The following is a 115343-nucleotide window of genomic DNA, read 5'->3' as shown; positions in this document are numbered from 1 at the left end:
TGATATTCCTGTACCACCTCCTCACCATTTGAGCAATGGGGGGACGCAGGAGGATAGGGTAAGCGCGGTATTGGATATCCGCGTCCAAGCAGTTAGGCTGGGAAATAGGCAAATCCGTTTCCCGTAAAGGCTGAGCTGTGATGGCGAGCGAAATTTAGTAGCGAAGTTCCTGATTCCACACTGCCAAGAAAAGCCTCTAGCGAGGTGAGAGGTGCCCGTACCGCAAACCGACACAGGTAGGCGAGGAGAGAATCCTAAGGTGATCGAGAGAACTCTCGTTAAGGAACTCGGCAAAATGACCCCGTAACTTCGGGAGAAGGGGTGCTTCTTAGGGTGTTAAAGCCCCGAGAAGCCGCAGTGAATAGGCCCAGGCGACTGTTTAGCAAAAACACAGGTCTCTGCGAAGCCGTAAGGCGAAGTATAGGGGCTGACGCCTGCCCGGTGCTGGAAGGTTAAGAGGAGCGCTTAGCGTAAGCGAAGGTGCGAATTGAAGCCCCAGTAAACGGCGGCCGTAACTATAACGGTCCTAAGGTAGCGAAATTCCTTGTCGGGTAAGTTCCGACCCGCACGAAAGGCGCAACGATCTGGGCACTGTCTCAACGAGAGACTCGGTGAAATTATAGTACCTGTGAAGATGCAGGTTACCCGCGACAGGACGGAAAGACCCCGTGGAGCTTTACTGCAGCCTGATATTGAATGTTGGTACAGCTTGTACAGGATAGGTAGGAGCCTTGGAAACCGGAGCGCTAGCTTCGGTGGAGGCATCGGTGGGATACTACCCTGGCTGTATTGACCTTCTAACCCGCTGCCCTTATCGGGCAGGGAGACAGTGTCAGGTGGGCAGTTTGACTGGGGCGGTCGCCTCCTAAAATGTAACGGAGGCGCCCAAAGGTTCCCTCAGAATGGTTGGAAATCATTCGCAGAGTGTAAAGGCACAAGGGAGCTTGACTGCGAGACCTACAAGTCGAGCAGGGACGAAAGTCGGGCTTAGTGATCCGGTGGTTCCGCATGGAAGGGCCATCGCTCAACGGATAAAAGCTACCCCGGGGATAACAGGCTTATCTCCCCCAAGAGTCCACATCGACGGGGAGGTTTGGCACCTCGATGTCGGCTCATCGCATCCTGGGGCTGTAGTCGGTCCCAAGGGTTGGGCTGTTCGCCCATTAAAGCGGTACGCGAGCTGGGTTCAGAACGTCGTGAGACAGTTCGGTCCCTATCCGTCGCGGGCGCAGGAAATTTGAGAGGAGCTGTCCTTAGTACGAGAGGACCGGGATGGACGCACCGCTGGTGTACCAGTTGTTCTGCCAAGGGCATCGCTGGGTAGCTATGTGCGGACGGGATAAGTGCTGAAAGCATCTAAGCATGAAGCCCCCCTCAAGATGAGATTTCCCATTCCGCAAGGAAGTAAGATCCCTGAAAGATGATCAGGTTGATAGGTCTGAGGTGGAAGCGTGGTGACACGTGGAGCTGACAGATACTAATAGATCGAGGACTTAACCTATATTCTAATGTGAAGCATGAACATTGTTATCTAGTTTTGAGAGAACATTCTCTCCATCAGGTTTGGTGGCGATAGCGAAGAGGTCACACCCGTTCCCATACCGAACACGGAAGTTAAGCTCTTCAGCGCCGATGGTAGTTGGGGGTTTCCCCCTGTGAGAGTAGGACGCCGCCAAGCTTTTTGTTTATATCCTTCCAATGGAAGAAGTTACTTTATCATTCCGCAGTAGCTCAGTGGTAGAGCTATCGGCTGTTAACCGATCGGTCGTAGGTTCGAGTCCTACCTGCGGAGCCATGCTTCCATAGCTCAGTAGGTAGAGCACTTCCATGGTAAGGAAGAGGTCAGCGGTTCGAGCCCGCTTGGAAGCTTTCCTCTATATGTTGATATGACAAGGTTTCTCGATGATGAGAAGGCTTTTTTTGTTTGTTTACATATATATTGAACTGCTCGATGACCAGTAGACTGATGACATTAGGAAAGAGAATAAAACGGCGTGCACAGAAGTGTTGCATCGATTTTTTACTTATCCCTTCTTTTTGTTCTAGATTCTTCATTCTCTTTCTTTTATTCTTACTAAAGTGATATCCTCTATATTAAAAGACTCTGTACGTTCCTCTTTTCCCCCGAAAGTGAAGTATCGTTTTTTTTCCCTTTCTTTATCTCCAGGTATAGTTGATCTTCTTTTTCCATGTACGGTATGTATATAAAAAGGAGTAGATGGTTTGAAAGATTTATTTGTAAAGCAAGAATGGTTTGGACATGTACGTCAGGACGTGCTTGCGGGTATATTAGTCGCACTGGCTTTAATTCCTGAGGCAATTGCGTTTTCGATTATTGCGGGCGTTGATCCGAAGGTCGGCTTGTATGCATCATTTTGTATCGCGATTGTGATTTCGTTTGTTGGTGGACGCCCAGGCATGATTTCGGCTGCAACAGGGGCTATGGCTCTTGTCATGGTTAACTTGGTCGCTGATCATGGGTTGCAATATTTGTTTGCAGCTACGATTTTGACGGGTTTGATTCAAATTGTGTTTGGATTGTGCCGAGTGTCTCGTTTGATGAAATTTATTCCGAGGTCCGTCATGGTTGGCTTTGTCAATGCGTTGGCTATTATGATCTTCATGGCTCAGCTTCCACATTTCGTTGGGGAATCAATGGCTATGTATATGATGACAGGGGGCGCCTTGCTGATCATTTATTTATTGCCTATGGTGATAAAGGTGATACCTTCCCCACTCATTGCCATTATTGTAATGACGATATTGGCCGTATTTGGACATATTGATGTTAGAACAGTTGGAGATATGGGAGAGCTTCCTAGTTCTTTGCCTGTTTTTCTGATACCTCAAGTTCCGTTTAACTGGGAAACACTTGCTATCATTTTTCCTTATTCTTTAGCACTTGCGATGGTTGGTTTACTTGAGTCTCTTTTAACCGCACAGATTGTCGATGATATGACAGAGACGTCTAGTAATAAGAATAAGGAAGCGAGAGGTCAAGGGATTGCCAATGTGGTTGCGGGATTCTTTGGTGGTATGGCTGGCTGTGCGATGATTGGCCAATCTGTGATTAATACGAAGGCAGGAGGACGAGGCCGGCTTTCTACCTTTGTAGCGGGTGCTTTTTTAATGGTGCTGATTTTTGTACTAGGTGATGTCGTGGTTCAAATTCCGATGGCTGCTCTAGTGGCTGTGATGTTCATGGTTTCCATTGGCACATTTGATTGGAGTTCCTTTCAGCAGCTAAAAAAGAATCCGAAAACAGATTCTATTGTGATGGTTGTCACGGTCGTGACGGTGGTGTTGACTCATGATTTATCAAAAGGCGTTTTTGCAGGTGTACTGCTTAGTGCGGTATTCTTTGTCGCGAAGATATCGAAGCTTCATATTACGTCTAAAGAAAGCCAGGCAGGTACTTGGGAATATCGAGTTAAAGGACAAATTTTTTTTGCTTCTGTCACTGATTTGATCCAAGCTTTCCATCAGGGGAAAGAACTCCAATCTGTTGTGATTGATTTGTCTGAAGCACGTATATGGGATGAATCAGGCGTAGCAGCGATAGAACGTATAAAGGAAAGGTATCAATCAAATGGCGTCCAGGTGGACGTAGTTGGAATGGATACATCAAGTCAAAAGCTTGTGAAACAAGTGAATGGTTCTTAAAAAGACCTTTCTGTCTGTTACAATAGAAAAGGTAAGAAAGTGAAGGGATGGAGGTGGCCGGCATGCTTGTGCGTTTGAATCAAGTGCTCGGCCGGATGATGCCGCTCATTACACCTTTTAGTGTGTTACTCGGTGTTTTGTTGGCGGCCTATTTAAAGGATTTTACGTTTTTGGTACCATGGGTATTTGCTGTGATGACCTTTGCAGGGAGTTTGTCTTCTACTTTTTCGGCTTTAAAGCATACGGTGATGCACCCATTGCCTTTGATTTTATCGTTTATGATTTTACACGTGTTGATGCCTCTTTATGCTTGGTCAGCGGGACATCTCATATTTGCGGGTGATGCCATGACCATCACCGGTTTGACACTGGCAATGGTGATTCCCACAGGAGTTTCTAGTTTAATATGGGCGGCAATGTATAAGGGGAATGTTGGGTTAACATTATCCATTATTTTAATTGATACATTGCTTTCGCCATTGATTGTGCCAGCCAGTTTGTCACTTTTAGCCGGTACACAGGTTCATATGGACATGGTCGCGATCATGAAAGGGCTGTTTGGGATGGTGGTGCTTCCATCTATTTTAGGCATGCTCGTTCGTCACTATGCAAAGCCTGCTGTGACGAAAATGATCAGTCAGACACTGTCACCTTTTTCAAAAATAGGCTTGTTTGTAGTGGTGTCGATTAACAGTTCTGTTGTTGCGCCATACTTGCGTGAACTGGATGCCGCATTTTTTAGCAAGGCAGCGACTGTGTTTCTCATTGCGATGAGCGGATATGCGTTTGCATGGTTGATTGGAAAGACGATGAAATGTACTCAAGGAGAGATTGTGGCCATCGTGTATACGGGCGGTATGAGAAACATTAGTGCGGGGGCTGTGCTTGCCATTAGCTTTTTCCCGCCTGCTGTCGCTGTTCCTGTGGTGATTGGCATGCTGTTTCAGCAAGTGCTTGCTGCCTTGTTTGGTTTCTTACTCAATCGTTTTGAGCTGAAAGCACCTGCTGTGACCAAATCTTTCTCATGAAAAAAACCTCCATCCTTTGATAGATGGAGGTTTTTTCTGTGATTTAATAGATGAGATATTTTTTTCGCTTCTTTTCGAATGTTTTAAGGTCGTGATGATAGCGTTTCATAATGTGTTTGACGGAAGTTCCTTTATTGATTTCTTCTTTCATCCAGCCATTCCCGATGAGTTTGTCAAAGCTGCCTGTTTGAAGGAACTGAAAGTCATTAGGGTATAAATCATGTATTGCTTTGATAATGGATAACCCCGTTTTCACTGCTTCGAAGGATGAGCGGTCTGTGACGTATAACTGCACACCATGAGATAGTGTACCGGCATGTTTAGAAAATGTGGGGGTGAATGACACAGGTCTAAATTGAACGCCTTTTAGTTTTAGCTGATTTAAATGATCTGCCAGCTCGCCGCTATTGATATATGGTGCACCAATGAGCTCGAATGGTTTTGTCGTTCCTCTGCCTTCAGAGACATTTGTGCCTTCAATTAATCCTGTGGCAGGATATACAAAGGTACTATCCACTGTTGGCATGTTAGGAGAAGGAAGGACGAACGGCAGCTTTGTATCATCGAATGTCATGGACCGCTTCCAATTTTTCATTTTGATGACTGTTACATCAGCATTGATATGAAACTCTTTGTTAAACAGTTTTGCAAGCTCACCAGTGGTCATTCCATGTCTTAATGGGATTGGATAGAGCCCTACAAATGAGGCGTGTTCAGGCTCTAAAACAGGTCCTTCTACTTTTAGTCCGCCAATGGGATTTGGGCGGTCTAGGACAACAAAGGGAATGTTGTTTTCTTTAGCGGCTTCCATCGCATAGGCCATTGTGTAAATATAGGTGTAATAACGAGTACCAACGTCTTGAATATCAAACAGCAGGACATCTACATTTTTCAGCATTTCAGGAGTTGGTTTTCTTGTTTTTCCATAAAGAGAGTAAACAGGAAGACCTGTTTTTTCATCGGTATAGGATTCGACGCCTTCTCCTGCTTGTGCATCGCCGCGCACGCCGTGTTCAGGTCCATATAAAGCAGTGAGCTTGATATTTGGATGTTCAAATAGGAGATCGACACTGCTTTTCATATTTGCATCAATGCCAGTCGGGTTGGTAATGAGACCAACTCTTTTCCCTTTTAGCCATGAAAGGTTGCTTGAGAGAAGTGTTTCAATCCCTGTTTTGACTGCTGTTTTTTTTCCTTTTGTATCTGTTCGTTCTTCTGCGGGAGAGGCGGCGGTCAATGTGCTCATCATGAGAAAGCTTGCGAGTATGAAACTGACTGTTTTCTTCAAGAGAATCCCTCCTATTTGATCTGTTTCCCTTTCAAGTTGAGGCCATAGCCGAATGGGTAAAGGGTTTGATTTGGATGAGTGACAGATGGGATATCAACTGGCAGTTTCCCTTTAGGTGATGCAGCTCCAAATATCACTTCTAGTCCAGCAGGAATATTTGGCTGATTGAATTGTCCGTTTGAGTAGCCTTTAAAACCGTACACAGCTAGTAAGGCATCGGCTTCTTCAAAATTTGCCGCATCATAAGGATTTCTAAGGCTCATGATGACCATTTTTTTGTTTTGTGCTGCTGCTTCTTTCATGACAGCACGAGGGAAGGCAGTAGCCCATTTTTTCGGATCCTGGACATTGTCATCAATTACGCCATCATTCACAGCTGGATCATTTTGGACAACGTAAGAGCCAGTGATGACATAGTCAGCTTCTTGAATCAGTTTGGCTGTATCTTTGGTGAACGTTTTATCCGCAAAAGCATATGACTGGATGCGTACAGGCTTGATCTTTTTTTGTTTCATGAGAGATTCGACTGTGACAGACATTGCTTTAGTCTGATCTTCGTAAGGTGCCATGACCACGATTTTGTCATTCTTTTTAGGCTTGAAAGGTAAGGTCTTTTTGTTGTTTTTAAGCAGGGTGATTCCTTCACGTGCCATTTTTTGTTCTGCTTTAAGGTGCGACTTTTTCCCGACGACTTGAGTGGCTTTTTTGATTTTTTTCTCAAGACTGACTGGTTTTTTGGAGGAAATAATGCCGCGTTTGATTTTCAATTGAAGAATTTTTTCGACAGATTCGTTAATCTGAGATATCGGAATCTCTTTCTTTAAAATCGCTTGTTTGACAGCATTGAATACATTCTCTAGGTTTTTCTCTGTTTTTAATGAGGTGACTGGTGCTGGCATGAGAGCGATGTCGACACCTGCTTTAATGGCCATCACTACGGCTTCTTCCTGTCCGAAATTATCTGCAATCGCTTTCATATTTAGAGCGTCTGTCACAACAACACCTTGAAAGCCCATCTCTTCTTTTAATAAGTTTGTGATGACTTTTTTTGATAAGGTTGCTGGAACCATGATGTCCTCGCCATCTTTTTTGCTTCGATACGTTGTGTCATCAATGGCAGGAAATTGCACATGAGCGGTCATGACCATATCTGCACCAGCATTGATCGCTTGTTGGAACGGATACAGCTCAACCTTTCTTAAACGATCTAGATCATGCTCTACGAGCGGCAAGCCGTAGTGACTATCGACGGCTGTATCACCATGTCCCGGGAAATGTTTTAGTGTGGAAATGGTCTTTTCCTTTTGAAGTCCTTTCATGGTTTGAAGGCCAAGTCTAGAGACAAGAGCAGGATCAGAGCTAAAGGAACGGACACCAATGACGGGGTTGTTTGGGTTATTATTCACATCAAGCACAGGAGAGAAGTTTGTATTGATGCCTAAGGCGTTTAATTCTTTTCCGATGATTTTTCCTGTGTCATATGCATTTTTTTTGCTTCTAGAGGCACCAATCGACATATTTCCTGGGAAATGTGTTCCCTTTTGTAACCTTGTGACGATTCCGCCTTCTTGATCAATGGAAATGAGTAAAGGAATGTTTGGTGATGCTTTTTGAAATTCATGGGTGAGTTTCACGGTTTGTTTTGTATCAACGACATTCTCAGCAAATAAGATGACACCGCCTAGATGATATTTTTCTACAAGATGAGATACTTCGTTATTCATCTTTGTGAAGCCTGTAGGTGCGGATTCATCTTTTGTTTGCCAATTGCGAAAGTCCGGCATGAGCATTTGACCTATCTTTTCATCCAGTGACATGTCTTGAACCATTTGTTTAGCAGTTGGCAGAGAGGCAGAGCTAACCTTTTCCGTTGGAATGGAAGAGGTTAGCAGAGCTAAAACCAGTGCAGCGGGGAAGAGAGCTTTCAACATCGAATTCCTCCTTTTACTGAAAAGATTCGTAGATTGCGGTCATGATGCTTCCATAAGTACCAGTTGGGAATAGGTCGCCTTCAAATTGATTAGGATTTGTTTCTGGTGAAACAACGGGTGAATGTTTCTTATTCGTCAGCAACACGACACCTAAATTGTGTTTAGGATCAATCAACGTCATTGTGCCGGTCCAGCCAGTATGCCCATAGGCTTCGTTACTTGCATATTTTCCAAACATCCATTCCATGTCAGTATGACCGTTTTTTCGCCAGCCTAGCCCGTAAGTTGGGTTCGTATCAGATGAGGCTGTAAAGAGATCGATAGAAGCCTGATCAAAAATGGTTGTTTTTCCATAGCCTCCTTTATTAAGCATCAGTTGAAGCAGCACGGCCATATCTGAGGTGTTCGAGAAAAGTCCAGCGTGGCCGGAGATACCCGCCATTGAGTAATATGCTTTCTCGTCGTGTACTTCACCTAGCAGGGTGTACCGTCGGATGTTTTCAAAATCGATGACACCGTCTCGTGAATTGCCTAAACGTTCAGTTGCTGCAAAATGTTTCGGCTTGAACCCTTTTTGCAGCGGATTGAACATTGTATGTTTGAGACCTAGCGGCCGATAAATCGTTGACTCGACATATTGATCAAGAGGCATGCCTGTTTTTTTCTCGATGATCATGCCTAGCAGCATGTAATCAATGTCACTATAAATGTGCTGGGTACCTGGCTTGTATTGCAGCGGTACCTTTGGCAGCCATTTCATCGTTGTTTTTCTGTCTTGAGAGAAAAAAGAGCCAGCTGATTCTTTGCTATAAAATAAGACACTGGAAGGGAGACCCGCAGAATGGGTGAGAAGATCTTTTACCCGAAGCTGGTCTTTACCGGTTACCTTTGCATCAGGTTCATCCTGAAAATCTGGAAGGATGGTCTGTATTTTTTCGCTGACATCAAGTTTTTTCTCGTAGACAAGCTTTTGCAGGGCATAGTTGGTCGCATACATTTTTGTATTGGATGCCAAATCGAATAGTGTATCTTTTTTCATTTTTTTATACGATTTGAGTTCTGTTGTGCCATCATATTTTTGCCGGTAGCCATAGGCTTTTTGATGAACGATCTTTCCGTCCTTGATAATGATGAGAGCGGCTCCTGGAAATCCTGCTTTGATGTCATTTTGAATCATTTGATCAACCTTCCTCAGCTGCCTGGAAGAAACACCTACTTGTTCCGGTCGTTTTGCTTTTTTTAAGACGGGATATTCTTCATGAGCTGTTTTAGACAAAGACGATACAGGATGGGAGCTAGTTGCAAATGTTTGTACTGGTAACCCAAGGAGCATGAGCAGACATGTGATCAAAAGAAAACATTTCTTCAAGGTCTAGACCTCCTTATTGATTGTGATCCTCGAATTCAACAGCCATATCATCATGAAACCCAAATAAGTATGTGAAGAAAAATCCAGCAACATATGCGATGAATAGTCCAATTAAGTAAAGAAGCATTTGATGTGTGTGAACAATAAAGGTTAATGGAAGACCGGATACTCCGATGGCTTTCGTCGCAATTTGGAAGTAGGCTTGAAATGCGCCGCCGATTCCTGCACCAAGACAAGCGGTGAGAAATGGTCGTCCCAGCGGGAGTGTGACACCAAAAATGAGTGGTTCGCCAATGCCCAGCATCCCTGAAGGAAGTCCACCAGCAATGGCTCTTTTGAGCTTTTTCTTTTTTGTTTTCATATAAATGGCGAATGCAGCGCCTACCTGTCCTGCACCGCCCATAGCGAGAATTGGCAGAAGCGGGTCATCTCCAATTGAATTGATGAGTTCCATATGAATCGGTGTCAGCCCTTGGTGAAGTCCTGTTACAACAAGTGGGAGGAAGGTAGCACCAAGAACAAATCCTGCGAAAATTCCGCCCATATTCAATAGATAAGTCAGTCCTGAGGTGATGGCATCAGATATAAATCCGCCGACTGGCATGAAGACAACGTACGTGAAAATACCTGTAATGAGTAGTGTGATGGTTGGTGTGACGATGATATCAAGTGATTGCGGGACGAAGCGTCTAATTCGGGTTTCCACAAGTGCCATAAAGATGGCGGCTAGAAGAACACCGATGAGTCCGCCTCTGCCTGGTAGAATGTTTGTGCCAAATAACATAATGTCTGCGGAGGCTGGGTTAATAATAAGGATACCAGCTAATGCGCCTAATGCAGGAGAGCCTCCAAATTCCTTTGCGGCATTTGTCCCGACTAATATCCCGAGATAAGCGAAAAGGCCAGAACCGATAACCGTTAAAATAATCGCAGCTTGAGATTTTTCGTCAAGCCAGCCTGCTTGCACGATTGCTTTTGTTATCCCGGTAATCAGACCTGAGGCAACTAGTGCCGGAATGATTGGGATGAAAATGCTGGCAATCCGACGTAAGAACAGCTTGAACGGGGTGCGGTTCTTTTGTGAAATGGCTTGCTTGTTTTTTTGTGCTTCGTTGTTTAAATCATAAGAGCCAGAGGCATTTAGCAGCTCTTCAAACGCACTTGATACTTGGTTGACAACGCCAGTGCCTAAAATGATTTGAAGCGTTTCTGCTTCGACGACGCCAATGACGCCATCGAGTTCTTTGATTGCTGTGACGTGAACTTTTTCATTGTCCATCGGTGTAATTCGGAGCCTTGTCATACAATGTGTATGGGAAGAGATATTTTCAGAACCACCACAGAGTGAAAGAATGTCTTTCGCCAACTGCTGATATTTCTTTTGATGACTCATGTTGAATCCCCCTTTGATTTTCGTTTCATGGAGCGGATGGCATGCCTTGTTTTGTCAATATATTGGGCTGTCTCTTCATATTGACGAGAAGCTAAACTGAGGAACAAGACATCAATTAAGTAGAGCTGTGCCATTCTAGAGGAAGTGGCAGCACTGCGAAAAGGTGCTTCATTGGAACCGGACGTCGATAGGTGAACATCACATAAGGCAGAAACGCTTGTATGACCTGGATGTGTTAAAGCAATGGTTTTCACTTGATTGTCTTTTGCGAGCTGAAGGGCTTGAATGATGTCTAACGTTTCTCCTGAAAAGGAGATCCCAAACACAATGTCATTCTCTCCTGCATTTGCGATGACGGTGGAGGCAATGTGCATGTCAGTGAAGGCTGTTGCTGCATAGTTAATTCTGAGAAATTTCTGCTGGGCATCAGCTGCGACGATGCCAGATGCACCAACACCGATAAAATGAATTTGGTTTGCATGCAGCAGTAATTGAACAGCCTTTTCTAAAGCATCTGCATTTAAAATAGAAGCGGTGTCCTTAATCGATTGAATCGAGTTTCCTGCTGTTTTTTGAATAATGGATTGAAGCGGTTCATCTTGTTCGATATCTCTGTAGCCTTGTTTATCGTCATGCATCAAGTCTCCAGCGATCCGCATTTTTAAATCTTGATAGCCCTCCAGCCCGAGAGATTTACAAAGACGGATGACAGCAGAGCTGCTTGCGCCGGCTTCCTGACTGATTTCGTGTACTGTACTTTTAATGACTTTGTCTGGATGGGCAAGGATATAGTCTGCAATGATTTTTTCAGATTGGGGAAGCTTTGATTTGATTGTGTGTAGTAGGGTAAGTCCACCTGCTGACATGAGCTCTGCCTCCTTTAGGATTGATAACGTGAGATCGCTTTGTCAATATGGCCATTCGTTTTGTTAAGTAAATCTTTGGCTGTTTTCTTATCTGTGTTTGTTTGAAGCATGACGATGGCAGTTTTGACTTCTAAGTCTGCTGCTTCAAGAGTCTTCACGGCTTGTTCGTAGGAAGCATTTGTCACATGTTGAATGATGGTGATGGCGCGTTCTTTTAATTTATGATTGCTGACTTTTACATCAACCATCAGGTTTTCATATACTTTGCCTTGTCTGATCATGACTGAGGTGGAAAGCATATTTAAAATCATTTTATGAGCGGATGCTGCTTTCATTCTTGTTGACCCAGTGATGGCTTCTGGTCCTACAATAACCTCAATGGCGCAATCTGCAAGCTCGCTAATTTCTGCTTGTTCATTGCAGCTGAGTGCTACTGTTTTAGCTCCAATTGACTTTGCGTAGTTTAAAGCGCCGATGATATAAGGTGTCCTGCCGCTTGCGGCAATACCGACGACTGTATCTTTTGATGTCAGGTGGATGTGTACTAAATCCTGTTTGCCGGCATCTTCACTGTCTTCCACATCTTCGGCAGCTTGAGAAAAAGCTGAGTCTCCGCCTGCCATGATGCCAACAATGACATCAGGTGAGACGCTATAGGTTGGCGGACATTCGACAGCATCCATTACGCCAATTCTGCCGCTTGTTCCGGCGCCTAAATAAACGAGTCGGCCTCCATTTGAGATGGACTCATAAGCAAAGTCACTTGCTGTTTTGACATGTGGAAGTACAAGGTTGACTGCTTGAGCGACCTTCATATCTTCTTCATTGATCATCTGGAGTATTTCAAGCGGATCTGCTTGAGAAATTCCCATTGTGTTTGGGTTTCTTGATTCTGTTGTCAAAGAACGCAGTTGAGATGGCTGCATGTGACATACCTCCTTATTTCTTCATTTTCAGTATATTGAGTATGATATGAAATTTCAATATTATATTTGAATATTGAAATTATATTTCAGTCAAATTGTTGAACGAATAGGGAGTAAATAGTTAGAAAATAAAAAAAATAAAAATCCCCTTTACAAAAGGGGGACAACCTGTATATAATAACTTTTGTCAGCTTCACGGAAACAACAAACTTGACAAACTGGCCCGTTGGTCAAGCGGTTAAGACACCGCCCTTTCACGGCGGTAACACGGGTTCGAATCCCGTACGGGTCACCATGATGTGGAGGATTAGCTCAGCTGGGAGAGCATCTGCCTTACAAGCAGAGGGTCGGCGGTTCGAGCCCGTCATCCTCCACCATATGCCGGTGTAGCTCAACTGGTAGAGCAACTGACTTGTAATCAGTAGGTTGGGGGTTCAAGTCCTCTTGCCGGCACTGTTTTTTCTTTATCAATTCCATATGTGGAGGGGTAGCGAAGTGGCTAAACGCGGCGGACTGTAAATCCGCTCCCTCCGGGTTCGGCGGTTCGAATCCGTCCCCCTCCACCATTTTTGGGCTATAGCCAAGCGGTAAGGCAACGGACTTTGACTCCGTCATGCGTTGGTTCGAATCCAGCTAGCCCAGTTAAGACACCTTTTTCAAAAAGGTGTCTTTTTTATGTTGGCAGAGGGACTGTATAACTATTCAAAATGTTGTCGAGTTGAGTCAGAAGGCATCAAGAAAGTAAAATATAAGCATGAACGGAAAGGGGATGTACATATGGGAGAGCAAAAGAAGGTCACGATTATTGGAGTTCCAATGGACTTGGGTCAAACGAGAAGGGGCGTCGATATGGGCCCGAGTGCGATTCGTTGTGCAGGCGTAAAAGAAAAATTGGAAACGCTATCATTTGATGTAGAGGATCTTGGAGATATTCCAGTTGAACAAAGAGATGATGAGAAAGGTTTATATACAAGTGAAAAGCTGAAAAATTTGACGGAGAATGCTGGGGCAAATCAGCTGCTTGCTGAGAAGGTTGACAGTATTGTGCAATCTGGTTCGTTTCCGCTCATTTTAGGCGGTGATCACAGCATTGCGATTGGCACACTTGCTGGGGTTGCCAAGCATTATGAAAACTTAGGGGTCATTTGGTATGATGCACACGGGGATTTGAATACGGAGGAAACGTCTCCTTCTGGAAATATTCATGGCATGCCGCTTGCTGTCAGTCTCGGTTTTGGGCATGCTGATTTAACGAACATTGGCGGTTATTCGCCTAAATTGAAGCCTGAAAATGTCGTTATAATTGGTGCTCGATCTTTAGATGAAGGAGAGCGGGCATTGATTCGAGAGAAAGGCATTAAAGTGTATACGATGCATGAAATTGATCGTTTAGGGATGACAAGGGTGATGGAGGAAGCGATTGCGTATCTAAAGGAGAGAACAGATGGTGTCCATCTGTCGCTTGATTTAGATGGATTAGATCCAGCGGAATGCCCTGGTGTAGGTACTCCGGTAGCAGGGGGCATTAGTTACCGGGAGAGTCATCTCGCAATGGAGCTTTTAGAGGAGGCGGGTATTTTAACGTCTGCTGAATTTGTTGAAGTAAATCCAGTTTTAGATGAGAAAAACAAAACCGCTGAAGCGGCAGTTGCGTTAATTGGTTCATTAATGGGTGAAAAGCTATTGTAGAGCGGGACTTGTTCCCGTTCTTTTTTTGTTTTGGGAAAATTTAAGGATATGTTAAGGTTTTTACCGGTTGATAAGCGTAACACACTGTCAAAAATTTGTTACACTATTTTTTAGAGGAGAATGAAACCTTTTGGAAAGAGGTTCGTATACATAAAGACCGGTGAAGGCAGAGGTTGAATATACTATGGACACAATGATTAAAAAGAGAATTAAGCAAGTGAAAAAAGGCGACCAGAACGCATTTGCAGACATCGTAGACCTGTATAAAGACAAAATTTATCAGCTGTGCTACCGTATGCTTGGGAATGCACATGAAGCGGAGGATATTGCGCAGGAGGCTTTTATTCGTGCTTATGTGAATATCGAAAGCTTTGATGTGAATCGTAAGTTTTCCACGTGGCTGTACCGCATTGCAACCAACCTGACCATCGACCGTATTCGCAAAAAAAAGCCGGATTATTATTTAGATGCAGAGGTGGCAGGAACAGAAGGATTAAATATGTATTCTCAAATTGCTGCTGATGGTATTTTGCCAGAGGATGAGGTGGTGTCTCTTGAATTATCGAGTACCATTCAGCAAAAAATTTTAAGATTACCCGATAAATATCGTTCGGTCATCGTATTAAAGTATATTGATGAACTCTCGTTAAAAGAAATTAGTGAGATTCTGAATATACCAGTTGGTACGGTGAAAACGAGAATACACAGGGGTAGAGAGGCTCTCCGGAAACAGTTGAGAGACCTTTGAGTGAGGTGATTTTGATGAGCTGTCAGGATAGAATCGTCCAGCTTATGCATCAGTATTTAGACGGGGACATTGAGCCCCAAGACGAAAAAGAATTAAAAAGCCATCTGCAATCGTGTGAGGAGTGCCGTACTCATTTTCAACAAATTGAGAAATCCATCGCGCTAGTGCAGAGTACATCTCATATAGAAGCACCATCTGATTTCACTGCAAAGGTGATGGCAGGTCTTCCAAAGGAGAAAAAGCGTGTGTCGGTTCAAAGATGGATCAAAGCTCACCCGCTGATGGTAGCCGCTGCCCTCTTTCTCATTTTAATGGGAGGCAGTCTGTTTACGAGCTGGAATACCGATCATAATTTCAGTGTGTCAAAGCAGCCGAATCTCGTCGTTGAAAATGATACAGTGACCGTACCTAAAGGGGAAACCGTAAAGGGTGATGTCACTGTCAAAAATGGCAAGCTGATTGTAGAAGGCAAGGTTGATGGAAATGTCACCGTCGTCAATGGGGAACAGTTGACTGCTTCTGCCGGACAAGTCACTGGTCAAATTAATGAAATTAATGAAGTGTTTGATTGGATCTGGTACAAAATGAAATCAACAGCACAAAACGTAATGCGGGTCATTGGGCCAGAGGAGCAAAAGTAACTCAATCGGCTTAAAGAGCAGCCTCTAAGGGGGCTGCTCTTTTTCTATACATTAGTGGGATTCACGCATACTAGCAACTCAGCCAGATATGGCAACTATTTTCCTTGCTGAAACAAAATGTGGTATAATAGCCACGCTATGTATTGATACATAGGCTATTTTTATATTAAAAAATGCATCAAACGAAGAATAACTGAAAATTCTGGAGGACGAGGAAATGGCTTTAGGGGATATTCCTTTTTTGCAGTACCTCGGTAATGCTGTTGATATTCTCGTTGTTTGGTATGTGATATATAAATTAATGATGGTCATCCGCGGAACAAAAGCGGTTCAGCTTTTAAAGGGAATTGTGGTCATTGTTCTCGTCAGGATGGGAAGTGCGTATCTCGGTCTTAACACACTTCAATGGCTGATGGATCAAGCGATTACGTGGGGATTCCTTGCGATCATTATTATTTTTCAGCCAGAGCTAAGGAGAGCGCTTGAGCAGCTTGGGCGCGGCCGTTTCTTCTCAAGAAGCGGGACACCTGTAGAGGAACAGCAGCAGAAAACGATCGAGGCAATTACAAAAGCAATTAACTATATGGCGAAACGCAGAATCGGCGCACTGCTGACAATTGAGCGCGATACCGGAATGAATGATTACATAGAGACAGGAATTCCTTTGAATGCAAAGGTGAGTTCAGAGCTGCTCATTAATATTTTCATTCCGAATACACCGCTTCATGACGGTGCTGTCATTATGAAACGGGATGAGATTGCAGCTGCAGCTTGCTATTTACCGCTGTCAGAAAGCCCTTTTATCTCTAAGGAGCTGGGGACGCGTCATAGGGCTGCAGTCGGAATTAGTGAAGTGACAGACAGCTTAACTGTCATCGTTTCTGAGGAAACTGGCGGTATTTCTGTCGCAAGGAATGGTGATCTCCACCGAGAATTGACAGAAGAAGCGCTTGAAGAAATGCTGATTGCTGAATTTAGTAAGAACAGCAAAGATGCTTCCTCGACCAAATGGTATTGGAGGGGCAAGAAAAATGGATAAGATTTTAAATAATCGCTGGGCCGTTAAGCTTCTTGCATTGGTCTTCGCTTTATTGCTGTATGGTGCAGTCAATTCAGCGCAAGCGCCCACGCCGAAAAAAATCGGTGAATCCTTTTTCCCAACATCGACGACAGATGAAGCAACTTTAACCGACATTCCTGTTAAAGCGTATTATGATGACGAGAAGTACGTCGTCACTGGTGTGCCGCAGACAGTCAATGTCACGATTAAAGGATCAACTAGTGCTGTGAAAACAGCAAGACAAACAAAGAATTTTGAAATTTACGCAGACATGCAGAACTTATCGACAGGTACACATAAAGTGGAGCTGAAGGCAAGAGATGTATCGAAGGGACTCACACTATCGATTAATCCATCTGTGACGACTGTGACGATACAAGAAAAAACGACAGCTGAATTTCCTGTTGAAACCGAGTTTTATAATCAAAATAAAATCAAAGACGGCTATTCACCTGAACAGCCCATTGTGAATCCGAAAAAGGTCACAGTTACTGGATCAAAGGACGTCATCGACAAAATTTCTGTCATTAAAGCTTTTGTGAACTTAGAAGATGTCGATCAGCAAATTGAAAAAGAGGCGAAGCTCACTGTGTATGATAGCAGCGGGAATGAGCTGCCAGTCGAAGTAAGTCCGTCCGTGGTGGATATTACGGTCCCAATCTCGAGTCCAAGCAAAAAGGTTCCTTTTAAAATTGAGCGGACGGGCAGCTTGCCAGAAGGGATCAGCATCTCAAGCATTGAGACAAGCCCGAGTGAGGTCACAGTGTACGGCTCTCAAAAGGTGCTGGATGCCCTTGATTTTATTGATGGCGTCAAGCTGGACCTAAGCAAGATCAAAGATGATACGGAGATTGATGCCGATATTCCCCTGCCAGATGGTGTGAAAAAGGTATCACCCGAAACCGTTAAGATCAAAGTGAAGGTTGCAACAGCTGAAGAAAAAAAGATCGATAATGTACCGATTTCTGTCGTGGGTTTGAGCAAGGATCTCACTTCTAATTTTGTGAGCCCCTCTTCTGGACGGCTCACGTTAACAGCAAAGGGATCAAAGAGTGCGATTGATAAACTAAAGGCTTCAGATGTTGAAGCCTATATCAATGCAGGGGACTTGAACGAAGGAACCCATGAGGTCAAAGTTCAAGTAAATGGTCCTCAAAATGTGACTTGGACATTATCGAGATCAAAGGTCAAAGTGAAACTCACTTCTACTGATACAGAGGATCAGCCAGCGTCTACGAATGATCGGAAGGATCAAAAAGATCAACAAGATCCATCCACTGATGACGATGATCAGGGTGAGAAGAGTAAAGAAGAATCCACGCAAGATAAAGCAAAGAAAGAATCGAGTCAAAGACAGCGGGTCAAAGAAGATAAAAAAGAGGACGATGCGTCCTCTTGAATGGTAAAAAAGGAGCGATTGAAACATGGGCAAGTACTTTGGAACTGATGGTGTAAGGGGTGTAGCGAATAGCGAATTAACGCCAGAGCTCGCATTTAAAGTTGGGAGATTTGGCGGCTATGTGCTCACGAAGGATAAAGAACGTCCAAAGGTACTCGTTGGTCGAGACACACGTGTATCTGGTCATATGTTAGAAGGAGCGCTTGTTGCAGGCTTACTTTCAATTGGAGCTGAAGTGATGCGTCTAGGTGTGATCTCAACACCTGGTGTGTCTTATTTAACGAAGGCAATGGATGCTGAAGCGGGTGTCATGATTTCTGCTTCTCACAATCCAGTTCAAGACAACGGCATTAAATTCTTCGGCGGTGACGGCTTTAAGCTGTCAGATGAACAGGAAAACGAAATTGAGCAGCTGATGGATCAGCCAGTCGATCAATTACCACGCCCAGTTGGAGCCGATCTTGGAACGGTGAACGACTACTTTGAAGGCGGTCAGAAATACTTGCAATTCTTAAAGCAGACAGCGGACGAGGATTTCACAGGTATTCACGTGGCGCTTGACTGTGCACACGGTGCAACCTCTTCTCTAGCGACACATTTATTTGCAGATTTAGATGCTGATGTGTCCACAATGGGAACATCTCCAAACGGATTGAATATCAATGATGGTGTAGGCTCCACTCATCCAGAAGCACTTTCTGCTTTTGTGAAGGAGAAGGGTGCAGATATTGGTCTTGCGTTTGATGGTGACGGTGACCGTTTAATTGCAGTCGATGAAAAAGGTGATATCGTAGACGGCGATCAAATTATGTACATATGTGCACGTTATTTGAAGGATGAAGGCCGATTAAAGGATGACACCGTCGTGTCAACGGTTATGAGTAACCTTGGTTTCTATAAAGCGCTTGAGAAGCAAGGCATTAAGAGCATTCAAACTGCTGTTGGTGACCGCTATGTGGTTGAAGCGATGAAAAAAGACGGCTATAATGTCGGCGGCGAGCAGTCAGGTCATTTGATTTTCCTTGATTATAATACGACAGGTGATGGCATGCTTTCTGCGATCATGCTTGTGAATACGCTCAAAGCGACAGGGAAAACATTATCAGAGCTTGCAGCGGAAATGGAAAAGTTCCCGCAGCTTTTAGTGAATGTGAAAGTGTCTGATAAATATAAAGTAGAAGAAAATGAAAAAGTAAAATCGGTGATCCAAGAGGTCGAAAAAGAGATGAATGGTGACGGCCGTATCCTTGTTCGTCCATCGGGGACAGAGCCGCTTGTACGTGTCATGGCAGAGGCGAAAACAAAAGAGCTGTGTAATGAATATGTGGCTCGAATTACAGCTGTTGTGAAAGAAGAAATGGGTATTGAGTAATAGGTGAAGGCAAACCGCTGCCAGCGGTTTGCTTTTTTTTGAATAAACGACATAATTGGATGGATCTATACGAATGATATAAGCGAGGGCAACTTGAAGCTGCCTTCATACATAGGAGAGCACATCAAAGGTAGAACGTGACAAGCCTCATAGCATATAGTGTATGGAGGTCTCACTTTCTCAAATGAAGGGGATCACCCGCTAAATTGTGATTGACGGAGGTCAGACCTTATAGTACAATCATCCTTGTGTTACTGGATTTTTATTCTATCAGGAAAGGCAGGGTAGATGTTCAGAAACTCTCTTATAATTATAGCGCCCGAACTAAGCGATCGGACGAAAGATGCTTAGTTGACGAGGATGGAGGTTATCGAATTTTCGGCGGATGCCTCCCGGCTGATCAAAAAAGAGATCACAGCCGTAAGTGTTTCTTTAAAGCAAAGAGGTGACTCTTTGTACAAAGGGAATACACATGATCTCCCAAATTAAACATGTAGAGAGGGACAAAGAAATGTCCCTTCTATTTTAGTAGGCTTTCTTTGTCCCTTTCACATGATCGGGAGGAAGAATATTTATGTGTGGAATCGTAGGTTATATTGGTCAGAATGATGCGAAGGAAATCTTATTAAAAGGTTTAGAGAAGCTTGAGTACCGCGGGTATGATTCAGCAGGTATCGCTGTGGCAAACGAAGATGGCGTGCATGTGTTCAAAGAAAAAGGACGTATCGCTGAGCTTCGTGAAGTCGTGGATGCAAACGTAGCATCTTCAGCAGGAATCGGACATACACGCTGGGCAACTCACGGTGTACCAAGCCATCTAAATGCGCATCCGCATCAAAGTGCTTCTGGCCGTTTTACGCTTGTTCATAACGGTGTCATTGAGAACTATGTACAATTGACACGCGAATATTTACAAGACGTCACACTAAAAAGCGACACAGATACAGAGGTTGTTGTTCAAGTCATCGAACAATTTGTCAGCAGAGGTCTTGATACAGAGGAAGCTTTCCGTCAAACGCTTCTTCAACTAAAAGGCTCTTACGCAATTGCCCTTTTTGATAACGAAAACAAAGAAACAATCTATGTGGCGAAAAACAAAAGCCCATTATTGGTTGGTTTCGGCGAAGATTTCAACGTTGTGGCTTCTGACGCAATGGCGATGCTTCAAGTAACAAACGAATATGCGGAATTAATGGATAAAGAAATGGTCATTGTCACAAAAGACGAGGTTATTATTAAAAACCTTGACGGTGATATCATGACACGTCCTTCTTATATCGCTGAGCTTGATGCAAGCGACATTGAGAAAGGCACATATCCTCACTACATGTTAAAAGAAACGGATGAACAGCCGCTTGTTATGCGCAAAATCATCCAAGAATATCAAGACGAAAACGGCAAACTGTCAGTCGCTGGCGATATCGCAAGCGCGGTAGCAGAAGCAGACCGCATTTACATTGTGGCTTGCGGAACGAGCTACCATGCTGGACTTGTCGGTAAACAATACATTGAAGACTGGGCAAAAGTACCTGTAGAAGTCCATGTAGCAAGTGAATTCTCTTACAACATGCCGCTTCTATCGAAAAAGCCGTTGTTCATCTTCCTTTCTCAATCTGGAGAGACTGCGGACAGCCGTGCTGTACTTGTTCAAGTCAAAGAGCTTGGTCATAAAGCATTAACGATCACAAACGTACCAGGATCTACGCTTTCTCGTGAAGCGGACTTCACATTGCTTCTTCATGCAGGACCAGAAATTGCAGTGGCTTCAACAAAAGCCTACACAGCTCAAATCGCTGTCCTTGCAATCCTTGCATCTGTTGCAGCTGAATTAAATGGTCAATCTCTTGACTTTGATCTTGTGAAAGAGCTTGGTATTGTAGCAAACGCAATGGAAGCCCTTGTCGATCAAAAGGATGAAATGGAACAAATCGCTCGTGACTTCTTCACAGTGACACGTAACGCATTCTTTATCGGAAGAGGACTTGACTACTATGTGTGCCTTGAAGGTTCACTAAAACTAAAAGAGATCTCTTACATCCAAGCAGAAGGCTTTGCTGGCGGAGAACTCAAACACGGCACAATTGCTTTAATTGAAGAAGGCACACCGGTCATTGCCCTTGCAACGCAAGAGCACGTGAACCTCAGCATTCGCGGTAACGTCAAAGAAGTCGTTGCACGCGGAGCAAACCCATGTGTCATCTCACTAAAAGGCCTAGAAGACGAAGGCGACCGTTTCGTCCTTCCAGCTGTACACCCAGCACTTGCACCACTTGCATCTGTTGTCCCATTACAGCTGATTGCTTACTACGCAGCCCTTCACCGCGGGTGTGATGTGGATAAACCACGTAACCTTGCGAAGAGTGTGACGGTGGAGTAGGGATTAAATAAAAACAGCTGTTATACCCCTTTAGATATCGTTTTCTAAAGGGGTATTTTTGTTTCATTAGAACTGGAACGTACGAAGATTTTTGATTAAGGGTACAATATTAGAAGATTTACATGGGTTATAATGTGCTAAGTACATTATAAATAGAATGCCAAATGCACCTTGCGCAGGTAATACAGGTTAAATAATAAAGAAAGAGAGCAGACACATGACCAAACCTAAAATTTACACAATGAGCTTTGCAAAAGTCTATCCTCTCTACATCGCAAAGGCAGAGAGAAAAGGACGAACAAAGGCTGAAGTCGATACGATTATTTGTTGGTTAACAGGGTACAGTCCAGAAGAGTTGCAGGAACAGGTGGATAAAAATACAGGTATAGAAACATTTTTTGCCGAGGCTCCTGAGCTTCATCCTTCCCGCAGTTTAATCAAAGGAGTCATCTGTGGTGTACGGGTAGAGGACATTGAGGAAGAAACCATGAAGAACATTCGGTATATGGATAAGCTGATTGATGAGTTAGCGAAAGGAAAGAAGATGGAAAAGATTTTGCGAGGTTCATCATGAGAATAACAAGCAAGCCCAGTGAACTAACCTTCACTGGGCTTTTTTATATTTATAGATCATTCGACCAATAAAAATAAAATCCATTTGAACGAATTCACTCTTCATGTCGTCAAAAGAAGTAATACCAAAACGAATTGGCGTTTGAAAAGGGAGTGGCGTGGATGGATATGAAGATGATATTACCTCTTATTTTGCTGCAAGCGATGTTGATGGTGATTGGTTTGTTTGATTTGCTGAAAAGAGATCCATCGAGGATCAGAGGAGAGGTGAAGTGGATTTGGGCGTTGGTGATCGTGTTTGTGGCGAGTGTCGGTCCTATTGTGTATTTGATTTTTGGTCGTAAATCATCTTAAAAGGGGGGGATTTGCTTGAATATGCTGGAGTGTCATGGGCTGACGAAATCGTATGGTCCGAATGAAGTTTTAAAAAATGTTTCGTTTTCTGTTGGGGAGGTTGGATGTGTTGGCTTTTTAGGAGCCAATGGAGCGGGGAAGACAACGACGATCCGGATTTTGACGGGGCTTGCTCGTCCTACTTCTGGGGTCGTGAAGGTGGCAGGTTTGGATGTCACAAAGGAGATGGATCAAATCAGTCATGTGATAGGGTATTGTCCGCAGCATCCTGCATTTTATCAGGATATGACGGGGCAGGAGTGGATGCATTGGGTTGGCGGGTTATTTCATTTAGAGAAAAAAATCATTCGCTCCAAAACAGAGGAGCTGTTGAAGCTTTGCCGCATATATGAGGCGAAGGATCGTGCCATTGGCAGCTATAGCGGGGGAATGAAGCAAAGCCTTGCCATTGCGCAAGCGCTTATCAACAGCCCGAAGGTTCTCATCTTGGATGAACCTGTGTCTGCACTTGATCCCATGGGGAGAAAAGACGTTCTGACATTGATTGAGCGTCTGAAACAAGAGATGTTGATCTTTATGTCTACCCATATTTTAGATGACATTGAACGAGTGGCGGACTATATTATCATGATCAATAGTGGCAAAATTGAGATGTCTTCTTCCATGAAACAGATCAAAGAAGACTATATCCAGCCAGTGATTGAATTTCAATTAGAACAACAGAATACGAAATTAGTGGCTTTGTTAAAAGAGCGGCATTGGATGGAGGAATGTATTGAGACAGAAAACGCTTATCAGGTGCGAGTGAACGATCAACAAATAGCATTGAAGGAGCTGCCTTGTCTCATCACTGAATCTGGCGGTGTTCTCCTCCATTATCAACTATCTAAGCTGACGCTTGAAGATATTTTCATGAAGGTTGTGAATGCATGATGATGTTGAAAAAGGAATTTAGGGAGTTATTTACTAGCTATAAAATCTTATTTGTTCCTATCATTTTTACGATTTTAATGATCACACAGCCTATTACGCTCAAAATGCTGCCGGATCTTCTATCGAAATCAGCTAATTTACCTGAAGGATCTACATTTTACATACCAGAGCCTAGTGCAGGAGAGGCTTTGGCGAGTGCATTGAGTAAATTTGATTCGCTAGGTGTGTTTATCCTGATTATGATCGTGATGGGGACGATCGCTGGAGAGCGTGCCTCTGGAGTTACCGCGATGATTATGGTGAAACCGATCAGTCGAACGAGTTACTATGTCTCGAAAATATGCGCCTATGCCTGTTTGACTTTGTTTAGTTTGGTGGTGGCGGTGCTTGTCTCTGTTTATTATGTGGACATTCAATTTGGGCATGTGGATTGGGTCAATGTGTTAAAAGGAACACTTCTTTATTATCCAAATTTATTGCTGATTGTGGTATCGACCATTTGTGCTTCGGCGTTCTTTCAACGTTCTGTCACAGCTGGCGGTGTGTCGCTTTTAATCAACCTTATTCTGTTTACCGTACCTTCATTTTATGAAGAGACATTAGGGAAGTTTGCGCCTAAAGGCGTGACAAGTGCAGCCGAAGAGATGATTCATAAAGGGACTTATTCGGATCAGGCACTTACAAGTTTTCTAGGTGTATCGGTATTGATTGTTTTCTTTTTTCTCATCGGATGTTTTCTTTTTAGAAAACAAGAATTATAGCAGCCTGTTGCGATTGTTTCTGAAAGTTTACTATGAGCATAAAAATCTGAATACGGTTGAAAATTTGATATGATGAGAAAAATTGACTGTATTTTCAGAAAAGGGGTTTTTATTCATGAGAACATCACGTAATCCTGAGACCATTCACCCGCCACTTGCACCATATACCCATCAAATAGAAACAACTGGACCACAGCGGTGGTTAACTCTATCAGGTCAAGTGGGGATGGAGGCGGATGGAACAATTCCTGAGAGCCCGTTGGAGCAGCTAGAGCTAGCGTTAGAGAATGTGAAACGAAATGTAGAAGCGGCAGATATGGCTGTGGAAGATATAACGAAACTAGTATTTTATCTCGTTGGAGAGTTCGACGCTGAGAGCAGGAAACAAATTATGGGGCAGTTTTTAGGCGATCATCTGCCTTGTATGACGATGATTTATGTGGTGGCTTTGGCTTCACCTGCTTTAAAGGTTGAGGTGGATGCTTGGGCGTGTCAGGAGATGGTATAGGGTTAATAGATAAAAGATTGGGATGCTGCAGCCCAATCTTTTTTTATTTTGTACATAATATAATTTCTTTTTCCGTTGTTTATAGAATAGATTATCTCATTCCTATTACCTTGTTATTCTCTATATGGTAATATTAGGTTAAGAGATTAGTGGGTCTATTGACATTCGTTTTTTGATTTTATGACACACCATAGATAAGCATACATCACTCTAATCAAAGGGAGAGATTTGATGCCGTTCATGGAGGTTCAGAATGTAAGCAAGCGATATAGCAATGGTGATGGGATAGAGGATCTGTCATTTTCCATCGAACCAGGGGAGGTTGTGGCGCTGCTTGGGCCTAATGGTGCTGGGAAGACGACAACGATTCGATGTTTAACGGGTCTATATAAACCAGATGGAGGGGAAATTCTCATAGAGGGTTTCCCGCCTGGTCATGCCCATGTCCAAAAACAAGTAGCTCTTATTCCTGATCAGCCGTATTTGTATCCAGACTTAACGGCTGCTGAACATGTTCAATTCCGTGCACGTGGATATCATAAAGGCTTAAAACAGATCAAGGAAAAGGTATATGAAGCGTTGAAAGAAGTACATATGGAAAAGAAGATGAATGAACTGTGCGGAAGGCTGTCAAGAGGCCAAAAGCAGCGTGTCGTCTTAGCAGGAGCCATTGTTCAAGATGCCTCCCTTTTTATATTAGATGAACCGACTGTCGGGTTAGATATTCCGTCTAAACAGTGGCTGTCTAATTGGCTGAGACAAAAAAGCAGTCAAGGTGGGTCGGTCTTTGTGTCGACTCATAGTCTGGAGTTCGTTCTCGATACAGCCAGCAGGGTGGTATTGATTCGAGACGGTGCCATCATGAAGAGTATGGATGTTCCTCAAATAAAGGAAGAACAGGTTGAGTGGAGGGCAGAAGTCATTCAACTTCTGGGGGAGTGGTCAAGTGAATAACACACTCTCCCTTTTATGGATGAAATCTCAAAGGCGCTTGATCAGTAAAAATCAAGAAAAGAAAATGCCTTTTCTGATCTTACTTCTTTTCATAGCGGCAATTGGTTTTCAGCTAAGCGCAGTTTCAAGTATGGGTGATTGGGATACAAGTGCAGCAGGATGGATTATTGTCTGTTTGTTTGTTCTTTATACGGGTTTTGGTTTGTTTACAAATCGGCTGCCTAGTCAGATGAACGATATCATTTGGTTATATGGAAATGGCGCTTCTTTATGGACGGTTGTTATCAGTGTGTGGATGTATCACATTTTCTGGCGAGGGGCTCTTTTCATTATCTCTGCTTTGGCTGCGGACCTTCTTCTGTTTTTTATGACGCATCAGTACCCGTTTCTGCTTGGAAAATCACTCATCCTGACAGGGCTGTTATGTTTGGTTGAAACTTGGATGATTGCGGTTTCTTGTGCTAGAACCATTCGAGTATACAAGCGTTTGCTCTTACTCAGTTTTGTCTTGATGTTTTTCAGCTTTGCACTACTTGTTTTGAATCAATTGGTGATGAAACAGCCTTCATTGATGAACATTGCTGATTCTTTGATGTTTCAAGCTGGGCGTATGATCGAAGAGTTCTCCATTCTTTCTGTCTTCATTTTTATTGGAGTGATGTTCCTATCTTTCATGATGATGTACAGGGCTAGTCATCATTTAGAGATGAAGGAGTCTTTAGTCAAAGAGGCAGTATTTTGGGAGGAATTTGAGGGGAAACAAATTCAATCAAGTCCAATCGTTCAAAAAAAGGGCAATACGTGGTGGGGACTTCCGGCATTAACGGGCATTTGGGCTTTTCTTTGGATTGAATTATTGCTGATAAAAAAGTATATGATTTTCCATGTACTATCTACTATGCTGTTAATTGGTACTTACTATGTCGTCTTTACTTATTTTTCAGATTGGCTGAATCTATTCTTGATCGTCATCGCTGCATCCGTTCTTTTTAGTTCATATTATGCAGGGATTGTAAGACACGCACAAACAGGAGTGCTCTACCTTTTTCCAGGTGCTTTATATCAAAAAATCATTCTGTTAGAAGTGTTTCAAACCTTTTGGCTGTATGCTTTCTACTTGCTTTCTCTTTATTTGGTTGAGATTCAGGATGTATTGTATTGGACCTTATTTGGTGGAGGAGTTTATATATGGTTTTTGGCCATACGGCTCTTTGCCTTTATGCAGCCTCTGAGAAGAGAAAGGAGTTTTGCTTTGGCCGCCTATTATCGATCATTGCTATTTGCGTTTGTGATCAGTGCGATGGTCATGATTAGCATTCATCTCATCACTGATGGCTTGTTGACTACAATTGTATCCCTAGCGGCTGGGGCTGGATTTTATGTGTTTTGTTATCGATACCGTGCGGTTCATTAAAAAGAGGAGTTGATTGTAAATGAAACCAGAAAATAAGCTGTCTCAATCAGTTCAACAATTGGCCAATACAAATGAAGTAACGATCGTTCAAGCAATAGGGGAATTGAGAAAATCAGGAAAAGATGCAGTGCCCGTCCTTGTTGAAGCTTTAAAAGAAAAAGGTTCTCTTCGGAACATTGCAGCAGCTGTACTTGGTGAATTTGGAGCAGATGCGGGGGACGCAGCTGAACCGCTAGCACAGCTATTAGAAAGTGACGAAGAGGATACAAGAATGGCAGCTGCCATGTCACTCATGAGGATTGGTCAGCCTAGTCTGCCATTTCTTCTGCCATTAGCGAAACGTTATGAGGGACCTACTTGTTTCTGGGCATCATGGTGTATCTCTTGGATTGATCCATCAAAAATTGAAAAAAACATGTACGAGTGCTTAAAACAAGAACAAGAAAATCCAACAGGCAACGTAGCGCCTTTTGCTGCTGAGGAAGCATTAGGAAAAATCATCGCCTTTCAGTTAAAAGATAAGGGGGATGTATAGTGGGAACGCAGAAACTCAACTGGCCTGAGCATCTTCCTTGGATTTGCCCTTAAGATCAAAGGAGTTTTTAGGGTCAATGAATAGCTTGGAAAATGGGAGATACCGACTGGTTAGAAAAACATTCATTTGGTTAGTAAGTATCAAGGAGGAGAGAGTGTTGTTTCAATCAAACAAAGAATTAAAAAGAAACGTCATTTTTTTCGCAGGTGTTGGAGCGGTTTTGCTGATTTTAATGATGCTGAAATGGTTGCCGATTTCTGCAGACTTGGAAATGGCATTGATTTTATTCGGTTTGGGAATTTTGTTTTATTTGAAGCGTGTGCTGCGGGAAGAAGAAATTCATAAGTCATAAGTATTTAGTATGATACCTAGAATATAGATTCTAGGTTTTTTTATTAAATTTACCTTAAAACACACTTTTTCACATGGGGATGGAAACCATTTTTTTAAAAGTGTGGTAGGATAAATATGCTTTATCTTTATATTGTCCGAAGGAGCTGTCGAGTTGAAGGGATCTAGGGTTGAGTTAATTGATAGTTTACGTGGTTTTAGTTTATTAGGTATTTTGATTGTGAATATGCTTAATTTCCAATATGATTATGATTTTGAGAAAATGTTTGATTCGAGTTTTTGGGGACAGGAATTCGGTGTATATGTGACGGAAATTTTGTTCCAAGGGTCTTTTTATCCGATTTTTTCTTTTTTGTTTGGGTATTCTTTTATCAAGCTGATTGAATCGACGAAGGCCAAGGGGCTGAATACGAATGCCATTGTCGTTCGCCGAGGTTTTGGTTTGATTGTGCTTGGGATGCTGCATCTAATCTTCATTTGGAGTGGCGACATTCTTCTCTATTATGGAGCTTGTACGTTTTTCCTAATGATGTTTATAAACAGTCGAATCAAAACAGTGTTTATATGGTCGGGTATTTTAGGTGCCTTATCATTAGTGATTTATCCATCTCTAATGAATTTTATTTACGGAAATTCTGATTTATTAACGAATGTATATGGGAATGGTACATATGGTGATATTGTATTGAGCCGGATTACAATTGAAGATGATATGGTAATCGTCTCCATCATTATGGCAATTGTAACACTTACTCTGACACCAATTTTAAGTCTTCTCTATGCTCCTATCATAATCGGTCCGTTTGCACTGCTTGGCATGGCGATCGGGAAAAAGGGTCATTTGACAGAAGAAGATCGAGGAATGGCTTATCGTAAAGGCTGGGTTTGGATGATTATCATCGGGCTCGTTTTAAAATGTGCGACGTTCATTGATGCTCCTTGGAGTGAATTGGTGATTACGCTGGGTGCCTATGTGCTGACGATTGGGTATATTCAAGCCTTTATTGTTTTCTACTATTCGAAGGCAGCCCAAGGTTTCAAACGTCTGCTTGCAGGGCTTGGCCGTTTGTCTCTCTCAAACTATTTGGCGCAGTCGATTATTTGTACAACGATTTTCTATTCTTATGGACTTGGTCTATTTGGACAATTGGGGTCAATGTTTGGGCTGCTGCTTGCTGTCGGACTGTACACAGCACAGCTGTTCATCAGCTATCTCTATTTGAAAAAATGGAGAAGAGGTCCTGTGGAGTGGCTAATGGGCAAATGGGTATATTGGAAATAAGCATTTTGTTAAAGAACCGCATGGCTTAAGGGCTGTGCGGTTTTTTATTTTAAAAAAATAAGGAGAACATTTTTAAAATGGTTGAATATTCTTTCAGTGTGTATATAATGTATATATAGTGTATATACAATATTTCGTTCCAACTATCTGAAAAAAGAGGTTTTTATATGCAAATTACGATTTCAAACCATTCTAAGGAGCCTATCTATGAGCAAATTACGAATCAAATCAAATCGATGATTTTAACGGGTGAGCTTGAAGAAGGTGCAGCGCTGCCGTCTATTCGAAAACTGGCGAAGGATCTACAAATTAGCGTGATTACAACAAAGCGAGCGTATGAAGAGTTAGAGAAGGCGGGATTTATTTATTCGATTGTCGGCAAGGGATCATTTGTTGCGGAACAAAACTTAGAAGTGATGAGAGAGAAGAAATTGAAGGTGATCGAGGAACAGCTTGGAGCGGTTGTTACAAACGGGAAAGAATTAGGCTTATCTTTTGATGAATTGCAGCAGTTATTAAAGTTCTTATATGAGGAGTGAGATGAGTGGAGCATGTGATTGAATTCAAAGGAGTTTCGAAACGATTCAAGGATTTTTCCGTTCAGGATATTGATTTACAGGTTAAGAAAGGCTTTGTCACAGGGTTTATTGGAGAGAATGGAGCGGGTAAGTCGACTACCATTAAAATGATCATGAATTTGTTAAAGCCCGATTCAGGTGACATCAAGGTCTTTGGATTGGATTATCAAACTCATGAAAAAGAGATTAAGGAACGAATCGGCTTTGTTTACGATGCCAATGTTTTTTTCCCAGGGTTGAATTTAAAGGACATCAAACGAATTGTGGCTCCTGCCTATAAACGCTGGGATGACCAGCTTTTTAATCAATATATTGAACAGTTTGGTCTGCCGCTGAATAAAGCGATCAAAACATTTTCAAAAGGGATGCAGATGAAGGCTTCACTAGCGATTGCGCTGTCTCATCATGCAGAGCTGATTATCATGGATGAACCAACTGCTGGTTTAGATCCGGTTTTTAGAAGAGAGCTGCTCAGCACGTTACAAGAATTGATGATTGATGGAAATCGGACGATCTTTTTCTCGACGCATGTGACGACTGATTTAGACCGGATCGCGGATTATATTGCGTTTATACAAAATGGAAGATTGGTCTTTCAACAGTCGATTCATGAAGTGGCAGAAAGTTATGCGCTTGTGAAAGGAAGCCTGGATTTATTGGATCGAGACACAGAAAAGGCGTTTATCCATATTCAGCGTACATCAGCAGGTTTTGAAGCATTATCAGATCGAATTGATGAGGTGAAACTTATTTTTGGGGATGCTGTTGTGATTGAACCGGCGTCGCTTGAGGATATCATGTTTTATTTGAAAGGCGGGGCTGCGCATGTTTCATTTAATTAAGCGTGATGTGATTTTGCAAAAGAAGCAGTTACTTATTTTTATTCCGTTTATCTTATTTTTTATTTTCATGGATGTACATCCAGTATTGACGTTTATAGTCGCTAGTGTCTTCATTCCATTTAACACATATGCGTATGATGAAAAGGCAGAAACGAATATCCTATTAAATTCTTTGCCTTATACCCGGAATGAAATTATTGCCTCCCGTTATCTTGGTGCCGTTTTTTATATGGTCATTGCGATCGGGCTGACAAGTGCTGCATTACTTGTGTTTGGGAAGCTGTTTTCGCTGTCAGATATTGCGATTGGCAGCGGGTTGTTTTTATTGTTCGCGGCGTGTACGTTTCCATTGTTTTATATCTTAAAGCCTGGTTATATTACAATGGCAGTGATCATTGGCTTTATCGTATTATCTGCTATGGGACCGCCTGTTGTTCTCTATTTAGCAGAGCAATTTAGTGGGCTCACTAATTTTATTATGAATGTATCGATCCCTGTTTTATATACGGGGTCAGCTTTGCTGATTATGCTCTTCTACTTGTTGTCTTGGGGACTTTCTACTGTGATTTACCAGAGGAAAGTGTTTTAGGAAAGCATTTGCCGAAATTCCTATAAATTTACAATTTGAGCTTAGAAGACCGTGTGAACGGTCTTTTTTTGAAGATTTTTCTGATTATTGATTATATCAATATAAAATAATTTGAACTTACTTTTATGTCAGAATATTTTGTTAATAGTGTTTTTCTCAAAAAAACAATTGTTTTTTAAGGGTAGATTTATTATGATAATATACATCGAAAGATTGATGTTTCTCAATCAGAATGAAAATTCTGATTTTTATTTTTTATGTTGTTTGTTGATGAGGGGGAAGAAAAGTGGCTCAAAAGGAACTAAAGAGAGGGTTAAGTGCCCGCCATATTCAAATGATCGCTCTTGGCGGCACAATCGGTGTTGGCTTATTTATGGGGTCAGCGAAGGCCATTCAGTGGACAGGTCCATCGGTTCTTCTAGCTTACGCAGTGTGTGGTATTTTTATCTTTTTTATTATGCGTGCGATGGGAGAAATGTTATATCTTGAGCCGAGTACAGGGTCATTTGCTACATTCGGGCATCAATATATTCATCCGCTTGCAGGGTATATGACGGCTTGGAGTAACTGGTTCCAGTGGGTCATTGTCGGAATGTCTGAAATTATTGCGGTTGGGGCTTATATGAAATATTGGTTCCCAGAGCTGCCTGCGTGGATTCCAGGATTAATTGCGATGATCATTTTAGGAGCGGCCAACTTGATTTCGGTTAAGTCGTTCGGTGAATTTGAATTTTGGTTTGCGATGATCAAAATTGTGACGATTATCTTGATGATTGTTGCAGGTTTAGGCATTATTTTCTTCGGTTTTGGAAATGGCGGGACGCCTATTGGTTTGTCTAATCTGTGGGCGCACGGCGGGTTCTTTACAGGTGGATTTACCGGGTTCTTGTTTGCATTGTCGCTCGTCATTGCTGCCTACCAGGGTGTTGAGCTGATTGGGATTACAGCAGGTGAAGCACAAAATCCAGAAAAGACGCTGACAAATGCCATCAAAAGTATCATCTGGCGTATTTTGATTTTCTATATCGGTGCGATCTTTGTCATTGTGACGGTGTATCCTTGGGATCAGCTGAATACCCTTGGCAGTCCATTTGTAGCGACGTTTGCGAAGATCGGGATTACAGCAGCAGCTGGTATTATTAACTTTGTTGTCATTACAGCAGCGATGTCCGGCTGTAATAGTGGTATTTTCAGTGCGGGCCGTATGCTTTATACATTAGGTGTGAATGGTCAGGCACCTGCTTTCTTTACGAAAATTTCGAAGAACGGTGTACCGTATTTTGGGACATTCGCTGTGCTGATTGGTTTAGCGATAGGAGTGGTCCTGAATTATGTTTCTCCGCCAAATATTTTCGTCTATGTGTATAGTGCGAGCGTCCTTCCTGGGATGGTGCCTTGGTTTGTCATTTTGATTAGTCATATTGGCTTCAGAAAGGCAAAAGGGGCAGCACTTGATCAGCACCCGTTCAAGATGCCGCTAGCACCGTTTTCTAACTATCTTACAATCGGATTTTTATTAATGGTTCTTGTGTTTATGCTCATTAATCAGGATACGCGTATTTCTCTTATTGTAGCAATTGGGTTCTTGATTTTAGTGGCACTTAGCTTTTTTGTATTTGGGATTGGAAAACGGAAGCCGATTGAAACAGCTTCTACTGATCAAACGGTAAAATAATCAAAAGCCTTGCGGGATGGACGGGACTGACCCCCGTTTTTGAGACAGGGATCAAAACACCTTTATACAGCCAATTGCCGATAGTTGATCGGTGATTGGTTGTTTAGTTTTGTTTGAATACGAATGTTGTTATAATAATAAATGTATTCTTTGACAGTGCGTTCTACGATGGTGGTCGTAGTTCGATCAATGCTGTTAAGATAGAACGTTTCAGACTTTAGCGAGGAATGAAACGATTCGATGGAGGCATTATCAGCGGGCGTCCCTTTACGGGACATGCTCATGGTAATGCCTTTTATATGAACAGCTTTCTGATACTCGTAAGATGTATACACAGAACCTTGGTCGCTATGTAACACACAGTTTTCAGGCAGTGCTGGGAGCTGATCAAGTGTGTTTAAAATAAAGTCTGTGTCCTGCTTATCACCAATCGTAAACGCAATCACTTCTCCATTATATAAATCCAATATACTGGAAAGGTACAATTGTTTCTGTCCATAAGGCAAATACGTGATGTCCGTTACTAGTTTTTCAAGAGGACGATCAGACTGAAAGTTCCGATCCAGTATATTACCGGCCACGGCATAGGGCTGCCCATTCTTCTTACGCTTTTTCATTTTAACCCGGCACTGCCACTGGTTTTTCTGCATGATACGTTGAACAGTTTTATGGTTAATACGCATTCTCACTTTTAGTAAGGCTGTGATTTTTCGGTATCCATATCGATACTTGTGCTCTCGGCACAACGTGCCGATTTGCTTCTCTAGTTGTTTTTTAGAATGATTCTGAGTCAGATCTTTTTTCCATCTATAGTACGAAGCGCGAGAGATGCTTAAATGGACACAAATGTCCTGTACTGTCATCATTTTGCACAATTCTTCTACTAGTTTGATTGACGTTTCCTTATCAACTTCCTTTCCAATTCGTTGTACTTTTTTAAAACTTCATTCTGTTGACTCAGATAGCGATTTTCTGCCTGCAGTCTCTCTAATTCGGAAGAGTACTCGGGACCCTTTCCATAGGTATATTGTTTTCCAACAGGCTGTTCGAACCGGTGTGTATCCCCAGCCTTATGCCACCTCACCCATGTCTGAACCTGCGTTTTATTTTTGATATTCAATTCCTGCATGATCTCTTTCATAGATACGCCTGCCAATCTCATGTCTACAGCCTTCTGCTTGACTTCAACCGGATAACTCACTCTTGTCCCCATAGAAAAAACACCTCCATGTTTTATTTCGGATTACAACGATCCGTTTTCAAACTTGAAGGTGTTTTTTATTTGTCTCATCTTATGGGGTCAGTCCCGGACCGCAAGGCTTTTTTTATTTAGAGTGAAGCTTTTACACGGTTAAAGACATCTGGATAGTTGGTGAAAAGACCGGTGACGCCGTATTGCAGTAGACGGGTCATATCTGCTTCGCTGTTGACCGTATATGGATGAAGGAGGAGTCCATGGCTTCTGACCTGCTGGACGTTTTCAGGTGTTAATGCTCTAAAATTCGGTCCGACCCCTACAGCGTACGTTTTGATGAAGTTGAGCTGATCGTCTGTGATCGATGCCATTTGTGCTCTGTCTAATAGTTGTACTTTTGGCAGGCGTGGAGCTAATTTCTGCAGCTTTAGCAGGCTGTCTTCACTAAAGGATTGAATGATGACCTGGCCTTTTCTTGTGTGTTTCCCAAGAAGGTGATGTTTCTTTAAGGCGGCCAATAGTTTTTCTTCCATTTGCGGATAAAGGTCTGGTTTTTTTGTTTCAATATAATAATTCTCTCGTTTGCCGAAATAGCGCAGCACCTCATCTAATGTAAGGACTCTCTGTCCGATATAGTTGGCATTTTGTCTGTCGGGATTTGCTTCGTTAAACCATGTACCAGCATCAAGCTGTTTGATTTCAGCAAGTGTGAGGTCTTTGACCCAGCCTGTTCCGTTAGTGGTTCGGTCAACGGTTTCATCATGCATCACGATGAGATGTCCATCCTTTGTCATTTGAAGGTCGAGTTCGAGGTAATCTGCATTCATCTTTGTGGCGAGCTTGTAGGAAGCCAGGGTATGCTCTGGTGCATACCCTGATGCTCCGCGGTGTGCAACGGTTAAGATGCGATCTGGAGATAAAAGGTTTTCATGTGCCGATACGGTGGCCGGCACCCACGCAAAAGACAGTAAAGCAAAAGAGAGCAACACGAAAGCAAGTAATCTACTTTTCTTCATATTTTATCCTCCTTTTACGGTAACTGCCTCCATCATAAGAAATAGATGTAAAGAGCATGTTGGGCGGATATGAATCTTTTATGTGATTTTCATTAAGCTTGCTCTACGCGCTTTCCTGTATTCCATGTCATGGCGAGGAAAACAATCGCAAGCACACAAGAACCAACCAGTAAAATGAAGCCTCCTGTCCAGTCATAGTGATCTACGACGACACCCATCATGGCATTGGCAAAGGCAGAGCCGCCAATGTAGCCGAAGAAGCCTGTCAGTCCGGCAGCAGTTCCAGCCGCTTTTTTCGGAGCGAGATCAATGGCTTGAAGTCCAATGAGCATGACCGGTCCGTAAATCAAAAAGCCGATGCTGATGAGGGCAATGTTATCGACCATTGGATTGCCTGCAGGGTTTAGCCAGTAAACAAGAACGGCAATTAACACCCCGGCCATAAAGATGACGCCAGCTGGTGCGCGGCGGCTTCTAAAGAAGCGGTCACTGATCCAGCCGCACAATAATGTACCAGGAATGCCTGCATATTCATAAAGAAAATAAGACCAGCGTGAATGCTCTGGTGAAAAGCCTTTTGCTTCTGTTAAGTAGGTCGGCGCCCAGTCAACGACACCGTAACGGACAAAGTACACAAACACGTTGGCAATGGCGATATACCATAGGAATTTATTGTTGAGTACATATTTAAATAAAATCTCTTTCACTGTTAATTCTTTTTCTTGATCCTCATACTTTTGGGCCGGATAGTCATTTCGATATTCCTCGATTGGCGGAAGACCAGTGGATTGCGGGGTATCCCGTACGAGAAGAATGATCACGAAGGAGACGATAATGGCAATGATGGCAGGGAAGAAAAAGATACTTTTCCACGTCGCAAACAGCACAATCCCTAATGTGATAAGCGGTGCAAGAATTCCGCCGCCGATATTGTGAGCGACGTTCCAAATGGACATTTTCGTACCACGTTCACTAACCGAAAACCAGTGCGCCATCGTACGCCCGCATGGCGGCCACCCCATGCCTTGAAACCAGCCGTTTAAGAACATGAATAAAAACATGATCCATACACTGGATGTGACCCATGGAAATGAGACAAATAGGATATTGATAAGAGCTGATAAAAAGAGTCCGGCAGCTAAAAAGTATCTGGGGTTACAGCGGTCTGAGATCATCCCCATGATGAATTTACTAAAGCCATAAGCGATAGATACAGCTGCAAGTACAAAGCCTAATTCACTTTTCGTGAACCCTTCTTCCTGTAGATATGGAATGGCAAAAGCGAAATTTTTGCGCAGCAAATAGTAGCCCGCATACCCGATAAAGATGCCTAAAAAGACTTGCAGCCGCAGCCGCTTATACGTCTCGTCTGTTTTGGCATCATCAAGCCTGTCGATATGTGGAGCAGGTTTAAACCATTTGAACATAAAGATCCTCCTTTTGTAGATGTCCGATTGACTGAAGCAAAAGTACGAGAATTGCTTTTGATCCTGTACCTTTTCAGAGACAAAAGAATTGTTAGCGCTTTCTTTTGTACTCCCATCATATCGGATGGAAGAGACGTTTATGATGAGGCTTTTGTCATAAATTTGGAAAAATGGTTCATGAAGTAACAAAAAAATCCGCACAATGGCGGATTTTTTCTTAGCAGTTATAGAGACACATTAATTTTCGCAGACTTCTTTAGTTTTTCAATTTCTTTTTGGACTTCTTTTTGCTTTTCTTGAGATTCTAGCTGTTTTTTAATTTGTGATTTAACCTCTTTGTATTCTGGTGCTTTTTGCTTTTGTTTTTTCATTTGGTCTGCGTATTGATCATAGTACGCTTTGACATCTTTCTCAGAGACGGAGGCTGATTTGATTTCTTTGTCGACATATTGGCTGTATTTGATGCTGTCGGCAATGTCGCTTTTCAGCTGATCCAATGTGAGTCCGCTCTTTTTCAGTGCTTCTTCGAATTGAGCGTTGTCTTTAAACTGTTTCTTTTCTTCCTTTAGCTGCTTATCTACCTCTTTGTCAGAGGCTTTGAAGCCCTTCTTCTCAGCATCTTGCAGGATGAGCTCTTGGCCTACGAGCGCATCAATGGTTTGTTTCTTGACTGCTTTTTCGCCTTCTTTAGAAGTGGGGTCTTGCCCGGACTGCTGAAGCTGGCCTTGAATGGTAGATAAAGCGCTATTGTATTCACTGCCTGTGATTTTGTCTTTGTTGACAGTCGCAACGACCTTTTGATCATCGATTTTTTGTGCGTCTAATTTCTTTTGCATTTCTTCCATTTGCTTTTGCTGCTCTTTTTGATCAGCCTGTGTTGTTTCCTTGTTTTTGGCTGAATCGTTTTGCTTATCTTGTTTGGCATCGTTTGACGAGCAGGCTGCAAGTCCAACAGATAACAAACAAGCGATGAGTGTGTATGATACCTTTTTCATCATTTTCTCTCCCTTCGGTATGAGAACGTCTAGTGCGCATTCTAACCGTTTTTTAGGAAAAATAAAACCGTACAGACAATTTGTTAGCGGATTGACATGTTTTTTATCTGTTTGTCCTCATTTTGTCTTCTCATAGTCATCTCATGACAAACTCAATTGTGGAATAATTGTTCCATCACTTCTTCGATATCGGTGATTGGCTGGCGGCAGCTGTAGTTTTCACAAATATACACGGTGGTTTTGCCATCGATTGTTTTGTAATCTTTTGTAAAGGGCGCGATCTTCGCTAATTCTTCCCCTGTTTCGGCAGTCAATATGATATCAAATGGCACGAAGCGTTTTTGAAGCGCCTGTAAAAGCTGTTCTTTTTGAGGGTCGCCGTTTTTTCCGAGAATGATTATTTCTCTTTTCGTTGCATATTGACTTAGGAGCCCTTGCAGAAACGCTGTGTGTCCGCTTGGGTAGGAAGAGACATCGACATAAAAGGCTTGGAACATCTGCTGTAATGTGTCTAGCCAATCCTGACGTCCGGTCAGTCTGCTTAGCATGAGAAGGTGCTTGAGTGCAGTGCTGTTGCCAGAAGGCATGGCACCGTCGTACACTTCTTTTTCTCGAACGATGAGCGCTTCCGCGTCTGAACCTGAGAAGAAAAAGCCCCCATTTTCCTTGTCCCAAAACAGCTCAAACATGTTCTCGGCAATGGCTGTGGCTTTTTCCAGCCAATCTAATTCAAAGGTCGCTTCATATAAAGACATATAGGCTTTTAGCATATGCGCATAATCCTCGATAAAGCCGAGATGCTTCACGTCACCTTCTCTATATCGGACCATGAGACGATCATGTTGAACAAGATGTGTTTCTAGAAAAGACATCGCCTGCTTCGCCATATGGATCGCTTCCTCTTCATCAAAGACCCTTCCTGCTTTGGCGAGAGCTGCGATCATCAGCGCATTCCAAGATGTAAGCACCTTGTCATCGACAAGCGGCGCGGGTCGCTGCTGTCTGACTGATTGTAAAATATACCGGGCTTCTTGCAGCTTAGACTGAAGGGTTTTATCATCGATCGAAAAAGAGGCTTTGATGTCCTCAAAAGAGGTAGAAATGGTATGAGGGATGTTCTCCCCTTCAAAGTTCCCCTCTTCTGTGATGTGATAGACTTCGCAAAATAAAGCGCCAAGCTCCTCCCCTAAATGGGTGATGATCTCATCTTTTGACCAGACGTAATATTGTCCTTCTTTCCCTTCAGAATCTGCATCTATCGCTGAATAAAATGAGCCGCCCGGATTCATCATATCTTGTTTGATAAATTGGATCAGGTGTTGGACAAGCTTTTTATACTCAGGTTTTGAGGTGAGCTGATACGCTTCTGTGTAAGCTTCCATCAGCAAGGCGTTATCATACAGCATTTTTTCAAAATGCGGCACAAGCCATTTTTCATCCGTCGAATAACGAGAAAAGCCGGAACCAATATGGTCATATATACCGCCATTTGCCATTCCATCTAACGTTTTCGTGACTGCATACAGCGCATTCTCCTGTTCAGTCCATTCGTAATAGCGCATCAGAAATGAGAGCATATGAGGTACAGGAAATTTTGGTGCGGAGCCGAATCCGCCATACAGCGTATCAAAGCTGCTCATGAGCTGATAATAGGCTTTGTGAACTGCCTCTTGAGACAGTGTGTTTTCTGTCTGCCCAGCTGCTTTAATCCGCAAGTTATTTGTCGCTTTCTCAGCCAATGATTCAATATGATCCCGGTCGTTATGGTACGCATCCAGCAGTTGTGTCAGTGCCTCGATGAAGCCAGGACGCCCGTATGCACTTCTTTTTGGGAAATATGTCCCCGCATAAAAAGGCTTTTGATCCGGCGTGACAAACACGTTGAGCGGCCAGCCGCCTTGCCCCGTCATCATCTGACAAACAGACATATACATCGAGTCGATATCTGGACGCTCCTCACGATCGACTTTGATGGAAATGAAATGCTCATTTAAGATGTCAGCGACTTGTTGATCTTCGAAGCTTTCGTGTGCCATGACGTGGCACCAGTGACAAGTGGCATAACCGATGCTGACAAGCACAGGTTTATTTTCACGTTTGGCTTTATCGAATGCTTCTTGCCCCCACGGGTACCAGTGTACTGGGTTGTGAGCGTGCTGAAGGAGATACGGTGATTTTTCATGGATGAGCGGGTTGGGTGTTTGGTTGTTTGGCATGGGATCACCTTCCTTTCTATATGTTTTTTAGTATTCTCTTTTCTCTATTTAATATATCAGATTGCTGTTGCCCGTCATCATTTGTCTGTGAGGTATTCCCAAAATAAAAAAATCAAGGGCTATAAACCCTTGATAGCTACATCAATCGTAATGTTTTAACAAGATGGCTGAATTATGTCCTCCAAAACCAAAAGAATTGGATAGCCCATATTTCAATGGAAGCTGTCTCGCTTCTAATACAACATCTAACTTGCAGTCTGGATCTAGCTTCTCTACATTAATAGTTGGCGGAATCATTCCTCGTCTTAAACTTTCCACTAAAGCAATGGCTTCTACTCCGCCGGCAGCACCAAACATATGCCCTGTCATTGATTTGTTTGCCGTTGTTGGAATTTCACCTGAACGTTCACCAAATAATTTCTTAATAGCTAGAACTTCTGAACGATCACCTACTTGTGTACTTGTTGCATGTGCACTAATAACATCAATATCATCTGTTGATATGTTTGCACTTCTCAATGCTTTTTTCATGGCTAAGTAGGCACCTTTACCTTCTGGGTGGGATGCTACCATATGATGAGCGTCTGAACTAGCTCCGTATCCCACTACTTCACATAGTATCGGCGCATCTCTAAGAATCGCGTTTTCTAATGATTCTAATACTAAGATACCTGCGCCTTCACTCATCACAAAGCCATCTCTATCTGTATCGAATGGACGGCTGGCCCGGCTTGGGTCTTGGTTTCTAGTAGATAGTGCATGTGCGTTTCCAAAACTGGCCAAAGATATCTGTGAAACAGCAGCTTCTGCTCCTCCGGCAAATATAATATCTGCATCATCATTTCGGATCGCATTGAAAGCTTCGCCAATAGAGGTGTTCCCAATAGAACAAGCTGTGACTGGTGACAATGATGGCCCTTGTGCCCCTAATCTAATGCTTATTTGGGCCGCAGCTGCATTTGAAATCATCATGGGGACAAGGCTGGGGCTTACTCTTGAGGGACCTCGTTTATCTAATACATTGACATGATCAACAAGCGATTGGATTCCCCCGATTCCTGAACCAACATATACGCCTAAACGTTCAAGATCAACTTGATCTAACTGTAATTGCGAATTTTCTAATGCTTGTTCGGCTGCTGCTAAGGCAAACTGACTAAAACGGTCTAATCGTTTTGCTTCTTTTCTTCCCAATATTTCATCTGCATCGAAATCACGAACGATTCCAGCTATTTTTGTTTTATAATCAGTTGTATCAAAAGAATCAATGAGAGATATTCCCGATTGTCCTTTGATAAGTTGATTCCAAAAGCTATTTACATCATTTCCAAGTGGAGAAATAATTCCCATTCCAGTAATGACAACTCTTTTCATGATCATTCCCTCCTTGTTTTTATTAACTTTAGCCATTGTGTTATCCTATTACAAGTTGTTGTTTATCCTAGTATAATTAATACTCTTTTAAAGGGAGATCTAAATGAAACCTGAAACTAGACTTCAAGCATTATCAGAATTTCTAAAAAATCAACGTTCGAAAATTACGCCTCAAATGGTTGGTTTACCTGTAGGAACCCGTAGAAGAACACCAGGACTAAGAAGAGAAGAAGTGGCTCAACTAGCCGGTGTGAGTCTTACCTGGTATACATGGTTAGAGCAAGGGAGAGATATAAAAGTATCGACTTCGGTATTAGATGCGATTTCTCGTGCATTACAATTAAATAACGATGAAAGGAGATATTTGTACGCTTTAGCGTTAGAGGAAGGAGTGAAACAATCCTTTATCATTGAGAATGAGAAAGAAATCAGTCCGGCTTTAGTGAAAATTTTGCAGGAACTTCGTTATTGCCCGACGATTGTATCTGATAGAAGAAGTCAGATTGTTGGCTGGAATCAAGCAGCTGCGAATGTCTTTTTGGACTTTGAACAAATCAATCCGGCAGAAAGGAATATCATACGCTTACTATTCGCAAGAAAGGAATTTAAAAGTTTAGCGGTGAATTGGGAGCATTTTGTTAGAGGATATATTGCCATATTTAGAACGTATTATGGACAGTATGTGGCAGATGACTGGTATGAGCAATTTATAGAAGAAATGGAGCAGGCATATCCTGAGTTTCGTAAAATCTGGAATGAAAATGAGATCAGCTATGCACCTGAAGTATTAATTGAATTTCGTCATGCTAAGGCAGGTAAAATGTTGTTTAATCTCACTTCATTACAAGTGTATGGGGATACTGATCTAAGATGCAGCGTCTATACTCCAGTTGAGGATACTGATACGGAGCTTAAGTTAAAACGTTTGATTGAAGGCTAGTTATCTTCAATGATTTCTCGTTGGTTGTTAATCTTCTTCATAAATGGTGGAATGTGCAATTCTTTTCACATACGTTCTCTACAAAAGAGAAGGGCAAGTCGTTTGACTAAATACCTCTTAGGGTATACTATCTGTTCATAGAAAGAATAGAAAGGGGTACTTGTGCATGGAATATAATCAGCAGATGAAGAACCGTCTTCGCCGGATTGAGGGGCAGATTAAAGGGGTTCTTGCGATGATGGAGCAGGGAAAGGATTGCCGCGAGGTGGTGACGCAGCTGTCTGCATCACGCAATGCCATTGATCGTGCAATGGGTGTGATTGTGAGTACAAACCTTGAACAATGTGTCCGAGAAAGTCTTGAACAAGGCAAGGATACGGAGGGTCTTGTGAAAGAAGCGGTTGAGCTATTGGTGAAAAGCCGGTAAGAAATTCATCAGCCTTTGAAGGTTGACGGATTTTTTTACTTGTTATAATATACCCTTACCGGTATGTGTATATATTTTTTGTTTTTATATACCCCTATGGGTAATTGTGAAGGAGGAGCAGGATGGCAGAACAGAAAAAACGCACGACGATTGTGCTATTTAGTGGAGATTATGATAAAGCAATGGCGGCTTACATTATTGCCAATGGTGCAGCGGCCTATGATCATGAGGTGACGATTTTTCATACCTTTTGGGGGCTGAATGCCTTGCGCAAGGATGAAATGGTGCCAATGAAAAAAGGTTTTTTAGAAAAAATGTTTGGCAAGATGATGCCGCGCGGGGCTGATCGAATGGGCATTTCAAAGATGAATTTTGCTGGAATGGGCCCAAAAATGATTAAGCACGTGATCAAAAAGCACAATGCCATGACCTTGCCGCAGCTCATTGATATGGCGAAGGAACAGGAGATTAATCTCGTAGCATGTACAATGACGATGGACCTTTTAGGGCTGCAGGAGAAAGAATTATTAGATGACATTCAATATGCTGGTGTCGCCGCTTATTTAGCAGAGGCTGAAATCGGACATGTGAATTTATTTATTTAGTGAGGTGATGAAATGATTCAAACGATTTTGTTCATCCTGGTGATGGGCTTACTTGTGAGCCGTTTCCTGCCGGTTCGAGGTGTGAACCAAATGGATGCAGCCGATATGAAGAAAAAACTGAAAAACCAAGGTCAACAGCTCATTGACGTACGATCACCAGTAGAATTTCAAACAAACCATATTAAAGGGTTTCGAAACATTCCTTTACCTCAGTTAAAAGAACGAGCTTCTCAGCTTGAGAAAAATGAAGAGATCTACGTGATATGCCAAAGCGGAATGAGAAGTATGCAGGCAGCGAAAATATTGAAGAAGCAAGGATTTACTCATATTACAAACATCAAGGGTGGTATGAATGCTTGGCATTAAGCACGCATAAAAAGATACCCCCGCCCCTATATAAAGGAGGACATCATATGCAGCAACCAACAGTCATTTTAGATGCAAAAGGATTGGCATGCCCGATGCCGATTGTGAAAACAAAAAAACAAATGAATGAGCTTTTGCCAGGAGATGTACTTGAAGTGCAAGCTACCGATAAAGGATCAGCAGCGGATTTAGCGGCTTGGTCAAAAAGTGCCGGCCATGAGTTTTTAGGAACAAAAGTAGAGGGTCAGGTGCTCCATCATTTGATTCGTAAGGGCGGAGCGCAAGAGGAAGAGCCTATGATTTCGGAAATATCTTTGAATGCCTTTCAACAGAAGGTAAAAGAAGATCAATCTCTGTTTATTTTGGATGTACGAGAGCTGGATGAATACGAAGCGGGGCATATCCCAGGAGCCGTTCATATCCCGCTTGGAGAGGTGGAAGATCGTGCAGAGGAGTTAACAAGAGAATCGGACATTTATCTCATCTGTCATTCAGGCAGAAGAAGTGAATTAGCTGCGCAAAAGCTAAAAGAGAAAGGATTTCAACAATTAATCAATGTGGTGCCAGGCATGAATAGCTGGACAGGAGCCATTGAAAAATAGGAGCTGAATAAAACATGACGGTAAAAGCCATGACTGCAGAGCAGTTAACAAAAAAGATCGTGGGCAAAGAGCCGCTCTTTTTGCTAGATGTGCGAAATCAAGCAGATGTGCAGGACTGGAAGATTGAAGGGGAAGCAATCGTTGATATGAATGTGCCTTATTTTGATCTGCTTGACGGAGTAGAGGGCCTTTTACAGCACATTCCTAGTGACCGTGAAGTGTTGGTGGTTTGTGCCAAGGAAGGTTCCTCTATCCTGGTGGCGGAGATGCTGTCAGAGGCTGGCGTGCCTGTTCATTATTTGCAGGGCGGCATGAAAGCATGGAGTGAGCATCTAGAGCCAGTGAAAATAGGTGATTTAAGCGGCGGCGGAGAGTTGTATCAATTTGTACGGATGGGCAAAGGGTGTCTGTCCTATATGATCGTGTCCAAAGGAGAAGCTGCAGTTGTAGATGCAGCTCGAATGACGGAGAGCTATATCGATTTTGCAAAAAAGCATGATGTCTCTGTGACGCATGTGCTGGATACTCACCTTCATGCAGATCATATTTCTGGTGGGAAAAAGCTGGCTGAACTAACGGGTGCTACCTACTGGCTGCCGCCAAAAGATGCCGAAGAGGTAACCTTTGAATATAAACGTCTTGAAGAAGGACAGCGGATAACGATTGGAGCAGCTTCTATTGAAATTCATCCCATTTATTCCCCGGGACATACGATCGGCTCAACATCTTTTATCGTAGACAATCAATATCTTCTTTCAGGTGATATTTTGTTCATTGATTCGATTGGAAGACCTGATCTTGCTGGAATGGCGGAGGACTGGGTAGATGATTTGAGAGAGACGCTTTATGAACGGTATATGGCGTTTTCAAAGGAATACATCGTTCTGCCTGCGCACTTCATGACCATCGAAGAAATGAATGAAGACGGCAGTGTTTGGAAGGAGCTCGGCTCACTTTTAAAAGAAAATCATGGGCTCCATATTGAAGATCAACATGTGTTTAGACAGATGGTGACGAAGGGATTGCCTGCACAGCCGCATGCCTTTCAAGAGATTCGTCAAGCCAATATGGGGAAGCTGAACCCAGATGTGGAAGAGCAGCGTGAAATGGAAATGGGTCCAAACCGTTGTGCGATTCGATAATGTCCAATAAAATAAGAAAAGAGGAACGATCAAATGACATCAGATCAAATTTTAGACGTAACAGGGCTCGCTTGCCCAATGCCGATTATTCGAACGAAGAAAAAAATGAACGACTTGGCGGAAGGTCAAGTTTTAGAAATACATGCAACAGATAAAGGGGCTAAAGCTGACTTGGCCGCATGGGCGAAGTCAAGCGGACATGAATTGATCACGCAGACAGAAGAAGGTCACGTGTTGAAGTTCTGGATGAGAAAAGGGTCCTAAAGGATGTAGGGGTATCTGCTGAAGATCCCCTTTTCCTTTTGCAAAGGAGGAGACCAGCGTGGATTTTGCATTTTTGATTACACTTTTTATCATCGGATGTATTGGTTCCTTCTTATCAGGAATGGTGGGGATCGGCGGATCTGTGATCAACTATCCCATGCTGCTTTATATCCCGCCTCTTTTCGGTGTGATGGCACTATCAGCACATGAGGTATCAGGGATTGGTGCCATTCAAGTGCTTTTTTCGACACTGGGTGGTGTACTTGCTTATCGGAAAAGCGGATTTTTACATCGCTCGCTGATTTTATATATGGGAAGCAGTATATTGGCGGGCAGCTTATTAGGCAGTTATGTATCACATTTTATGCCGGAGAAAGGGATGAACCTCGTCTATGGATTACTCGCCATTGTAGCGGTTATTCTCATGCTGATTCCGAAAAAAGGGCAGCGTGCAGACGCAGAGGGAGAAGTCACTTTTCATAAAGGGCTGGCATCAGCTATTGCCTTTGTGATTGGCAGTGTTTCCGGGGTATTAGGTGCAGGCGGAGCATTTATTTTAGTGCCTGTGATGCTGTCTATTTTAAAAATTCCTGTACGGATGACGATTGCGTCGTCACTTGCAATTACGTTTCTTTCTGCGATAGGCGCATCGACTGGAAAGGTATTGACGGGTCAGGTCATGCTTCTTCCTGCTGTTGTGCTGATGGCGGCAAGTTTGATGGCAGCTCCGATTGGTGCGAAGGTCGGTCAGAAAATCAACGCCGTCTACTTGCAATGGGCACTTGCTGTGATGATTACGGCGACAGCGGTCAAAATTTGGCTGGATATTTTATAAAGAAAAGACCAACAAAGCAAACATGTTGGTCTTTTTTATTGGACGTCATCGTGCTCAATATACGTTTCTAGTGCTGGGTGGTACTCTTTTTGATAATGAAGGTTGGGACATGTTTTCACGACTTTGCCTTGCAGGGCATTGGACTTTGAGACTTCTAATGCTGATTTACATTTAGGACAGCGTTCGGCAAAGAATGAGGGCCAGCGTTTCATGTATCACCACTCCAGTTAAATTCTTAAAAACCGATTATATTAATATGAATTATAGGGGATCAAGCAGGTGAGGTCAATGGGTGTTTGGGTCTTTTTAACAAAAAAAGAAGCATCATGAGAGATGCTTCTTTATCGTTCATATTCTTAATAGGCTTTCGCCCAGAACACCATATCAGATGCAGGCTTGCCGCAGCAGACACATGTGTCAGAAATGGTTTCCTGTTCGAATGGAATACAGCGTGAGGTCGCACCTGTTCTTTCTTTAATGTCGTTTTCACAGGCCTCATCACCGCACCACATGGCTTTAATCAATCGGTTTTCTTCCGCAAGAATTTGCTCGATGTCTTCGATTGTGTGGGCGTGTGATGTCTTTTTATGTAATCGTTCTTTCGCTTTTTCGTACATCGTCCGCTGGATGTCTTCAAGCGTTGCTGTGATGGTTTGTTCAAGGGCATCTAACGTGACAGCTTGCTTTTCACCAGTGTCTCGTCTTGCAAGCATCACCTGTCCTTTTTCGATGTCCTTTGGTCCTACTTCTACACGTAGCGGAATACCTTGCATTTCACACTCGTTGAATTTCCAGCCTGGCTGTTTATCGCTTGCGTCGATGTCAGCACGTGCGATGCGGGCGAGGCGATCCTTCAATTCGTAGGCATGATCCAGCACCCCTTCTTTATGAGAAGCGATTGGCACGATACGCACTTGGGTTGGCGCAATATTTGGCGGGAGGACGAGCCCTCTGTCATCGCCATGAACCATGATCATCGCGCCAATGATTCTTGTTGTGAAACCCCAAGAGGTTTGCTGGACGTGCTCTAGTTTTCCTTCACGGTTTAAGAATTCGATGCCAAATGCTTTGGCAAATCCGTTCCCGAAGAAATGAGAAGTGGCAGTTTGCAGCGCTTTTCCATCATGCATCAAGCTTTCAACCGTATAGGTGAAGCGAGCGCCGGCGAATTTTTCCTTCTCTGTTTTTCTCCCTTTAATGACAGGAATGGCAAGGAGATCTTCGCAAAGAGAAGCGTAAATGTGAAGCATTCTTTGTGTTTCTTCAATCGCTTCTTGCTCAGTCTCATGGCACGTGTGCCCTTCCTGCCATAGGAATTCAAGGGTTCTGAGGAAGGGACGTGTTGTCTTTTCCCAGCGGACGACATTGGCCCATTGGTTATATAGCTTCGGTAAATCGCGGTAGGAATGAATAATGTTTTTGTAATGCTCAGCGAACAGCACTTCAGAGGTCGGTCTGACGCAGAGCCTTTCTTGTAATTCGGATTCACCGCCATGTGTCACCCACGCCACTTCAGGAGCAAAGCCTTCGATATGATCTTTTTCCTGCTGAAGCAGGCTCTCTGGGATAAAGAGCGGCATATAGACATTCTCATGACCCGTTTCTTTAATCTGGCGGTCAAGTTCGTCGCGAATATTCTCCCAAATTTTAAAGCCGTACGGCTGAATGATCATACTGCCTCTCACGCTTGAATAATCGACGAGCCGCGCCTTTGTGACAACATCTGTATACCACTGGGCAAAGTCGTCTTCCATGCTTGTAATTTTCTCAACAAATTGTTTCTTTGACATTGCAGGTTCCTCCTTTTTTAAAACAAAAAAGCTGTACTTTAAGTTAGGGACCATTCCTGGTGGTACCACCCTAATTTAAAGCACAGCTTTACACTCAATCATGATAACGGTATGAACCGCTGTATGAAACAGAACTAAATCGGCAGGTTCACTTGAAGATGTCAGTAGGAACTTCTCAGCACCGTTCCCTCTCTGTTAAAGATCGATTCAAGCTACTATTCCAGATCTACGTTGATCCTCGTTCGTTGATTTTTCATCAGTTTACCTGTAAACGGAGGAGAAAGCAAGCTGTTCTGATTCCTTTTACGGCGCCTTTTGTTTAGGTAACAGAATGGCAGTATTTTTCTATTTTTACAGCTTGCGAGTTATGTAAGGCTATGCTAATATATTTGAAGAAAAAAATAGACTTGTATAACCTCAATAATATGGTTTGAGGGTTTCTACCAGGATCCGATAAATCCTGATTACAAAAGCGCGCTTTCCTTTTTTGTAATCAGGGTTTTTTTGTTTGTCTGCACCCTGTATCAAAAGTGAAAGCGATGATATACAGAAGGGATGTTAGACATGAACTGGAGAGTATATTTATTAGCCGTTTCTACTTTTGCGGTTGGATTAGTTGAGCTTGTGGTCGGGGGCATTCTGCCAAGTCTTGCAGAGGATTTGAATGTGTCTCTTGCAACAGCCGGACAGCTCATTACGGTATTTGCGATTGTGTATGCCATTTCAGCACCCGTGCTGCTGACCGCGACAGCCAAAATCGAACGAAAGCGCCTTTATTTAATCGCGTTATTGGTGTTTACATTAGGGAATGTGTTCACTTATTTTAGTTCGACCTTTGCTTTTGTCATGATCTCTAGGGTATTGATCGCGATGAGTACAGCGCTAGTGGTGGTGTTGTCACTCACGATCACTGCTAAATTAGTGGAACCAGCGCATCGTGCGAAGGCATTAGGGCTGATTTTTATTGGGATTAGCTCCTCACTTGTTCTCGGTGTACCGATCGGTATTTTTATTACTGAGAGCTTTGGCTGGAGAGTGATGTTTTTAGGAATCAGTATTCTTTCTGCCATATCGATGGTGCTGATCTATTTTCTATTAGAAAAAATGCCTGTTGAAAAAGTGACGCCTCTTAGAGAGCAGATTCGTTCTTTAGGGCATCCGAAAATTTTTAGTGCACACTTGATTAGTTTGTTTATGCTTGCAGGTCATTATATGCTTTATTCTTATTTCACTCCGTTTTTAATGGAAGTTCTGCATATGACCCCGTTTTGGATTAGTATTTGTTATTTAATCTTCGGACTTGCGTCGATAGGCGGGAATGGATTTGGCGGCTGGCTGAGTGACAAACTGGGTTCAGGGAAAGCCATTTTGCTTGTGACAATCGCGTTTGCGGTTGTCATGTTTACCATTCCTTATACAGCGGGGGTGTTCGCGCTCTTTATGGTGATGGTTGTCCTTTGGGGTGCGCTCAGCTGGGCACTGACGCCTGCTTTGCAGAGTTATTTGATTCAAACAGATCCTGTTACGTCTGATATTCAGCAAAGTTTAAATACTTCGGCATTGCAAATCGGCATTTCGATTGGATCAGCGGTTGGCGGAGTCATGTTTACGATGACCGGTTCATCTGTTGATCTGGCTAAATTCGGTGCTGTGTTTGTACTGATTGCCTTTAGCTGTGCGGTGATTTCGTTGAAGAGACCACCGCTTTATATGGATCGTCAGCATCATGCTGAATAGCTGCCTAACATTAGGCAGCTTTTTTATGTTCATTTCAAATTCACACGAAAAGTACTTTCTATTCAAAGACGGCCATTTCGCTGATTGGTTGGAAGCCGGCACGTTGATAAATATTTTTGCCGTCCGCTGATGCTTGTAAGATGACACATTTTTGTTTATTCTCTGTCTGGGTTAGAAGGTAATGAAACATGTCACTGCCAAGTCCTTTGCCGCGGTGTTCTGCCCTTGTTATGACATCATAAATACCGTAGCTGTCGTTTGTCTCGAATAATAAGCCTGTTGTGACCGGCTTTTGGTGTTCATATCCCACGAACATGCGAGCTTTTGAGTGTAATGCATCAATCGAAAAACGCTGGAAATAGTCTTCTAAGGCGGCGGCCTCAGTCGATCCTTTGAATAGTTCAATAAAGATATGTTTGTAATCAAATAGTGTCTGCTCATCAAGTACTTCCTTGATTGTAAGTGCTGAGGATGTGACTGGATCAATGTCACCTGTATGCTCAAGCATCATGATGGTATTGCGTTCGACCTCTTGAAGCTGATATTCCTTTAATAAATCAGCCCAATCAGGATGGAGTAAACGGTGATCGACCCATGTGCTGAAGATGAGTTTCTGTGACCGCATGTGTTCAATGGCTGCTTTCACTTTATTCGGATCTTGGATTTGAGCTGATGTTGGTAAGAGCAAATTGAACGTGTCAGTCGATATATGAGTATTTGATAGAACGAAATCGTCCGATGCAAAGAAGGCTCCGTTCACAGCAGAGGAAAACAGATGTATCTTTTCTTCTAACTGGTGAATGGCCATTTGTTGTTCAGGATTCATTTAGATCACCTTTTCATTATGATAAATTGGATGACATCCCCATGATTATAGCATGTGACAGGATGAGGAGAATCTAGTAAAAAAGTGCATATGCAATTTTCAGGTCTGATGTCCTATTATTTTACTCACATCGACATTTCTTTTGACTCCTTTCTTCATTATTAGTACCATTTTATTAACCAGTTAAGAGTGGAGGTTCAGATGGAAACAAAAGAGCAGATTGTATTAAAAGCGATTCAAGATCTGATTATGCATAGGGAAAAGAGACGGAATGATCCAACAGATCCACTGATTACCACGACTGATACACTCAAACAAGAATGGACACTCACACAGCTTCACATTTTATCGATGATTCAAGCCAATCCAAACGAATCAAACAATACATTTCTATCTCAACAGCTAAAACTATCAAAGCCAGCTATTACAAAGGCTGTGAAAAAACTAATTGAAAAAGGCATGGTGGACTATTGCCACCGGCAAGGTGATAAGAAATCTGTCTATTATTCCTTGACAGAGGAAGGCAAGCAATTGGCGGCGCTGCATGATGAACTACATGATAAAGCAGTCACGTCCTATTTAGAATTTCTCCACCAGTTTCATGAGGATGAATTACAAGTGATTGAGCGCTTCTTAAAGGCTTGGAAAGAAAAGATATAGTTAAAAAACCGAAACCATCGCACAAAGAGAGATGATGGTTTCGGTTTTTTTATGGTAAAATTAACATATATTGACGTTGTTCTTAGCCATGATGAAAGGGAGGGAGCTCATTGGAGAAAGAAATGATAGAAAATTATAAAAAATACGCATTCATCATGCCATTCGTGGGATTGTTTGTCAGCGTGCTATTATTTGTTTATTTTTTTGGTATTGCAGGACCTGGAGAACCAATTTGGGCTGCTGCTTTGTATTGTGCTCTGCCCTTTTTGGTGAATACGATATGTTTCTTGCCTGTATGTATTTATTTTAAAGTCAGCAAAAAAAGTGAGGAACATACATGATTGTCGTCAGTGCTTGTCTTGCTGGGTTGAAGGTTCGTTATAATGGCAGCCATCGATTAGATCAGCGAATTGAGGAGCTTGTTCAGGAGGGAAAGGCAGTCACAGTTTGTCCTGAGCTGCTTGGCGGCCTTTCCACGCCAAGGCCTCCCGCAGAAATCATTGGCGGAGACGGACATGATGTATTACAGGGCCTCGCCTCTGTGATCGATGTACATGGAAATGATGTCACGGAGATGTATGTAAAAGGCGCGAAGGCCGCGCTGGAACAGGTTCAGTCTCTGAAAGCGACGGCGGTTGTGTTAAAAGAGTACAGCCCTTCCTGCGGCAGCCGGATGATTTATCGCGGAGATTTTAACGGGGGGACAAAAGCTGGAGATGGAGTGACATCCGCCTTGCTTAAACAGCACGGAATTCAGGTATTTTCTGAGGAGGATGATTGGACTTCACTGTTTTTATAGGTGTGGTGTGAATAGAAGGAGGAGTTAGGTTGAAAAAGTGGATGATTGGTTTAGTCGTCATTATTTTATTAGGAATTGGTATTTATTTTATAATCAATGCAAAAACATACTCTTTTGATGATGTGGCCTCAATTGATCAGAACAAGGTGACTTCGATTCAAATTGAGCATGATAATGAGCGTGTTATGGTTGAAAAGAAAGAGGATATTCAAAAGCTGCTGAAGGAATTTTCAGGTATGAAATTAAAGAAGGTGAATGACTCTAAAAAAGACACAAAAGAGTCTTATTGGATCAGGGTGTTAGAGGATGGCAAAGCGACATACGGATTCATCTTTTACGATCAAGCTTATTTAGAAACATATGATGGTTCTAAAACAAAAAATCGGATCAGCGAATATCAAATCGTTGACGCCAATCAAGTTGATATGGGAAAATATATCAAATAACTCAGTCAGAATGTCATGCATGATCAATCGAAAATTCGGGTATAGTGCTTGGTAAGTAAAAAGGAAGCGGAGGTTTGTTTGATGAGTGGATTAACAGATACAGTCACATTAGCAAACGGAGTAAAAATGCCGAAGCTAGGCTTTGGTGTATGGCAGGTAAAAGATGGGGATGAGGCTGTAAATGCCGTCAAAGACGCTCTTGAAGCGGGCTACCGCAGCATTGATACAGCAGCCGCCTATCAAAATGAAGAAGGGGTAGGCAAAGCCATTCAGCAATCAGGCATCTCTCGCGATGATCTATTCATTACGACAAAGGTCTGGAATAATGATCAAGGCTATGAATCAACACTCGAAGCCTTTGAAACAAGTATGGACAAGCTGGGGCTAGATGTATTAGACCTTTATTTAATTCATTGGCCAGTTGAAGGCAAATATAAAGAAACATGGAAAGCGCTAGAGAAACTATATAAGGATGGACGCGTTCGAGCGATCGGAGTGTGTAATTTCCATCAGCATCATTTAGAGGATTTATTGGAAGAGGCAGAAGTTGTGCCAATGGTGAATCAAATCGAGCTGCATCCGAAGCTGACGCAGGAGCCTTTACGAGACTACTGCAAATCGAAAGGTATTCATGTTGAGGCGTGGTCGCCATTAGGAAGCGGGAAGCTTCTAAACCATCCTGTTCTTCAGGATATCGCGAAAAAACATGACAAGTCAGTAGCGCAAGTGATCCTTCGCTGGGACTTGCAGCATGGCATTATCACCATTCCAAAATCTGTGACAAAGAGCCGAATCATCGAAAACACACAAGTCTTCGATTTCGAGCTGTCCGCACGTGAGATGGGTGTCATTGATCAGCTCAATGAAGATGAGCGAACAGGTCCAGATCCAGATAACTTTGATTTTTAATCGAAAGAAAAGCACAGGTGCGATGCCTGTGCTTTTTATTTGCCTTCATGTGTAGACATTTTTTGAGATTGAAAGGTCTCAATGATTTGAATGGCGTCGATAATCTTTTCTTTAGCATAGTCTCCAATCAAACAAAAGGTTTCATCTTTACGTGCAGCATGGTTTGCCACTGTAAATGCCGCCTCGTCCAGCTGAGTTGTAATACCAAGATCGCGCATATTTTTAGGTAATCCGAGTGTTTGGTAGAGTTCAAGTAATTCCTCTACCTCGGACATTCGGTTTTCTGCGGCAAGCTGGACAAGGATGCCATAAGCCACTTTTTGTCCATGTAACACATGATGCGTTTCTTCAATAAATGTCAATCCATTATGAACGGCATGGGCTCCTGCCATTCTTCCATAACGTCCCCCATAGCCTCCGACTGTTCCGGCTAACGTAATAATCGCATCTGTTACATCTGCAAATGCTTGTGAAAGCTGACCTGTTTTTAAGCTGTTAACCGCTTCTTCACTATGAGAAAGAAGAATGTCTCGAACATATACTGCCTGCTTTAATGCAGCATGCACCATGAGCGGCAAGGCGCCTTTTGTGTTACGAATAATCGCTTCCGCTTCATACCATTTTGCCAGCGTATCACCAATGCCGCTTTGAAGGTAGGAAAGAGGAGAGGAAAGCAAAAAAGTATGATCAATTACGGTGAGGTAGCTGGATCGTTTATGATAATCGACTCTCATGAAATTGCCCTTTTCATCATAAATGACGCTGAGTGGTGTAGAGGCAGCACATGTGCCGGGAATCGTTGGTACCATGATAACTTCGATTTGAAGAGCATCTGCAACTGATTTTGCGGTATCTAAAATCGTACCGCCTCCGATACCGATAATCACATCTGACCCGTTAAGCTCTTCTGCGATCCATGTGACCGCATTGGGTGAACTGTATCCTTTGTGCTGAATGACAGGCCACTCGGGCGGCAGCTTTGTGTATTGTGAAAAAGCTTGGTATGAATCATATCCTGTCACCACAGCAGGTGATTGAAAAGCAGATACAAGGGAATCTAGTTCATGATATATTCCCTTTTGAGAAATAAATTGGTTAGGACCGCTTCTGACAATATCTTCTGGCTGGATCATGATCATTGCTCCTTTACTACATCATATAATTCATAAATCATCTCATTTAACAGAAAGTTCTGTCAAATAAATATGAGAAGAAAGGCCCTTCCGTTTTATGGAATTGAGCCGCCGACATTGCCTTTAGGTATGTATTTCCTGTATGATAAAGAATGGTATGTTTTGATTAAATTTAAGAGGTGTTTATATAGATGGAAAAACAATATCGCGTTTTACTTTACTATCAATATGTCCCCATTGAGGACCCAGAGACGTTTACAGCAGAGCATTTAGCATTCTGTAAGGAGCTTGGTTTGTTAGGCCGTATCCTCGTATCAGCAGAAGGCTTGAACGGAACTGTTTCTGGAACCATTGAACAAACGGATAAGTACATGCAAGCGTTAAAAGAAGATCCACGCTTTGCGTCTATGCCGATCAAAATTGACGAAGCAGATGGTCATGCGTTTAAAAAAATGCACGTCCGTCATCGGAATGAACTAGTGAACCTTAGCCTAGAGGATGATGTGAATCCGTTAGAATTAACGGGGAAACATCTTAGCCCGGTCGAATTTTACGAGCAAATGCAATCACCTGATACGGTTGTGATTGATGCGCGTAATGATTACGAGTTTGATGTTGGTCACTTCAGAGGGGCAGTCCGTCCTGATATTGAGACATTCCGTGAATTACCTGAGTGGATTCGTGACAATAAAGAGATTCTTGAAGGGAAAAAAATCCTGACGTATTGCACAGGCGGTGTACGCTGTGAGAAATTCTCAGGCTGGTTAAAGCGTGAAGGCTTTGAAGATGTCTCTCAGCTTGACGGCGGAATTGTCACTTACGGAAAAGATCCAGAAGTGCAAGGGAAGCTATGGGACGGTCAATGCTATGTATTTGATAATCGCTTAACAGTACCAGTGAATCAAACAGAGCATGTGGTTGTCGGAAAAGATTTCTTCACTGGTGAGCCTTGCGAGCGTTATGTGAACTGTGCGAACCCTGCATGTAACCGTAAGATGATTGCCACTGAAGAGAGTGAGCATAAGTATATGCGCAGCTGCAGTCATGAATGCCGCACAAGCGAAAGGAACCTGTATGTGAAACAACACAATTTATCTGAAGAAGAAGTTCAAGAAAGACTAGCTGTCATTGAAAAAGAACAAGCGATTTCACAAGGATAGAGGGAATCCCCTCTATCCTTTTTTTCTATACATGACGGGGGTTAGAAGATAGAGGAAGTCATTTCCTCTATCTTTTTTGTTTTGTTTTTTTCAAAATAAGGGTAAAGGTAGTTATTCAGTCTAATAGATTGAACAGGTGAAAAAGCGCTTTCTTTTGAAATAAGCATGTTCGACTATTTCAGAAAATGAAGAATTGAGAGATAATATAACAGGCAAAAAATGAATAAAGGTAAAGGTTCATTAGAAGAAATATTTGCCAGTAAAATGAAAAGTGAGCTGCTTTGAAAGAAAGACGCTTGCTTGACACATGCTCTGTATTTTAATCGAAAGGTGTTATGAACATGAATCATTTGCATCGTAGGATGGGAACTTTCGCTTTAATGATGGTAGGCCTTGGCTCAATCATTGGTTCAGGATGGCTCTTCGGTGCTTGGCGTGCAGCTCAAATCGCCGGTCCTGCTGCTATTTTATCCTGGTTGATTGGGATGGTTGTGATTTTATTTATCGCTTTGTCTTATAGTGAACTCGGATCGATGTTTCCTGAGGCAGGCGGAATGGTGAAATATACGCAATATTCACACGGATCTTTTATTGGGTTTATTGCAGCTTGGGCGAACTGGATCGCCATTGTCTCCGTGATACCAGTTGAGGCGGTTGCTTCCGTCCAGTACATGAGCTCTTGGCCTTGGGAATGGGCAAAGTGGACATCCCATTTGGTCACAAAAGGGGTATTGACGACAGAAGGTCTTATGGTTGCCAGTGTGCTTCTTGTGATTTACTTTCTGCTTAATTATTGGACAGTTGGGTTATTTTCAAAAGCAAATACATTCATTACCGTGTTTAAAATTGTCATTCCAGGATTAACAATTGGTGCGCTCTTATTCGTAGGTTTTCATAGTGAGAATTTTACTTCTGGAACAAGTATTGCCCCTAACGGCTGGGCGAGTGTGCTGACAGCTGTTGCGACATCTGGGATTGTGTTTGCCTTCAATGGCTTCCAAAGCCCGATTAATATGGCCGGTGAGGCAAAAAATCCAGGCCGGTCGATTCCAATTGCCATTGTCGGATCGATTTTCATTGCAACTGTGATTTATGTCCTTTTACAAGTCGCCTTTATCGGTGCTGTTGATCCATCTATGATTGTGAACGGATGGGGTCATTTGAATTTCAACTCGCCATTTGCGGACCTTGCCATTGCGCTTGGGATTAACTGGCTTGTTCTGATTTTATATGCGGATGCGTTTGTGTCACCTTCGGGTACAGGAATTACGTATACCGCAACGACGTCTCGTATGATTTATGGAATGGAAAAAAACAAATACATGCCAAGTGTGCTTGGCCGTCTGCACCCTATTTACGGCGTGCCTCGTCAAGCAATGTTTTTTAACTTAGCCGTATCGTTTATCTTTCTGTTTTTATTTAGAGGCTGGGGTGTACTTGCAGAAATTATCTCTGTCGCTACACTCATTTCTTATTTGACTGGACCAGTGACCGTCATGACGCTGAGAAAGACAGGGACAGATTTATATCGTCCGCTTCGAATAAAAGGACTCAGCATCATTGCTCCTCTCGGTTTTGTCTTTGCCTCATTGACGCTGTATTGGGCAAGATGGCCGTTAACAGGTCAGGTGCTGTTCATTATTCTCATCGGTCTACCTATCTATTTTTACTATCAAGCAAAAGCGAAGTGGAAAGGATTCGGCCGCAACTTTAAGGCGGGTGCTTGGATGGTTGTGTACCTGCTTGTGATGATGACGATTTCCTGTCTTGGCAGTGACAAATTCGGCGGTTATAACATCATTCATTATGGCTGGGATATGGCACTGATTACAGTGGTAGCTCTGCTATTTTATACGTGGGCACTCAAAAGTGGATATGAAACAGAGTTTTTAGAGGATGCGAAAAAAATCAATGATGAGCTGCGTGCTTCTCAGAAAGAAGCTGCAGCAACCAAAGAATAAAGAAACGGCTGCCTGAACACTCGGGGCAGCCGTTTTTATTTGGATGAAAGGTGCATCACATGCCGTTTCAGCCAAGTGGTGACGCCGCGCAAAACGGCCGATGTGACAAGTGAAATGAGCACATATCTCCAAAGCTGGCCTAAGCCTTGTCCACTCAGCCAGAACACGATGCCTAGAACGATGAGGGTGAACATGAGCAAGAATAAAAATGATGCAGACCAGAAAAAAGCCTTCACAGAAGGTCACCTCCTCAGGAGTATTGTATGCAGGCAATTGAAGGATCAGACCAGCTATGTAAGGGTAGAATCATGGTGAAATCTATTGCAAAAGTCAGATAAAAATGCCAAGTGATTTGACAATTGTGTTAAGATGAGAGCATATTTTGAGTAAAGTTGTTGGTCATAGACGGAGGTGTTTGGAAATGCAGATTCAAAAGGTTCTAAACAATAATGTCATTAGTGTCATAGATGAACATGGAAAAGAAATCGTTGTCATGGGCAGAGGCATCGCTTTCCAGCGACGTCCCGGGGACCCGGTGGACGAATCGTTAATTGATAAAGTCTTCCGCCTAGAGGATCATTCCGTTCACGAGCGGATGAAAATGCTGCTTCAAGAGGTTCCGTATGATGTGGTCAAGGTGACCGAAGAAATGATCCAATATGCACATACAAAGCTGAACCGAAGATTAAACGAAAGTCTGCATGTATCGCTGGCAGACCATATTCATTACGCCATCGAACGGCTGAAGAAAAATCATCTGATTGAGAATTCGCTTATTTGGGAGATTAAACGCTTATACAAAGATGAATTTCTTGTGGCAAAGGACTGTCTTGAGATGATTGAAGAGCGTCTTCATATTGAACTGCCTGAGGATGAAGCGGGCTTTATTGCCATGCATATCATAAATGCAGAGCTCAATGAGGATATGAATACGACGGTCAATATCACAAAGGAAGTCAATGCCATTCTCACCATTGTGAAATATCATCTCAACATGGAATTTGATGAAGACTCGCTTAACTTTTACCGTTTTCTCACGCATTTGCGCTTTTTCGTCCAGCGTCTGATTAATGAAACACTGCTTGTCAGCGAAGATCAGGACTTATATCAGCTGATTAAAGTGAAATATCCGAAAGCATACGATTGCGCAAAGAAAATCGCAGAATATGTCTATCAAACCTATCACCGAGATCTCACATCAGAGGAAATGCTGTATCTATCAATTCACTTGAATCGACTCATCAAACGAGAAAAATAAAGATAGATTTTAAAAGAAAGCGTTGACATGAGAAAAGGTGAGTGGTACTATTTGCTCATAAACATAAAAGAATACGGTTTCACAATGATCGTCTTAGAGGATTGTGACTGTTCGGCAGGCAAAACCTAAACGTTCACTGAAAAAGCGCAACAGCAAGCTGCGACTATTTTTGGTGCCCGTTTAGGTTTTTATTTTGCCCAAAAACGTATTTTTTTGAAAAAAAGGGGGTTTTTGCATGAGTTATCGTCAATTAGCAGAAGACATTATTAAACACATTGGTACAGAGAAAAACGTCCATTCATTGGTGCATTGTGCCACAAGGCTTCGCTTCACACTAAATGACAGATCAAAAGCGGATAAAGCGGCCATTGAAAAATTAAATGGCGTCGTTACCGTTATGGAAAGCGGCGGCCAATTTCAAGTGGTCATTGGCAATACCGTACCAGAGGTTTATCGAGAAATTGGAGAGTTTACGAATCTATTAGAGGATTCCACTGCTTCATCTGCAAAATCAGGTGAAGAGAGCACAAGCCTTTTCGGGAAATTCGTCGACATTGTATCGGGGATTTTCACACCACTTCTCGGTGTCATGGCGGGTGCAGGTATTTTAAAAGGTCTATTAGGCATCTGTATCAACGCGAAATGGTTATCTCCTGAAGATACATCGTATCAAATTTTATTTGCTGCATCTGACAGCTTGTTCTACTTCCTGCCATTATTGCTCGCATTCACTTCTGCTAGGAAGTTTAAAGCGAATCCGTTTGTCGCTGTGACGATAGCAGGTGCACTGATTTACCCAACCATTCAAGAATTGTCAAAAGGCGGCGGAGATGTGACATTCTTCGGGATACCAGTCGTCTTAATGTCTTATACATCTACGGTCATCCCAATCATTTTGGCAGTGTTTGTCATGGGATATATCGAACGTTTCTTTAACAAAGTCATTCATGAAAGTGTCAAAAACTTTATTACGCCACTCATTTTACTTGTCACGGTTGTTCCGCTGACACTCATCGTATTCGGACCATTTGGTGTGTATGCAGGGAATGGCATTGCAGCTGTTTTGCTGAAAGTATTCTCCTTTAGTCCTACACTTGCAGGTGCTTTAATTGCGATGGCTTGGCAGATTCTTGTCATCTTCGGTATCCATTGGGGACTTGTGCCAGTGATTTTAAATAATATCGCAGTTCATGGGAAAGATCATATCAAGCCGGCCACTGCGCCAGCTGTATTCTCACAAGCCGGTGCTTCCATCGGTGTTATGCTGAAAACAAAGAATAAAAAACTGAAATCATTGGCTGGATCGACAGCAGTTTCTGCTGTGTTTGGGATCACAGAGCCAGCTGTATACGGGGTCACACTTCGTTTGAAAAAACCATTTATTGCAGCCGTTATCTCTGCTGGGGTCGGCGGTGCGATTATCGGTTATTCACAAAGTATTGCAATTGCGTCAGGCCTTCCAAGTTTACTGACACTGCCGATTTTCTACGGTCAAGGATTTACAGGGTTCATCATCGGTATCTCGGTCTCGTTCGTCCTTTCGATCATCTTAACTTATTTGATTGGATTTAAAGATCCAGTAGATGAAGATGCAACGCCGGCAGCCGCTTCTGCTCCGGTAATTGAAAACGAACATGGGGTCAAAGCCGCTCATGTGAAAAGTCCTTTAAAGGGCGAGGTCATCAAGCTGGAGGAAGTGCAGGATAAGGCATTCTCATCTGGTGCACTAGGAAAGGGCGCAGCCATCATTCCATCAGAAGGAAAGCTGTTTGCACCAGTATCAGGAGTTGTAACAACGGTGTTCCCAACTGGACATGCGTATGGTCTAACCTCAGAAAGCGGAGCAGAGGTACTCATTCACATCGGACTGGATACCGTACAATTAGGCGGAAAGCATTTTACCCCGAAGGTTGCTCAGGGGCAAACCATCACAGAAGGCGAACTGCTTGCTGAGTTTGACATAGAAGCCATCCAAGCTTCAGGCCTGTCAGTCACAACACCTGTCATTATTACCAATTCAGGTGAGTTTAGCGATATCATTGAAACGGAAGAGAAACAAATCACACCAGGACAATCATTTTTACATCTAGTTTAATCAAAAGGAGGAAGAAATCATGAGATATTCAACACTAGCATCATTTCCAAAAGACTTTTTCTGGGGCGGATCTACTTCCGCCTATCAGGTAGAGGGTGCGTGGAACGAGGATGGCAAGGGGCCTTCTGTCATTGACATGAGAGCAAGTTATCCTGAAGGGACAACGGATTTTAAAGTGGCAAGCGATCACTATCACCGTTATAAAGAGGATGTGAAGATGTTTGCGGAAATGGGCTTGAAGGCTTATCGCTTTTCCATTGCGTGGACACGGATCATTCCAGATGGAGATGGGGAGATCAATCAAAAGGGGATTGAATTCTATCATTCACTCATCGATGAATTGCGCCGCTATGGCATTGAACCAATCGTGACAATGTATCATTTTGATCTGCCTCATGCGCTTCAAGTAAAGGGCGGGTGGTCTAACCGCGGGACAGTCGATGCGTTTGAACGCTATGCAGAGGTGCTATTCAAGGAGTATGGTCAGAAGGTAAAATATTGGCTGACCATTAATGAACAAAACATGATGATCTTACATGGATCAGCGCTAGGTACACTTGATCCAAATTTAGAAAATCCGAAAAAAGAACTGTATCAGCAGAATCATCATATGCTCGTTGCACAGGCAAAAGCCATGACGCTTTGTCATCAAATGCTGCCTGAAGCGAAAATTGGACCAGCGCCAAACATTGCGCTCATTTATCCGGCTTCTCCAAAGCCTGAAGATGTGCTTGCTGCGGCGAATTACAATGCGATCCGCAACTGGCTTTATCTTGATATGGCCGTGTTCGGACGTTATAACAACCTTGCTTGGGCGTACATGAAAGAAAAAGACATTCTTCCTGTCATCGAAGAGGGAGATATGGATATTTTGAAAAGCGCGAAGCCAGACTTCATTGCCTTTAACTACTACACCTCACAAACGGTTGAAGCGAGTAAAGGAGATGGCAACGACGAATTTGCACGCGGTGGAGATCAGCATTTGAAATCCGGTGAAGATGGCGTCTACAAAGGCGGCAACAACCCATTCTTAAGCAAAAATGCGTTTGGCTGGGAGATTGACCCTGTCGGCTTCCGTTCAACGATGCGCGAGATTTATGACCGCTATCAGCTGCCGCTTATTATCACGGAAAACGGATTGGGTGCATTCGACAAGTTAGAAGAAGATGGATCAATTCAGGATGATTATCGAATTGATTATTTAGAAAAACATATCGAGCAAATCAAATGGGCAATCACAGACGGCGTTGAGGTATTCGGATACTGCCCGTGGTCAGCCATCGACTTAATCAGCACACACCAAGGATGCTCCAAGCGCTACGGGTTCATCTACGTCAATCGCGACGAATTTGATCTAAAAGACCTTAAAAGAATTCGCAAAAAGAGCTCTTATTGGTATGAAACCTTGATTCAGCAAAATGGAGACAACATCGGGAAATAACGATAAAAAAGCCAATCACCTTATGCGGGTGGCTGGCTTTTTTTCGTTCATTTTATTGGAAAGATCATATTGTTCGAGTTGTTCTAACATGATAGCTAGATTTTAACAGCCTAATAAACTGTTTTCTTTTATAATCCGAAGAATATCACAATCCATTTCGCTGTTTAGCCAGTTTGTATAAAAATTGCGGCTATTCTTTTTTATGTGCATTTTGAACTTTTTCGATATAATCTGCTACTTTGTAAAAACCTGATGTCGCTTTCTTTGCATATTTCTTGCCTATTACTTTCGATAAGGATTTTTCTAGATATGTGTCTGACTTGCGAAGAGCCTGAACAGCAAGTTTTTTTGCTATTGTAGTGACGATATTTTTAGTTGGGGCTTCTTTAGATTGTGGTGGGAATATCTTGCCCCATTGTTTAGGAACATATGCATTTCGGCTTGTGTCATTTGTCTACCACAGAAATTTTCACCAAAACGAAGTTCTAAAAAATGATTGCGGACACCGCAACCAAAAAAGGAATTTTCTTTAATCTATCTTAAATCCATTGATACACTCATTTTAATTTGATAACCTTGATTTTGGAATTTAATACAAAAGGAGGAAATATAAATAAGATGTTCAAAAAAACACTTTTAACCCTAATTACCCTAGCTCTTGTCATATCAATATGGACTCCATTTTCATCAGAAGCATCAGCAGAAACACACTTTATCAATTCACAAGAATTAGAAGCATTAGTAACACCAACAGTTCTACAAAATGAACAAATTACCAAAGAATTAGACGAACTTGAAATGAAAATGGGAGAATACATAGAAAACCTTCCATTTATAGAAAAAGAATTTGAAAGCATGTCAGAGTCAGAACAAAATAAAGTGATAGATCAATATTTCAACAATGAAGAATTTTTAGCTTTAGAAAACCGAATGAAACAACTTGATTCCAAAAGTAGTCAGAGTGAAATCACAACACAAGCACTACCAATATTCTTCGTACCAATCGCAATGACCGTAGGAAGAGTTGCTTTGTGGGCCATAAGATCAAAAGGCGCAAAAGTTGCACTGAAGTATTTGAAGAACAGAATAAAAGGTTTTGGGAAGAACTATCATATCGATTGGTATGTAAAAAATAGAAAAGGAAAAGTCGAGAGTCTCGTAAAAGTGTTCCATAAAAAAGGAAAAAAGAAAATACGAGTATTTGCAGTTGATAACGGAGTCATACCACTAAAACCAGGATCATCAAACTGGTACTGGCATTTTCATGTAGCTCCAAAAATTCAAATACACCATGCTCTTAGAGCATCAGTACCAAGTAAACACAAAGCTGTAAAAGGTAGAACAATACTCCACTAAAAAAGAAAAGCCCTTTTATAAGGGCTTTTCTTTTTTAGCGTCGTAATCTTTAATAATTTCAATTGGATCAATTGCATCATCATCTTGTACATATTGCTCTACATAAGGAGTCATCAACTTCTCAAACTGATTTTCATCATCTACTAAAGCAATACAAGTTTCATATCCTTCAAAATCAGATGGGTATAAATTTGCAACAGCACTACCAGTTTTTAAAGCCTGATCTATCGCATTTTTTAATTCCAATAAACCCTTCCTGTTTCCTAAAATCAATGCTTCTCTATGATGAGTTTCTTGAGCATATATATTACACATCTCTAAAACATCATCATCATCCACTTGAATAGACATACAAAAATCACCTCCGAAGTAAAATTTAGTTAATTATATAATTATTGATGCCAGCATGCCAAGACCTCAAACGTCTCATTGGCTACTTTATCTTCATCTTCATCTTCTTCAATCCTGATCAGTTCTTCTTCCTAGGCATCAATACGCTATTTCCCAAACTGCCACCAATTTTTTCTTTCCTTTTCATCCTGTTCCGTTGCAGTTTTTCTTATGGCCTCTAACAGCTTTTTATCTCTTTCAAGAAGACTGATTTGTATGTATTCTTGCTGTTTTTTCAACTTGCTGGAGCTTACACATCTAACTCTCTATTATCATTATACCCCGAATTTAATGAAATTTATAGACTGTTTCTCGCCCATATCTAGCCGTATACTGTTATACGCAAGTCAAAAACGATAAGGGGTGTGGCTGTATGAATGACAAGAAACAGGTGTTAGATCCTGGGCCATTTTTTCATGGGACAAAAGCGGAATTGAAGATTGGAGATCTGCTTGAACCGCTGCATTTATCCAATTATCAGGATAAAAAATCAAACCATATTTATTTCACCGGAACACTAAACGCGGCCAAATGGGGTGCTGAATTAGCTAGGTCTGATGCGAAAGAAAGAATTTATATTGTAGAACCGTTAGGCGAGTTTGAAAATGATCCAAATGTGACTGATAAAAGATTTCCCGGCAACCCAACACGTTCTTATCGATCGAAATCTCCGTTGAAAATAGTCGCAGAATTAGGTTCTTGGGAAAGACATTCCGATGAAGAAATCAATCATATGCTGAGCTCCTTAAAAAAATTAAGTGAAGAAGGAAAAAATGTCATCTACGATTGATGTTACGTATATCTAAATAGCACAAAGGCCGCCTCATGAATTGGGCGGCCTTTTGTTTGATCTTATTGAAACAACGCATCCATCAGCTCATCAAAAGTGTTGGCTTGCTTGAGGGCGCGAATGCGGTCTGGATTGTCTAGTAAATCGACGGCCTGTTCAAAGAATTGGTTCATGCAGGCAGCGTCATCCTTATGAATCGCTAATAAAAAGACAATTGATACTTGGTCTCCCTGCCAGTCAATCGGCTGTTTTAAATGTGCGATGGCTACAGAGGAGGTGCCTTCATTTGTGATGAGCGGGTGCGGCATTGCAATACCGCTGCCAAGATAGGTAGACGACATTTGCTCACGCTCAAACACCGAGGGCCGAAAAGAAGACGATACTAGCTGATGCGCCTCTAAACGGCTGCATAATATATCTAATACCTTATCCTTGCTGCTTAGATCAGCATTCATGAAAGTCAATCGCTCTTGAAAAAACGCCATCAGCTCTTTTGAGGGTGCCCCGTGTCCATTTAATAAATGAATGACTTCATTTACACGCTGTATATCATGATGTTCAAAAAAGGCGCTGACCTGAATGACTGGTTTCCCCTTTGATGTGAGAGGTACGGTTGTAATGATGACGTCACACGGCAAAGAGGAGCTCATGAGATAATCCTGATAGGAATAGAGCTCAACAATGTCAAGCTCGTGCTGAAAGGCTGCCTTCAATTTAATTTCAAGCAGTCTTGCCGTCCCTAGCCCAGACCCGCACACGATAATCGCTTTCTTTTTTTGCGAGGTATCGAGCTGACTTCTTTCAAATGAAGCAGCGATATGCAAGGCAACATATGCCGCTTCATCTTCATTTGGCGTCCGCACCAGCTGTAAGGCATTCAGCCCGCTGACAGCCAAATCAAACGGGTATGGATAGGACGTTTTGATCTCATGCAAAAGCGGATTTTGTAATGATACGCCATATTGGATGCGATTTAATAACGGCTTCATATGAAGCATCAAGTCTTGCTGCAGGATGCTGTCATCAGCAAAACGATGACAGCTTATTTTTTCAATGTGCTGTAGAAAGACTGTAACCGCCTGCTGAACTTCCACTGTCGTCTGATGCTGGGCGGCTTCTTTCCACGTTTGATTCGCCAATAGATGCATGACTAAGTAATCTGTTTCATCCTCTGATAAGGTCACACAAAAAGTGTCACTCACCTGCTGTATGATTTTTTGTGCAATTCTCATCAAAACGGGTGATCTTTGTGTACGGGCAGTACTAGCGGATATCCGCTGGTTTTTTCGTGTTTGCTGAATCGCAATGGCTAAGTGAATGACTAAATTTTTTAAGGCAATGTCTTTAATGAGCAATGACTCTTGATGCAGGTTCGTCAACACAATAGATCGAATGGTTTCAAGAGAAATATCAGGAAAATGGAGCTGTTCTCGCTCGGTGATATGAGAGAGAGCAGGCTCTTCTTCAAGAAGTAAGTCTGCATAGCACGTTCTTTTTTGCAGCTCATCTCCTTCAATCTTTAAGCCAAATCCAGGCTTTGATACAAGTGTCATGCCGTAACGGGCTAACAGCTCTCGTCCTTTTTTTAAATCACTGCTGACCGTCATGCGGCTGATAAACAGTTCTTCAGCCAGCTGGTCAATTTTTAAGTAATCTGATTGAAGCAGCAGCTTTCTCATCATAAATCGTACACGCTCTTCTGGCATGACGGGGACAAGAGAGCGGGCAGGAAGCTTTTGCTGATGAAGCCAAAGTAAGAAAGCGTCTTGGTCACTCGTTAAAAGAGTATATCCCTTCCCGCGAATCGTTTTAATCATGGCCCCAGTTTCCTTTAAATACTCATTTGCTTCCTTGATTAAATTGCGGATAGAGCGGTCAGATAAGCGAAAAGAGGCAGTGAGCTCCTCCAGCTTCACGAACCCCTTCGTTTCAAATAGCCGCTGAATCAGCTGATAGGTTCGAGGATCTGCCGTCATCATCATTGCGCGGCTCCTTGCGCCTGTAAGGCATCAGTTCCAAGAGCGATGGCGCCCATTAAACCAGATAGTCCATCAAAGGATGGTTTTGTGATAATTTCATGTAAAGGCTTTGGCAGCTGTAAATAGCCGTGAAGCCGTTTGTCTGTTTCATCAAGAATAAGCGGCAGCATAGCCGGCTGTTTCATCACGCCTCCACCTAGAATGATGCGTTCAGGTGAAAGGGTGAGCAGCAGGTTAGCAGTCATTTGCCCGAGATAGTAAGCATGAAGTGACCAGGCTGGATGATCCTCTGGCAGCATTTGTGCCAGTGTATGATAGCGTCCTTCTATGGCAGGTCCAGATGCCAGTCCCTCTAAACAGTCATGATGTATAGGGCAGCATCCTCCGTAAGTGTCATGAGGATGCCGCTGAACGGTGATATGACCCATTTCTGGATGCAGCAATCCGTGAATCAGGCGATGTTCAATATAGGCACCGCCGCCTATTCCAGTCCCAACAGTAATATAGACCAAGGAGGCAGGCTTTTCTGCTTCAGTTGAAAAACGGGCTTCTCCGAGTGCTGCACAGTTCACATCGGTATCAAGCTTCATCGGGATCCCGAGGGCTTGTTTTAAGGTAGAGAGGAAAGGGAATTGGCGCCAGGCTGTTTTTGGTGTGTCTAAAATCGTCCCATAGCTTAGGCTTTGCTCTTTCACATCGACAGGCCCGAATGCCCCAATTCCAATGGCATCGACACGATGCTTTGTAAAGTAATCGATCACTTGCCGGCATGTTTCAACTGGATTCCCTGTTGCAAAGGAAGTCATGTGTTCAATCGTTCCGTCTGTTGTTCCGTAGCCGCAGACAAATTTCGTTCCGCCTGCTTCAATGCCTCCAATTCGCATGATCAATGCCCTCCATTAAAGAGGGGCGGAATCCAATGGATCCCGCCCCTACATGTTCATTTTTTCTTTACAATGTAGGTTTGTACCTGACAAGGTGTAAGCGGTTCAATGTGTAATGATCCATGTTGTGCTTTGAGTATATGTCCTTCAGGTGTTTCTCCTAAATTCGCTGTTTCTCCGTGTTGTAGAGATGAACTATTGATTGAAGCGGCTGTTTGACGCGTTAAATATGGATTGAAGAGACGAATGACAATGCCTGTTCCATGCTCTTCTTTTTTCAGAGCGCTTAGAATGGCTCCATCTGTCTCAATGTCAAGCAGGCTATAAGTAGATTGTAAGTCTTCTTTTTCATCTCGGAAAGAGAAAATTAAACGACCGTTTAAAAAGTCTGCCCGCTCGTAGCATTGAACAGGGGTGGTGTACCGTTTGGCAAGCTGTGCTAAGTGTCCCTCGCTGACTGCGTCCTTGCTATAGTGCATTCCAAATGAGAATGACAATGCACCTTGCAGCTGAGCGTCAGGTGTATCAACAATTTTTTCCCCAGATGCGCGTCCTGGACGGTAAAGCAGGTTTTCTTTCCCCATTTTTCCGAAACAGCGGAAGAGCGTATATGCAATCGTTGTATAGCCTTCCCCTGTGATCTGATATTCTCTCACGCAGTCGGTCAACAGAGCGGCACCATATGCTTCATCACGAAGTGCGACAAAGGATTGCATCGGTTCAATGGTGATCGGTTTTTCTTCCCAATGTTCATTGTTCCACCATTCTAGCTCTTGCGTCAGCTCTGTTGGGCGTTCGATTGTACCAAACTGTTGATCGCTCAGTGATACGTTTGATGCGATGCCTGTATCAAAAAGAACGCGCAGGCGATGATCTAACGCATGGTTGTCCACATCTACATGAAAACGGATGACAGCATCGTCTTTGTTTAATGCTATCTTCGCTGTGATCGGAAGTGAAGTCGCAGCCAATTGCTTAGAGCGCTCCTCTAGGTCGTAAGGGACAGTGAGCTGAAGCTTGATGGTCAGCTCTTGCTGCAGGCCGCTTTTAGCCACTGAGATGTCTGCTGATGAAAGATCCTTGGATGACACATACAGGTCCTCACGAGGGGGTGAATAGTTGTAGGAATCCCCATCATCTCCGTTGTCTTCAAAGATCATTTGCTCAGAGAATGTCTGGCCAGTTTGTTTATCTGTGATGTCCAGTGATCCGTTGTCATTTGCCGCAATGCGGTAATACATATTTTCAATCACGCGTCCTTCAGTTTGTTCCCATGCCGATTCGCTTGATTCATCGAAGACCATGCTGACCTGTGTATAACCAACTGACGGTAAGTCGAGGGCTTCAATCAGCAGCACGGCTTTCCATACTTGCTTTGGCATGTACACTTCTTTACTTGGGTTAAGAGAAATTTGCTGTGCCAGCACATAATCTGTGACATCGGTTTTGCCTTTCACTGTGTACTGAAGCGTCCTTCCATTAGCATCCTTTAACGTAAATGGACGTTCCGTGATAAAGGTTTCGACTTCAATGACTTCAGAACGCTTTGAAGGCAGGGTATTGAACAAGGTGAATGTGATTTCTTGCTCTGTTTGCAGTCGAATAGCGATGAGACGCATGTGTAAGTCCACAAGATTCTCGGCGATTTCCTTTGCCTGCTTGTAGCGGAAGAAGACATCTTGATTCGTCGTGTCACTATTACAGCCGCCAATGCTGTCATGTGCTGCATTTTCAAACATGAGGTACCAAATATCGCGAACCGTATCATGCGGATAGTCGTGTCCGAGAGAATAGCTGATCGTTAGGATGGGCTCCATCACATTCACGAGATAGTTTTCAATTTGATTGTTTAAGATTTTTAAATCCGCTCGTGTTGAAAAAATAGATTTATGAATCCGCATATGCTTCGCATGAATGAGCTCTCCGTGTAATGTCTCAAAAGATGTCCGCTCTTTTTTCACTGCTGCAATATAATCTTCTAAACTGCTGATTTGATAGTGATGCTCGTCAAGTTCATTGGCTCTTTCTAATAAATCAGGCAGGTTTTTGCGAATCGGTGCTTGGTCAAAGCCATTCGGGAAATAGACATTCTTTGTGGTGGCCTTTGCTTGCAGCGCACCGATTTTTTCAGATAAAAAGGCTTGTAAGTCATCATCCTTCTCAGGGATATTACCACCGTAGTAGTAGCCAAATGGCAGATTCACAGCAAAGACTTCACTGCCGTCAGCACCGCGCCAATTGAATTCAGTATGGTTCGTCATATGGTCAGAAACGCCGCGCCAAAATGCTGTATCGACAATACCGAAGCCGCGATAAATTTGAGGCATTTGTGCGGATTGACCGAAGGAGTCAGGGACATAGCCGACTTTCATCACGTGGCCGAACTGCTGACAGCGTTCAATCCCATATTGCAGGTTCCGCACAATCGATTCACCTGAAATGACGAGCTGGTCGGTTTGGGTATACCATGGGCCGATGATGAGACGTTTCGCTGTGACAAGCTTTTTGATTCGATTCTCATCCTCTGGCCGCCATTTCAGATAATCATCTAATAAGGAAGCCTGGGCATCGAGCATGAAGTAATGGAACCTTTCATCTGTTTCAAGGGTATCTAAGATGTCCATTACGCTTTTCATTAAGTAAATACGGGAGCGGGAGGTGGTGAAATACCATTCCCGGTCCCAGTGAGTATGTGGAATCACATGTACATTGACAGTCATTGATCAACGACACCTTTCTTCGTTCAAATTATCCTTCTAGCACAAGGTCAAAATCGTCTTCTTCTTTCTGCTTCTGATCATGTTCCGGCGTTTTTGGCTCTTTTTTCTCAGAGAAATTCACAAGCAGGTTGGCGCCAATACCGATGACGAGTGCGCCAGTTAGAGCTCCAATTAAATAAGCCCACCAGTTTCCGACTGAGAAGAAGCCGTATAGCCCGCCAATTGGCGGCATGATGTCATGAACTCCTAATAATGCAGCGACCCCGCTTCCAACAGCACATGCGACAACATTGAGCGGAATCAATTTCAAAGGATTGACGAGGGTAAAAGGGATCGCCCCTTCCGTAATACCGATAATGCCCATGACAAGGCCGCCACGTCCGGCTTCTCTAAAGGTTGGGGAGAAGTTGCGTTTTCGAATCAATGTCGCAAGCCCGTATCCAAGCGGTGGAATGACAATCGCAATATTGACGAGAATGGCAGGGAGGTAGACACCTGATAGAAAGAGGGCGTTACCAGCCATCCACGCTGATTTATTCACCGGTCCGCCAAGATCGAAGCCAATCATCGCACCTAAAATGAGAGCGAGTGCGAGTGTGCTTGTTCCATCAGCGACCATACCTTTGATCCATTCAATTAATGCCGTGTTCAAAGCGCCTAATGGGCCGCCCAGAAGAACTGACATAAGAAGTCCGGTTAAGCCAACAGTAATAAGCGGCAGGATGAGCAGAGGGACGAGCCCAGCTGCAGAGCCTTGAATTTGAATTTTTCTTTTCACAAAAAGAGCCACATATCCTGCGAAGAAGCCTGCAATGACGGCACCAATAAAACCAGCATTGGTTGAGCTGGCGAGAGCACCGCCGATAAAACCGGCTGCAAGACCTGATTTATCCGCAATGGAATAGGCGATAAATCCAGCAAGCAGAACGTTCATTAAGCCAATACCTGTCCAGCCGACCTGCTCCATTAAATAGGCACCGTGCAGTATGCCGCCAGCATCCTTATAGGTGTTTAAATCTGAAACACCAAACCCTAACCCGACCAGTTTTGCTAAACCAACGATAAGTGAAGCACCGATGATTACAGGAAGAATATAAGAAATACCGGTCATGAGATGGCCTTCAATGACTTTTAATTTTGCTTTCATTTTCTTTGCTCCTTTCTATATGGCATTGCTCATGTTTATTGAGATTCAGACTTTTTCTTTTCAACAAGTGCTACAGCTTTAGTGATAATTTGCTCGGCATTTTTTAGGGCACGTCCGATTTCGACACGTACAGTGGGAATGCCTGAGAAGCGTTCCGCATCGTTGATATGCTGATTTGAGGCAATGATGCAGAGGTCTGCCTGCTGTGCTTCCTCTGCTGTAATGCCGTTCACCTGTCCCATAATCCCCTGCTGTTCGATTTTGATCTCGTGTCCGAGCTGTTTACCTGCATTTTCTAACGCTTTGGCTGCCATTGGAGTATGAGCTAACCCTGCTGGACATGAAGTGACACCGACAATTTTCATTGTGTAATCCCCTCTTTCAATTGTTGTTCAATGACTTCGTAATAGTAATCAGCTGTTTGACCTGGTTGAATCTTCTCGATAAAAGCAGGTTCCATTAGACTGGTCGCAATACCTGACAGTAATTTCAGATGTGTGACATTTGCTTCTTCTAATGGAACGAGCAGTGTAAATAAATAGCTTGTGGGCAAATCGTCGAAGCTTCCCCATTCAATGGGTTGTTCAAGTTCTAAAAAAAGAAGTGAAGCCGTTTGTACAGCGGAGCTTTTTGTATGTGGAATGGCAAAGCCTTGCTGAAGTCCTGTTGAGACTTCGTCTTCGCGTGTCAACAAATCTGCTAATAGCCCCGCCTGATTGTTTGTAATCTGAAGGTCTTCAGCTTTCTCGGAAATGTATTGTAAAATCTCATTCTTTGATCGTCCGTTTACTTGTGTGAAAACATGATCTTTTTGGAACAAGCTGATCCCTTCTCTCTTGTTTGTTAAGCGCTTACAAGTTGATTGTAATGTACTTTTCAGCAAGGTTAAATAGCATCATTTTCCGTTTGAAATGGCAAAAAGTTTATGAAGCTATCTGTCTTGCTGACTGAATATCTCAAATCCTAGCTTAAAACGAGTTTAATTATGTAAAAAACAGATTCTACTATATGTATTTCTGTGATATTCTTCCAAGGTATCATAAAAGATAAGGGGGTCTTTTCATGTTCAAAAAGCAGGTCAAATCCTGTGTGATCGTACTCATGGCCATCATTCTATGTATGGCAGCATTACCTGGATACGAGGCAGCAGCTGCCAGTCATGGAACAAGTGTCAATGAAGCCATTGGGTTAAAAAATGGTGAAGTCATCTCAGGTACATTACAGAATGAAAAGGAAGAGTCGTGGTATGAAATCACGCCATCTGCACAAGAGGTGGCAAAACATACACACATGCAAATTTCTGTGAAAAGTAAACAAGTGCTGTCCGTATCGGTCTATCCAAGCAAGGACAGAGCGATGAAGGATGACACATATTCAAGATATCGCGTGGACACAGCGAGCGGAGAGACAGAGATCAACTTCCCGCATGCATGGTCAGGTCCCTATTATGTCAAAGTGCTCTATTTAGGGTCAGAGGAAGACAGCCGTGATGAGGAAGAGGATGCGGCATATACAATCGGATATAAAGGAGCTAATCTTCCGCCTTCTGAACCTGTTTTTCCTGAAGAAGATGAGCCTGAAATCATCATTATTGAGAAAAAGTACGGGCGTGAAATTCTTCAATCGATTCGTACAATCGAAGATAAACGATTCAATGAAACGGCAGAAGGTCGGAAGCTTTCGCGTCTGCTCCAAAAGACAAAGCCGTTTCTCAAATCAAAGCTCATCAAACATCAAAAAGAGCAGCAAAAGGTATACAACCATCTGCTCACATTAAAAACACTGCTAAGTGACGTAGAGAAAAATGGTGCATTTAGTGGTCATATCGTAACAGAAAAAGAACAACAGGCGATCGGCTCCCTTTTTGATATGCTCAAAGAAGCAAGTCCGGCATATTTAAAAAAGGAATTAGAAGCCGTCAGTCAAAAAATTGGCATCGATCAGCTTGAAGGAAAGTCAGTTGGTTATGTATTAGAGAAACAAAAGCTTGTAAAAGAAGAGAAGGTTAAAACGAATAAGATCATTTTTAAATTAAAGGATGGCCAAACACTTCAATCTGCGAAAAAGAAAATGAAAAGCTACGGCATCCAAGAAAACCGTGTGACATCACAGTCAGTTAGTCCTTTATTCAAAGGAATGTATGTCTATGATGTGCCAGCAGGGCAAGAATCAGCTGGAAAGACACTAAAAGCAGGCAAAGCGGTCATCAAAAGCACGGCAAGAAAGCTTTCCAGCATGCCGAATGTTGAATTTGCAGAGCCTGTTCAAACCTATCGTGCGCTAAGCAACGACGCGCAGTATGGTTATCAGTGGCCGCTGAAAAACAGTGCGCAAAACAGCGGGAAAAAAGGCGCTGACGTCAAATTTGAACAAATGAATACACTGATTGGCACAAGCAAAATGAAGCAAACATTAATTGCAGTTGTGGATACAGGTGTAGACAGCCGTTTGACAGATTTAAACGGGACTGTTCGTACAGACTTAGGTGCGAATCTCATTGGACGAAACAAAGATGCGATTGATGACAATGGACACGGTACGCATGTGGCAGGCATCATTGCCGCAAAATCCGATAATCATTACTCAATGGCAGGTCTCAATCAACATACGGGCATCATTCCGGTGAAGGTGCTGGATGCCTATGGCTTTGGCGATACAGAGCATATTGCACTTGGGATCAAGCATGCAGTGGACAAAGGCGCAAAGGTCATCAACATGAGCCTTGGCGGCTACTACAGCAGAGTGATTGAATATGCCATGAATTATGCTGCTCAAAGAAATGTACTAGTCGTCGTGGCAAGTGGAAATGATGGCGTACCAGAAATGGGCTACCCTGCGACATCAAAATACGCAATGGCGGTTGGCGCAAGCAACCGTATGGATATTGCCGCTGAGTTTTCAAGCTATGGCAAAGGACTGAGCATGTCAGCCCCAGGGTCGGATATTCCGAGCCTCATGCCTGATGGGAATGTCTCATACCTTAGCGGGACATCAATGGCGACACCATATGTAGCAGCAGCAGGGTTACTGCTTTCTAAAAATCCATCCTTAAAGCCAAATCAAGTGAGAAATCTTTTGCAAAGTACAGCAGATGACATCTCATTTAAATCTATTGATGGAAAAGACGACGTTTTCTATGATGAAAACGAGGAGCCAATTGTCGATCCGAAAATCCCAGGAATTGATTGGATGACAGGACATGGCAGACTGAATGCATTTGCTGCATTAAGTGCTGTTGAATTGAATGCATCAGTGAACAAAGTGGAAGATCAGCATCAAAAGGTGACAGGTAAAGCAAAAGCCGGTGCTGCTATTGCTGTGTATAGAGGCAAAACGCTGCTTGGAAAAGGTACAGCAGGCAAAAAAGGAACCTTTAGTGTGAAGATTAAGCATCAGAACAAAAACAAGGTCCTTCACATTAAAATGTCAAAAGGAAAGGCCGCTACGACGCTCAAAACCGTCGTGAAAAAAGGCAAAGCACCAGCTAAGCCGAAAGTCAGCAAAGTAACAGTCAAAAGTAAAGCGGTCAAAGGGACTGCGGGTGCAGGCTTGACCATTAAAGTGAAAAACAAATCAAAGAAAGTCATCAAAACAGTCAAAACCAATAGCAAGGGTGCATTTACTGCCCAAATAAAACCACAGAAAGCCAAAACGGTTTTATATGTGACCGCATCAGATGTGAGAAAAAGAGAAAGCAAAGCGGCAAAAGTGGTTGTGAAAAAATAAAAAAAGGACTTCCCTTTCTAAAAAAGGGAAGTTTTTTTGTTTTTAACTGGAAAAATACCAATTAATGTCGATAGTAAAATAGTAGGAAAAAAAAGGAGGATTTATCGATGAAAAAAATCATGTTTGCTTTCGTTCTATCATTGCTTCTCGTATTCCCAAGCTTTGCACATGCTGAAGAAACAGGTGCAGTACCAGCATCAGTAGAAGTAACAAGTGTCACAGCAGCCGATAGTGGAATAGTGAATTACGGCTATGGCAGTAAATATCGCGTGGGTTCTTATTATCCAGCTACGTTTAAAGGGACACTAAAAGATGCAAGCGGAAACCTCATGCCTAATCAGCCGATCAAGCTTTATTTTGAAGCAGCCATCAAATCATATGCTCAAACAGCGACAGGCACAACAGATGAGAATGGACAGTTTTCGCTGACGTTTCAAGTTCCTGCAGGTGCAGGCTACCAATCATACAATAATGCAGGCTGGTCAACACATTACTACGATGTCGTTCCAGTGACGTTCACGTCAAACGACATCAAACTATCTTCAAATGTCACAAGTGTATACCATTTGGCGTATACATCACGTTACTAATCTCATAGAAAAAAGGATGTCATCAAGTGACATCCTTCAGCGTGTAGACAAACCCTCGCATTCTGTGTCAGGTCTGCGCTCCGGTACTCACGAATGTCAAATTCGCTCCGTTCCAGTGCTCGTCCTTCCTAGACTGCAAAGGTTTTCTATCATGCTGAAAAAAACAAAGGGCTAAAATGAAAATCATTTTAGCCCTTTGTTTTTTGTTAGCAAACCTGCTGGGCGGCAACCGAAAGAGTCGATAAACAAACACTCATCAGCCGTTATTCCCAGATTCGATCGAGCGTTTAACTTTTAATCTTGAGTTTTGATGGATAAGAACTTTCACACTTGAACTTTGATCCTTGAACGTTCAGCTTTGAGCTTTTATCAAGGATCATCCTAAGATGATCATCAGATGAGGAGGGAATGACCTTTCCCTCGGAGGTGTTTAGTTCTATCGATTTTCGGCTCACTAACAAAATCAATTAATCGATCTGGATTTTCGTTAGTGTATTGCTTTCAGACAAGGAAAAATCAACTTCCATTTGAAAATCTTCAATTTCTTTCGAAAGCTGTTCAATTTTCACTCGAAGGCGAAGCGGATCGATGATCACTGCCTCATTTTCCGCTAGAAAAGACTTCACGATCTCTTGGTTGGCAGCCGCTTGTGTCTTTCCATCTTTCCCAAACAAGGTTTCTAAATGCTGATCAAGTCTCTTTTTCACATCTTCATTCGTTTGTTCTGCTTTGTCGACCAGCTCTTTGTACACTTGTTTCATTTTCCGTAAATAACGAATATCGTAGTCTATCGACGTCTTTCGTTCAATCGCCTCTGCCATCGTCATACGGACACCCGCCACATCAATCATTGTGGTCGCATTCGATACAACGATGGCCGATTTGATGGCATTTCGGCGTTTGATTAAAGCTTGAATCGATTGATCATCAGCCTTCGCCTTTTTTTCAACTTCTTCTTGATTCTGAAATCCATGCTGTATATGTTTCCCGATCATCAATCCACCAAGTACGGCTTCATCAACGCTTCGGTTGATTCTTTTATCTAACATTTTCAGTTCACTTAATGCTCTTGTAATGGTCATTTCCATATTCACGACAACTCCCTTGGTTCATCCTGAAAATCATAGATTCCTATCATATACCAAAGTGTGCTTCTTTTACTAGCGATATCCTTTTTTGTCAATGAAAAAAACCTGATGTTTATACACCAGGTTTTTCTCGTTTTTTCTGAATCCAAGCTGTCACGTAATAGGCAGCATAGCAGAGCGCAATGAAAGGAATGCCGCAGATGAGGGCAATCCGCTGATTTGGGTCAAAGGCAATGCCGATGACAGATGCAAGACATAGGAGGAAGGCTGCAATCGGAACTACTGGATAGAGCGGTGTTCGAAAGGATAAATCATGAAGCTGTCCGCCTTCCTGTAAAAATCTTTTCCGAAACATAAACTGTGAGGCAGCAATCCCTATCCATACGACCACAACGGCCAGTCCAGAGATTGACACAAGGACAAGGTATACCGTTTCTGGTGCGATCACGCTCGATAGCAAAGAAAGAATACCACCGATCATACTTAAAATGAGTGCATTCAAAGGAATGCCTTTTGACGTCAGCTTCGCCAGTTTTTTAGGAAGTGTCCGTTCCTCAGAAAGCGACCAAAGCATACGAGATGATGCGTATAATCCTGAGTTTGCGGCAGATAAGATCGCGGTCAGGATGACAAAATTCATGAAATCTGCGGCATAAGGAATCCCGATACGGTCAAATACCACGACAAATGGGCTTTTGATCACCCCGGCTTCTTCTACTGGAATCAAGCCAGCCAACACAACGATCGTTCCAACGAAAAACAGGACGAGACGCAGGACGGTTGTGCGAATGGCTCTTGGAATGGTCTCGTCAGGATTGACGCTCTCACCCGCAGCAATCCCAATCAACTCTGTACCTGAAAAAGCAAAATTGACAGCAAGCATCGTCATTAAAATCGGTAAAAAGCCGTTTGGGAAAAGTCCGCCTTCGCCAGTGAAATTAGAAAAGAACGGAGCGGCCTCACCACCCTTTAATGGGATCAAACCAAACATTGCAGCTCCGCCAAGAATAATAAAGAGAATAATAGCCATCACTTTAATACTGGAAAACCAAAACTCTGATTCTGCAAAAAACTTGACTGTAAATGCATTCAGTAAAAAGATGAGAAGAGCAAAAACGCCACTCCACATCCAAACCGAAGTGTCTGGAAACCAGCGCTGCATTAATAGTCCTGCCGCTGTAAATTCCGAACCGAGTGCCACTGTCCACGTCAGCCAGTATAGCCAAGCGACCGTATAGCCTGTACCAGGTCCAATGTATTTTGTTGCATACGTATGAAAAGCCCCTGTGACCGGCATTGCGACAGACAGCTCGCCTAAACAAAGCATCACGAGGTAGACAATTAAAGCCCCGACAAGATAGGCAAGAATGGTCCCCGCAGGTCCGGCCTGATTGATGGTATACCCAGAGCTTAAAAAGAGCCCTGTTCCAATGACGCCGCCAAGAGAAAGCATGAACAGGTGCCGGCTCGTCATTTTTCGTTGATATTGTTGTGACTGATCTTTTGCTTGTTCCATGTCTTCCCGCCCTTTTGCTTAAAAGTATGTGTGATGATTCATGATGCTATGATGTGGTTCTTTTTAAGATGTCATTGATATCTACTGGAGTCGTGCGGCAGCAGCCGCCGATGATATGCGCGCCGTCTTTGTACCATTGATGCGCACATTCCCCAAAAGTAAGATGAGACGTATCTCCGTTCCATACCTTTTCTTCAGGATCATATATTTCACCTGAGTTTGGATACACCACAATCGGTTTGCTCGTTCCCTTTTTCATCTCTTGAATAAGAGAAGTAATAAATTGCGGCGGCGTACAGTTCACGCCGATGGCAGCGATTTGTTCATAAGGCTCAAGCGCCTGTACACATTCTCGTATGGAATCACCTTCACTAATGTGCAGGCCATCCTTTGCGCTGAATGTGATCCAAGCAAATGTCTCGCTGAATTCATCTTGCAGCAGCTTTGCAATGGCAGTTGCTTCAATCAGACAAGGAATCGTTTCGCATGCAAGAATATCTGCACCCGCTTCTACTAATGCCTGAATTCTTGGTCTGTGAAAATCGATGAGAGCCTGCTCTGAGAGTCCATAATTTCCTTTATATTCTGAACCATCAGACAAATAAGCGCCGAATGGCCCCACAGATCCCGCGACAAATGGTTTTGTCCGTCCTTCACGACGCGCTTCATCCTGCCAAAAAAGATCGCGTGCCTCTTTCGCTAGAGTGACAGAGCGTTTCATGAGTTCAATCGCTTCTTCTTTTGTATAGCCTTTTTCAGCAAAGCCTTCAATCGTTGTTTGGTAGCTGGCGGTTGTTGCGCAGTCAGCACCTGCTTGGAAGTAGTCCAAGTGTACTTGCTGAATCAATTGTGGCTGTTCAATAAGTATTTTGGCTGACCATAAACGATCGTTTAAGTTACAGCCCTTTCGTTCAAGCTCTGTTGCTAATGCACCGTCTAAAATCAAAGGTGCGTGAGCCTGTAAACGGCTTTGAATAGGATTCATTGGAATCAAACAGCCTCCTTTTTAGATCGGAAATAATGGATATGATATGAGGCAGTAGTTTAAATGACTAAAGTGTTTTTGTCAAGGAGAGGAAAAAGCATCGTAGGGCGGAAAAACCCTGAAAACATGCGGGTTTTGATGCATAAAAATGCAGTCAAAATAATAGAAAACCAAGTCATTGACAGCCTCTAAAAAGAGATATATATTATGGAAAGATTGATTTCAGAAAGCTTCATCAAAAGGCGCGCCGTCTTTTGATTTTTATGTTGTCCAACGACTGTCTTCTTTCGTGCAGAAAGAGGGTTTTTTATATGCTTAAAAAAGGAGGAAAGAAGAAATTGAAAAAATGTGTAAAAGATATAGCGATGATTCTAGTTGGTTCTTTTTTATTTGCCGCAGCAGTGAACATGTTTGTCATTCCGCTTGAATTTGGTGAAGGCGGTGTCACGGGGCTGTCCATCATTTTTTATTATTTGTTTGAAATAGCACCGTGGCTGACGAACCTTGTGTTGAATGCGATCTTATTACTTGTGGGATATAAATACTTGGACAAAAAGACCACGATTTATACGGTGGTTGCCGTTGCAAGTAACTCCCTATTTTTACACCTGACCACAACATGGGTCGTGAATGTACATGAATTGATCATTGGAGCGATTTTTGCAGGAATTATCATCGGAATTGGGATTGGTCTTGTGCTCAGAGCCGGTGGAACAACGGCGGGTTCTGCCATTCTCGGAAGAATTGCCAACAAGTATTTAGACTGGAACGTGAGCTATGCCATCTTGTTCTTTGATCTGATCGTTGTATTTGCTTCCTATTTTATTATTGGTGCGGAAAAATTAATGTTTACCATTGTGATGCTGTACGTGGCGACAAAGGTGATGGACTTTGTGATAGAAGGACTTAACACGAAAAAGGCAGTGACGATTATTTCTTCATGCAAAGATGATATTGCGGAAGAAATCAATCACACCCTGGACCGAGGCGTAACGATTTTAAACGGACGCGGTCATTATTCAAAGGAATCGAAGGAAATTCTTTACGCGGTCATTCAAAAGCAGGAGCTCATGCGCCTTAAGAAAATTATTAAGAAAATAGATCGAGACGCATTCGTTGTTGTCCATGACGTACGCGATGTGTTCGGAGAAGGATTTGTGAATATATAAAAATGAAAAGTAGACAAAGAGCTAAAAGACCCTAAAACGGGTCTTTTTTTATTCTCTATACCTCTTGTCACACAATACTATGTAATGTATAGTATAAAGAGTTAGGAGTTGTAAACATGAATGCACAATTAAAAAAAGGATTACTGGAATTTTGTGTACTGGCGGTATTAAAGAAAGGCGATTCCTATGGTTATCAAATCATTAAAGATATGTCCCATTGTATTGAGATTTCAGAATCGACATTGTATCCGATTTTAAAGCGTTTAGAGCAAAACAATTATGTGGAGACCTATTCCCAGGAACATAACAGTCGATTAAGAAAATACTACCGCATGACAGAAAGCGGGCGGGAGCATATGGCGCAGTTTTTAGAGGAGTGGGATCAGGTGATGGCGATTTACGACTTTATTTCTGGAGGACAGGGCAATGAATAAAAAAGAATTTTTGAGCAGCCTAAAGAAGCATCTGCATCTTCTAGGCGACAAAGATAGTGATCGGTTTATCGAATACTACGATGAAATGATTGAGGATTATCAGGAAGATGGCTACAGTGAACAGGAAGCGGTTCATCAAGTCGGGCAGCCTGCTATGATCGCTGAAGGGATTATGAAGGAACAAGGAATAAAAACCGTTCAGGTGCCGACGTTTGGAGAAAAAGCCACAAGACTCTCCATTCTCATTTTAGGTTTTCCGTTATGGGGCAGTATTCTAGCAACAGTCTTTCTGCTGATTCTTTCTGTGTATATGGTGATTTGGTGCATTCCACTCGTGACAGGTACATTGACGCTTACTGGTCTGCTCGGCGGTTTTTGGAGTATCATTGGTTCTCCATTTATCTTTCAGGACGGTTTGCATGTGGTGGTGACGCAGATTGGCGTTGGTATTTTTCTATTAGGTGTCGGATTATTAAGCGGCATAGCCACGGCGTATTTGACAAAGCTATTTGTGCAAATAACTATTCAAACCACTAAGGCATTCATGGGAATGTTTAAAAAGAAGGTCGTGAGAGTATGAACTTGAATGATTTAAAAAAGCAATGCATCAAATGGGGGATCATCTTCACCGTTGCCGGAGGAATTGTCATGGCAATTGGTTTTGGCATATCAGGCTTTGATCTAGATGCATATCACAACAATGACCAGAGCAACGTGTTCCGCACCATCAATTGGAGTAAGCCATAATAAATGAAAAAAGACAAAGAGCTAAAATCAAGATCATTTTAGCCCTTTACCAACAGTCTTTAAACCCGCTTATGCGGGTCTTTTTTTCGCCCGGGCCACAAAGAAGAAATAACAGCAAAGTGCGCCTAGATCACAAAGCATGATGATCAGACCCATTGGAAAGGCTGTTTGGCTTCCGGCTAGTCCGACAAGAGGTGTCATGCAAGCGCCTAGCAGCATTTGCGCAACACCGATCAGTGCAGCTGCACTTCCTGCATGCGCTCCGTGATGCTGCATCGCAAGAGACGGCGCAGAGGTGCCGACAATTCCAACACTTGAGACAACAAAAAACAGCGGAATCAGAATGCCGTACAATCCTGCATCAATCGAGATCATCAAAAATAAAGTGACTCCGCCTAATGCAGCTGTCAGCAATCCAATGCGAAGGACTTTCTCTTCACCGATTTTCGCAGCGACTCGGGCAAATACTTGTCCAGCCGTGATGATTCCAAGACTATTTACCGCAAAGGCTGCACTAAATCCTTGTGGAGAAAGGTTGAAAATTTCCTGAAGCACAAACGGTGAACCAGAAATATAGGCAAACATCGCTGCGAATACAAGACCTTGTGAGAGAGCATATCCAACAAAGAGACGATCACTGGCTAAAATTTTCATCGCGCCTGCAATCTGTTGAAAGCCCCCGGTCTGTCTACGCTCTGCGGGTAAGCTTTCTTGCAGTGAAAAAATCGATCTCAGCAGCATCAGTGCCCCGAGAATTCCGAGTAGTACAAATACACCCTGCCATGTCGTGAAGCGTAAAATCTGTCCGCCTGCAATAGGCGCGGCTGCCGGAGCAACCCCGTTGACTAACATCAGCAGTGCAAAGAATTTCGTCATTTCTGATCCTTCATAATGATCTCGGACAATGGCTCGTGCAATGACAATGCCAGCTGAACCAGCAAGTCCTTGAATCAATCTAAGAAGAATGAACGTCCAAATCGATGTGACCACTGTACAAAGAAGGGATGCCGCAATAAAGATGGTCAACCCAATCATCAGCGGTTTTCTTCTGCCGATCGTATCGCTGATCGGACCTGCAATCAGCTGGCCAAGCGCCAGTCCAATGAGACAAGCCATCAGACTTAATTGAGACAACGCCGTGCTCGCCCCAAAATCACGAGCAATATGAGGCAAAGCAGGTAAATACATATCCATTGCCAGCGGAGCAAGGGCTGTTAAAGATCCGAGCAATGCGGCAAGGAGAAATCGATTTTTTTTCGATTCTTGGGGATAAGATAAAGAACTCATATGATGACAACACTCCTCGTATACTTCCTCAACAAAGCATAATGAATCAAGCGTTCCTTTTCAATGAAAAATTTTCAAAGATGATTCCGTGCAAAATGATTGATCTTTCGAATGAGACTCTTTACATTAAATGAGTAGAGAAAAGAGTAAGGCTATCGCATGCAGTGATTGCATGATATGTATATTCACTAATAAAGAGCAGGAGGTGCTGACATGAAGCAGCAAGAGCTGATTATTCGTCAAGCAGTCAAAGAAGATCATGAGGCGATCAGGAACGTGCTGATCAAATCCTATGCACAGTATGAGCCTCAATTTACAGAGGAAGGCTGGCAAAATTATTCTGCCGCGCTTGCAGCAGCTGTAGATAATCCGAACATGGAGCTGATGCTTGTGGCGGAGCTTGACGGCAAGGTCGTGGGGACGCTTCAAATGTTCCGGTCATCAGAGCAAGCGTATGACAAACCTGAAATGGGCATTACATCAGCCATCGTCCGGTTTTTAGGAGTAGATCCCGATGTGAGGGGAAAAGGCATTGCAGAATCATTGCTGCGTAAAAGTATTGAACTGACGCAATCATGGGGCGAAAATGTCCTGTATCTTCATACATCTGATAAAATGCAGGCTGCCATTCGCTTATATGAAAGAATGGGCTTTGAGCGTGCGCTTGATAAAGAATTTGTGAACCAAAATGGGACACATGTCAAGAGCTATCAATATGTGATCAAGAAAGAACAGCCGGCAGGCTCATAATATAATGTGCAGAAAAGGAAGAGCTTACCTCCATGGACAGCTCTTCCTTTTTTCAATTTACGCCCACAGTGCCAGCGCCCAATATGATACCACCCACGAGATGAAACCGAACATGACAAAGAATTTTAACATGCGCTCATAAGGAGACAGCTTTCGTTCTCTCTTCGTTTTCACCAGCTGCCAATAAAGGACTAAGCCGCAAATCATGAGAATGATTTGTCCAAGCTGTGTAAAGTTTTCAAGAATCGTGATTCCGTTCATTTATTCCACCTCATCATAGGTCTTCCATAAGTAAATGAGGCAATCCTTTATTTCTTCAAAAAAAATCGGTGTATACTGGAAAGAGACCAAATGTTTAGAGGGAGTTGTGACATGTTGTTTTCGCTGCATGCGAATCGTTGGGATGAAGTCATCGAGAGAAAAATCAAATACGATCAGAAAGTTGTGGAACATACCTGTCAGCTGTTAGACGCAAAGGAGCAGCAGGCTGTGCTGTTTCACAAGATTGAAGAACCGTTTACGATGAGGGCAGGTGAGGGTGCTCTAACCATTCCAAAAGGGAGCTATACGACCGCTTATTATTGGAAGGATCGTCCTTACAACATATATTTCTGGAGAGATGATCAAGGGAAGGAACTAGGATCTTATTTGAATATGGTGGGAGATACACAGTTCAACGGGCAGCTGGTCATGTTTGAAGACCTCATTATTGATCTTCTTGTTCTTCCGAATGGTGATGTCTTTGTGCTGGATGAAGATGAATTGCCGGAGAGTTTAGCGGATTTTGAACACGGTACAGTACGGCGGGCATTAGAGAGCGTGACGGCTTCGTTAGAAAGCATTCTCGATCAAGTGAGGGCAGATGCCGAAGGGAAATATCATCACAGCTTGTTTGAGCCGATGTTGAGATAGAAAAAAACGATTCCTCGCTGAAAGGAATCGTTTTTTCTATTAAACCTTAATGCGGTTTAATCGTTTTTGTAAATTGGTTTTTGTTTTGGAGGCTTTTAGCTGTTTGACAGCGCTTTGAGCCGCTGCTTTTGTTTTCTTTGTTCGTTTGGCTTCCGCTTTTTTGACCTTTTGTTTAGCGTCCGTCACTTTCTTTTGATAAGCGACTTGTTTTTTGACCTTGTCGAGCCGGTTTTGCAGGCTTGTTTTTTCTTTGCCTTTGTTTAGTTTTTTGATGGCCGTTTGAGCACTTTTAATAGCGCCCTGTGTTTTGTTCTTTTCGGCTGTTTTGACCTTTGCACGTGCCGAGCGGATATCAATGGCTGCTTGGACTTTCTTCACCCGTTCTGTGAGTGCTGTTTTTTGTTTACTTGCAGTGAGCCGGCCAATTCTCGTTTTGGCTTGATTGACATCTGCCTGCTTTTTAGATGTTTCGGCTGTTTTGACAGCACTGGCCGCAGCCTTTAAAAAGGTGGATTGCGGCACATATTGCACGCGGCCATAGCCGAATTGCGGATCCTTCCCTTTTGCGCCAAGATCCACTGTATAGCTGCGCAATAAAGTGCGAAGCTGTGCATTTGTTTTCTTCGGATGAAGCTGCTTTAACAGTGCCAGCATTCCTGTGACATGCGGTGCAGCTTGTGATGTCCCCGTTGCATACCAATATTCATTTTTTAAATAAGTGCTGATAACGTTCTCGCCAGGGGCAGAAAATTCAATCCCTTTTCCTGTATTCGAGATAGACGCGAGTTTATCTTTGGAAGTTGTTGCAGAAACGGCAATGACACTATTGTAAGCAGCAGGGTAGCTAATATAATTCTTTTTCCCATCATTTCCGCTTGCAGCAACCACGAGCAGGCCCTTTTTATAGGCTTCATCTACTGCTGAACGCAAGATGGGGATATTGTCTTCAAAGCCTAAACTTAAATTAATAATGTCCATCTTGTTGGTAATCGCCCAATCGATGCCTCGAAGTAGACTATACAGGTCGCCTTCTCCCTTTTTATCTAACACTTTCACAGCATACAGCTTCACACCGGAAGCCACGCCGACTGTTCCATAATCGTTATTAAGCGCACCAATCGTGCCGGCGACATGTGTGCCATGTCCTTCATCATCTTTATAAGAGGATGTGTAGCTCACGAATGATTTACCGCCGGATACCTTTAAATCCTCGTGTGGGAAAATACCAGTATCTAAAACGGCTACTTTTACATTTTTACCAGTGACGCCTTCTTTTATTGCTTGCTTTATATTTAGTTTTTGCAGATTGTAAGATTTTTGTACCAATGCATCTTGATTAGTAGCAGCGGCTGTTTTCTTCATAGTAGAAGCCGCGAGTTTAACCTTTACGTTTTTTGAGACGTAAGCGATGTTTGGGTCTTTTTTGAGTGAGGTGACCGCTTGTTCATCTGCTGTCACAGCGACAGCGGGAAGATGTATGTACTGTGCGTTCACTTTCTCACTTTCCTCAATCGCTGTTTGTTTTCCTTTTTGATTTTTATAGACGATGATGACATCTGTTTCTTTTGGCGGTGCAGCTGCCTGCGAATGGAAGGGCAAAGCAGTTGTCAACGCAAGAAGAAACGCAATGACGATAAGTAATTTCTTTTTCAATGCGTGGCTCCTCTCATCCGATGACCTCGGTCTTTTTTTCTCTATTATATCGGAGAAAGCAGAGGGATGGGATAGTAGAATTGTCGTCTTGTTCAGAAAGTTATTTTTACAAGTAACCTGAAATTGAAATTCATAGAATTCTAGTAGACAATAGAGACATCATGATAAGAGAAAGAAGGACATGCTGATGAACGTAAAAGAGTATATGACGTATGATGCGACTGGCTTGGCAGCACTTGTGCGGAATAAGCAGGTAACACCCGAGGAGCTTATGCAGGTGGCATTTGATAGATTGAATGAGGTCAATCCAGAACTAAACGCTGTGATACGGACAAGACAAGAACAAGTTTTAAAAGACATCAAGGTGTTACATGAGTATCAGCCATTTGCGGGCGTTCCGTTTGTGCTGAAAAATATATCGCAAGGGATTAAAAATGAACCGCTGACAGCAGGAGCTTTGCTGTTAAAGGATGTAAAAGCAAATTCGGATTCGCACTTTGTTGATCGGTTGAAGCAGGCTGGTTTTCTCATGATCGGACATACAAATACACCGGAATTCGGTTTAAGAAATGTGACGGAGCCTGCGTTACATGGTCCAACGAGAAATCCTTGGAATACGGACTATTCTCCGGGCGGCTCAAGCGGCGGGACAGCAGCAGCTGTTGCAAGCGGCATTGTACCTGCTGGCGGAGCAAGTGATGGCGGTGGTTCCATCCGGATTCCAGCATCCTTTACCGGTTTGTTCGGCCTTAAGCCTACGCGTGGAAGAACGCCAGTAGGCCCAGGCGCAGGAAGGCAGTGGCAAGGGGCTTCCATTGACTTTACACTCACAAAGACAGTGCGGGACAGTGCAGCCCTTCTTGATCTTCTTCAAGTCATTCAGCCTGAAGCTGCTTTCCAAACCCCATTATACGATGGCAGTTACCAAGAGGATCTGGTGAAACGTACATCTTCTATGCGAATTGCTTACAGCGTAGAATCTCCAGTTGGTACGAAGGTCAGTGAGGAGGCGGAGCAGGCGGTTCAGCAAACAGTGAAATGGCTGAGTGAGCAAGGTCATCAAGTAGAGGAAGCCAAGCCGGAAATTGATGGGATTCATCTCATGCAGCAATATTACGTGATGAACAGCGGAGAAATGTCTGCGTTATTCACTTCCTTGGCTCGTTCGTTAGGGCGTCCAGTAAAGCCGGAGGAAACGGACATCGTGGCATGGGTGCTGGCGGAGGCTGGCAAGAATGTGACCGCTGCTGCTTATACAGAAAGTCTTGATGCGTGGGATCGGGCTGCTGCACAAATGGCATCATTTCATCAAACCTACGATCTCTATGTGACACCAGCTACTGCCTATTCAGCTCCAAAGGTTGGTGAGCTTATGCATTCAGATCAGGAAACAGCCGCACTTTTACGTGTGTCATCTCTTTCCATGCAAGCACAGCAGGATCTTATTTATGACATGTTCCTCAAGAGCTTGACCTACACCCCATTTACACAGCTTGCCAACTTAACAGGTCAGCCATCAATGAGTGTTCCTGTTCATCTGACTAGCGCGGGCATGCCTTTAGGGGTACAAGTGACAGCACCTAAAGGAAAAGAGGACTGGCTGCTCAGGCTTGCGGCGGAAATGGAAACATCCTCGATTTGGAAAGGAACTAGCCAATTAAATCAATAACGCATGATAAGCGACTTTGGTCTATGGAGGGAAAAGAGTGTCACACGTGAGTACGAAGGATAAAATCATTCAAACGGCAGCACTTCTTTTACGTAAACAGGGATACCATGCGACAGGATTGAATCAAATTATCAGAGAGAGCGGCACACCTAAAGGCTCTCTTTATTATTACTTTCCAAATGGAAAAGAAGAGCTGGCCATTGCATCTGTTGAATACATTAGTCAAAAGGTCATCAATCAAATTGAAGAAGGCTTTGCCTATTCCGATGACCCATATATCGCTATCGATCGTTTTATGACAAAGATCATTCGAGGATTTATGGAGAAAGAAAGTGAAAGAGGGATTCCAATTGTCTTGCTTGCGGCAGAGTCCAAGCCTGAAAACGCGCAGCTTCATGTTGCATGCAAACAAGAAATGATCCGCTGGCAGGAGCTTGTAAAAGAAAAGCTAATGAACAGCGGGTATGAAGAAAACAAAGCGGATGAGCTGGCTTCTCTCCTTCACTCAATGGTCATCGGGGGTTTATCGATGACCACTGCACTCAAGCAAACGACCCCTTTAGAACACGTAAAAAGTTACCTTAGACACTTATTTATGCGAGAAGAGTAAAATCTCTCGCATATTGTCTATCTATTATATCAATTGGTCTATATAATATAGATAGTCAATTTGTCATGAGGAGTGATGGGATGTCGGAGCAACCGCAATCGATGAAGCAATCCGAAGGTACCCCTTTTTATACCGTGTCTGGTTCCGGAAAGATGTATGGGCTGGAGAATCAGCTTGTTCATATGCTGGCAGAAGCAAATCAAACGAATCAGCTGTTTGAGCTTGCCTTAATCACAGGTGGGAAAGGAGCATATTTCCCGCTGCACTGTCATGAGCACTTATTTGAAACCATTTTTGTGCTGGAAGGAAAGCTTGAAGTGATGCTGGACGGTAAAAAATACATGGTCACAGCCTTTGATTATATTCATATCCCGCCCAAAACGATTCATGGCTACAGAATGCATAGTCATAAAACAAGATTTATTTCATATACGCTGGGCGGAAAAATGACAGATGTCTATCAGCAAATTGGGAAGAGGCTTTTTCAGAATAAATGGTCTATGACTCATTATGCTTTCGATGCAACCAGTTTTCAGCAGGCTGAAAAAGAAAGCGATATCATCCTGATGCATGGAATCAGAGAACTGTCTAATACAACGAGGCCCTCCGTTTTATTTCATAGTCAGCTTCCTCACGAGGTACAGCCTTATGTATTAGAGGCTGGTGAAGGGAAGCAATACATCATTGATGGTCAGATTCATGAGCTGATTGCAACAGTAGAAACAACAGGAGGCGGATTCAGTCATTTTGTGGTTGAAGGAGCGAAGGAGAAATATTTCCCGCCGCATTATCATCAAGTTCATACAGAAGCAATCTATTGTGTTGAAGGGAAGATGAACCTTCATTTGAACGGAGAGGATATTTGCTTGATGCCGGGTGACTTTGTCTATATCCCGCCGGATACGATCCACTCTTATGAATTTGTGTCTCATTCAAATAAAATGTTGGTTTTGCTGCTTCCAGGAGAAATTGAGCAGGTGTATGAGCAGTTTGAAGAATCTCCAAGCCCAAGTATATGCCCCTATTTTATTCAAGAAGGGAATTTCATGTTCAATCGGGAGACTTCAACTCAATATGATTTGTTTTTTGTTGAAAAGGAATAATTGTGTAACGCGTTACACGACATCAGGAGTCTGTCGAAACAATCGACAGGCTTTTTTTGTTTTTTGCCTCCTCCACATAAATTTCTCATTTGATGAATGAACCATTCATTCAAGGTGAAGCTATGTAAAGATGACTTGAGCTAAAGGAGGAAATCCATGTGAGAGCTGTTACTTATCAAGGGAAAAATAGCATTGCAGTGAAGAAAGTAGATGCACCGTCGATTCAAGATCGGGAAGATGTGATCATACGTATTACATCAACAGCAATTTGTGGATCAGATTTACATTTGTATCAGGGGAATTTCCCGCTTCCAATCGGCTATGTGATTGGGCATGAACCAATGGGGATTGTGGAGGAAGTTGGCCCGGATGTCACAGCCGTAAAAAAGGGAGACCGTGTCGTCATTCCATTTACAGTTGCATGTGGTAAATGCCAATATTGCGATCATCACTTAGAAAGCCAATGTGACAACTCAAACCCGCACTACGATTCGGGTGGACTTTTTGGCTATAGTGAGAAATATGGGAATTACCCCGGAGGACAGGCAGAGTATTTACGCGTACCTTTTGGCAACTATACACCGTTTAAGATCCCAGAAGATTGTGAACTGGAGGATGAACAATTGCTGTTCTTATCAGATGTCCTCCCAACCGCCTATTGGAGTGTAGAGCACGCAGGTGTGAAAAAAGGCGATACGGTCATTGTGCTAGGCTGCGGACCTGTTGGGTTAATGGCGCAGCAATTTGCTTGGCAAAAAGGAGCAGAACGTGTGATTGCCGTCGATTACATTGATTACCGCCTGCGGCATGCAAAACGAATGAGCGGCGTTGAGGTCTTTGACTTTACAGAAGATCCCGACATGGGAGAAACGTTAAAGGAGCTCACCAAGGGCGGGGCCGATGTTGTGATTGATTGTGTGGGAATGGACGGGAAGAAGTCGCCGCTTGAAAAAATTGAGCAAAAGCTCAAGCTGCAAGGCGGAACGATCGGACCCATTCAAATTGCCACAAAAGCCGTTCGCAAATGTGGAACAGTGCAGATGACGGGTGTGTACGGCGGCCTGTACAACATGTTTCCATTAGGCGCTTTTTTCGCAAGAAACGTCACCCTGAAAATGGGCCAAGCCCCGGCGAGAGGATACATGTCAAAGCTCTATCAAAAAGTGACAAGCGGTGAAATTGATCCTAGAGCCATTATCACTCACAAATTACCATTAGATGAAGCTGCACATGCGTACCACATCTTCAATGACAAACAGGATGATTGTATAAAGGTCGTTTTAAAGCCATAAAAAGAAGGCTTAGGAGTATTCCTAAGCCTTTAATGTGTGCTCGTCCATCATTTTTTCGATTAATTCAAAAAATGTTTTTTTATCTTCCTCTGAAAGGTGGTTGAACAATTGATTCACAAGCAGCTGGCGATTGTCGATCATTTGTTTAGCAATTTGTTCACCCGATTCAGAGAGTTCAATCCACACTGTACGGCGGTCATTATTATTTCGAGAGCGGATGATCAGCCCTTCGTCTTCTAAGTGATTGAGAGCGGTTGTTGTTGCAGAGGGAGATAATGAAACTTCCTGCAGAATATTTTTCACAGTACATGATTGATGGCGGTAGATGATACGTAAAATAAACCCTTTAACATTCGTCACGTTTTTCGGAATATTTTCTTCATCTATTTGTTTCGTCGCCTTTAAATACTTCGTCAGTGCATGGTCTAACAAACTTGCCTCTAGCTCGAAATGTTGCATTCTCCATACCTCTTTTCCTATTGCATTCGCATTTTCCGATCAATTACTAGGTCTATCTTATCATAATAATCATCATGATTTAAACCAAAATGGAAGACGGCTATAAAATTACCTATATTATCAATTAATATAAAGAACAATTCCAAAATGAAATGATTTTACTTTCAGCTGTTTTTATTTTAGAATGTGAATGAGATAAAATCTGCCAACCCAATTCGCTGGAAATTGGCTATTGGAAATCAAACGTTTGGAGATGAAGATATTGAATACTTTACAGGCATTACTAAACGACAGAATGGAACGCTCTTCACAAATTGAGGCGGTAACTGGCGGAGGGGTGTCTTATACATTTGAAGAATATGCAAAACGCATCGACCAGCTTGCTCATTACTTAAATCAAAAAGGAATTCGAAAAGGTGACCGCGTTTGCTTTATTTGTCAAAACCATCATCACTTTTCAACGATTATGCTGGCAGCCATTAAAGCAGGTGCAGTCGCAGTTCCGCTTAGCTGGCAGCTTACTTCATTTGAGCTGGAGGGTATTTTGAAAAAAGCAGAGCCAAAGGCTTTATTTTTTGACCGAGAATTCCGTGAGATTATTTCTGCGGTGAATGTGTCTTTAGACAACTGTCTCATGGTGGAATCTGGTGTAAATGCGAAAACAACGCAGCTGTTTGAAGACATATTGGCTTCAAATGATGGCAGTGATCTTGCGGAAGAGGTATCAGAAGAGGATCTAGCGATGATCTTATTTACCTCTGGGACAACGGGGAATCCAAAAGGCTGTATGGTCGGACATGGACGAATCTATCAATTTTTAACAAGACGCGGGAATCGAGGATTTGACTTGAAAGGGAAACGCTACTTGGCGAGTCACCCTCTCTATCATATGAGTTCAATTAATCATCTGATCGCTGCTGCCATTGAAGGGTATACACTTGTTTTTTTACATGATGCAACGCCGAAGCGCATTTTAGAAACGATCGAAAAAGAAAGAATAACGTTCATGATGGCTTTCCCATCAGCTTATACGTACATGCTGGAAGAAATGAAGCGCGGTTCGTATGACCTTTCATCCTTTGAAATTGCGATTTCTGGCGGTACGAAGGTGCCGGTCCGTTTGATTAAGGACTACAAAGAAGCAGGCATTCAGATGATGCATGGCTACGGAAGCACGGAAGCATGGGTTGTCAGTGCGTGGCATCCTGCGATGGGCGAGGATAAAATGGGCTCTGCTGGTAAAGTGGATCCAGATGTAGAAGTGAAAATCGTTCATCCTGAGACTGAGGAAACACTGCCAGTTGGAGAAATTGGCGAAGTTGTCATGAGAAGCCCATTTTATTTCTTAGGCTATTATCATCAGCCTGACGCTACTGCGAAGGTACTCAAAGATGGCTGGTTCCATATGGGAGATGCAGGCTATCTAGATGAAGATGGTTTTCTATTTATCACAGGCAGATACAAAGATGTCATTTTATACGGCGGAGACAATATCTATCCTGACCAAGTAGAAGAAGTCATTGAACAAATACCAGGTGTGATTGAATCAGCTGTCATCGGGGTGCCAGACGAATTATATGGTGAAGTGCCAAGTGCGTATATCGTAAAAGACGAATCCGCCGATTTCTGCGAAGAAGATGTGGTGAACTATTGTCAGGAACGTTTGGCAGATTACAAAGTGCCATCCATTCATTTCATCAGTGATCTGCCAAAAAACAAGCTTGGTAAAATTATGAAGAAAGATTTACGTGAATTGGTTGTGAATGCTTAGTACCTATTCTGCTATAATGAAATTTGAATGATTTTTTGTTTTTCTAACGTTTTGGAGGGAAAGGGTTTGCGACATATTCTTCGTAAGAAACACGTTCACGATTTGTTGGAACAGAGCAGACAGCAAAAGGTAAAGAAAACACTGGGCGGGCTAGATCTCACGCTTCTTGGTATAGGGGCAGTGATTGGCACAGGGGTTATGGTGTTAACTGGTATAACAGCGGCTAAGGATGCAGGACCGGCTGTTATTTTCTCCTTTGCGATTGCAGCCATTGTGTGCAGTTTGGCAGCACTTTGTTATGCAGAAATGGCTTCAGCGCTTCCTGTATTCGGCAGTGCGTACATTTATTCATATACGACCATGGGCGAGCTTGTAGGCCATTTGATGGGCTGGACCTTATTGTCTGTTTATATGCTGACTGCTTCAGCTGTCGCCAGCGGCTGGTCGAGTTATTTCAACAGCTTGCTTGAGGGATTTGGAATTTCGATTCCGCATCAATTCTTAGCGGGGCCGGAGCAAGGCGGATATATGAATCTGCCGGCGATTATCATTGCTCTACTGATTGCGTGGATCTTATCTAGAGGAACGAAGGAAAGTAAAAAATTTAATAATATCATGGTGTTTGTGAAACTCGGTATTATTGTTCTTTTCATTGTAGTAGGCGGCTTTTATGTACAGCCATCCAATTGGCAGCCGTTTATGCCGTTTGGCGCAGAAGGTGTCATTGCCGGTGCTGCTGCTGTATTTTTTGCCTTTTTAGGGTTTGATGCAATTTCTGCTTCAGCAGAAGAGGTGAAAAATCCGCAGCGGAACCTGCCAATTGGGATCATAGGTTCATTACTTATTTGTACGATCATTTACATTGTCGTTTGTTTGGTCATGACAGGCATGGTGCACTATACACAGCTGAATGTCACAGAGGCTATGTCCTATGTCCTGCAAAGTGTACATCAAAATAGTGTGGCTGGTATTATTTCTGTTGGTGCGGTCATTGGATTGATGGCTGTGATTTTCGCCAATAATTATGCAGCAACTCGAATTGCCTATGCGATGGGCCGAGACGGACTTTTGCCTAAAGTGTTTTCAAAAACAAACAAAAGCGATACGCCTGTTGCTAGCATATGGATGATTGGCGGAATGACAGCTGTTATTTCAGGCTTTATTGATTTGAAGGATCTGTCCAACTTAGCGAATATCGGTGCGTTATTAACGTTTGCCATGGTCAGTTTATCTGTGCTTATTTTGAGAAAAACACATCAGCAGCTTGAGAGGGGCTTCAGGGTTCCTTTTGTGCCGGTTTTGCCGATTATATCAATGGGCTGCTGCTTGTTCCTTATGCTCAACTTACCAGGCCGGACATGGCTTTACTTTGGGGTTTGGCTGTTAATCGGTGTCGTCATGTATGCAGCGTATTCAAACAAACATAGTGAATTAGCGAAATCTTCATGAGAAAAAGGTGCAAATCCGTTGACGATTTGTGCCTTTTTTCATACGATTTGGGATAAGCTATAAAAGAGATGATGAACGGAACAAGAGGAGGATGAGGGATATGATTAGTGTTAGTCCTTATATTGTTGTAGAAGATGTGAAAGAATCTCTTCAATATTATCAAGGGATTTTTGGTGGGGATATTCAGATCTTAAATGAACATCAAGACCGTGTCCTGCATGCTGAATTGCATCTTGGGGAATCACTGCTTCATTTTTCAGATACATTTGGACGCACGCCAAAGCCAGAGAATCTCAGATTGATCATGCAGTTTGACAATGAAGAAGAACTAAAGGCTGTCTATGAAGCGCTGGAAGCTGATGGAGATGTACTGGTCGAATTACAGGATACCTTCTTTGGCGCACTTCACGGACAAGTACAGGACCGGAAAAATGGGTTGATTTGGGTTCTGAATTATATGAAATAGACGAAGACCTTCACGAGTGTGAAGTTTCAGCGTGTAGACAAACCCTCGCATTCGGTGTCAGGTCTGCGCTCCGGTGCTCACGAATGTCAAATTCGCTCCGCTCCGATGCTCGTCCTTCCTAGACTTCAAAGGTTTTCTATCACGCTGAAAGGAAGACAAAGGGCTAAAATCAAGATCATTTTAGCCCTTTGTTAACAATCTGTACCTTCACGAGTGTGAAGGTTTTTTTTGTGAGTGTTTTTATTTTCTGAAAAATGGAAAATATGCTATGTTGGAAGAATAAAAGGACAAGGAGAAGGGTGGCAAAGGAATGGAACAAATTGAGTTTCAATCAATCCAAACAAATGGTGTAACACTTCACACAGCAATGGCTGGACCGGAAAATGGCCCGCTGCTTGTGCTGCTCCACGGGTTTCCTGAGTTTTGGTACGGCTGGAAAAATCAAATCATCCCCTTGGCTGAGGCAGGCTATCGTGTTGTTGTTCCTGACCAAAGAGGCTACCATCTAAGTGACAAGCCAGAAGGAGTCGAATCCTACGTATTAGATAAACTGAGAGATGATATTGTGGGTTTGATCAAGACGCTGAGCCCGAACCAAAAGGCGATTGTCGGCGGACATGACTGGGGAGGAGCTGTTGCTTGGCATTTGGCTTCAACCCGTTCTCAATATGTCGAGAAATTAATCATTGTCAATATGCCGCATCCGCGGGTGATGATGAAGGTTCTTCCTTTTTATCCGCCGCAGTGGAAGAAAAGCTCCTATATCGCTTTTTTTCAGCTTCCGAATGCTCCAGAGGCAGCACTTCAAGAAAATCACTTTCAAAAGCTGGATGAAGCCATTGGGCTGACGGCAAGACCGCATTTGTTCACGAAGGAAGATGTCTCAAGCTACAAGCTCGCTTGGACGCAGCCAGGCGCCTTGACCTCAATGCTGAATTGGTATCGAGCCATTAAAAAGGGCGGCTTTGAAAAGCCGATATCTAAACGTATTTTAGTACCTGTTCGCATGATCTGGGGGATGGAAGACAAATTTTTAAGCAGAAAATTGGCAAAGGAAACGATAAAGATTTGCCCTAATGGCCAACTGATTTTTGTCGATGATGCTTCTCATTGGATCAATCATGAAAAGCCAGAAGTAGTAAACAAACTCATCCTCGAATTTTTGAACTAAAGAAAAAAGCTCTGGTCAGGGGACCAGAGCTTTTGTGATTTACCCGATATGATTCTTTTTCAACGAAGCAGGTTCATCGTCCCAGCATTCAATGTTCTCATTGTTTGGAACGGCATTTTTATAAAAGACTGGATCTTTCCCCTCTTTTTTCTGCCGTGAATAATCCTTTAATGCTGCAAAAGCGACTTTAGACAGCATGGTAATGGCAATGAGGTTGACGATGACCATTAAGCCCATAAACAGATCGGCAAGATTCCAAACAAAAGGAACACTTGCTACAGCACCGAATAAAACCATGGCAATGACCGCAATACGGTATCCAATCAACCATGCTTTGCTTGATTTAAGGAATTCAATGTTCGTTTCACCATAGTAATAATTCCCGATTAGCGTACTAAACGCAAATAAGAAAACCATAATGGCAAGAACACCCGAAGCCCAAGGACCGATGTGTTCACTTAAAGATGCTTGAGTGAGCTCAATACCTGTTAATTTTGTCGTTTTATATGCACTTGAGAAAAGGACGATAAAGGCAGTACTTGTACAAATAATCAGTGTATCAATTAAGACACCAAATGCTTGGATCAGTCCTTGCTTTACAGGGTGGGTCGTCACGGCAGCTGCAGCAGCGTTTGGTGCGCTACCCATCCCAGCTTCGTTTGAGAATAGACCCCGTTTGATCCCTTCCATAATGACGGCACCCATGGTACCACCAGCAAACTGCTCAATACCGAATGCATGTGAAATAATAGTCTTGACCACACCAGGAAGTTCAGTAATGTTTGTAATCATGACAAAAAGAGCAATACCAATATAAGCGACAGCTAAGAAGACCACAATGTATTCTGCCATCTTGGCAATCGTTTTGACCCCGCCGAAAATGATGATACTAAATCCGATAGCCATAATGACGCCTACGACCAGACGATTTGTACCAAATGAATTTTCAAATGCAATGGTAATCGTGTTCGACTGTACAGCGTTAAAGACAATACCAAAAGAAATGGTGATTAATACAGCAAACAAGATCCCCATCCAGCGTTTCTTTAAGCCTTTTTCAATATAGTAAGCGGGACCACCGCGAAAGCCGGATGCATCTTTTACTTTATACACTTGGGCAAGCGTACTTTCAACAAAGCTTGACGCGGAACCGATAATGGCTAGGAGCCACATCCAAAAAATAGCGCCCGGACCACCCATGGCAATTGCAATCGCAATCCCAGTAATGTTCCCAGTTCCAACCCGAGCCGCCATACTAATAGCAAAGGCTTGGAATGGCGATACGCCAGATTTTTGTTTGTTTGTTCCTTCTTTCAGAACAATCACCATTTCCTTAAGCATACGCACTTGAAGGAAACGAGACCTGAATGTGAAATAAAGACCGACAAGAATTAATAGTGCAACAATAATATATGACCATAGATAACCATTTGTTGTTGTTAATAAATCATTCATAACATCACCTCTTCTAATTCATCCTATTTCTTTAAAAAATACTGAGATCCCACTCTTTGGCGAGCTTTTTCAGCATCATGACACCGGTAATGCTATTACCACAATCGTCAATGGCGGGACCGTAAATACCGATTCCACAGCCTGTCTGAAACGGGAACTCTCTTCTTGCGCTTGGCGGAACGCAAGCCATAATTCCTCCAGACACACCACTTTTGGCTGGTACCCCTACGAAAGCAGCAAAATTACCAGATGCATTATACATGCCGCATGTCAGCATCAATGCCTTTGTTAGTCTTGCGATATCCTTTGGGATGACTTGGACTTGTTTAAAGGGATGGTAGCCATCACTTGAAATAATTAGTCCAATCAAGGCGATGTCCTCAGTTGTGACCTCGATGGAACATTGCTTTAGGTACACTTCTAATGTCTCTTCGACATCTGATTCTAAATAATTGGTTTCTTTTAAGTAATAAGCAAGAGCACGGTTGCGGTGCGCAGTTGCCCATTCTGATTGATAAACCTCTTCATTAACAGATGGACGCTTTCCTATTAAGTTTTCGATTAAATCGAAAATATATGCTAGCTTTTCTGTAGAAGTCTTTCCGGGAAGGATGGAGGATACGGTAATAGCTCCAGCATTAATCATTGGATTAAAGGGCTTCCCTGGTTTATGCATCTCAAGACGGTAGATGGAATTAAATGCATCACCAGTTGGCTCTACATCTACCCGATCCAAGACGTAAGGTACGCCTCTTCCTAAACAGGCAGCTATAAAGCTGATGACTTTTGAGATACTTTGCAGGGTAAAGGGAACGTCCCAATCACCATATCGTACAGATGATCCATCTGGGCCTATCACGCTGATACCAAGTTGAGAGGAATTCACTTTTCCAAGTGCTGGAATGTAGCCAGCATTCTGTCCGTTTATGTAATACGGACGTATTTCTTCTGCCCATTGATCAACAGAAGACTGGCATGCGTGTTGTGTATTATTAGAAATTGCTGTTTTCATACGATTCCTCCAATCAAAAATCAAAAAGTACCCTATTGAATTGGCGGATGACAAAAAATGCGATCAAATAGGCACGAAAACATGTTACACATCTTCAAAGAACTTGTCATGCGCTGCTTGCACCACTCCTTTACACCTAAATATATGTACAAATGAAGGCATTGTCGGCGGAAAAACAAAAAGGGTTTTTAGTGAAAATTAAGAAAACGCTTACATATAGTTTCACTAAAATTATTCATTCAATTTATCTTGGAAACTACACAATCTGACGTAAATCTACAGAAAAACTTACAAATAAAAATCAGTCTGTCGATGATTGTCTAAACAATTCCTATTATTGTCGTCAATGATCAAAACAGTGAATAGCTGAAAGGTCACCTTGCTGCCCCGGAGAATAGTCATAAAAAAGGATTTTGAGGATAAAAGGAACAGTGAAAATTATTTTTTTGTACATTGTGGAGAAAAGAGTCTCCTTGTATACTGTGGCTATGCAAACAGGGGAAGGGATGTCAGTCATTTGAGTTTAAATCAGCTTGTCAAAAAGGACGCATTCATTTTAATTTTTATGATGGTCATTGTGCCGCTTGCAGGAGAGCTGAAGTTTTATCCTGTGAATGAGACGTTTCGCATCAGCTTTGGCGCACCTGCGTTTTTCTTTTGCTTATTACTCTTAAGAAAATCTAAACCGCTATTGCCGGGATTTTTAACTGGCGCAGCCATTGTGCTTTTTCGGGTAGGCTTAGATTTAATTCAGCAGAATGCTGATCTGGCTTCATCATTTTATCAGCAATTCCCAAGCTTCTTTTTCTATTTCACTTATGCTTTCCTGTTTTTTGCCGTCCGTACGGGACGCTTTAAACAGCGCTCTATTTTCATTGGGATCATCGGCCTGATGATCGAATTAGTTGCTGATTTTGTCGAGCTGTTTGTACAATTTCTAGTGTTTGATACAACGATGACCTTATCAAAGCTGAGCGATATGTTCCTCATTGCGTTTGCTCACAGCTTTGTGGTGATCAGTTTTTTTAATATGATGAAGCTGTATGAGGCTCAATCAAGAGAAAAGCAGATCATGAAACAAAATGAGCATATGATGATGGTCATTTCGAATTTATATGAAGAAACGGTGCATTTAAAGAAAACGTTAAAACATACAGAGCATATTACACAAGAATCATACCGGCTTTACCGTCTGCTGCATGAACACGAAGCAGGGAAAAAAGTGAGTCAGGAGCTGTTAAAGCTCGCAGGAGAAATTCATGAAGTGAAAAAGGACAATCAGCGTATTTATGCTGGGCTTTCAAAGCTGATTTCGAAGGAAAATATGCAAGACTATATGAAGGCGGAAGAGCTCGTCCAAATTGTCATCCGGATTCAAGAGAAGTATGCTTTATCTCTTGGGAAAAACATTTCCTTTACATCTGATATAAGGGGCATTCATCTGCATGATTATCATGTGTTTATTTTCTTATCGCTGATTAATAATTTAATGGCCAATGCAGTCGAAGCAATAAAAGATACCGGGATGATCTCACTCGAATTGAAAGGAAGTCATGATAAAATAGAGATTCGGATTGAAGATGACGGACCAGGGATTCCTAAAAAAATGAGAGAGATTGTGTTTGATCCAGGGTATACCTCCAAATTTGATGCATTTGGAACACCGTCTACAGGGATTGGCTTATCCTATGTGAGAGAGCTGGTTCAAGAGCTTGGCGGTCATATTCAAATCGAACCAAAAGAAACAAAAGGTGCAGCTTTTCTGCTTGTACTTCCTATACAAAATTTAATACAGAGAGGGTGAGTGTATGCGATTCTTCATTGCAGATGATGATCGTGCAATACGCTCGATTTTAGGTCAAATCATAGAGGATGAGGATTTGGGAGAGGTCGTAGATGAAGCGGGTGACGGAGTTGGATTAGAGGCACATTCCCTGAACCTCAAGAAAGTAGACATCCTTTTGATTGATCTTTTAATGCCTGCTAGAGATGGCATTCAAACCATCCGCCATATTCACCCTGAATTCAAAGGCAAGGTCATTATGATTTCCCAAGTAGAGGCGAAAGAGATGATGGCAGAAGCCTATGAACTAGGGATTGAATATTATATCCATAAGCCTGTCAATCGTATTGAGATCGTCAGTGTGATTCGAAAAGTCATGGAGCGTATCAAGCTGGAAAAATCGATTTACGATATACAAGCCTCTCTTCGCCACGTGCTGCCATTAGAGCCTGTCATTTCTCAAGGTGCCGGCACTGGGGCGAAGAGAAGAACGATGAAAGAGGCTGGGGAATTCCTCTTATCTGAGCTGGGAATTGTCGGTGAGAGCGGCTCTAAGGATTTACTGGAGATACTCATCTACTTACATGAAACACAGTCAGCTAATTCTCATGAGGTCAATTTCCCGCCGCTAAAGCAGCTGTTTATCAAAACAGCAGAAAGAAAACTGGATCATGGTGCAACCGATGTAGAGGTGATGCGGGAAGTGAAAGCGGCGGAGCAGCGGATTAGACGAGCTATTCATCATTCCTTGAATCATTTTGCCTCACTAGGATTAACAGATTTCTCAAATCCTAAGTTTGAGCACTACGCGTCGAAGTTTTTCGATTTTACCGATGTCAGTCAAAGAATGAAAGAAATGCAGAAGACATCTTCTCCCTCAGGATCGACAGGCAGAGTCAATACGAAGAAATTCGTTCAAATCTTTTATTTTGAGGCAAAGCAGTTATTCGAAGGAATGAGCTGAGGAAAATCTGTTGGTATGATTGGAGAAAATAAACAGAGAAAGTCTGTCTTTCCTATGATCTATCGTGATCTTCAGGTGATTTTATAATTTAACTGATCATTCAGATTTTTCTTTTTTCTTGAAAATAAAACCCTCCTGTGCAATCGTTTGTTAAAATAGTGAGGTTAGACTAGAATGTCGGAGGTTTTATTTTGGGAAAAATTAAACGAAATGCGCTCTGCCCATGCGGAAGCGGAAAAAAATATAAACATTGCTGTGGTCAAAAATCAGGCGGAGAACAAACGTCTGAGCTTGTGTTTAAGGAAGCTGTTCAAGTTCAAAAGGATTTAATGAATTATGCTTTTTCTAAGCATCAGAGAGCGATCAATCAATTCATTAATGAGTTTTCTTTCCTTGCAGATATGGATAAAGAAACGCAACAAATCTCAGTTTTCCATTTGAGTGTATGGGGCATCTTCTTCCGTCCATTAACTGATCAGAAAGAGACCATTTTCGAAGAGTTCCTGACAAAGAAAGCAGAAGATATTACCCGTCCGAAAACAAGACAAGTGGTCCAATCTTGGACAGACATGGAGCCATCTTTGCTTTTATTAAATGAAAAAACGGACGAGTCTCTTTACTTTGAGAATATGGTAACAGCGGAGAAGGTTGAAGTAGATGTAAAACCTGATCAAACGGTACTGCCTGAAAAGGGAAGTCTCGTGCTTGGTTTTCCTGTTCAATTTGAAGAAAAGGCAGAGTTTTTCATTCAATATACGATGTTTGCGAAAGAGTTTACAGATACTCTTCTTCTTCAAGTTCGCCAGCTTGTTGACGCATATGAAGCAAATGGAGGGGCGCGCAGCACATTTATGAGAGAATCATTCCCTGATGTGCTGAAGTGTATGTTTGCGAAGCAAGAAGTAGAAGAATCAGAAACACCTGCTCAAACAGAAGGCGATGCAGGTCTATCAGCAGATCGTATGGACTGGGCAAGTGACGTCCAGCTGGAAACTGCTAAGCTGATTGAAGACGGAATGAAGGAGCACGGTGACCAAAGCCTGACAGATGGTGCTTTAACGGTTTGGAAAGCCTACTGTGATCAGAAATCACCTGTGATCCGTAAAGCAGCGTCATTTGCTGCGGGAATCGAATACTATATTCATTCACTTGCAAGCGATGCTCCGCTTTCTCAAGCACAAGTAGCGAAGAAGTATGGCATTAGTGCGTCGACTGTATCGAGCCGTTTTAAAGATATCGAAAAAGCGGTGAAAGAAGAGCAAGAGGCGACAGTATAATATAAAAAAGACGCGGCTCCTTCAGAGGCCAGCGTCTTTTTTTAGATTATCTCGTTTTAATAAAACCACTCATGTACTGCTCTGTATTATAATCATTGAGGTCAATTTTCCATTGACCATCCCCATTACGTTTCATTTTCACTTCATATTCAGCTGGGCTGGAAACGGGAGGAAGTTTTTCGAATTCAGATGCGTACATGTTTAAGCTTTTTTTATACAATTCTTCTTTAGAACGGATTTTCCCGTTGTAAAACTCGTCTCTTTGCTTGTCTAGCTTGTCTTTTAAGTTAGAAGCATCAATGCCTGTGACTTGAGCGACAACCTTTGCTTCGTCATCAGAGATGGTTTTCACACTTGTTTCTACTTTCGCTTTATCCTTCATGGTGTTTTGAATGCGTTTGTACATCGACAGAATCTCTCGGTCACTCACTTCATTTCCGTATATTCCTGCACTTCTTTTGAAGTCTTTTACAAACATCTCATGGTATTTATTGACGACATCCGATTGGTTGTCACCCGTTAAATCTGCGAATTCATCGTTCTTTTTATCAAAAACAATAATATCGGTATAAGCGGATAACGCTTTTGCTGGGTTATCCAGCTTTTTTGCTGAATCGAGTATTTTGTTTCCATCTAGGTCGATTTGGATGGAATCACTGTTTTTCTTGATGCTGTCCTGATAGACGAACTGATATTTCTTCCCTTTGTCTACTAGGAAATAAAGAGCTCCTGAAAGTGACTTGCCTTTGTTCAATGAACCAAGGTCAAGACGGTCTTTGCTGCCGTAGAATTTTAAATCAGATACTTTGGCGTCGTCCTGATAAAGGGAGAAGTCAGAGTTATATAATGAAAGGGCTTTGTCACCTTTGTTTGTGATCGTCAGATTGACTTTTAGTACCAATTCATTGTCTCTCAGGGTAGTTGTTGAGTCTTCTGGTAACGTATATTCGTAGCTATTGACTTTTACCTCTGCTGTTTTTGTTGACTTTTGATCAGCGTCGGTTGATTTGGCTGAGCCCTGGCAGGCTACAGAGATGATCATCACGAATGAAATCATGAGGAGTGCACTTATTTTTTTAAGATTCACAGTTGAAGCTCCTTTGCTTTTCTTTCGTCATTTCATTCCCGCTATCTGACTAAGAAAAAAGAAACAGATAGATTGGTATATTCGGGTGTTAAAGGGGAAAATATCCTAATGACGATTTGCACTATTCATTCTATCGAAATTCATTCATGATGAGGAATAGGTTTTAGTCCCTATTTTTGATAGTTTTTAACACAATCACCTATAAAATAAGGAATTAAATAAGCACAATATACTAGTTAATAAGTATTGATTTGTAGATTTATTTTAGGTTTTAAATGTTTTTTGTATAAAAATCTTGAAGTGAAGGTAGTTTTTATTTCACGAGGCGGTGCCGGATGGCGAAGACGACAGCCTGTGTACGGTCTTGTGCATTGAGCTTTTGTAAAATACGGTGCACATGCGTTTTTACCGTACTTTTGCTGATAAATAATTGATCAGCAATGTCTTCATTCTTTAAGCCATAGGCCATTTGCTGTAATACATCGCGTTCACGTTCTGTGAATGATTCGTGAAGCAGATGAGTGTGATGTGTATCATTTGCCTGCTGAAGAGCTCGTGCCATCATGTGCTCAGAGGCTGCCGTTCGAAATACAGATTCACCAGCAAAGGCGGTACGGATGGCCTCAATTAATTCCTCAGGCATTGTATCCTTCAGCAAATAACCGACTGCCCCTGCACGAATTCCGTCAAAGACGTATTCTTCCGTATCAAAGGTCGTGAGAATCACAACTTTTACATCTGGATGCTTTTTTAAAATGTGTTCTGTTGCTGTGATGCCATCCATTCCAGGCATTTGTACATCCATCAGCAGTACGTCTGGTGTGTTGATCGAGCAAAGCTCAACCGCCTCCTGACCGTCTGACGCCTCCCATATGACGTCAATATCCTCTTGAGCGCTTGCAATATAACGAAATCCTTGGCGGATCAGCGGCTGATCATCAATAATGCCAATCTTAATAGGGTGTGTCATGTCTCGGAGTCCTCCTTGATAGGAATTTGAACATGGATACAAAAGCCGTGCGGCTCGCGTATGGCCGTCTTGAGGGAACCGCCTGCTGCGTCACACCGTGCCTTCATGCCTGACAGTCCAAAGCCAAATGAAATATCTTTTTCACTGGTCAAATATCCATCGTCTTCAATGTTCATCATCAGCTCATGCTGGTCGTTAGATAGTGTAATGGTCATCGCGGTCGCCTTGGCATGGCGAAGTGTATTGGTGATGGCTTCTTGTAAAATGCGGTAAAGCAGTTCAGATACGGAGAGCGGCCATTTTTTATACGTAAGCTGCTCTGTATGAAAGTGAATGTCAAGCTCACCCGATATCTCTCCTTGCTTGATGAGGCTGCGAAGTCCGGCAAGTCCGAGACCTGCATCATCTGACGCCATATGATGAACCACAGAACGAACTTCGGTGAGACAATTTTTAGAAATATTGATCAGCTCCTGAAACGTCTGCGTCATCTGCTCTGGTTCTTCCTGCTTTAAACGGTAGGGCAAAGACTGCAGCTGGACAATCATCGAGGTTAATTGGTGACCGATACTGTCATGCAGGTCACGTGCAATTCTGCTTCGCTCCTCCAGCACTGCAAATTGGAGTGACTGAACGGTCGCTTCTTCAAGCTCCATATGCGCCTTTTTCAATTGTTCATGGGCTTCTGATAATTCCTTGTGAACCAATTGCAGTTCTCCGAAGTGTTCTTCCTTTAATTCCTGTTCACGCCGACGCATTCTAGAAATCAAAACAAGTGTATACACAAGCAGCTGGAATAGCGGGAGAGTGATCACCATGTTCCAAGAAAAATCGTTTATATAATAGCTGATCCCACTGGTGAAAAAGATGATAGCAAATAGATAGGGATGATGCGCCTCTGAAAAACGAAAAGCGATAAAGCCGATCATAAAAAAGGTCAGTCCAATACTGTCTTGAATCTGACCTGTCACCAGCCACAAGAGATGTGTCAGAATCCACATCAAGAGGAGCATAGAAAATTGCTTTTTAGGCGGCAGCTTGTTTTTTGGAAAAAGACAAAGGAGAAACACCAAATAGACGAAGGTGCGAAACACCAATTCGCCTAATGAAAGGGGCTCATACATTTGAATATACATATAGGTCAATACAAGGCCTAATACGAATTTCCGCCTTATTTGACCTAAAAGCTTGAGTGGCTGCTGAAGGTTCATATCAAAAACTCCTGTCTGTCAGTTAATAGCAGCAGATGCTTTGATGTTCATATATCTTTTTAAAAGAATAAAACGTAAGCCGATCATACTGCCGATTGGAAGGAATGTCAGGCCATTTGCGAAAATGATCAGGGAATGACCGCCATCCTGTACAATTGAACCTACTGTCATCCGGATAAGGATGATTCCGATGAAAAAAAGTGTTCCATAAAGTGAGCTGGCGGCGGTGATACGCCCCGACTGTTGATCATATGTTACTTTGTATAGTTTACCTCTCCATAGCCCGATTGCAAAACCTGTGAGTGCAAAGACAATCATTGCAAGCAGGCTCATCGCCGTGATTTCAATATGCAGAGTAAAGGAATAAGAGAGTGTGCCTAATAAAATGAGCGGTCCTATGAGAAGCCTGATGGGGCGGATTTCTTTTTCCTTGCCTGTTCTTAAAAGCAGAATAATCATAATGATGACAATTTGAATGGTCATGACAAGATCTCCTTTTCGTTTTAGTCTATCTTCATCATACGCATCTTCTATTTTCGCGGCGTCCACCTGCAGGTTGATTTTAGAGAGCGGTATACTTGAATGTTGGAAATGATTCGTGGGAAAATAAGGATGATTATGTAGATAAGGGAGATGAGCTTTTGAAAAAGGTAACGCTTGGACGAACTGATTTGCAGGTAAATCCGATAGGGCTTGGTACGAATGCAGTAGGTGGACATAATTTATTCCCGAATCTTAGTGAGGATGCTGGACGGGAGCTTGTGGAGACGGCTCTTGATCAAGGTGTCAATTTCTTAGATTCTGCTTTTATTTATGGGCTGGGCCGTTCAGAGGAATTAATCGGTGAGATCATTGCCAAAAGAGGCGGCAGAGAAAAGCTTGTCCTTGCGACAAAAGGAGCTCATAAGGAAGTAAACGGCCAAATTGAACTTGATAACAGCCGTGATTTCTTAAGAGGGCAGGTCGAAAATAGCCTGAAACGACTGCAAACTGATTATATTGACTTGTACTATATGCATTTCCCGGATGGACGCACGCCGCTCGAAGAAGTAGCAGGCACATTAAAGGAATTGAAGGATGAAGGGAAAATCAGGGCAATCGGTGCATCAAACCTTGATTTTGAACAGCTTCAAGCCTTTAACCGAGATGGCTACTTAGACGTGCTTCAATCGGAGTATTCTCTGCTGAAACGTCAGGCAGAGCAGGATCTTCTTCCATACTGTGTCGAGCATGGGATCTCCTTTATTCCTTATTTCCCATTGGCATCAGGCTTGTTGACTGGGAAATTTACAAAAGATGCGACATTTGATGATATTCGAGCAAAGGATCCGCTTTTCCAAGGCGATGCTTTCCTTTCAAATCTCGAAAAAGTAGACAAGCTGAAAGCCATTGCTCAATCAAAGAATGCAGAAACAGCACACGTCGCACTCGCTTGGCTCTTAGCGCAGGATGGCATTGATGCTATTATTCCAGGAGCAAAACGAGCAGACCAAGTGCTGCAAAACCTAAAAACAAACGATGTTCAATTAACAGAAGAGGAAATCAATCAAATCGATAAGATCTTCTCTTAACACTAAAAAAAGGTGCAGCTATGCACCTTTTTTTTATGACATGGTGAGAGGGATTTTGATGACGAGCCGCAAATTTGGAGAACGGTAAGTGAAATCAAGTGTACCGTCTGCCTTTTCTACAAGCTGTTGAATGATATACGTCCCCATGCCTTGATGATCGCCGCCTTTTGTCGAGCGGCCAAAAGTTTTGAACAAATGATCTAGCACGTGTTTTTCCATACCTTTTGTGCTGTTTTCACAATGGATTAAAAATAGCCCGCTCCGAATAGAGGTCGTGACCGAAATGCTTCCCTCTTTTCCGGCTTGCTTCGCTTCAATCGCTGCATCTAGAGCATTATCAAGCAGGTTGCCAGTAAAACTAACCTGATCCGCCTTTGAAAAAGGAAGCGATGAAAAGGGTGCTTGAAGGTCTAGTGAAAGTGCAATGTCCTCTTTCTCAGCCCGCTCCAAAAAGGAATGTAGAATTGAGGCTAAATATGCATTTTCTCCTTTAATCCAGGGGAAATGTTTGACGTATTGCTGAATCAAATCTTTAATTTCATGCTCGTCGTTCGACGCGGAAAAGGCATTTAAATGTCTGGCTGTTTCATGATGTTTACTGCGCAGTTCAAGAAGTAATTCATTGGTTCTTGATTCTGCGTTTATGAGCTCTTGAAGCCGTCCATTTAACTGTTTCTCTGTCTGCATCACCTTCAACGAGAGGATATCGACAGTCACCATGATGATGAGCGCCAAAAGACAGCTCAGCTCATTCGGTTGCGTTAGAAAGAGCAAAAGGCCTGTGCAGGTAATGAGTATAAAAGCGCCTAATATCACATCACCACTCGTATGAGGCAAAAATCTTTTGTACATGAAAAATGTATAAACACACACCGCGCAAAAGGTAAGAAGCCACAACACAATGGATGAAAGCGGCAGAAAGGCTTCAGCAGCTGCATGAAACGCAAGACCTAACCATATGAGAGCATAAATGCGAAATCCAAGATAGAAAGCGTTCACGTTCGTTCTCCTTAAAAATAGTATTTCTTAAAGAATTCTAATTGCTGCTTGGTCATCATGGCTTTTTTATCTGTACCTTCAAAAGACACAATATACGAATTTTTAGCATACGCCGAGAAATTCTTAATGTAATGAATATTAATGATAAACGATCGGTGGGAGCGGATAAAATCTTTTTCAGCCAGATCGCCCTTTAGCTCATTTAGTGTCTGATAGGTCTGGATATCTCCTGTTGTTGTCACGATAGTTGTTGACCGGCCTGTTCGCTCAACAAAAATAACATCCTTTTTCTGCAGCACATGAATATCTGACTGCTGTTTAATGAGAAGCCGTCCATGAATGCTCTTCTCCTGCTTGGTGGACATATAACGCTCTAAGCATTTGGCAATTCGATCAGCTTGGTAGGGCTTCATAATATAATCATGTACATTCAAATCAAACGCATGGACCGCATATCCACTGTTTCCTGTCACAAAGACCACATCGACATTCAGTGCGTGAGAGTGAATGAGGTCCGCTAATTCATAGCCGGACATTCCAGGCATTTCAATGTCAGCGAACAACAGATCAATGTCTCCTTTTTTGACCTTCTCATATGCATCCTCTGCTGACTGCGTGACAAAGACGATGTCCACAGCCTCCATCCTGCCTACAATGGCGTGCAGCTTTTCTAAATCTAATCGGTAATCGTCGACGAGACCTACTTTTATCATAAAAATCACCTATGACTATTCTTATTATTTGTCTATTTTACCATTTGTTTTTTTGAAATAGATCATTTCAAGACAGAAAAAGGACGTTTCGCGACATTTTTATATCAGGCAAGCGTTATTTTTTCTATCATAGACTTAGAAAGTTGAAAGGGGCGAACCACATGATTACTCTCAGCGATTGCAGCTGCTGGTTTAAAGATAAGAAAAAAGTCGTGAAAGCGATGAAACACATGACGTTCTCCGTGAAGGAAGGGGAAGTCGTTGGCATTCTAGGAGAAAATGGGGCAGGGAAAACCACATTGTTGCGCGCCGTAGCCACATTATTAGAGCCTACGCACGGATCAGTCACTGTTGCAGGCTTTGATACAGTGAAAGAAGCAACAGAAGTGAAAAAGCGAATTGGTGTCTTGTTTGGCGGAGAGACGGGGCTTTACGATCGTTTGACGGCAAGAGAAAACCTTGAATACTTTGGCAAATTATATGGCTTAGATCAGCATGAAATCAAAGCAAGAATAGAGGATTTGGCAAAGCGTTTTGGGATGAGACAATACATGGATCGCAAGGTGAAAGGATTCTCAAGAGGAATGAAACAAAAGGTGGCGATTGCCAGAACGTTAATTCATGATCCTGACATTATTTTATTTGATGAACCGACAACAGGCTTAGATATCACGTCGAGTAATATTTTCAGAGATTTTATCCATCAGCTCAAGCAGCAAAATAAAACGATCCTCTTTTCAAGCCACATCATGGAAGAAGTCAGCCAGCTTTGTGACAGTGTCATGATGATTCATCAAGGAGAGCTTGTTTACAAAGGGACACTTCCAGAATTATATGCACAGGAACAAAGTGAAGACTTGAACTATATCTTTATGTCGAAGCTCGCTAGGGGGATTTCATAATGTGGAAAACCGTCTTTTTGAAAGAAATGACAGATGCGCTAAGGGATCGAAAAACGTTGCTCTTAACCGTACTGATTCCTCTTTTGACCATGCTTGGGCTGGTGTTCTTTTATGAAAGCATGATTGCAGATCCAGGGGATAAAGCCTATACAGTCGCCATCAATGAACAGCTTCCAGCCGAAATGAACCAAATGATCAAAGAGGTCAAAAACCTAAACCTTGAAACATTTGATGATCCGCAGCAAGCCGTCAAAGATGGAGAGGCAAATGCTTACCTGGAAATGCCGAAAGAGGCTGGCGATATGCTCAAGCATCAAAAGCCATTCGCCATTAAAATTCATGGATATACGACAGATGATGATTCGGTGATCACCGTTCAAATGCTGCAATCGTTGCTGGAGCAGTATCAAAACCAGGTGGTCGAGAAGCGCTTAGCAGCGGATCAAATCGATACGTCTGTTATTCATCCGTTTGAAGTACAGTCCGTTGATGTAGAAGAAGGTGATGAAGGGGAAAACGGAGTGACTGCTATGCTGTTGTCGATTCTCCTTCCAATGATTTTGGTGACCTCCGTGATCTCAGGAGCTTTGCCGGCTGCGCTTGATATTGTAGCGGGAGAAAAAGACCGAAAATCAATTGAAGCCTTATTCCTGACGCCTGCCAGCAGACTCCAGATTCTCATCGGGAAATGGCTCGCTGTCTCTATGTTCGGTATTTTAAGTGGGATTGTGGCGATCGGCATGCTGCTTCTATCCACTTTGCTCTTTACAGAAAAGCTGAAGCAAGCTCTGAACTTTGGTGATCAAATGTGGAGCATTATCGGCGTTATGTTTGCGGCGTTAATCATCTTCTCCTTCATGGTATCCATGATTGAATTGCTGCTCAGTGTGATGTCGGGCTCAGTCAAAGAAGCGCAGTCGTACATGTCCATGATCATTACGCTAGGTGTGCTCCCAATGTTCTTTACCATGAGAGCAGGTGCTACGCAGCTAGATACGTATTACTTTGCCATCCCATTCCTCAATATTCATGCGCTGTGTAAGCAATTGATGTTTGGTATCATCGATCCAATGTCCATCGCCCTGACACTCGGCTCCTCAGCCTTGGCAGTCGTCATCCTGTTTGTCATCGTCAGAAGCTTGTTTATGAAAGAGAAATGGATGCTTGCAAAATAAAGAAACGCCCTCTTTGATAGAGGGCGTTTTCAAGTGAATGCCGATCATCGTATTTCTCAGTTTAAGAAACCGAATTGATCCAAGTTCTCTAAATAAAATTGAAAATACTCGTCATGAATACCATCAGGATATTCTTCTAACCCATTTTCGATAAGTGCACCTACAATTAAAGCATTTATATACCTATTAAGCTTTTCGCAACTATCTCTTACGGTAAATTCTGAAACATATAATCCATCTTTACTTTCTAAAATGATATCAATTCTTCTACCTTCTTGTTCATCAAGCAATAAGTGATTATACTCCCATTCTTTTACTCTTTTAGGGTTTAACGGATGAAGACGATTATGAAGTACTTGTTCACGATGATCCTTTTTTTCCTCATTTGAAAACAATTGAATCAATAGACTCGGATCATCAATGACAAAACATTTATATATCTTAGTATATTCAAAGTGATCATCATTCACTAAATCTAAAATGTTTGTTTTTGAAAATTCTCTAGCTTTAAATTTAGACGTTATCATTTCAACGACTTGTTCTTTAGTAAAAATCAATTGATCTTTTTTATATAAATATTGTTTATATAGCTTTTCGTAATTATACATTATTCACCTCTATTAACTATTTAACAGGACCTCCGTAGAATGAATGAGCTTTTGAAGTTCTTTTATGGGGATGCCAGTAATAATAATACCCTTTCTTGATTTCATTCTAGCAATTGCTTGTGACTATATACTCCGCCTCGGATAATAGCTTCATAATGGTTATACTTTTTATTCCTGTGCTTGCTGGCTTCTGTAGCAATTACATAACCAGCTCCTGCAACAACAATCACCGCACCAGTATGAAATAAAGAATGAGGAGTACCTTTTTTACTTCGAGTTTACACTACATCTTTAACTCAAATAAGCAGAAAAAAATCTTAAGTACAAAAAAGAATAATCAGGATTGTATATCTCATAGTGACAAGCTAAAGAAATGGAACACTGATTATAGAAAGAAATGTTGTCAAGGGTAAGATAACTTGACTATATTCTGGTTTTTGATGATAGAGGGGGTTCACGTTCGCCAAACCAGATGATAAATCATAACAAAAAACCCCCGGAATCGGGGGTTTTTCTTTAGTTCTTGATGAATTTCTCAACTAATGAGCTTGTTTTGTAGTCGTTCAAATCAAGTTTCCATTGGTCGATATCATTTTTCTTCATGTTGACTTCTACTGTTTCTTCAGAAGATGATGGTCCTAATTTTTTAAACTCATCTGGGTAAATCGATAGTAAGTATTTTTGCGCTTCATCATAAGAAGCTGAACGGTTTTTGCTGTAGAACTCAGTCGCTTTCTCTTTCAAACGATCGACAAGCGGACTTGCATCGATTGGTGTCAGAGTCACAGTCACGACAGCTTTATCACCACTGATGGATTTTGTTTTTGTTGAAACTTTTGATTTTTCAGCTAATGTTTCTTTCACAGCTTTCAGTAGCTTATCAAGGTTTTCGTCCTTCGCTGAGCTAGAAGAAATACCTGAAGAAGTGATGTAACCTTGCTTGAATGATTTATCAAATTCGTTCACAACAGTTGATTTGTTATCACCTGTTAGTTTTTCGAAATCATCGTTTTTCTTACCAAAAATCATCACATCAATATAAGAAGAAAGAGCTTTTGCAGATGCTTGTAGTGTATCTGCTTTTTTCATTAAGTCTTTTCCTTTAATATCGAATTCTAATGTTTTGTCATCTTTTTTCGATCCGCTTCCTGGCTCTGTGTAAACAAGCTGATAGTCTTTGTCTTTGTCAACAACAAAGAAAAGACCGCCTTTTGTTACTTTGTCTGCATTTAAAGAGCTTGAAGATAATACTTCGTTGTAGTCATCTGGAGAGATCGTAGATACCTGTGCGTCATCTTGGTAAAGCGTGAAGTTGCTTTTATCAACATTGAGAGGCTCTTTGCTGATATTTTTTACAGATACATTCACTTTTAGTACATACTGATCATCCTGTACAGATGTATCGTATTGAGGTGGTAATGTGTACTCAGCACTTTCTACCTTTACCTCTGCTGCATCAAGAGATTTTTTGGTATCGTTTTCTTTCGCAGCTGTTTTGTCTTTTCCACCACTACAAGCAGCAGCGACAACAGTTACACACAAGATCAGAAGAAACAGGGATAATTTCTTTTTAAACATGGCGTGTTTTCCTCCTCGGGTTTATGGTGAATTTCATTGAAAAGCTGTAGTTCATATCATTCTTTTTGCACAAAAAGAAAAATACTGTATGTTTTTTACTGTAGAATGAAGCGAAAGTACTGTCAATACCTCAGTGCGCTTCCGAGGTTGATTGGCTTCAAGTAGTAAAAATGACACTAAGTTGAGAGGAGAAACTTGTAATTTATTATTTGATATCTCCTGTAGAAACTCAACATTTTATATTTTAAGGTTTTGAGTCGGATTATTGAATAGGTTCAAATGACTGTTTTTGAAGATGATGTCGCAATTAGAAGGATTTTTATGACTTGTAAATGAGTATATAGTAATGAATATTTCTTCCTGTTATGTATATGGTCACTTGGTTTGAGTGTTGTTGGCAGCGAGACACATGTCCAGCAAATTTAGACAGGCTGCCGACACTGAACGTGCTTTTTCATGTCAAAATGGCAGTCATCTACACAGAAACGCTACATAAAATAAAAGAGAAACGAACTGGAGGTGGATGTATGGCAGTGGTAAGAGCGACAAGCTCTGATATTGATTTAATGGCCAGACTGCTGAGAGCGGAGGCAGAAGGTGAAGGGAGGCGAGGGATGCTGCTCGTAGGAAACGTGGGCATCAATCGTTTGCGTGCCAACTGCTCTGACTTTAAAGGGCTGCGTACGATTCCACAAATGATTTATCAGGAGCATGCATTCGAAGCGGTCACGCATGGTTACTTCTATCAGCGAGCACGAGAAACGGAAAAAACACTTGCGCGGAGAAATATTAACGGAGAACGTTTTTGGCCGGCAAAATTCAGCCTTTGGTATTTTAAACCGCCTGGCGATTGTCCAGCGACTTGGTACAATCAGCCGTTTGTGGCAAGGTATAAGTCGCATTGCTTTTATCAGCCAACCGCCGAAACGTGTGAAAATGTTTATAACACCTTTTAGCTTGATGAAACGCACAACCCTCTTAGAGTACAAATGCAGAGGGTTGTGTTTTTGTTTTTTCCAAAATGGGTAACCATTGTGTATCAGCAAGATGAAGCACGTGAATGGAGGAAATAAAGATGTATCAAGATTTAAAAGGAAAAACAGCCATTGTCACAGGCTCTTCAAAAGGAATTGGACAAGCGATCGCATTACGGTTTGGACAAGAGGAAATGAATGTGGTTGTAAACTATAAAGGCGATGAAGATGGA

General features: G+C 42.5%; 109 protein-coding genes, 7 tRNA genes, 2 rRNA genes, 1 pseudogene, 1 riboswitch and 1 other annotated feature (2 of these 121 only partly in view). Of the genes and pseudogenes, 77 read left to right on the top strand and 42 right to left on the bottom strand.

Features of this window, described 5'->3' with window-relative positions; all coding sequences use genetic code 11:
- The 6 genes from M1D84_RS18110 to M1D84_RS18085 all read left to right on the top strand — a co-directional run.
- Positions 1–1501: ribosomal RNA gene (locus M1D84_RS18110) — 23S ribosomal RNA — on the top strand (it extends 1430 nt beyond the left edge of the window).
- Positions 1502–1562: 61 nt separating this feature from the next.
- A 5S ribosomal RNA gene (gene rrf / locus M1D84_RS18105) occupies positions 1563–1678 on the top strand.
- Between the two features lie 42 nt (positions 1679–1720).
- Positions 1721–1795 (top strand) — tRNA-Asn (locus M1D84_RS18100).
- 1 nt (position 1796) lies between these two features.
- Positions 1797–1869, top strand: a tRNA-Thr gene (locus M1D84_RS18095).
- 354 nt (positions 1870–2223) lie between these two features.
- On the top strand, positions 2224–3663 hold the full coding sequence (locus M1D84_RS18090) for a SulP family inorganic anion transporter (RefSeq protein WP_024424457.1): 1440 nt from the start codon (positions 2224–2226) through the stop codon (positions 3661–3663).
- 62 nt (positions 3664–3725) lie between these two features.
- Positions 3726–4691 carry a bile acid:sodium symporter family protein gene (locus tag M1D84_RS18085; RefSeq protein WP_024424456.1) on the top strand — a complete coding sequence of 322 codons (966 nt, stop codon included), beginning with the start codon at positions 3726–3728 and terminating at the stop codon, positions 4689–4691.
- A 43-nt stretch (positions 4692–4734) separates the two neighbouring features.
- On the opposite strand, the gene M1D84_RS18080 is transcribed toward M1D84_RS18085, so the two are convergent.
- Genes M1D84_RS18080 through murQ form a run of 6 tightly spaced genes read right to left on the bottom strand, consistent with a single transcriptional unit; the run spans position 4735 to position 12464 of the window.
- A complete protein-coding gene (locus M1D84_RS18080; protein WP_374756273.1) occupies positions 4735–5940 on the bottom strand; it encodes an exo-beta-N-acetylmuramidase NamZ family protein in 1206 nt (401 codons plus the stop codon).
- Positions 5941–5990: 50 nt separating this feature from the next.
- Positions 5991–7910, bottom strand: a complete 1920-nt coding sequence (locus M1D84_RS18075; RefSeq protein WP_103132667.1) for a glycoside hydrolase family 3 protein — start codon at positions 7908–7910, stop codon at positions 5991–5993.
- 13 nt (positions 7911–7923) lie between these two features.
- Positions 7924–9279, bottom strand: a complete 1356-nt coding sequence (gene pbp4b, locus M1D84_RS18070; protein ID WP_103132666.1) for a penicillin binding protein PBP4B — start codon at positions 9277–9279, stop codon at positions 7924–7926.
- A gap of 13 nt (positions 9280–9292) precedes the next feature.
- Positions 9293–10672, bottom strand: coding sequence for a PTS transporter subunit EIIC (locus tag M1D84_RS18065; protein ID WP_024424453.1), 1380 nt, complete (start codon positions 10670–10672; stop codon positions 9293–9295).
- Positions 10669–11538, bottom strand: coding sequence for a MurR/RpiR family transcriptional regulator (locus M1D84_RS18060; RefSeq protein WP_024424452.1), 870 nt, complete (start codon positions 11536–11538; stop codon positions 10669–10671). The genes M1D84_RS18065 and M1D84_RS18060 overlap by 4 nt, the downstream gene beginning before the upstream one ends.
- A gap of 14 nt (positions 11539–11552) precedes the next feature.
- The gene (gene murQ, locus M1D84_RS18055; RefSeq protein WP_024424451.1) at positions 11553–12464 is read right to left on the bottom strand and encodes an N-acetylmuramic acid 6-phosphate etherase; all 912 of its coding nucleotides are present in this window, start codon (positions 12462–12464) and stop codon (positions 11553–11555) included.
- A 220-nt stretch (positions 12465–12684) separates the two neighbouring features.
- On the opposite strand from murQ, the gene M1D84_RS18050 reads away from it, so the two are divergent.
- The 26 genes from M1D84_RS18050 (at position 12685) to M1D84_RS17925 (ending at position 33099) form a co-directional block, all read left to right on the top strand.
- Positions 12685–12759: transfer RNA gene (locus M1D84_RS18050), tRNA-Glu, on the top strand.
- 6 nt (positions 12760–12765) lie between these two features.
- A tRNA-Val gene (locus M1D84_RS18045) sits at positions 12766–12841 on the top strand.
- Between the two features lie 3 nt (positions 12842–12844).
- Positions 12845–12917 (top strand) — tRNA-Thr (locus tag M1D84_RS18040).
- Between the two features lie 28 nt (positions 12918–12945).
- A tRNA-Tyr gene (locus M1D84_RS18035) sits at positions 12946–13030 on the top strand.
- 4 nt (positions 13031–13034) lie between these two features.
- Positions 13035–13106: transfer RNA gene (locus M1D84_RS18030), tRNA-Gln, on the top strand.
- Positions 13107–13241: 135 nt separating this feature from the next.
- Positions 13242–14153 carry an arginase gene (gene rocF / locus M1D84_RS18025; RefSeq protein WP_024424450.1) on the top strand — a complete coding sequence of 304 codons (912 nt, stop codon included), beginning with the start codon at positions 13242–13244 and terminating at the stop codon, positions 14151–14153.
- A 184-nt stretch (positions 14154–14337) separates the two neighbouring features.
- Positions 14338–14901: an RNA polymerase sigma factor SigW gene (gene sigW, locus M1D84_RS18020; protein WP_024424449.1), complete on the top strand. Its 564-nt coding sequence runs from the start codon at positions 14338–14340 to the stop codon at positions 14899–14901.
- Between the two features lie 14 nt (positions 14902–14915).
- Positions 14916–15542 (top strand): anti-sigma-W factor RsiW, encoded by a 627-nt coding sequence (gene rsiW, locus M1D84_RS18015; RefSeq protein ID WP_024424448.1) that lies wholly within the window; start codon positions 14916–14918, stop codon positions 15540–15542.
- Positions 15543–15759: 217 nt separating this feature from the next.
- Positions 15760–16581 carry a diadenylate cyclase CdaA gene (gene cdaA, locus M1D84_RS18010; protein ID WP_008344027.1) on the top strand — a complete coding sequence of 274 codons (822 nt, stop codon included), beginning with the start codon at positions 15760–15762 and terminating at the stop codon, positions 16579–16581.
- On the top strand, positions 16574–18001 hold the full coding sequence (locus M1D84_RS18005; protein WP_024424447.1) for a CdaR family protein: 1428 nt from the start codon (positions 16574–16576) through the stop codon (positions 17999–18001). Before cdaA ends, M1D84_RS18005 begins: the two co-directional genes overlap by 8 nt.
- A gap of 25 nt (positions 18002–18026) precedes the next feature.
- Positions 18027–19373: a phosphoglucosamine mutase gene (gene glmM / locus M1D84_RS18000; RefSeq protein WP_024424446.1), complete on the top strand. Its 1347-nt coding sequence runs from the start codon at positions 18027–18029 to the stop codon at positions 19371–19373.
- Between the two features lie 574 nt (positions 19374–19947).
- Entirely contained in the window at positions 19948–21750 is a 1803-nt protein-coding gene (gene glmS / locus M1D84_RS17995; RefSeq protein WP_024424445.1) for a glutamine--fructose-6-phosphate transaminase (isomerizing), read from the top strand.
- Positions 21751–21967: 217 nt separating this feature from the next.
- Entirely contained in the window at positions 21968–22324 is a 357-nt protein-coding gene (locus tag M1D84_RS17990; RefSeq protein ID WP_024424444.1) for a DUF2200 domain-containing protein, read from the top strand.
- A 161-nt stretch (positions 22325–22485) separates the two neighbouring features.
- Positions 22486–22677 (top strand): PLD nuclease N-terminal domain-containing protein, encoded by a 192-nt coding sequence (locus M1D84_RS17985; RefSeq protein ID WP_024424443.1) that lies wholly within the window; start codon positions 22486–22488, stop codon positions 22675–22677.
- A 15-nt stretch (positions 22678–22692) separates the two neighbouring features.
- A complete protein-coding gene (locus tag M1D84_RS17980) occupies positions 22693–23610 on the top strand; it encodes an ATP-binding cassette domain-containing protein (RefSeq protein WP_458106363.1) in 918 nt (305 codons plus the stop codon).
- Positions 23607–24371: an ABC transporter permease gene (locus tag M1D84_RS17975; RefSeq protein ID WP_024424441.1), complete on the top strand. Its 765-nt coding sequence runs from the start codon at positions 23607–23609 to the stop codon at positions 24369–24371. Before M1D84_RS17980 ends, M1D84_RS17975 begins: the two co-directional genes overlap by 4 nt.
- 115 nt (positions 24372–24486) lie before the next feature.
- Positions 24487–24879, top strand: coding sequence for a RidA family protein (locus tag M1D84_RS17970; protein ID WP_024424440.1), 393 nt, complete (start codon positions 24487–24489; stop codon positions 24877–24879).
- A 231-nt stretch (positions 24880–25110) separates the two neighbouring features.
- Complete coding sequence (locus M1D84_RS17965) at positions 25111–25833, top strand: ABC transporter ATP-binding protein (protein WP_024424439.1); 723 nt, start codon at positions 25111–25113, stop codon at positions 25831–25833.
- Positions 25826–27247 carry a sporulation killing factor system integral membrane protein gene (gene skfF / locus M1D84_RS17960; protein WP_024424438.1) on the top strand — a complete coding sequence of 474 codons (1422 nt, stop codon included), beginning with the start codon at positions 25826–25828 and terminating at the stop codon, positions 27245–27247. The genes M1D84_RS17965 and skfF overlap by 8 nt, the downstream gene beginning before the upstream one ends.
- Before the next feature lie 19 nt (positions 27248–27266).
- Positions 27267–27782 (top strand): HEAT repeat domain-containing protein, encoded by a 516-nt coding sequence (locus tag M1D84_RS17955; RefSeq protein ID WP_024424437.1) that lies wholly within the window; start codon positions 27267–27269, stop codon positions 27780–27782.
- Between the two features lie 157 nt (positions 27783–27939).
- Positions 27940–28134, top strand: a complete 195-nt coding sequence (locus M1D84_RS17950; RefSeq protein WP_024424436.1) for a hypothetical protein — start codon at positions 27940–27942, stop codon at positions 28132–28134.
- Between the two features lie 153 nt (positions 28135–28287).
- Positions 28288–29415 (top strand): DUF418 domain-containing protein, encoded by a 1128-nt coding sequence (locus M1D84_RS17945; protein WP_024424435.1) that lies wholly within the window; start codon positions 28288–28290, stop codon positions 29413–29415.
- Positions 29416–29582: 167 nt separating this feature from the next.
- Positions 29583–29954 carry a GntR family transcriptional regulator gene (locus M1D84_RS17940; protein ID WP_056768488.1) on the top strand — a complete coding sequence of 124 codons (372 nt, stop codon included), beginning with the start codon at positions 29583–29585 and terminating at the stop codon, positions 29952–29954.
- A 5-nt stretch (positions 29955–29959) separates the two neighbouring features.
- Positions 29960–30835 carry an ABC transporter ATP-binding protein gene (locus M1D84_RS17935; RefSeq protein WP_197172513.1) on the top strand — a complete coding sequence of 292 codons (876 nt, stop codon included), beginning with the start codon at positions 29960–29962 and terminating at the stop codon, positions 30833–30835.
- Positions 30819–31424 (top strand): ABC-2 transporter permease, encoded by a 606-nt coding sequence (locus M1D84_RS17930; protein WP_122631567.1) that lies wholly within the window; start codon positions 30819–30821, stop codon positions 31422–31424. Before M1D84_RS17935 ends, M1D84_RS17930 begins: the two co-directional genes overlap by 17 nt.
- Positions 31425–31710: 286 nt before the next feature.
- The gene (locus tag M1D84_RS17925; RefSeq protein ID WP_458106362.1) at positions 31711–33099 is read left to right on the top strand and encodes an amino acid permease; all 1389 of its coding nucleotides are present in this window, start codon (positions 31711–31713) and stop codon (positions 33097–33099) included.
- A 62-nt stretch (positions 33100–33161) separates the two neighbouring features.
- On the opposite strand, the gene M1D84_RS17920 is transcribed toward M1D84_RS17925, so the two are convergent.
- From M1D84_RS17920 to fabF, 7 genes and pseudogenes are all read right to left on the bottom strand, one after another.
- Positions 33162–34312, bottom strand: a protein-coding gene (locus tag M1D84_RS17920; RefSeq protein ID WP_206534229.1) for an IS3 family transposase whose coding sequence is annotated in 2 segments (ribosomal slippage) — positions 33162–34039 and positions 34039–34312 — 1152 coding nt in all. Because the reading frame shifts where the segments join, the coding sequence is not laid out codon by codon here.
- 116 nt (positions 34313–34428) lie between these two features.
- Positions 34429–35310 (bottom strand): glycerophosphodiester phosphodiesterase, encoded by an 882-nt coding sequence (locus M1D84_RS17915; protein ID WP_458106361.1) that lies wholly within the window; start codon positions 35308–35310, stop codon positions 34429–34431.
- 92 nt (positions 35311–35402) lie between these two features.
- The gene (gene glpT / locus M1D84_RS17910) at positions 35403–36737 is read right to left on the bottom strand and encodes a glycerol-3-phosphate transporter (RefSeq protein WP_061110460.1); all 1335 of its coding nucleotides are present in this window, start codon (positions 36735–36737) and stop codon (positions 35403–35405) included.
- 224 nt (positions 36738–36961) lie between these two features.
- Complete coding sequence (locus tag M1D84_RS17905; RefSeq protein ID WP_024424429.1) at positions 36962–37732, bottom strand: SurA N-terminal domain-containing protein; 771 nt, start codon at positions 37730–37732, stop codon at positions 36962–36964.
- Positions 37733–37884: 152 nt separating this feature from the next.
- Complete coding sequence (locus M1D84_RS17900; RefSeq protein ID WP_458106474.1) at positions 37885–38619, bottom strand: hypothetical protein; 735 nt, start codon at positions 38617–38619, stop codon at positions 37885–37887.
- 885 nt (positions 38620–39504) lie between these two features.
- Positions 39505–39948: pseudogene (locus M1D84_RS17895) on the bottom strand (thioredoxin domain-containing protein); the annotation flags it as partial.
- A 141-nt stretch (positions 39949–40089) separates the two neighbouring features.
- Positions 40090–41322 (bottom strand): beta-ketoacyl-ACP synthase II, encoded by a 1233-nt coding sequence (fabF, locus tag M1D84_RS17890; protein WP_332285414.1) that lies wholly within the window; start codon positions 41320–41322, stop codon positions 40090–40092.
- Positions 41323–41425: 103 nt separating this feature from the next.
- On the opposite strand from fabF, the gene M1D84_RS17885 reads away from it, so the two are divergent.
- From M1D84_RS17885 to M1D84_RS17850, 8 genes are all read left to right on the top strand, one after another.
- Positions 41426–42262 (top strand): helix-turn-helix transcriptional regulator, encoded by an 837-nt coding sequence (locus M1D84_RS17885; RefSeq protein WP_024424426.1) that lies wholly within the window; start codon positions 41426–41428, stop codon positions 42260–42262.
- 166 nt (positions 42263–42428) lie between these two features.
- A complete protein-coding gene (locus M1D84_RS17880) occupies positions 42429–42689 on the top strand; it encodes a metal-sensitive transcriptional regulator (RefSeq protein ID WP_003217059.1) in 261 nt (86 codons plus the stop codon).
- 122 nt (positions 42690–42811) lie between these two features.
- Complete coding sequence (locus tag M1D84_RS17875) at positions 42812–43294, top strand: DsrE/DsrF/DrsH-like family protein (RefSeq protein ID WP_268416376.1); 483 nt, start codon at positions 42812–42814, stop codon at positions 43292–43294.
- 12 nt (positions 43295–43306) lie between these two features.
- A complete protein-coding gene (locus M1D84_RS17870) occupies positions 43307–43660 on the top strand; it encodes a rhodanese-like domain-containing protein (protein ID WP_197172491.1) in 354 nt (117 codons plus the stop codon).
- A gap of 47 nt (positions 43661–43707) precedes the next feature.
- Positions 43708–44262, top strand: coding sequence for a sulfurtransferase TusA family protein (locus tag M1D84_RS17865; RefSeq protein WP_024424423.1), 555 nt, complete (start codon positions 43708–43710; stop codon positions 44260–44262).
- Between the two features lie 14 nt (positions 44263–44276).
- Positions 44277–45404: an MBL fold metallo-hydrolase gene (locus M1D84_RS17860; protein WP_103132643.1), complete on the top strand. Its 1128-nt coding sequence runs from the start codon at positions 44277–44279 to the stop codon at positions 45402–45404.
- 33 nt (positions 45405–45437) lie between these two features.
- Positions 45438–45668, top strand: a complete 231-nt coding sequence (locus M1D84_RS17855) for a sulfurtransferase TusA family protein (protein ID WP_041106141.1) — start codon at positions 45438–45440, stop codon at positions 45666–45668.
- Positions 45669–45726: 58 nt separating this feature from the next.
- Complete coding sequence (locus tag M1D84_RS17850; protein WP_046313651.1) at positions 45727–46503, top strand: sulfite exporter TauE/SafE family protein; 777 nt, start codon at positions 45727–45729, stop codon at positions 46501–46503.
- A 35-nt stretch (positions 46504–46538) separates the two neighbouring features.
- On the opposite strand, the gene M1D84_RS17845 is transcribed toward M1D84_RS17850, so the two are convergent.
- Positions 46539–46715, bottom strand: coding sequence for a hypothetical protein (locus M1D84_RS17845; protein ID WP_162860209.1), 177 nt, complete (start codon positions 46713–46715; stop codon positions 46539–46541).
- Between the two features lie 144 nt (positions 46716–46859).
- Complete coding sequence (proS, locus tag M1D84_RS17840) at positions 46860–48293, bottom strand: proline--tRNA ligase (RefSeq protein ID WP_197172488.1); 1434 nt, start codon at positions 48291–48293, stop codon at positions 46860–46862.
- Positions 48294–48335: 42 nt separating this feature from the next.
- Positions 48336–48531 (bottom strand) — a binding site (T-box leader).
- 149 nt (positions 48532–48680) lie between these two features.
- A riboswitch (purine riboswitch) is annotated at positions 48681–48780 on the top strand.
- Between the two features lie 77 nt (positions 48781–48857).
- Between proS and M1D84_RS17835 the strand changes: the two genes are divergently transcribed.
- On the top strand, positions 48858–50030 hold the full coding sequence (locus M1D84_RS17835; RefSeq protein ID WP_024424418.1) for an MFS transporter: 1173 nt from the start codon (positions 48858–48860) through the stop codon (positions 50028–50030).
- Between the two features lie 58 nt (positions 50031–50088).
- Here M1D84_RS17835 and M1D84_RS17830 read toward each other — a convergent pair whose 3' ends face one another.
- On the bottom strand, positions 50089–50856 hold the full coding sequence (locus M1D84_RS17830) for a GNAT family N-acetyltransferase (protein ID WP_024424417.1): 768 nt from the start codon (positions 50854–50856) through the stop codon (positions 50089–50091).
- A gap of 201 nt (positions 50857–51057) precedes the next feature.
- Between M1D84_RS17830 and M1D84_RS17825 the strand changes: the two genes are divergently transcribed.
- The 5 genes from M1D84_RS17825 to M1D84_RS17805 all read left to right on the top strand — a co-directional run bounded on the left by M1D84_RS17825 (position 51058) and on the right by M1D84_RS17805 (position 53670).
- The gene (locus M1D84_RS17825) at positions 51058–51516 is read left to right on the top strand and encodes a MarR family transcriptional regulator (protein ID WP_024424416.1); all 459 of its coding nucleotides are present in this window, start codon (positions 51058–51060) and stop codon (positions 51514–51516) included.
- A gap of 110 nt (positions 51517–51626) precedes the next feature.
- Positions 51627–51857 (top strand): hypothetical protein, encoded by a 231-nt coding sequence (locus M1D84_RS17820; RefSeq protein WP_029706600.1) that lies wholly within the window; start codon positions 51627–51629, stop codon positions 51855–51857.
- Positions 51854–52315: a 2-thiouracil desulfurase family protein gene (locus M1D84_RS17815; RefSeq protein WP_125587564.1), complete on the top strand. Its 462-nt coding sequence runs from the start codon at positions 51854–51856 to the stop codon at positions 52313–52315. The genes M1D84_RS17820 and M1D84_RS17815 overlap by 4 nt, the downstream gene beginning before the upstream one ends.
- A gap of 29 nt (positions 52316–52344) precedes the next feature.
- Entirely contained in the window at positions 52345–52761 is a 417-nt protein-coding gene (locus M1D84_RS17810) for a DUF5301 domain-containing protein (RefSeq protein ID WP_103132638.1), read from the top strand.
- Positions 52762–52842: 81 nt separating this feature from the next.
- Entirely contained in the window at positions 52843–53670 is an 828-nt protein-coding gene (locus M1D84_RS17805; protein ID WP_024424414.1) for an aldo/keto reductase, read from the top strand.
- Positions 53671–53705: 35 nt separating this feature from the next.
- Here the strand turns inward: M1D84_RS17805 and M1D84_RS17800 are convergent, their stop codons facing one another.
- Complete coding sequence (locus tag M1D84_RS17800; protein WP_458106360.1) at positions 53706–54803, bottom strand: iron-containing alcohol dehydrogenase family protein; 1098 nt, start codon at positions 54801–54803, stop codon at positions 53706–53708.
- Positions 54804–54994: 191 nt separating this feature from the next.
- Between M1D84_RS17800 and trhO the strand changes: the two genes are divergently transcribed.
- Positions 54995–55963 (top strand): oxygen-dependent tRNA uridine(34) hydroxylase TrhO, encoded by a 969-nt coding sequence (gene trhO / locus M1D84_RS17795; RefSeq protein ID WP_039176148.1) that lies wholly within the window; start codon positions 54995–54997, stop codon positions 55961–55963.
- A 341-nt stretch (positions 55964–56304) separates the two neighbouring features.
- Positions 56305–57924: an APC family permease gene (locus M1D84_RS17790; RefSeq protein ID WP_103132635.1), complete on the top strand. Its 1620-nt coding sequence runs from the start codon at positions 56305–56307 to the stop codon at positions 57922–57924.
- A gap of 35 nt (positions 57925–57959) precedes the next feature.
- On the opposite strand, the gene M1D84_RS17785 is transcribed toward M1D84_RS17790, so the two are convergent.
- Entirely contained in the window at positions 57960–58160 is a 201-nt protein-coding gene (locus M1D84_RS17785) for a hypothetical protein (protein ID WP_122631552.1), read from the bottom strand.
- A 185-nt stretch (positions 58161–58345) separates the two neighbouring features.
- Between M1D84_RS17785 and licT the strand changes: the two genes are divergently transcribed.
- From licT to M1D84_RS17765, 4 genes are all read left to right on the top strand, one after another.
- Positions 58346–59182 (top strand): BglG family transcription antiterminator LicT, encoded by an 837-nt coding sequence (licT, locus tag M1D84_RS17780; protein WP_024424409.1) that lies wholly within the window; start codon positions 58346–58348, stop codon positions 59180–59182.
- A 235-nt stretch (positions 59183–59417) separates the two neighbouring features.
- Entirely contained in the window at positions 59418–61277 is a 1860-nt protein-coding gene (locus M1D84_RS17775) for a beta-glucoside-specific PTS transporter subunit IIABC (protein ID WP_044333459.1), read from the top strand.
- A gap of 19 nt (positions 61278–61296) precedes the next feature.
- The gene (locus M1D84_RS17770) at positions 61297–62718 is read left to right on the top strand and encodes a glycoside hydrolase family 1 protein (RefSeq protein ID WP_208946073.1); all 1422 of its coding nucleotides are present in this window, start codon (positions 61297–61299) and stop codon (positions 62716–62718) included.
- A gap of 618 nt (positions 62719–63336) precedes the next feature.
- Positions 63337–64074, top strand: a complete 738-nt coding sequence (locus tag M1D84_RS17765; RefSeq protein WP_458106359.1) for a hypothetical protein — start codon at positions 63337–63339, stop codon at positions 64072–64074.
- 15 nt (positions 64075–64089) lie between these two features.
- On the opposite strand, the gene M1D84_RS17760 is transcribed toward M1D84_RS17765, so the two are convergent.
- Positions 64090–64425 carry a hypothetical protein gene (locus tag M1D84_RS17760; protein WP_024424405.1) on the bottom strand — a complete coding sequence of 112 codons (336 nt, stop codon included), beginning with the start codon at positions 64423–64425 and terminating at the stop codon, positions 64090–64092.
- A gap of 412 nt (positions 64426–64837) precedes the next feature.
- Here M1D84_RS17760 and arr point away from each other — a divergent pair, with 412 nt between their 5' ends.
- Positions 64838–65254, top strand: a complete 417-nt coding sequence (gene arr, locus M1D84_RS17755; RefSeq protein WP_044333465.1) for an NAD(+)--rifampin ADP-ribosyltransferase — start codon at positions 64838–64840, stop codon at positions 65252–65254.
- 62 nt (positions 65255–65316) lie between these two features.
- On the opposite strand, the gene M1D84_RS17750 is transcribed toward arr, so the two are convergent.
- The 6 genes from M1D84_RS17750 to M1D84_RS17725 are packed head-to-tail and all read right to left on the bottom strand — an operon-like array spanning position 65317 to position 72804.
- Positions 65317–67236 (bottom strand): BglG family transcription antiterminator, encoded by a 1920-nt coding sequence (locus M1D84_RS17750; RefSeq protein ID WP_458106358.1) that lies wholly within the window; start codon positions 67234–67236, stop codon positions 65317–65319.
- On the bottom strand, positions 67233–68117 hold the full coding sequence (locus M1D84_RS17745) for an ROK family protein (RefSeq protein ID WP_024424403.1): 885 nt from the start codon (positions 68115–68117) through the stop codon (positions 67233–67235). The genes M1D84_RS17750 and M1D84_RS17745 overlap by 4 nt, the downstream gene beginning before the upstream one ends.
- Positions 68118–68173: 56 nt before the next feature.
- Positions 68174–70837, bottom strand: coding sequence for a mannosylglycerate hydrolase (mngB, locus tag M1D84_RS17740; RefSeq protein ID WP_458106357.1), 2664 nt, complete (start codon positions 70835–70837; stop codon positions 68174–68176).
- A gap of 28 nt (positions 70838–70865) precedes the next feature.
- Positions 70866–71984: a PTS fructose transporter subunit IIC gene (locus M1D84_RS17735; RefSeq protein WP_024424401.1), complete on the bottom strand. Its 1119-nt coding sequence runs from the start codon at positions 71982–71984 to the stop codon at positions 70866–70868.
- A gap of 35 nt (positions 71985–72019) precedes the next feature.
- On the bottom strand, positions 72020–72349 hold the full coding sequence (locus M1D84_RS17730; RefSeq protein WP_024424400.1) for a PTS fructose transporter subunit IIB: 330 nt from the start codon (positions 72347–72349) through the stop codon (positions 72020–72022).
- Positions 72346–72804, bottom strand: a complete 459-nt coding sequence (locus M1D84_RS17725) for a PTS sugar transporter subunit IIA (RefSeq protein WP_025092516.1) — start codon at positions 72802–72804, stop codon at positions 72346–72348. Before M1D84_RS17725 ends, M1D84_RS17730 begins: the two co-directional genes overlap by 4 nt.
- A 242-nt stretch (positions 72805–73046) precedes the next feature.
- Here M1D84_RS17725 and M1D84_RS17720 point away from each other — a divergent pair, with 242 nt between their 5' ends.
- Both M1D84_RS17720 and M1D84_RS17715 read left to right on the top strand, forming a co-directional pair.
- The gene (locus tag M1D84_RS17720; protein WP_458106356.1) at positions 73047–75710 is read left to right on the top strand and encodes a S8 family serine peptidase; all 2664 of its coding nucleotides are present in this window, start codon (positions 73047–73049) and stop codon (positions 75708–75710) included.
- Positions 75711–75817: 107 nt separating this feature from the next.
- Complete coding sequence (locus M1D84_RS17715) at positions 75818–76300, top strand: Ig-like domain-containing protein (RefSeq protein WP_044333477.1); 483 nt, start codon at positions 75818–75820, stop codon at positions 76298–76300.
- A gap of 467 nt (positions 76301–76767) precedes the next feature.
- On the opposite strand, the gene M1D84_RS17710 is transcribed toward M1D84_RS17715, so the two are convergent.
- The 3 genes from M1D84_RS17710 to mmuM form a co-directional block, all read right to left on the bottom strand.
- Positions 76768–77388 carry a hypothetical protein gene (locus M1D84_RS17710; protein WP_332285400.1) on the bottom strand — a complete coding sequence of 207 codons (621 nt, stop codon included), beginning with the start codon at positions 77386–77388 and terminating at the stop codon, positions 76768–76770.
- Between the two features lie 112 nt (positions 77389–77500).
- Positions 77501–78904 carry an S-methylmethionine permease gene (mmuP, locus tag M1D84_RS17705; RefSeq protein WP_332285399.1) on the bottom strand — a complete coding sequence of 468 codons (1404 nt, stop codon included), beginning with the start codon at positions 78902–78904 and terminating at the stop codon, positions 77501–77503.
- Between the two features lie 46 nt (positions 78905–78950).
- Positions 78951–79889: a homocysteine S-methyltransferase gene (gene mmuM / locus M1D84_RS17700; protein WP_332285398.1), complete on the bottom strand. Its 939-nt coding sequence runs from the start codon at positions 79887–79889 to the stop codon at positions 78951–78953.
- A gap of 338 nt (positions 79890–80227) precedes the next feature.
- Here mmuM and M1D84_RS17695 point away from each other — a divergent pair, with 338 nt between their 5' ends.
- The 4 genes from M1D84_RS17695 (at position 80228) to M1D84_RS17680 (ending at position 82239) form a co-directional block, all read left to right on the top strand.
- Positions 80228–81058 carry a YitT family protein gene (locus M1D84_RS17695; RefSeq protein WP_024424393.1) on the top strand — a complete coding sequence of 277 codons (831 nt, stop codon included), beginning with the start codon at positions 80228–80230 and terminating at the stop codon, positions 81056–81058.
- A gap of 116 nt (positions 81059–81174) precedes the next feature.
- Positions 81175–81492, top strand: coding sequence for a PadR family transcriptional regulator (locus M1D84_RS17690; RefSeq protein WP_024424392.1), 318 nt, complete (start codon positions 81175–81177; stop codon positions 81490–81492).
- Positions 81485–82072: a DUF1700 domain-containing protein gene (locus M1D84_RS17685; RefSeq protein ID WP_024424391.1), complete on the top strand. Its 588-nt coding sequence runs from the start codon at positions 81485–81487 to the stop codon at positions 82070–82072. Before M1D84_RS17690 ends, M1D84_RS17685 begins: the two co-directional genes overlap by 8 nt.
- Positions 82069–82239, top strand: coding sequence for a hypothetical protein (locus M1D84_RS17680; RefSeq protein WP_166644703.1), 171 nt, complete (start codon positions 82069–82071; stop codon positions 82237–82239). Before M1D84_RS17685 ends, M1D84_RS17680 begins: the two co-directional genes overlap by 4 nt.
- A 69-nt stretch (positions 82240–82308) precedes the next feature.
- Here M1D84_RS17680 and M1D84_RS17675 read toward each other — a convergent pair whose 3' ends face one another.
- Complete coding sequence (locus M1D84_RS17675; RefSeq protein ID WP_034621637.1) at positions 82309–83526, bottom strand: multidrug effflux MFS transporter; 1218 nt, start codon at positions 83524–83526, stop codon at positions 82309–82311.
- A 213-nt stretch (positions 83527–83739) separates the two neighbouring features.
- Between M1D84_RS17675 and M1D84_RS17670 the strand changes: the two genes are divergently transcribed.
- On the top strand, positions 83740–84276 hold the full coding sequence (locus tag M1D84_RS17670) for a GNAT family N-acetyltransferase (RefSeq protein ID WP_024424389.1): 537 nt from the start codon (positions 83740–83742) through the stop codon (positions 84274–84276).
- A gap of 57 nt (positions 84277–84333) precedes the next feature.
- Here M1D84_RS17670 and M1D84_RS17665 read toward each other — a convergent pair whose 3' ends face one another.
- Positions 84334–84537, bottom strand: a complete 204-nt coding sequence (locus tag M1D84_RS17665; protein ID WP_024424388.1) for a hypothetical protein — start codon at positions 84535–84537, stop codon at positions 84334–84336.
- 111 nt (positions 84538–84648) lie between these two features.
- Between M1D84_RS17665 and M1D84_RS17660 the strand changes: the two genes are divergently transcribed.
- Complete coding sequence (locus M1D84_RS17660; protein ID WP_029706595.1) at positions 84649–85188, top strand: DUF402 domain-containing protein; 540 nt, start codon at positions 84649–84651, stop codon at positions 85186–85188.
- A 39-nt stretch (positions 85189–85227) separates the two neighbouring features.
- Here M1D84_RS17660 and M1D84_RS17655 read toward each other — a convergent pair whose 3' ends face one another.
- Positions 85228–86841, bottom strand: a complete 1614-nt coding sequence (locus tag M1D84_RS17655; protein WP_259279722.1) for a S8 family peptidase — start codon at positions 86839–86841, stop codon at positions 85228–85230.
- A 187-nt stretch (positions 86842–87028) separates the two neighbouring features.
- Between M1D84_RS17655 and M1D84_RS17650 the strand changes: the two genes are divergently transcribed.
- The 4 genes from M1D84_RS17650 to M1D84_RS17635 all read left to right on the top strand — a co-directional run bounded on the left by M1D84_RS17650 (position 87029) and on the right by M1D84_RS17635 (position 91515).
- Positions 87029–88510 (top strand): amidase, encoded by a 1482-nt coding sequence (locus M1D84_RS17650; protein WP_332285394.1) that lies wholly within the window; start codon positions 87029–87031, stop codon positions 88508–88510.
- Positions 88511–88547: 37 nt separating this feature from the next.
- The gene (locus M1D84_RS17645; RefSeq protein ID WP_235356866.1) at positions 88548–89120 is read left to right on the top strand and encodes a TetR/AcrR family transcriptional regulator; all 573 of its coding nucleotides are present in this window, start codon (positions 88548–88550) and stop codon (positions 89118–89120) included.
- An 80-nt stretch (positions 89121–89200) separates the two neighbouring features.
- Positions 89201–90223, top strand: a complete 1023-nt coding sequence (locus M1D84_RS17640; protein WP_270126188.1) for a quercetin 2,3-dioxygenase — start codon at positions 89201–89203, stop codon at positions 90221–90223.
- Between the two features lie 158 nt (positions 90224–90381).
- Positions 90382–91515, top strand: coding sequence for a zinc-dependent alcohol dehydrogenase (locus tag M1D84_RS17635; protein WP_024424382.1), 1134 nt, complete (start codon positions 90382–90384; stop codon positions 91513–91515).
- A gap of 21 nt (positions 91516–91536) precedes the next feature.
- Here the strand turns inward: M1D84_RS17635 and M1D84_RS17630 are convergent, their stop codons facing one another.
- On the bottom strand, positions 91537–91974 hold the full coding sequence (locus M1D84_RS17630; RefSeq protein ID WP_012008812.1) for a MarR family winged helix-turn-helix transcriptional regulator: 438 nt from the start codon (positions 91972–91974) through the stop codon (positions 91537–91539).
- 262 nt (positions 91975–92236) lie between these two features.
- Between M1D84_RS17630 and M1D84_RS17625 the strand changes: the two genes are divergently transcribed.
- The 4 genes from M1D84_RS17625 (at position 92237) to M1D84_RS17610 (ending at position 96831) form a co-directional block, all read left to right on the top strand.
- A complete protein-coding gene (locus M1D84_RS17625) occupies positions 92237–93745 on the top strand; it encodes a class I adenylate-forming enzyme family protein (protein ID WP_073203642.1) in 1509 nt (502 codons plus the stop codon).
- Positions 93746–93811: 66 nt separating this feature from the next.
- Positions 93812–95194, top strand: a complete 1383-nt coding sequence (locus tag M1D84_RS17620) for an amino acid permease (RefSeq protein ID WP_024424380.1) — start codon at positions 93812–93814, stop codon at positions 95192–95194.
- Between the two features lie 100 nt (positions 95195–95294).
- The gene (locus tag M1D84_RS17615; RefSeq protein WP_025092526.1) at positions 95295–95660 is read left to right on the top strand and encodes a VOC family protein; all 366 of its coding nucleotides are present in this window, start codon (positions 95295–95297) and stop codon (positions 95658–95660) included.
- A 310-nt stretch (positions 95661–95970) separates the two neighbouring features.
- Positions 95971–96831 carry an alpha/beta fold hydrolase gene (locus M1D84_RS17610; RefSeq protein ID WP_024424378.1) on the top strand — a complete coding sequence of 287 codons (861 nt, stop codon included), beginning with the start codon at positions 95971–95973 and terminating at the stop codon, positions 96829–96831.
- A gap of 39 nt (positions 96832–96870) precedes the next feature.
- On the opposite strand, the gene M1D84_RS17605 is transcribed toward M1D84_RS17610, so the two are convergent.
- Together M1D84_RS17605 and M1D84_RS17600 are read right to left on the bottom strand one after the other, a co-directional pair.
- Complete coding sequence (locus M1D84_RS17605; protein ID WP_024424377.1) at positions 96871–98286, bottom strand: alanine/glycine:cation symporter family protein; 1416 nt, start codon at positions 98284–98286, stop codon at positions 96871–96873.
- A 31-nt stretch (positions 98287–98317) separates the two neighbouring features.
- The gene (locus M1D84_RS17600) at positions 98318–99298 is read right to left on the bottom strand and encodes a glutaminase (RefSeq protein ID WP_024424376.1); all 981 of its coding nucleotides are present in this window, start codon (positions 99296–99298) and stop codon (positions 98318–98320) included.
- Positions 99299–99815: 517 nt separating this feature from the next.
- Between M1D84_RS17600 and M1D84_RS17595 the strand changes: the two genes are divergently transcribed.
- The 3 genes from M1D84_RS17595 to M1D84_RS17585 all read left to right on the top strand — a co-directional run bounded on the left by M1D84_RS17595 (position 99816) and on the right by M1D84_RS17585 (position 103322).
- The gene (locus tag M1D84_RS17595) at positions 99816–101102 is read left to right on the top strand and encodes an ATP-binding protein (RefSeq protein ID WP_024424375.1); all 1287 of its coding nucleotides are present in this window, start codon (positions 99816–99818) and stop codon (positions 101100–101102) included.
- A gap of 4 nt (positions 101103–101106) precedes the next feature.
- The gene (locus tag M1D84_RS17590; RefSeq protein WP_024424374.1) at positions 101107–102045 is read left to right on the top strand and encodes a response regulator; all 939 of its coding nucleotides are present in this window, start codon (positions 101107–101109) and stop codon (positions 102043–102045) included.
- A gap of 191 nt (positions 102046–102236) precedes the next feature.
- Entirely contained in the window at positions 102237–103322 is a 1086-nt protein-coding gene (locus M1D84_RS17585) for an SEC-C metal-binding domain-containing protein (RefSeq protein ID WP_024424373.1), read from the top strand.
- Between the two features lie 46 nt (positions 103323–103368).
- Here M1D84_RS17585 and M1D84_RS17580 read toward each other — a convergent pair whose 3' ends face one another.
- The 4 genes from M1D84_RS17580 to M1D84_RS17565 form a co-directional block, all read right to left on the bottom strand.
- Complete coding sequence (locus M1D84_RS17580; protein ID WP_341080263.1) at positions 103369–104409, bottom strand: DUF4352 domain-containing protein; 1041 nt, start codon at positions 104407–104409, stop codon at positions 103369–103371.
- A 313-nt stretch (positions 104410–104722) separates the two neighbouring features.
- A complete protein-coding gene (locus M1D84_RS17575) occupies positions 104723–105379 on the bottom strand; it encodes a response regulator (protein WP_024424371.1) in 657 nt (218 codons plus the stop codon).
- Positions 105376–106590, bottom strand: a complete 1215-nt coding sequence (locus M1D84_RS17570) for a histidine kinase (protein ID WP_458106355.1) — start codon at positions 106588–106590, stop codon at positions 105376–105378. The genes M1D84_RS17575 and M1D84_RS17570 overlap by 4 nt, the downstream gene beginning before the upstream one ends.
- A gap of 18 nt (positions 106591–106608) precedes the next feature.
- A complete protein-coding gene (locus M1D84_RS17565) occupies positions 106609–107073 on the bottom strand; it encodes a DUF1453 domain-containing protein (RefSeq protein WP_332285387.1) in 465 nt (154 codons plus the stop codon).
- A 158-nt stretch (positions 107074–107231) separates the two neighbouring features.
- Between M1D84_RS17565 and M1D84_RS17560 the strand changes: the two genes are divergently transcribed.
- Complete coding sequence (locus M1D84_RS17560; protein ID WP_034283198.1) at positions 107232–108161, top strand: aldo/keto reductase; 930 nt, start codon at positions 107232–107234, stop codon at positions 108159–108161.
- A gap of 33 nt (positions 108162–108194) precedes the next feature.
- Here M1D84_RS17560 and M1D84_RS17555 read toward each other — a convergent pair whose 3' ends face one another.
- A complete protein-coding gene (locus M1D84_RS17555; protein ID WP_458106354.1) occupies positions 108195–109160 on the bottom strand; it encodes a sensor histidine kinase in 966 nt (321 codons plus the stop codon).
- Positions 109161–109171: 11 nt separating this feature from the next.
- Positions 109172–109873: a LytR/AlgR family response regulator transcription factor gene (locus M1D84_RS17550; protein WP_213404976.1), complete on the bottom strand. Its 702-nt coding sequence runs from the start codon at positions 109871–109873 to the stop codon at positions 109172–109174.
- A gap of 161 nt (positions 109874–110034) precedes the next feature.
- Here M1D84_RS17550 and M1D84_RS17545 point away from each other — a divergent pair, with 161 nt between their 5' ends.
- Both M1D84_RS17545 and M1D84_RS17540 read left to right on the top strand, forming a co-directional pair.
- Positions 110035–110775 (top strand): ATP-binding cassette domain-containing protein, encoded by a 741-nt coding sequence (locus M1D84_RS17545; protein ID WP_041116533.1) that lies wholly within the window; start codon positions 110035–110037, stop codon positions 110773–110775.
- On the top strand, positions 110775–111950 hold the full coding sequence (locus M1D84_RS17540) for an ABC transporter permease (RefSeq protein WP_024424364.1): 1176 nt from the start codon (positions 110775–110777) through the stop codon (positions 111948–111950). Before M1D84_RS17545 ends, M1D84_RS17540 begins: the two co-directional genes overlap by 1 nt.
- 56 nt (positions 111951–112006) lie before the next feature.
- Here M1D84_RS17540 and M1D84_RS17535 read toward each other — a convergent pair whose 3' ends face one another.
- Together M1D84_RS17535 and M1D84_RS17530 are read right to left on the bottom strand one after the other, a co-directional pair.
- Positions 112007–112558, bottom strand: a complete 552-nt coding sequence (locus tag M1D84_RS17535) for a hypothetical protein (protein WP_206534123.1) — start codon at positions 112556–112558, stop codon at positions 112007–112009.
- 516 nt (positions 112559–113074) lie between these two features.
- A complete protein-coding gene (locus tag M1D84_RS17530; RefSeq protein ID WP_024424362.1) occupies positions 113075–114136 on the bottom strand; it encodes a DUF4352 domain-containing protein in 1062 nt (353 codons plus the stop codon).
- A 527-nt stretch (positions 114137–114663) separates the two neighbouring features.
- Here M1D84_RS17530 and M1D84_RS17525 point away from each other — a divergent pair.
- Positions 114664–115092, top strand: coding sequence for a cell wall hydrolase (locus M1D84_RS17525; protein ID WP_024424361.1), 429 nt, complete (start codon positions 114664–114666; stop codon positions 115090–115092).
- A gap of 119 nt (positions 115093–115211) precedes the next feature.
- On the top strand, positions 115212–115343 hold the beginning of the coding sequence (locus tag M1D84_RS17520) for a glucose 1-dehydrogenase (RefSeq protein ID WP_133744713.1). Its footprint extends 648 nt past the window's final position; only the first 132 of its 780 coding nucleotides appear in the window; the start codon lies at positions 115212–115214; its stop codon lies off the right edge, out of view.

The sequence above is a fragment of the Bacillus sp. PK5-006 genome, assembly GCF_054161415.1.
This window is presented reverse-complemented; position numbering and strand designations above follow the sequence as displayed.

Bases quoted from the DNA above. Each gene is read 5' to 3' on its own strand.
- M1D84_RS18085 (WP_024424456.1), top strand. From the start codon at position 3,726: ATGCTTGTGCGTTTGAATCAAGTGCTCGGCCGGATGATGCCGCTCATT.
- M1D84_RS18080 (WP_374756273.1), bottom strand. From the start codon at position 5,940: ATGATGAGCACATTGACCGCCGCCTCTCCCGCAGAAGAACGAACAGAT.
- M1D84_RS18075 (WP_103132667.1), bottom strand. From the start codon at position 7,910: ATGTTGAAAGCTCTCTTCCCCGCTGCACTGGTTTTAGCTCTGCTAACC.
- M1D84_RS18065 (WP_024424453.1), bottom strand. From the start codon at position 10,672: ATGAGTCATCAAAAGAAATATCAGCAGTTGGCGAAAGACATTCTTTCA.
- M1D84_RS18060 (WP_024424452.1), bottom strand. From the start codon at position 11,538: ATGTCAGCAGGTGGACTTACCCTACTACACACAATCAAATCAAAGCTT.
- murQ (WP_024424451.1), bottom strand. From the start codon at position 12,464: ATGCAGCCATCTCAACTGCGTTCTTTGACAACAGAATCAAGAAACCCA.
- rocF (WP_024424450.1), top strand. From the start codon at position 13,242: ATGGGAGAGCAAAAGAAGGTCACGATTATTGGAGTTCCAATGGACTTG.
- sigW (WP_024424449.1), top strand. From the start codon at position 14,338: ATGGACACAATGATTAAAAAGAGAATTAAGCAAGTGAAAAAAGGCGAC.
- rsiW (WP_024424448.1), top strand. From the start codon at position 14,916: ATGAGCTGTCAGGATAGAATCGTCCAGCTTATGCATCAGTATTTAGAC.
- cdaA (WP_008344027.1), top strand. From the start codon at position 15,760: ATGGCTTTAGGGGATATTCCTTTTTTGCAGTACCTCGGTAATGCTGTT.
- M1D84_RS18005 (WP_024424447.1), top strand. From the start codon at position 16,574: ATGGATAAGATTTTAAATAATCGCTGGGCCGTTAAGCTTCTTGCATTG.
- glmM (WP_024424446.1), top strand. From the start codon at position 18,027: ATGGGCAAGTACTTTGGAACTGATGGTGTAAGGGGTGTAGCGAATAGC.
- glmS (WP_024424445.1), top strand. From the start codon at position 19,948: ATGTGTGGAATCGTAGGTTATATTGGTCAGAATGATGCGAAGGAAATC.
- M1D84_RS17990 (WP_024424444.1), top strand. From the start codon at position 21,968: ATGACCAAACCTAAAATTTACACAATGAGCTTTGCAAAAGTCTATCCT.
- M1D84_RS17985 (WP_024424443.1), top strand. From the start codon at position 22,486: ATGGATATGAAGATGATATTACCTCTTATTTTGCTGCAAGCGATGTTG.
- M1D84_RS17975 (WP_024424441.1), top strand. From the start codon at position 23,607: ATGATGATGTTGAAAAAGGAATTTAGGGAGTTATTTACTAGCTATAAA.
- M1D84_RS17970 (WP_024424440.1), top strand. From the start codon at position 24,487: ATGAGAACATCACGTAATCCTGAGACCATTCACCCGCCACTTGCACCA.
- M1D84_RS17965 (WP_024424439.1), top strand. From the start codon at position 25,111: ATGCCGTTCATGGAGGTTCAGAATGTAAGCAAGCGATATAGCAATGGT.
- M1D84_RS17955 (WP_024424437.1), top strand. From the start codon at position 27,267: ATGAAACCAGAAAATAAGCTGTCTCAATCAGTTCAACAATTGGCCAAT.
- M1D84_RS17940 (WP_056768488.1), top strand. From the start codon at position 29,583: ATGCAAATTACGATTTCAAACCATTCTAAGGAGCCTATCTATGAGCAA.
- M1D84_RS17930 (WP_122631567.1), top strand. From the start codon at position 30,819: ATGTTTCATTTAATTAAGCGTGATGTGATTTTGCAAAAGAAGCAGTTA.
- M1D84_RS17915 (WP_458106361.1), bottom strand. From the start codon at position 35,310: ATGAAGAAAAGTAGATTACTTGCTTTCGTGTTGCTCTCTTTTGCTTTA.
- glpT (WP_061110460.1), bottom strand. From the start codon at position 36,737: ATGTTCAAATGGTTTAAACCTGCTCCACATATCGACAGGCTTGATGAT.
- M1D84_RS17905 (WP_024424429.1), bottom strand. From the start codon at position 37,732: ATGAAAAAGGTATCATACACACTCATCGCTTGTTTGTTATCTGTTGGA.
- M1D84_RS17900 (WP_458106474.1), bottom strand. From the start codon at position 38,619: ATGGCGAAGCAGGCGATGTCTTTTCTAGAAACACATCTTGTTCAACAT.
- fabF (WP_332285414.1), bottom strand. From the start codon at position 41,322: ATGAAAAGAGTTGTCATTACTGGAATGGGAATTATTTCTCCACTTGGA.
- M1D84_RS17885 (WP_024424426.1), top strand. From the start codon at position 41,426: ATGAAACCTGAAACTAGACTTCAAGCATTATCAGAATTTCTAAAAAAT.
- M1D84_RS17880 (WP_003217059.1), top strand. From the start codon at position 42,429: ATGGAATATAATCAGCAGATGAAGAACCGTCTTCGCCGGATTGAGGGG.
- M1D84_RS17875 (WP_268416376.1), top strand. From the start codon at position 42,812: ATGGCAGAACAGAAAAAACGCACGACGATTGTGCTATTTAGTGGAGAT.
- M1D84_RS17870 (WP_197172491.1), top strand. From the start codon at position 43,307: ATGATTCAAACGATTTTGTTCATCCTGGTGATGGGCTTACTTGTGAGC.
- M1D84_RS17865 (WP_024424423.1), top strand. From the start codon at position 43,708: ATGCAGCAACCAACAGTCATTTTAGATGCAAAAGGATTGGCATGCCCG.
- M1D84_RS17860 (WP_103132643.1), top strand. From the start codon at position 44,277: ATGACGGTAAAAGCCATGACTGCAGAGCAGTTAACAAAAAAGATCGTG.
- M1D84_RS17855 (WP_041106141.1), top strand. From the start codon at position 45,438: ATGACATCAGATCAAATTTTAGACGTAACAGGGCTCGCTTGCCCAATG.
- M1D84_RS17845 (WP_162860209.1), bottom strand. From the start codon at position 46,715: ATGAAACGCTGGCCCTCATTCTTTGCCGAACGCTGTCCTAAATGTAAA.
- proS (WP_197172488.1), bottom strand. From the start codon at position 48,293: ATGTCAAAGAAACAATTTGTTGAGAAAATTACAAGCATGGAAGACGAC.
- M1D84_RS17835 (WP_024424418.1), top strand. From the start codon at position 48,858: ATGAACTGGAGAGTATATTTATTAGCCGTTTCTACTTTTGCGGTTGGA.
- M1D84_RS17830 (WP_024424417.1), bottom strand. From the start codon at position 50,856: ATGAATCCTGAACAACAAATGGCCATTCACCAGTTAGAAGAAAAGATA.
- M1D84_RS17825 (WP_024424416.1), top strand. From the start codon at position 51,058: ATGGAAACAAAAGAGCAGATTGTATTAAAAGCGATTCAAGATCTGATT.
- M1D84_RS17815 (WP_125587564.1), top strand. From the start codon at position 51,854: ATGATTGTCGTCAGTGCTTGTCTTGCTGGGTTGAAGGTTCGTTATAAT.
- M1D84_RS17805 (WP_024424414.1), top strand. From the start codon at position 52,843: ATGAGTGGATTAACAGATACAGTCACATTAGCAAACGGAGTAAAAATG.
- M1D84_RS17800 (WP_458106360.1), bottom strand. From the start codon at position 54,803: ATGATCCAGCCAGAAGATATTGTCAGAAGCGGTCCTAACCAATTTATT.
- trhO (WP_039176148.1), top strand. From the start codon at position 54,995: ATGGAAAAACAATATCGCGTTTTACTTTACTATCAATATGTCCCCATT.
- M1D84_RS17790 (WP_103132635.1), top strand. From the start codon at position 56,305: ATGAATCATTTGCATCGTAGGATGGGAACTTTCGCTTTAATGATGGTA.
- licT (WP_024424409.1), top strand. From the start codon at position 58,346: ATGCAGATTCAAAAGGTTCTAAACAATAATGTCATTAGTGTCATAGAT.
- M1D84_RS17775 (WP_044333459.1), top strand. From the start codon at position 59,418: ATGAGTTATCGTCAATTAGCAGAAGACATTATTAAACACATTGGTACA.
- M1D84_RS17770 (WP_208946073.1), top strand. From the start codon at position 61,297: ATGAGATATTCAACACTAGCATCATTTCCAAAAGACTTTTTCTGGGGC.
- M1D84_RS17765 (WP_458106359.1), top strand. From the start codon at position 63,337: ATGTTCAAAAAAACACTTTTAACCCTAATTACCCTAGCTCTTGTCATA.
- M1D84_RS17760 (WP_024424405.1), bottom strand. From the start codon at position 64,425: ATGTCTATTCAAGTGGATGATGATGATGTTTTAGAGATGTGTAATATA.
- arr (WP_044333465.1), top strand. From the start codon at position 64,838: ATGAATGACAAGAAACAGGTGTTAGATCCTGGGCCATTTTTTCATGGG.
- M1D84_RS17750 (WP_458106358.1), bottom strand. From the start codon at position 67,236: ATGATGATGACGGCAGATCCTCGAACCTATCAGCTGATTCAGCGGCTA.
- M1D84_RS17745 (WP_024424403.1), bottom strand. From the start codon at position 68,117: ATGCGAATTGGAGGCATTGAAGCAGGCGGAACGAAATTTGTCTGCGGC.
- mngB (WP_458106357.1), bottom strand. From the start codon at position 70,837: ATGACTGTCAATGTACATGTGATTCCACATACTCACTGGGACCGGGAA.
- M1D84_RS17735 (WP_024424401.1), bottom strand. From the start codon at position 71,984: ATGAAAGCAAAATTAAAAGTCATTGAAGGCCATCTCATGACCGGTATT.
- M1D84_RS17730 (WP_024424400.1), bottom strand. From the start codon at position 72,349: ATGAAAATTGTCGGTGTCACTTCATGTCCAGCAGGGTTAGCTCATACT.
- M1D84_RS17720 (WP_458106356.1), top strand. From the start codon at position 73,047: ATGTTCAAAAAGCAGGTCAAATCCTGTGTGATCGTACTCATGGCCATC.
- M1D84_RS17715 (WP_044333477.1), top strand. From the start codon at position 75,818: ATGAAAAAAATCATGTTTGCTTTCGTTCTATCATTGCTTCTCGTATTC.
- M1D84_RS17710 (WP_332285400.1), bottom strand. From the start codon at position 77,388: ATGGAAATGACCATTACAAGAGCATTAAGTGAACTGAAAATGTTAGAT.
- mmuP (WP_332285399.1), bottom strand. From the start codon at position 78,904: ATGGAACAAGCAAAAGATCAGTCACAACAATATCAACGAAAAATGACG.
- mmuM (WP_332285398.1), bottom strand. From the start codon at position 79,889: ATGAATCCTATTCAAAGCCGTTTACAGGCTCACGCACCTTTGATTTTA.
- M1D84_RS17690 (WP_024424392.1), top strand. From the start codon at position 81,175: ATGAATGCACAATTAAAAAAAGGATTACTGGAATTTTGTGTACTGGCG.
- M1D84_RS17685 (WP_024424391.1), top strand. From the start codon at position 81,485: ATGAATAAAAAAGAATTTTTGAGCAGCCTAAAGAAGCATCTGCATCTT.
- M1D84_RS17680 (WP_166644703.1), top strand. From the start codon at position 82,069: ATGAACTTGAATGATTTAAAAAAGCAATGCATCAAATGGGGGATCATC.
- M1D84_RS17675 (WP_034621637.1), bottom strand. From the start codon at position 83,526: ATGAGTTCTTTATCTTATCCCCAAGAATCGAAAAAAAATCGATTTCTC.
- M1D84_RS17670 (WP_024424389.1), top strand. From the start codon at position 83,740: ATGAAGCAGCAAGAGCTGATTATTCGTCAAGCAGTCAAAGAAGATCAT.
- M1D84_RS17665 (WP_024424388.1), bottom strand. From the start codon at position 84,537: ATGAACGGAATCACGATTCTTGAAAACTTTACACAGCTTGGACAAATC.
- M1D84_RS17660 (WP_029706595.1), top strand. From the start codon at position 84,649: ATGTTGTTTTCGCTGCATGCGAATCGTTGGGATGAAGTCATCGAGAGA.
- M1D84_RS17650 (WP_332285394.1), top strand. From the start codon at position 87,029: ATGAACGTAAAAGAGTATATGACGTATGATGCGACTGGCTTGGCAGCA.
- M1D84_RS17640 (WP_270126188.1), top strand. From the start codon at position 89,201: ATGTCGGAGCAACCGCAATCGATGAAGCAATCCGAAGGTACCCCTTTT.
- M1D84_RS17630 (WP_012008812.1), bottom strand. From the start codon at position 91,974: ATGCAACATTTCGAGCTAGAGGCAAGTTTGTTAGACCATGCACTGACG.
- M1D84_RS17615 (WP_025092526.1), top strand. From the start codon at position 95,295: ATGATTAGTGTTAGTCCTTATATTGTTGTAGAAGATGTGAAAGAATCT.
- M1D84_RS17610 (WP_024424378.1), top strand. From the start codon at position 95,971: ATGGAACAAATTGAGTTTCAATCAATCCAAACAAATGGTGTAACACTT.
- M1D84_RS17605 (WP_024424377.1), bottom strand. From the start codon at position 98,286: ATGAATGATTTATTAACAACAACAAATGGTTATCTATGGTCATATATT.
- M1D84_RS17600 (WP_024424376.1), bottom strand. From the start codon at position 99,298: ATGAAAACAGCAATTTCTAATAATACACAACACGCATGCCAGTCTTCT.
- M1D84_RS17590 (WP_024424374.1), top strand. From the start codon at position 101,107: ATGCGATTCTTCATTGCAGATGATGATCGTGCAATACGCTCGATTTTA.
- M1D84_RS17575 (WP_024424371.1), bottom strand. From the start codon at position 105,379: ATGACACACCCTATTAAGATTGGCATTATTGATGATCAGCCGCTGATC.
- M1D84_RS17570 (WP_458106355.1), bottom strand. From the start codon at position 106,590: ATGAACCTTCAGCAGCCACTCAAGCTTTTAGGTCAAATAAGGCGGAAA.
- M1D84_RS17565 (WP_332285387.1), bottom strand. From the start codon at position 107,073: ATGACCATTCAAATTGTCATCATTATGATTATTCTGCTTTTAAGAACA.
- M1D84_RS17550 (WP_213404976.1), bottom strand. From the start codon at position 109,873: ATGATAAAAGTAGGTCTCGTCGACGATTACCGATTAGATTTAGAAAAG.
- M1D84_RS17545 (WP_041116533.1), top strand. From the start codon at position 110,035: ATGATTACTCTCAGCGATTGCAGCTGCTGGTTTAAAGATAAGAAAAAA.
- M1D84_RS17540 (WP_024424364.1), top strand. From the start codon at position 110,775: ATGTGGAAAACCGTCTTTTTGAAAGAAATGACAGATGCGCTAAGGGAT.
- M1D84_RS17535 (WP_206534123.1), bottom strand. From the start codon at position 112,558: ATGTATAATTACGAAAAGCTATATAAACAATATTTATATAAAAAAGAT.
- M1D84_RS17530 (WP_024424362.1), bottom strand. From the start codon at position 114,136: ATGTTTAAAAAGAAATTATCCCTGTTTCTTCTGATCTTGTGTGTAACT.
- M1D84_RS17525 (WP_024424361.1), top strand. From the start codon at position 114,664: ATGGCAGTGGTAAGAGCGACAAGCTCTGATATTGATTTAATGGCCAGA.